The sequence below is a fragment of the Komagataeibacter saccharivorans genome, from assembly GCF_004348195.1.
GTDB lineage: Bacteria > Pseudomonadota > Alphaproteobacteria > Acetobacterales > Acetobacteraceae > Komagataeibacter > Komagataeibacter saccharivorans.
Map to the genome: position 1 here is coordinate 810,877 of NZ_CP036404.1, position 115,343 is coordinate 926,219.

Below are 115,343 nucleotides of genomic sequence, written 5' to 3' on the forward strand. Positions count from 1 at the left end.
AAAGCGATGATAAGACTTATTCACTTTTACATTGAATACAGATAACCCACCGCAAAACCCTGAATAACCGGGGCTGCGGGGGCCTGTCAGAACAACGTCTATATACGGATGAATATATATGTGGGCGGGAATGTCAATGCGGGGAAGGAAAAAATCCTTCCCCGCTCAGTCTGCTCAGTTCTGGTCGGGCAGGCTGTAGGCGACGATGTAGTCACCCATTTTGGTGCCGAAGGAGCCGTGGCCACCATCGGCGGTTACGATGAACTGCCTGCCGTCCACCGCGTATGTCATGGGGGTGGACTGGCCACCGGCGGGCAGGCGGTCCTGCCACAGCTGCTGTCCGGTCGTGACGTCATAGGCGCGGATGTAATAATCCAGCGTCGAGGTCAGGAACGCCACGCCGCCTGCGGTGGTCAGCGGGCCGCCAAGGCTGGGCACGCCCATCTTGATGGGCAGCGGCAGGGGCGCGCTGTCACGGATCGTGCCGTTGCGATGCTTCCACACGATCTTGTTGGTGCGCAGGTCGATACCCGACATGTAGCCCCATGCAGGCTGCTTGCACGGCAGGCCGAAGGGAGACAGGAACGGGTGCAGGTCAACGCCATAGGGCGTGCCGAACTGCGGCTGCACACCGCTTTCGCTACCGGACGGCAGGGATTTATCCGGTGTCGCCGGGTTGTTGGGACCGCGCGGGATCAGGTGGGAGACGAACGGAATGGCGATGGGATTGGCAATCGCGATCTGACGCTCGGGATCGACCGCAAGGCCCCCCCATTCAAACATGCCCAGATTGCCCGGGAATACTAGCGTGCCCTGCAGTGAAGGCGGCGTGAACGGACCTTCATAGCGCAGGCGATGGAACATGATGCGGCAGATGAGCTGGTCATACATCGTGCCGCCCCACATATCCGCATCCGTCAGGTTCGTCTTGGGGCGGAACGTAAGCTCGGAGAAGGGCTGCGTGGACGAAAGGTGGTCGCCCGGTGCTGCACCCTGCGGCACGGGGGTTTCGGGGGCGGGAACGACCAGATGGCCATTACGCCGGTCGAGCACGAAAATATTGCCCGTCTTGGCCGGGGCATACAGGGTGGGAATGACCTCGCCATCCGCATTGCGGATATCCACAAGGCTCGGCTGCGCGGGAACGTCCATGTCCCACAGGTCATGATGGACGGTCTGGTAGCTCCAGGCCAGCTTGCCCGTGGTGGCGTTCAGCGCAACAATCGCACTCGCATACCGCTCGGCGTCCGCATTGCGGTTACCGCCCCAGATGTCCGGCGTCTGCACGCCCATGGGGATATAGACCAGATCGAGCTTCGCGTCATAGGAAGCCGTGATCCACGAATTGGGGGAATTGGGCACGAAGCTGTGGTGTTCGGACGGCATCTCGTTCGGGTCGGGATTGCCGGGGTCGAACGCCCATTTCAGCGCGCCGGTATAGACATCGAACCCACGGGTGACACCGGACGGTTCATGCGTGGAATAGTTGTCGGTCACCGCACCGGACACAATCACCGTGGTATCGGTCACGACCGGCGGGGATGTCGGTTCGTAAAAACCCGCCGTGCGGACAGTCATGCCCTGCTTCAGGTCCACCACGCCGTTCTGACCAAAACCCGTACATAGCGCACCAGTCCCGGCATCGAGCGCAAAAAGACGGCCATCATTGGTGGGCAGGAGGATGCGCTGCGCGCATTCGGTGGGGGCAGGGGCGCCATCCGTCGTCAACGCACCAGCCCGGGTTTCATGGTAGGAAACGCCACGGCAGGTCAGATGCTGGAAGGTCCGGTTGTATTCGATCTGCGGATCAAACTTCCACCGCTGCCTGCCGGTCTTCGCATCAAGGGCAAACAGGATCTGGTGGGGAGAACACAGGTAAAGCGTATCGCGGATCTTGATGGGTGTGACCTCATCGGTAATCTCACCGGGGTCATTGGGCCTGCGCACGTCGCCCGTGCGGAAGGTCCACGCAACCTTCAGCTTGCTGACATTGCCCGCATTGACCTGTTTCAGCGGCGAGAAACGGTCACCGAACTGGGTGCGGCCATAAGCCTGCCAGTCGCCATCGGGCATCTGTCCGGCGTCACCGGGTTCCGGCGCGTTCTGTGCTACCGGCGGCAGGTTGCCCGCTATGTCCTGCGGATCACGGGTCATGGCAACACCAACCACGATCACAGCCGCCCCGATGGCGCCCAGCAGCGGCATGCGGGTAGCAGGCCCTGCCGGTTCCAGATGGTGCGAGACCCATGGCAGGGCCAGCACGATACCGATGGGCACCAGAATATCCCCACGCGGCGCCAGCGCCCAGAAATCAAGCCCGGCCTCATGCACGGCCCATACCATCGTACCAAGCAGAAGGGCCGCGTAAACCACCAGCGCCGAGGCCCGTCGTCGGTACAGCAGGAACGCCGTACCAAGCAACATGAGGCCCGCAATGGCATAATAGGCGGAACCGCCGATAAGACACAGCCACAGCCCGCCACCCAGCAGGTACAGACCTGACAGGGCGCAGACGGCTATGGCCGCAGCGAGAAGGGGAGCCGAGCGCATAAGGCTATTCATAAGTTTTCCTGATTACCGTGATACAGTACGAACATTCTGACATGAAAGAACGTTAAGACAGACCGTAAGGTCAAGTCCAACCTTATGAATAAAATGTGCGACAGCCCTTTTTTCGCCCGTCTTCCGCCCCGGACAGAGCCGGAAGCAGTGGCGACGGCAGCCCTGACCACCGTGTTTTGACACGCTATGCGCCACCGCTATATTCGCCCCATACACAGCGCGGATATACCGGATAACCGCCAGCAGGCAGGAATTTCCCCTTGATTGACCGATCAGCCAAAGACTAGAAAATACACTATGTAGAAATTCAGCATCACGCGCGGAACGATAAATACAAAATTATGAAAATTGCTTTTATTTACATAGCAGAACCTTACCAGTGCTATCATGCCGCGTCGGTCGCCAGTGCGCTTTCTGTCATTCCCGGCTGTGATGTAACAGAATACTACAGTTTTCCAGAAACAGTTCAGCACCTTGCACGCATTCGCAAGGCCATGCACGCACCCGCGCCACCACTGCGTCCGCTGTACCGTTCATGGAAAACACGCCTGCTTAAAACCGCAAAACGACTGGATCAGGAACGCCTGCGGGTACTGCGCGAAAATATTGGGGAACTGAACCAGTACGATGTCGTTGTCGCCACGGAATATACGGCAGGCATATTAAAGGAAATGGGCCTGACCCGGCCACGCCTTGTATTGCTGATGCATGGCGCAGGCGACAGATACGTCAATGATGACCATCTGGTGCGCGATTTTGACCTTGCCCTGCTACCCGGCCCGAAAGTCGAGGCCTATTTCCTGCAGAACGGCATCATCCGCCCCGGCCATTACAATGTGGTCGGCTATCCCAAATTCGATGTTTTTGAAGCCATACGGCACGAAGAACAGCCTCTTTTCCCCAACGGAAAGCCTTTTGCGCTGTACAACCCGCATTACCAGCGAAACCTTACATCCTATTCCGCGTGCATGCGCACGGTCCTGCAGGGTTTCAGGGACCAGACCCTCTACAATCTGGTCGTGGCCCCGCATATCAAGATTTTCCACAAGGGATTCGGGGTGAAGGCCCACCTGCTGGAACGGCAGGCCAGTCAGGACATTCTTGTCGATACCGGTTCACCAGCCATGCTGGACATGACCTACACATCGCAGGCGGCCCTTTATATCGGGGATGTCAGCAGTCAGGTGTATGAATTCCTGGCCGAACCGCGTCCGTGCATTTTCCTTAATCCCGGAAAACTCAAATGGCGCGATGACCCCTATTTCCTGCACTGGACGCTGGGGGACGTGGTGGAGGACCCGGCGGATATCATGCCGGCCGTGGCGCAGGCACAGGCACGTCACGCCCTGTACAGGCCATTACAGGAAAAACTGTTTCGGGAAACCTTTGGCACCCCACTGCTTGGGGCTTCGCAACGCGCGGCGCAGGCCATTTCCGATTTCATGAAAAACCAGGTGTCCGAACAGCGCCACGCCGCGTAAAAGCGGGGCTGGCGGGAATTTTTATATACTCCGCCAGCCCACAGGGTCAGACCCCGTTATGCGATGACCTGCCCAAGGGTTGCACGCGTGCCCCTGTCGCGGATTGACTGGCGCAGGGCCAGATAACGCTCCACAAAAACGCTGCTATCCCGCAGGTCCCAGCCAGCAAAGGCTGTCATGTCCAGCGCATCTTCCAGTCGGCTGGAGGCAGCCTTGACCTTATCATCATCCGTCAGGTGCGGTTCGACGATGGCATAGGTTTCACCCCTGTCATCATGTCCGCGCAGATATTCGGCATAACAGGCCACCACGAACGCAATGCGCTCGACCGGGCGCCTGTGCGCGATAACGCCCATGGCCGTACTCCTGACGAACATGGCCAGCTTGGACGTACTGTCGGACGCGATGCGCAGCAACTGGTCGCTGATGGCCTTGTTGCGGAAACGACGCAGCAGACGCCTGCCATAGTCGGTCAGCGCCATGCCCGGCGGGGCATGCAACAGTGGTTCGGCATCAAAGGCAAGATACTGTTCGACCAGAGTCACCTCATGCAGATCCTGCATGATCTCGCTGACGAAGCGGTAGCCGGACAGCACACCTGACAGGCCAAGCAGGGAGTGGGAGGCATTGAGCATATGCAGCTTGACCGCCTCATATGGCTGGACATCATCGGTGAACTGCACACCCACGGCATCCAGTTCGGGGCGTCCCGCACAGAATTTGTCTTCAACGACCCACTGGATGAAATCCTCGCAGAATACGGGAATCCGGTCATCCAGCCCGCTTTCGGCATCAAGGCGCTTCACATCCTCCGGGTGCACGGCAGGCGTAATACGGTCCACCATGGTGCAGGGGAAGGTGACATTTTCCTCAATCCACCCGGCCAGTCCCGCATCACGCGCCCGCGCCCAGCCAAGAAAGGCGGCACGCGCCACATGACCGTTCTGGGGCAGATTGTCACATGAGAGGATGGTGAACGGACCGGCGCCACTTTCACGCCGCTGGCGCAGGGCCTCGGTCAGCAGGCCGAATATCGTGTGCGGCACCTCACGCTTCAGATCTTCGGCGACAAGCGGATGATCAATGGGGAATACACCGTTCTCATCAACATAATATCCGCCTTCGGTGACGGTCATGCTGACGATACGGATGGCGGGATCAGCCAGGCGGGCGATGGTGGCAACCCGATCGGCCGGTGCATACATGTATTCGGTAATGGAACCGATCACACGCACCACATTCGGGGCGTCGGGCGCGCACTCGGTCAGGGAATACAGACAGTCCTGCGCTTCCATGTCCGTGGCTTTCTGGGCCTCATGCGGGTTTTCCATAAGGCCGATACCCAGAATTCCCCAGCCTTCCTGACCGGGACGCGCCAGCACGCGATCCATGTAGACCGCCTGATGGGCACGATGGAAATTGCCCACGCTGATATGCGCAATGCCCGGTTTTACCCGGCTGCGATCATAGGCGGGTACCACGATCTCGGGCGGGAGATGGGACAGGGACTGGTTGTTGAGTGCGGTCATAGCCATTTTCCAAGGAAAGTATCCCCGACGCCTAATAAGAAAACAGGCACCCGACAACCCGTGCAGGCTGCGGTTCTGACGCCCGGCAGGCTCACATGCCGTGATGAAATGACACAGAACGGCCATTTCCGCGCATCCAGGCATTATATGCGCGGAACATGAGGTAGCCCCGGAAGGTTCATGTTGGTAACTAGGCCCTTAGTTCAGAACAACTGTCAGGCAGGATACGGTACAGGCCATGCGCATTGCCTACGTCATCAATTCCCTCGAAGGAGGAGGGGCAGCGTTCCCGGTACCGGCGATCACTTCGGTATTCCGTGAGGCCGGACATACGGTAAAGGTCTTCGCACTGGCCCGCAGGGACGGGTTGGCCATTCCCCTGTGCGAAAAAGCCGGTCTGGAATACTGCATCTGCCCGTATGGTGAAAAACAGCCGATACGCATGTTCCTGTGGCTGCGTCGCGCCCTGCGGGCGTGGCAGCCGGACCTGATCTGGACATCACTCACACGCTCCACGGCCATGGGCGCACTGATCGGTATCATTGAGCGCAAACCCGTTGTGAGCTGGCAGCATTCGGCCTTTCTCAAGGCGGGAAATCTTCGCCTGCTGCGCGCCCTGCGCAACACGCCACGCATATGGGTAGGGGATTCGGAATACGTGACCGAAGTCACCCGGCAGCGCCTCGATCTCCCCGATGCGCGGATGGCATGCTGGCCCATCTTCTGCGTAAGGACGGATGTGCCACAGGCCGCGCCCTGGCAACCGGGGGAAGTCATCCGCATTGCATCGCTGGGCCGTTTTTCTCCCGAAAAAGGCTATGATGAACTGATCGACGCACTGGTCATGCTGCGTGGGCGCGACCTTCCCGCTTTCGAAGTCACGATATGCGGGCGCGGCAAGGAACGTGAACGGCTGGAGACGAAAAAGCGCGCCCTTGGACTGGACAACCTGCACCTGCATGATTTCGTGCATGATGTGCCGGATTTTCTTGCTACCCAGCACCTGTATGTCCAGCCTTCCCACTGGGAGGGATTCTGCGTTGCGGTACATGACGCCATGCAGGCCGGCCTGCCGGTTATCGGCACCGCAGTGGGTGAACTCAACCATTCGCTGCAGGAAGGTCGGACAGGATGGAAAGTCCCGCCCCGTGATGCGGCAGCCCTGGCTGAATGCATGGCACGAGTCCTGTCCCACCCGGCGGAACTGCATGCCACAGGCTGCAACGCGCGGGCGTATGTGCGTGAACATTTCAGCCATACGAACTTTACCCGCATCGGCCGCGACATCCTGCACCGCGCCATGCCGGGTCAGGCCTGACGGGCAGGGGCATGCAATCACCCCTTCCGCACGCCTTGCCGGATCGGGTAGGGTAGGGGGGTGAATACAATCCAGCATCCCCCCTCCGAAGAGTCCCGGCAAAAGGACTCGCTCCTCGGTGTTTCCCAGCGTCTTCCGCCCGCCAATGTGCAGGCGGAACAGGCATTGCTGGGCGCGTTACTGACCAATAACCGCGCCTATGACCGTGTTTCGGACTTCCTGACCGGCGCGCATTTCGCCGACGAAATCAATGGCCGCATCTATGACGCCATTTCCCGCCGGATCGAGGCCGGGCAACTGGCCGATCCCGTCACGCTGCGCGCCGAATTCGAAAATACCGGCGTGCTGGCCGCAGTCGGGGGCACGTCCTATCTGGCCAAACTGCTGACTTCGATGGTCGGCATCATCAACGCCGCCGATTACGGCCGCGTGATCCATGACGCGTGGATACGGCGGCAGCTTATCGATATCGGGCAGGACGTGGTCAACAACGCCTTTGGCGCACGACCCGATCTTGACGGTCCCGACCAGATCGCCGCCAGCGAGGAAGCACTGTTCCGTCTGGCCACCGAAAAAGGGCAGGATGGCGGCTTCCTGTCGTTTGACCGTGCATTGGCCGATGCGCTGGACATTGCCCAGCAGGCTTTCAACCGCAGCGGCGATGTTGTGGGGCTTACGACCGGTCTGCGGGATCTGGACAAGAAAACCGGCGGCCTGCATCCATCGGACCTGCTGATCCTTGCGGGGCGTCCTGCCATGGGCAAGACGGCACTGGCCACCAAGATCGCCTTTTCCGCCGCGCGCTCCCTGATGGAAGAAGCACGCAATGCGCCAGAGGATGACAAGCCCAAGGGTTCGGTCGCCATTTTCTCGCTTGAAATGTCAGCCGAGCAGCTGGCAACCCGTATCCTGTCGGAACAGGCCAGCGTATCGGGCGAAAAGATCCGTCGCGGCGATCTGGGACAGAAGGAATTCGACCGTTTCGTGCAGGTCAGCCGCGAACTGGCGCAACTGCCGCTGCATATTGACGATACGCCCGCCATCTCGCTTTCAGCCATGCGCACACGCTGCCGCAGGCTGGCCCGCACCAAGGGGCTGAGCCTTGTGGTGGTCGATTACCTCCAGCTCATGCGCCCATCGGTGGGAAGCAGGGCAGAAAACCGCGTGCTGGAAATTTCCATGATCACGCAGGGGCTCAAGGCGCTTGCCAAGGAACTGTCGGTTCCCGTCATCGCGCTGTCCCAGCTTTCACGTCAGGTGGAGAGCAGGGAAGACAAGCGGCCCATGCTGTCGGACCTGCGTGAATCCGGATCGATTGAACAGGACGCGGATGCCGTCATGTTCGTCTATCGCGACCAGTACTACCTCCAGCAGCGTCAGCCCAAGGAAACGTCCTATGATTCACAGGACAAGTACCAGACCGCGATGGAGGAATGGCAGCGCAAGATGGACCTTGCGCATAACCGCGCGGAACTGATTCTGGAAAAACAGCGTCATGGTCCCACAGGGACGGTGCATCTGTTCTTCGAGGGCGAGTTCACGCGCTTTGCCGATCTGGATATGGTGCACGATATCTGACCACAGGTTATCCAAGCACGACACTGTTGCAGTCCTGTCACTATGGCGCATGCGCCACAGCGTTGCACGGCATCCACCCATTATCCATATCCTGTGCAGGTTTCTGCACAGGATATGGGATGGGCCGGGCACTGGGCGCGGGCATGACCGGCGTGAACAGGACCAGAAGCAGGCGGCCAGCCATGATGGAAGGCTTCCCTCTCTACGCATCTAAAAGTTTTATAAGAAATATTATGCCAACAAATAGCAATGCGGGGCCGTTTACGTCGTGCTTCATGCCGGTTTCCCATGTTCCATCATGGCCAACCCGTTCACGATCCGGCATCATCATGCCATGACTGATACGGCGCTTGCATCCATCTGTGGCTTTGCCTTTTCCGGCATCGAAGCCGTTCCCGTCAAGATCGAGGTCCAGTTGTCCGTGGGCCTGCCATCCTTCCTGATTGTTGGACTGCCGGACAAGGCCGTCAATGAATCGCGCGAACGCGTGCGTGCAGCCCTGTCCGCCATGGGACTGGCGCTGCCCGCCAAACGCATCGTGGTCAATATGGTGCCCGCCAACCTGATGAAGGAAGGATCGCATTTCGATCTTCCCATCGCACTGGCGCTGCTGGTCGTCATGGGCCTGTTATCGGGCGATCTGGCGCAGCGTTATGCGGCGCTGGGCGAACTTTCGCTTGATGGCGGCGTAAACCCGGTATGTGGCGTGTTACCTGCTGCCATTGCGGCATCAGCCCTGTCGCTGGGGCTGATCTGCCCCGCAAGGCAGGGTGTCGAGGCCCGCTGGGCCAGTGAGAGCATGGATATCCTTGCCGTCCGCTCCCTGCCCGAACTGCTGAATCACTTCCGGGGGCAGCAGGTTATCGACCCCGTCGAACTGCCATCGCGTATCGAACAGGACATGACCGCCCTGCCCGACCTTGCCGATATCCGGGGCATGGAAACGGGCCGCCGGGCACTGGAAATCGCCGCCGCCGGTCGCCATTCCCTGTTGATGGTGGGACCGCCCGGTGCCGGAAAATCCATGCTGGCCGCGCGCCTGCCGGGTATCCTGCCTGATCTGACGACGACGGAAATGCTGGAAATAAGCCGGATTCACAGCATTGGCGGCCTGCTGAAAGACGGCCAGCCCGTCAGCAGGCCGCCATTTCGTGATCCGCACCATACCAGCAGCCCGGCTGCATTAAGTGGTGGCGGCGCCCGCGCACGCCCCGGCGAAGTCAGCCTTGCGCATCGCGGCGTGCTGTTTCTGGACGAACTGCCAGAATTTTCCCGCTCCGCACTGGAAATCCTGCGTCAGCCCATGGAAACCGGTTCCATATCCATCGCCCGCGCGGCGGCCCATGTCACCTACCCTGCCCGCTTCCAGCTTATTGCCGCGATGAATCCGTGCAAATGTGGCTATCTGGGCGACGCGGCGCAGGAATGCCGCAAGGCGCCACGCTGTGGCGAGGATTATCAGGCCCGCCTGTCCGGCCCCCTTCTGGACAGACTGGACATGGCTGTTCATGTGGAGCCGGTGCCCCTGACCCGGATTGCGGAAATCAGCGGCGGTGAACCGAGCGCCATTGTCGCTGAAAGGGTAATGGAAGCGGTCTACCGACAACGCGAACGGCAGGATGAACTGCGCAATGCCGAAGCCCCGACCGACGCGTTCCGCATAACCACTTCTGCGCGTGATTTTGCCGTTCAGGCTGCTGAAAAGATGAGTCTTTCCGCCCGTGGCTTTACCCGCCTGCTACGTGTGGGACGCACGATCGCCGATCTGGCGGCCTGCGAAGATGTCGAACGTGCCCATATTGCCGAGGCACTGGCCTATCGCATGCGCCGCCCCGGTGGAAAATAGCGCCGGGGATGTATTTTTCCCTCTTGCGCACCCTGCCCCGCTGGACTAATAAGGCCCCACCGAAGCGGATGGGTGCGTAGCTCAGCGGTAGAGCATCGCCTTCACACGGCGGGGGTCACAGGTTCAATCCCTGTCGCACCCACCATCCGGCTTCAGCCTCTCCCAAAATACAGTCTGGTAAACGACCTGCCCCATAACGGGACAGCTTTTCTGTGCCCGATTTCTGTCCTGCTATCACATCACATACATGGCGTAATACGACCGTTTCATGGCAGGCCGTGGTGCTATTCCCGTAGTTTTCTTCCGTCCTGCTCCAGATTACAGACGTGTCTATCCTGCTGGAATACGGGTAACGCCCTCGCTACATTTGACATAGGAAAGCTTGTCCTGAAACAGAAACAGGACATAGTAATCCAGTGTCCGACGGCGTTTTCGGGTCGGATTGGTATAAAAGGGAAAAACGTCGAACGGTCCGTCATATCCCTCCGGTATGGGGTCGTGTTCGCTTATGCAGCGCACGCGGAACAGCGGGGCATACACGGTCGCATCTGAATCCGTACGCCTGACGTGAAAAAGGTTCCTGCGGAATTTCCGCAACCGCTCAGGCAGGACGAAAATCATGTTCTGTTCCAGAAAATTCTGCGGCGGGTTACGGTCCCGCAGATATTTCATGTCTTCGGGCATATCGCAGAAATAATTGGTGTCCTGCACGATCATCGTACACTCTCCCTCCGTTTCCGTTGCATGATCCCGACCGTCCTTCGTGATGGATACACTGCGGTGTCAGAAACCGAACATATGATCGACTGAAAAACGCCCTTCCCGCCGTATCATGCGCCCATGGTAGCCAAACAGGCGACAGGTCGTATCGCGGATCAGGACATACCCGCCTTCGCCTGCGCGCTGGATGGCCTGCATGCCAAAGACCTCATGCGGCCAGATCGTGCGGGAGCCTGACATGGGAATGCCGATCTTTTCCTGCGCGATTACACTTCCGTTGGCCCCATGCAGGTACAGCGACGTGTCCGACATCGGGTTCCATGAAGCCGATGCGGGATAGATCAGCGTGCAGAAACTGAACGGCTCGGTCGTTGCCGCCGTCAGGAACAGTCGGGTGGACAGTCCCGGTGGCCTGCCTACGTAGGATTGCGGCTCACCACGATAGGTCATGACGGTATTGAAGATATGCGAACCGAAGCTGGTCTCGGCCTCATGCCCGGTCTCGCGGTCCTCATAACGGACCAGGGCATGCAGCCAGCCATCCGCTTCCCCTCCGTCCCGGAAATCATAAACCAGTTCCGCATGCCCCTCCGTCCCGGTCAGGGCGCTTACATCCAGCACCTCCGCATGATCGCGCGGCAGGCACCCCATGAAGTGCGATGCCCCTGCATGGCCATCCCTGTTGAAACAGTCCACGCGAACCGGCATGGTCCACAGGCTTTCAGCCATGGGGGCAGGCTGGATCAATGTGCGGTAACGCGCCGGATCTGGCACGGGAAAGGGCAGCAGGTAGCCGCGCCCGAAAAAACGCGGGTCCAGCTTTTCAATACCCGGATCGGTGCGCAGGTCGGCACGCTGTACATTCAGGTGCGCAATACGGGTCCGGTTACGGCGCGTGATCTCATAACGCGGCCGTACCACGTAACCGCCAGCACGGAATTCGATCTGCTCCGGCCATTTCAGATCTGGCAGGATATCCTGAACATGCACGGCGACGGTTTCATAGGGGGCGAGTGGCCGCATAAACGGCACATGCCGGTCATGACCCATGCGGTTCAGGCTCATGCTACCGGACGCGACCGGCAGGGCGTGACTGTTCTGTAGCCATAGCACCACGTCCTCATCCTCCGCCGGAGCAGGCAGATTGGCGTAACGCATCGCGGGCCACGCATTGGCATCATGGGTTACGGACAGGCTGTTGGCGCTGTCCCCCCGTCCGCGTGTTTCAAGCGCATATTTGACGACATCATGCCCCGCGATACCCTGTGCATGGATAAACAACTGGCCGGTAAATTCAGGCAGGCCAAACCGGTCGCGGATTTCGGCACTATCGAGAATGATGGCCTGTCCTGCGTGCGATACCGGCTGTTCCCATGTATGCAGCACCTGTCCATCCTGACTGAACAGACGCAGCCACAGCCTTACGTTACCGGCCCCATACCGCGCCCAGTAATTGGCCGAGACCAGACGGGTGGAAAAATCCGCCGTATCCCGGAAAAAGGCGAGATTGGTGCCAAAATTAAGGGGATCGAGATAGGTATGTGCAACTGACAGCATGCTGTCAGGCAGGCGGGTGGATGCCAGCGTATGCAGGGCGCACCCCTCCGGCAACAGGCCGGACAGGCGGGATTCCATAATGGCATGACTGAAATCCAGCGCCCACACACTGGCTGCCTCACTTTGGGTCAGATCGACCAGCGGCTGCATGACCATTCCCGCACAGGACTGACCGACCTGAAGCGAATCATGGGTGTAAAGCCCGGCTACCCTGATCGACACCGGCAGCAGCGCCAGCGCGGTTTCCACGATTCCGTGCGGGTCATAAACCGCAACCGGCCCGTTTGCCACCAGTCGGTCGGCCAGCTCCGCCAGCTTTTCCGCCGCCAGTGGATGGGTCAGGGCCTTGTAGGCCATGTTGCCGCCCGTAAGCGGGTCAAAGGTACGAATGCCAAGCATGATGCCCTTTTATTCCACTCTGCCAGCATGGGGGAGCGTTATTATTGCGTTGATCCCCCCGGACCCAGACACGCACGCACGGCTTGGGCCGCCATGGCGGTATCATCCAGCGGCGTTGCCGACCATGTATCCAGTCGCCCCCCGAACGGACGGATACGACCCGCCTGTGTCAGGTCCCCCAGAAACTGTCCGATCCGACGCGACTTTCCCGGCAGGGCCGCCACCATGACGGGCGCCGTCGTCGCCACGGCCTCCGAAATCATGGAAACGCTGTCCATTGTCACCACGATGGCATCAGCACAGGCCAGCAACCCCAGATAGGGGTTAGGCCCGGTCTGGTCCCATATCCACGCATCCGGTCCCGGCAGCGCCTGTTGCAGCAGTGCGGTGACCGATGGATCGGTGCGGCGCGAAGGTGTCAGGGCAATGCCCACACGATCGCGTCGCATCATGGTGGCCAGTTGGGCGGCAAGGGCAGCACCTTCCGCCGCGCCCAGCCGGAAGCGCCCGTTGCCCCCACCCACCAGAACCGACACGAGCGGACGGGGCAGATGGGCAAGGCGTGGCGCCCATTCCAGCCCCGCCTGCGCCAGAACATCCGGTGTGACGCCATGCAGCGCGGTGCGTGTCAGGATGACATTGGGGCCGGTAATCCTGTCATGGCGGTTGGCAATGACAAGATCGAACCGGGATGGCGGCAGGCGTGGATTCTGTACCTGTATGACACGCGCACCCTGCCGCCTCAGCGCCGCGCCAACCGCCCCGCCGCTTCCCCCGATGCTGATGACGGGATGCTCACGGTAATCATCGGGCAGGCCAAGCGGTTCTACCGCACGTAGCGGCGCAGGCCACCATGCGGCGGGAACATGACGCCATATCCCACGGGGGACCAGCGCATGCAGGCACGGTTCCAGTCCGGCCCGGCGTGCCAGTCCGAAGGTCTGGGACCGCATGCCGGCAAGGTCTGCTGCGATAACGGTTGCGGTACCTGTTGCGTCAGCCATTCGCCCTTCTGGCGGGACATTGGCGCGGCCGTCAATGCCCTGCCCCTTTTGTCTGCGGCGCAGGCGCGCTATGGGGCAGCAATGAGCGAGACAGAACCGACATTTTCCGGCATGGGGCTGGACAGCCGCGTGGTAGCCGCCCTTACACGCATGGGGCTTCCCACGCCGTCCCTGATCCAGCGCGAGGTCATCCCCCCGGTGCTGTCGGGCCGGGATGTGGAAGCCCGCGCGGGCACGGGCAGCGGCAAGACCATCGCCTTCGTAGCGCCAATCCTGTCGGTGCTGATGCAGCCAGCGAAAGACGCTGCGGACGTTACGGCAGATAACAGCCGGGTGCGCTGCATCATCCTGTCGCCCACCCGCGAACTGGCCGGACAGATCACAGGCGTAATCCGGGGACTTGCGCGCGGTAGCGGACTGCGCGTGCTGCAGGCCACCGGCGGCGCACCCCGGGCCGCACAGGTCCGGACACTGACGGAAGGTGTCGCGGTTGCTGTCGGCACACCGGGCCGCGTGATCGACCTGGTGCGTGGTGGGGAACTGGACCTGTCCGGCATCAGCCACTTCGTGCTTGATGAAGCCGACCGTATGCTCGAACCCGGCTTTGCCGAAGAAATGCTGGCGCTGGCCATGGCGCTGCCCGCACGTCACCAGACCCTGCTGTTTTCCGCCACCATTCCACCGGCCATGGCCGAACTGGCGGCCCGCCTCCTGCATCGTCCCGTGCGTATCAGCGTAGATGCCGAACAGGCCCCCACCCCGCGTATCGCCCAGTATGCGATATTCGTGCCCATGCGGCACAAGACGGCGGCGACGCTGGCATGCCTGCGCCATTACGGCATGCAGCGCGTGATGGTGTTTGTCCGCACACGGCAGGAAGCCGACAGTATCGCGCGCGCCATTTCAGCCCTGACCCCGGCTGTCGCCATTCATGGCGAACATTCACAGGCCCGGCGCGAGCGCATGCTGCGTGATTTCCGGCAGGGCCGCGTGGGCGTGCTGGTTGCAACCGATGTGATGGCGCGCGGAATCGACATCGACGACATAGCCCTGGTCATCAACCATGACATTCCGCCACAGCCCGAATCCTATGTGCATCGCATTGGCCGCACGGCCCGGGCCGGGCGACGTGGCATGGCCGTCGCCCTGTGCGCGCCCGAAGAACGTCATGCCCTGAAGGACATCGAACGTCTGACCGGCCAGCGCATACGGATCGCCCCCCTGCCGGAATAACGGCCTTTTTTAAAGTCTCTGCCCGTTTGCCATTCCGGTGCCGCAATCACCCTACGGGCACGGTCATGCATTTGTCATGTTCCGCCACACGCGCTGCCCTTGCCGTGTGGTCCGGGCTGGATAAACTGCATTTTATGATGATTACGGATGTCATGCGTAACCATGCCTGTGGGCATGGGCGACCTTGTGTGCAGAACACGGAATCACGCGTGACATGACCTGTGGGCCGGATGATACACGCCTGCCCGTACGGGTCGAACGCTCCCACCCGTTTATGGACCGGCTGCCGCCACCACCGTCGCCCCTGCCACGATGGAAAATCGAAATTGCACCGCCGGACCTCACCCCATGGCTGGAAGGTAACTGCGGCGTCCCCGGCGTCATGCATTATGAAGGGCGCAGGCCCGGCCCGCATACGGTATGTGTCAGCCTGATCCATGGAAACGAATTCGCCGGGGCCATTGTGCTCGACCGCCTGCTGCGTGAACGCATCCGCCCGCGCGCCGGTCGGCTTTCACTGGTCTTCGCCAATCCGGAGGCCATGACCCTTTTCAACCCTGCCGATCCCATCCGCTCACGCTTCGTGGACGAGGACATGAACCGTGTATGGTCGCCAGCCCTGCTGGATGGCGCGCGTAGCTCGCATGAACTGGATCGCGCGCGGCTTCTGCTGCCGGTGATCCTGACCGCGGATCGCCTGCTGGACCTGCATTCCATGCTCTGGCCGGGTGATCCGCTGGTACTGACCGGCATATCCGCAAGGGGACACAGGCTGGCGGAGCGCATACGCGGGATCAGTCTGAGTGTGGCAGACAGGGGTCATCAGGCAGGATGCAGGCTGATCGACCATCCCCGCTTCTCTGCCCCAGGTTCCGCCGCGGCCTGCCTGCTTGAAGCCGGACAGCACTGGCAGACGGATACCGTGGAGCGTACGATGCAGGCCGTCCTGTCCCTGATCGGCCCATGCTGCGGCCTGCCCATCAGGACCGATGAGGGCGCACCGCAACGCCACAGCATTGTAACGGATGTGATAACCGCCCGTAGTGGTGCGTTCCGCTTCACCCGTCCGTTCCGTAGTGGCGCGGTCGTGCCGACAGGCGGAACCGTAATCGCATTTGACGGGGACGATGAAATCCGCACCCCCTATGACCGGTGCATGCTGGTCATGCCCAACCTGCGCCCGGCCTGTGGCCAGACCGCCGTGCGCTTCGCCCGCGCCGTCAGGGAATAGGCAGCAGTTTCACACACTGCGGAACCGGTCGGAAGGTGGGAGAGGCAGGGAAAAACCTGCCATTACCGATTCATGAATGACGCCCCTGCCCCGGATCAGTAACCGGAGCAGGGCCGCAGGTCATTCAGGCGTAGATCGGGAACCGCGCACACAGCGCCTTGACGCGCGCATGGACGGCCTGTTCCGTGGCGGGGCAGCCTTCGCCGCCTTCACGGGCAAGGGCGGTGAGGACCTCGTCAATCATGAGGCCGACTTCCCGGAACTCCGCCGCCCCAAAGCCGCGTGCGGTGGCCGCCGGGCTGCCAAGGCGGATGCCAGAGGTGATGGCGGGTTTTTCGGGGTCGAAGGGAATGGCGTTCTTGTTGGCGGTGATGCCCGCACGTTCAAGGCTGCGTTCCGCCGCACGGCCCGTCACACCCTTGGGCCGCAGGTCAACGAGCAGCAGGTGGCAGTCGGTGCCGCCGGTCACGATGTCGAAGCCGCTGGCGACCAGCGTCTCCGCCAGCACGCGGGCGTTATTGGCCACGGCTTCCTGATAGGCGCGGAAGTCGGGGCGCAGCGCCTCGCCGAAGGCGACGGCCTTGGCGGCGATGACATGCATGAGCGGACCGCCCTGCAGGCCGGGGAACACGGCGGAATTGATCTTCTTCGCCAGATCCGCGTCATTGGTCAGGATCAGCCCGCCACGCGGCCCGCGCAGGGTCTTGTGGGTGGTGGACGTGACCACATGGGCATGCGGCAGGGGCGACGGATACAGACCGGCCGCCACCAGCCCGGCGAAATGGGCCATGTCGACCATGAGGTACGCACCGACTTCATCGGCAATGGCGCGGAAGCGGGCAAAGTCGATGATGCGGGGATAGGCGGAGCCACCGGCGACGATCAGCTTCGGCTTTTCGGCGCGGGCCAGACGTTCCATTTCCTCGTAGTCCAGCAGGCCGTCCTCACGGCGGACACCATACTGCACGGCGTTGAACCACTTGCCGGAATAGTTCGGGGCCGCGCCATGCGTCAGGTGGCCACCGGCGGCAAGGCTCATGCCCATGACGGTATCGCCCGGCCTGACCATCGCCATGAAGGCCGCCTGATTGGCGTTGGCGCCGGAATGGGGCTGCACGTTGGCGAATTCCGCGCCGAACATCTTCTTCACGCGTTCGATGGCCAGCGTCTCGACCTTGTCGACCTCGACGCAGCCACCGTAATAGCGGCGGCCGGGATAGCCTTCGGCGTATTTATTGGTCAGCACGCTGCCCTGCGCCGCCATCACCGCGGCCGACACCATGTTCTCGCTCGCAATCAGTTCAATACCGTCGCGCTGGCGTTCCAGTTCCGCGCCAATGATCGCAGCAACATCCGGGTCCGCTTCCGTCAGCGGGGCGCGGAAAAACTGTTTCAGGTCAGTCTGGCTGATAGGGTCCGGCACCGTTATGATTCTCCATTCCTTGGATCAACTGTCTTTTCCGGGTAATGACGCGGATATGACACGTATGGGGACAGGCCTGCTATGTGCGCCATATAGGGGCGTTTAGACAACGCCAAAATGACGGAGACCGCCCGATTTGACCGAAGCTGTTTTCCCCCCATCCCCAAAGAGGGCAGCATGAACACGAACAGGAGAGCGGGCCTTCTGCGCGCATGGCTGCGCAGGCTGCCGGTGGGCGCGCCCACGGATGATGCGGGGCTGAAGCGCGTGCTTGGCCCCGCCAGCCTCATGGCCCTTGGCGTGGGGGCCACGATCGGCGCTGGGCTGTTCTCGCTGACAGGGATCGCGGCAGGCAGCAATGCCGGTCCTGCGGTCATCATTTCCTTCGCTTTGGCCGCCATAGCCTGCGCCTTTGCCGGGCTGTGTTACGGTGAACTGGCGGGCATGCTTCCGGCGGCGGGCAGCGCGTATGTCTATGCCTATGCCTCGCTGGGTGAGCTGATGGGCTGGATCATCGGCTGGGATCTCGTGCTGGAATATACCGTGGGGGCATCAGCCGTATCCGTAAGCTGGGCGCGCTACATGCGATCCCTGCTTGATGAATGGGGTATTCACCTTTCGCCCCGCCTCATGGCTTCCCCGTTCGAGGTGGTGGGCATGGCGGACGGCCAGCCGGTACACGGACTGGCCAACCTGCCTGCCGTATTCGTCATCATGGCGCTGTCCCTGCTGCTCATGCGCGGGATTTCTGAATCGGCGCGGATGAACGCCATTGTGGTGGCGATCAAGCTTACGGTCATCGTCGCCGTGATCGCATGCGGACTGCCGTATATCAGGGTCGAAAACTATACCCCCTTCATCCCGCCCAATACCGGGGAATTCGGGCATTACGGCATATCGGGCATCCTGCGCGCGGCGGGGACGGTTTTCTTTGCCTATCTGGGGTTCGATGCGGTTTCGACCGTAGCGCAGGAGACACGTAATCCGGGCCGCGACATGCCCATCGGCCTTATGGGCAGCCTTGCGATCTGCACGGTGGTCTACATCACCTTTTCATTCGTGCTGACGGGACTGGTCAACTATCACGATATGATCGGCGATGCCGCCCCCGTAGCCACGGCCATTGACCAGACACCCTTTGGCTGGCTGAAGGCTGCGGTCAAGCTTGGCATCATATGTGGTTTCCTGTCGGTCATTCTGGTGCTGCTGCTGGGGCAGAGCCGGATCTTCTTCGCCATGGCGCGCGACGGCCTGCTGCCGCCCATGTTTGGCCGCACCCACCACAACTGGGGCACACCGGTTGCGTGCCACCTGTTCTTCATGGCCGTGACGGGCGTGCTGGCGGCGTTTCTGCCCATCGAACAACTGGCGCATATGACTTCCATCGGCACGCTGCTGGCCTTTGTCATCGTGTGTGTGGGCGTGATGGTGCTGCGCGTGCGTGAACCGGACCGCCCGCGCGTCTTCCGCGTGCCCGGCGGGATGGTGATACCGGTGGCCGGTATTCTCAGTTGCCTTGTGATGATGGTCTCGCTCGACGCGCTGACATGGCTGCGGCTGGTCGGGTGGCTGGCAATCGGACTGGTCGTTTACGGGATTTATGGTGTGCGCCATAGCCGACTGGGCAAGGTCATGCCTGCCATGCGCCCGAAGGACTGAAGGGCGTGCATTACCGGATCATAATTTGGCATAGGGTAGCGGCGGGACCATAGTCGGCCCCATCCCATAGCTGGAGTTGGATTGGATGAGTATCGGTCAATTTCCCCATGTACGGCCGCGGCGCAACCGGCACGACCGGTTCACCAGGCGACTGGTATCCGAAAACACGCTATCGACCGATAACCTCATCTGGCCGATTTTTGTTACCGAAGGCACGGCTTCGGTTACCGATGTAGCCTCCATGCCCGGCGTGCAGCGTGTCAGTCTGGACCGGCTTGCAGCCCATGTGGAACCGGCGGCGAAACTGGATATTCCCGCCATCGCCCTGTTCCCCATAACGCCCACGGACCTGCGTGATGAAAACGGGACCGAAGCAACCAATCCCGACAACCTCATGTGTCGTGCCGCGCGCCTGCTGAAAAAGGAATTCCCGCAGATCGGCCTGATCGGCGATGTCGCGCTTGATCCCTATACCAGCCACGGCCATGACGGGCTGATCGAAAACGGCTACGTGGTCAACGATCCCTCGGTCCGCATCCTTGTAACGCAGGCGGTCAATCAGGCCGCCGCCGGGATCGACATCATCGCCCCGTCCGACATGATGGATGGCCGCGTACGCGCCATCCGCGAGGCACTGGACAGCGATGGTCTGGTCAATACCCGCATCATGTCCTACGCCGCCAAATACGCCAGCGCCTTCTACGGACCGTTCCGCGATGCGCTGGGATCTGGTGGCCTGCTGACGGGTGACAAGAAAACCTACCAGATGGACCCCGCCAACAGTGATGAGGCCCTGCGTGAAGTGGCGCTGGACCTGCAGGAAGGTGCGGATATGGTCATGGTCAAGCCGGGCATGCCGTATCTGGACATCATCCAGCGCGTGCGGCAGGAATTTGCCGTGCCGACCTTCGCCTATCAGGTGTCGGGTGAATACGCGATGCTGATGGCCGCCATCCAGAATGGCTGGCTGGATCGTGACCGCGTCATCATCGAAAGCCTGATGTCCTTCCGCCGCGCGGGCGCCAACGGGGTACTGACCTATTTCGCGCTGGAGGCCGCGCGCCTGCTCCGGGCCTGACCGGCCCACAAGCGGCATGCATTCAACAGGATAGTTGATGCCTGCGACAGGGAAAATATGATAACCGTACAGGATACGGGCAGTCTGTTTTTCCTGTTCGCCGGGCTGCTTCCTGTTTTCGGCTGGTGAGAGCGCATGACATACACATCGCCACGGCATCCGCAGCTATTCTATACCACAGCGCCCATGCCCTGCCCCTACCTGCCGGGACGCATGGAACGCAAGGTCGTGACCGAAATTGGCGGCGCGGAAGCCATATCTTTCCATAACCGCCTGTCCCGTGCGGGCTTCCGTCGCAGCCACACCATTGCCTATGCCCCGGTCTGCGCAAGCTGCACGGCCTGCACGCCCATCCGCGTGCCGGTGGACCGCTTTACCCCCAGCCGCACGCAGCAGCGCGCCCTGCGTCGCAACGCCATGCTGCACGGCTTTCCCGTGCCGCCACGCGCCACACCGGAACAGTTCAACCTGTTCAGCGCCTACCAGCATGCCCGGCATGAAGGCGGCGACATGGCATCCATGACGTTTCCCGATTACCGGGCCATGATCGAAGATACGCCGATCGAAACTTTCATGATCGAATTCCGCGATCCCGAAGGCAGGCTGGCCTGCGTCGCGCTGGTGGATCAGCTCGATGACGGGCTTTCCGCTGTTTATGATTTCTATGATCCCGCGCTTCAGCATCGGTCACTGGGGACATTCGCCGTGATGTACCTGATCAGCCATGCCCGCATGATGGGCCTGCCCTACCTGTACCTAGGCTACTGGATCAACGAAAGCCGCAAGATGGCCTACAAGGCCCGTTTCCGTCCCGCGCAGATCATGACGCGCGGCATCTGGCATGATCTGGATCTGGGGGAATATGGCAGGGATCAGGCACGGCAGAGTGCTTTCCTGCCGGATGGACTGTTTCATCCACCGGCAGGATAAGTCCGCAGATCCCTAACCGCGCGGCTTGCGGGTCGCCCAGGCAGGAGCCTGCCTGCCCATCTCGGCGCGCTTGCCCAGATAGTCGCGCAGATCGGCAAAGGAACGGTTGCGTACTGCAGCCGGGTCCGGCCATGCCAACCCTGTTTCCGCGGTGAAGACCACCGCATCGCGCAGGCCGCCGTCCTTGTATTTCTGCAAGATCACACCCAGCCCACGCGACATTTCAGGCAACTGGTCCAGCGGGAACACAAGCATGCGCCGGTTCTGCCCCAGCACCAGCACATGATCGCCTTCGGCTGGCACGCAGATCAGCGCGCTTTCCTCATCTTTCAGGTTCAGGACCTGCTTGCCCGTGCGCTTTTCCGCCGTCATGGCTGTTTCAGCCACCACCATGCCGCGTCCACTGCTGGAAGCCAGAAGCCGCTTGCGGGTATCATCAACGGGGAACATCGTGATGATGTCCTGATCGTTTGAAAGGTCGATCATAAGCCGCAGGGGCTGGCCATCGCCGCGACCACGCGGCAGATCACCCACACGCAGGGTAAACGCACGGCCATCAGTGGCGAATACACATAGCCGGTCATTGCTGTAGCATTCCACCGACATGCCCAACCCGTCGCCTTCCTTGAACCTGAGCGCCTGCAGATCCTGTCCATGCCCGCGCACGGTCCGTATCCAGCCCTGCTGCGACAGGACGACCGTAAGGGGATCACGTTCGACCGGCAGGGCCGATTCAACATCAATCTCGGGCGGCGGGGCGGCCAGTGTGCTGCGTCTTTTACCCAGCGCGCCACTTCCGAAGGCTTTCTGGATTTCCTTTATCTCGGATGCGATGCGCTTCCACCGCAGCCCTTCCTGATCCAGCAGATCCTGCAGGGTCTGCCTTTCGGCGCTGAGGGCGGCGTGCTCCTTGCGGATTTCCATTTCTTCCAGCCGACGCAGGCTGCGCAGGCGCATGTTCAGCACGGAATCCGCCTGTAGCTCCGTCAGGCTGAACGTGGCCATAAGGGCGGCTTTCGCATCGTCCTCTTCGCGGACAATGCGGATCACCTCATCAAGGTTGAGATAGACCGCAAGGAACCCGTCGAGAATTTCAAGCCGCCGGTTAACGGCCACAAGCCGGTTGGCGCTACGGCGCAGAAGCACGTCATGCCGATGGTCCAGCCACGCCTGCAGCACATCCTTCAGGCTCCGCACGCCGGGCACCTGATCGGCACCCAGCACGTTCATGTTCAGGCTGAAACGGCTTTCAAACTGGGTGGCGCGGAACAGGGTTTCCATCAGCACCGCAGGTTCGATCCCGCGTGATTTCGGCTCCAGAACCAGCCTTATATCGGTCGCGCTCTCGTCACGGATATCCGCCAGAAGCGGCAGTTTTTTCTGTTCCAGAAGATCGGCGACCTGTTCAATCAGGCGCGACTTCTGCACCTGATACGGGATTTCCGTCACCACGATCTGCCAGGTACCGAAACGGCCCTGTTCCACTTCCCACTTCGAGCGGATGCGAAATGCGCCGCGTCCCGTCTCATAGGCGCGGACCATGGCCTCACCATCTTCGACAATGCTGCCACCGGTGGGAAAGTCGGGACCGGGCATATGCGCCATCAGTTCCGCCGTCGTCGTACCAGGCTTGCGGATCAGGGCAAGGGCGGCGGCACAGATTTCCCCTACATTATGCGGCGGGATGCTTGTGGCCATGCCCACGGCGATACCGGCCGCGCCATTGGCCAGAAGGTTGGGAAAGGCCGCGGGCAGGACAACAGGTTCCTGCTCCTCGCCATCATAGGTGGGGCGGAAATCGACGCTGTCTTCGTCAATGCCTTCCAGCAGTGCCTTGGCGACAGTAGTCAGGCGGGATTCGGTGTACCGCATGGCCGCCGCGTTATCACCGTCGATCGAGCCGAAATTGCCCTGCCCTTCGACCAGCGGGTAGCGCACGGCAAAATCCTGCGCCAGCCGGACCAGCGCCTCGTAAACCGAAGCATCGCCATGCGGATGGTATTTACCGATCACATCGCCCACCACACGGGCGCATTTCTTGAACCCGGCGGACGGATCCAGCCTGAGCTGCTGCATGGCATAGATCATGCGCCGATGCACAGGCTTCAGCCCGTCGCGCACATCGGGCAGCGAGCGCGACATGATGGTTGACATGGCATAGGCCAGATAGCGTTCGCTCAGCGCATCGGCCAGCTTGGTATCTTCGATATGACCGGCTGTTGTGTCCACAGGCATGCAATCTTCCTCCCGCAGGTGAACAGATAGCGAAACTTTACGGTTTGTCCACCGGGTTGTGTCAGTCGGGTTCCGCAGCCTCGTCCTCACCCGCCTGACCGGGTGGCACGATATCGGCCTTACGGGCAATCATATCCGCCAGTCTGCCCCGTGCTTCAGGCACGGGACGGTGGCGCTGTCCAAACGCGTCACGATGCAGGAAATGACCGGACAGGCGCAGCCCGTCATACCAGTCCTGCGGCGTACCCACCTGATCGGGGTCCAGAACGAAAGCCGGAAGCGGCAGCAGGCGGTCGCGCCATTCCCCAGCCCGCTCATCCGACACGGCCCGTCCCGTACGCGGCGAGACCCATTTCAGATCCCCACTGTCCCCACCGAGCGCACAGTGCCCCAGATCCAGACCAAAACCCAGTTCGGACAGAAGCAGCAGTTCCCACCGAACGACTTCCGCCATGCCTTCACGCTCCGCCCATTCAGGGTCGAGGCTTATGCGCGCCAGCAGGCTGGTCAGCCCCTGAAATACGGCCAGATGGGGCTCGCGTTCCGGCAGGCTGCCATCAGCCAGTGCGCACAGGGAAGCCAGCATGGCCAGCGGCACCGGATAATCCAGTATGCGCGCGGCAGACGCATGCACCGTTTCAGCCGTAATCGTGCCAAGCTGTTCGGACAGGCGGGCAACCCAGCGCGCGCGCACCAGATTGCCGGTCTGCCATACCGCGCGGCCCCGGCTGGATGATCCGCCACGGGCCAGCCCATGATACAGGCCGTATTCGCCCGTCAGCACATGGACAATCGCGCTGCCTTCCCCATACGGGGTGGCAGATAGCACAAGGGCGGGTGCCTCCCATTCCATCAGGAAGCACCCGCCCTTGCGTAAAGAAAACCGGAAACCGGCAACTCAGATCAGTTGCCAGCAGCCTTTGCCACTTCAGCGGCAAAGTCGTTTTCTTCCTTCTCGATGCCTTCGCCAAGCTGGAAGCGGTCGAAACCGATCAGCTTCGCACCAGCCTTCTTGACGATCTCGCGCACGCGGCTTTCACCATCATGCACCCAGACCTGCTCCAGCAGCACCACTTCTTCGTAGAACTTGCGGATACGGCCATCGACCATCTTTTCGATGATGGCTTCCGGCTTGCCCGATGCACGGGCCTGTTCCACCAGAACCGCGCGCTCACGCTCAAGCGCCTGCGGGTCAACACTGTTCACGTCCAGCGCAGCCGGACGGGTCGCCGCGACATGCATGCCGATCTGACGGCCCAGCGTTTCCAGCGCATCGCTGGCGGACGGTGCTTCAACAGCAGCCAGAACGCCAATCTTGCCCAGACCGGGGCTGACGGCGGAATGAACGTAGGTCGCAACCACGCCCGACGGCACGCTCAGCACGCGCGCACGGCGGATGGACATGTTTTCGCCAATGGTGGCGATCAGGTGCGTCAGTTCATCGGCAACGTTGCGACCGCTCTTGAGCACGGCTGCCTTCAGCTTTTCCAGATCGTCGCCAACCGTAAGGGCGGCATGCGCCACTTCGGATACGAAGTTCTGGAAATGCTCGTTACGGGCCACGAAGTCGGTTTCGGCATTGATCTCGACCATGGCAGCCTTGTTGTCGGCCTGCGCCACGCCAACCAGACCTTCAGCCGTCACACGACCGGACTTCTTGGCAGCAGCCGAAAGGCCCTTCTTGCGCAGCCAGTCGATCGCGCCTTCGATGTCGCCTTCGGCTTCCTTGAGCGCCTTCTTGCAGTCCATCATGCCCGCGCCGGTCTGCTCACGAAGATCCTTGACGAGTGCTGCGGTGATTTCCGCCATTATCCTGATACTCCTCACGACAGGCGCACGCCCCGCAATCCTGCGGGGCGTGTCCTTGCTGTGTCAGTAGCGTCGCGGGGTCATGCCACCACGACGCAATGATGTTATTCCGCGCTTGCGGCGGCTTCCGTCACGGCTGCTTCCACGGCGGGGTCAACCGGCAGTTCTTCGGCAGCGCCGAAGTCTTCGCCCGACGCGCCCAGCTCGGCGGAGATGCCATCGAGCACTGCGGACGAAACCAGCTCGCAATACAGCGCGATGGCGCGGATGGCGTCATCGTTACCCGGGATCGGGAAGGTCACGCCACGCGGGTCGGAGTTGCTGTCCAGCACCGCCACAACCGGGATACCCAGCTTGTTGGCTTCTTCAACCGCCAGCTTTTCCTTGTTCGTGTCGATCACGAACAGGATGTCCGGCAGGCCGCCCATTTCCTTGATGCCGCCGAGCGAACGCTCCAGCTTCTCACGGTCGCGGGTGATGTCCAGGACTTCCTTCTTGGTCAGGCCCTGGGTGCCGTTTTCCAGCATGTCGTCAATGCCACGCAGGCGCTTGATCGAACCGGTAATGGTCTTCCAGTTCGTCAGCATGCCGCCCAGCCAGCGGTGGTTGACGTAATACTGGCCGCAACGCTTCGCCGCTTCCGCGACCTGGTCTGCCGCAGCGCGCTTGGTGCCGACGAACAGCACGCGACCGCCACCGGCCACGGTGTCACGGATCGCCTTGAGCGCACGGTCCAGCATGGGAACGGTCTGCTGCAGGTCGATGATGTGAACCTGGTTACGCACACCGAACAGGTACGGCGCCATGCGCGGGTTCCAGCGGCGGGTGTGGTGACCGAAGTGCACGCCGGCTTCAAGAAGCTGGCGCATGGTGAATTCAGGCATTGCCATTTCGGCTTGATCCTTGTGTCTGGTTTATCCTCCGTGAAGCGCGCCCTGTTTTTCAGGACACCAGAGGTACTGGCTTCACGTGCGAATTGGCCCCAACGCGGGACCGTGGCGGGATATGGCCGTTTTCGGCGCGCATTGCAAGAGCCGTGGGCCAGCATCCCGGCCATGATGCAACTTTTTTCCCGAGCACGGGTTAGGCTGCGCAAGGATGCGACACCATCCACCGCGCCGTATGCGCGCGGCCAGATATTTCGATAACGGACATAAGGACCGATCCCCCATGGCAATCACCAAATACGCGACGGCACACTGGTCAGGCGGACTGAAGGACGGCAAGGGCGAGATCTCGACCCAGAGCGGGGTACTGAAGCAGCAGCCCTACGGCTTCAATACCCGTTTCGAGGACAAACCCGGCACCAACCCCGAGGAACTGCTGGGCGCAGCCCATGCCGCGTGCTTCGCCATGGCGCTGTCGGGCATTCTGGGCGGGGCGGGGCTTACGGCCACGTCGCTCGATGCAAAATCCGAAATCGTGCTGGACAAGCAGGGCGAAGGCTTTGCCATCACCCATGCGAAGCTGACGCTGGAAGCCGAAATCCCCAACGCGACGGAAGAACAGTTCAGGGAACTGGCGGAAAAGGCGAAAGCAGGCTGCCCGGTCTCCAAGCTGTTCAATGCAACGATCACGCTGGATGCCAAGCTGAAAGGCTGAACCGGCAAATGGCGGGGAGCGGATGGCGTTCCCCGCCCGCCCTCATGCTCAGGCACCATCCGCTTCATGGCGGACGTGGCATTCCGTCAGGCCTCGACCAACTGACATCTTCCCATCCCGTCCTGATCGACATGGTCAGGCAGGTGGCAATCCGGGCAACTTCACAAAATTACAGGTTCCTGATTGCCCACCTGCCCCCGATGGCGCAGCAGGTGATCGGCCAGAACGCAGGCCATCATCGCCTCGCCCACCGGCACGGCACGGATACCTACGCAGGGGTCATGACGCCCCTTGGTCATGACATCCACGTTCTCCCCTTCGCGCGTGACGGAGGGAACGGGGGTCAGGATCGAGCTGGTGGGCTTGACCGCAAAGCGGGCCACGACCGGCTGACCGGTGGAAATCCCCCCCAGCACGCCACCGGCATGGTTGGACGCGAACCGGAGCGCGCCATTTTCCATCCGCATCGGGTCCGCGTTTTCCTCACCCGTCAGGCAGGCGGAAGCGAACCCTTCCCCGATCTCGACCCCCTTGACGGCATTGATGCTCATCAGCGCCATGGCAAGGTCGGAATCAAGCTTGCCATATATCGGCGCACCCAGTCCCGGCGGCACCCCGTCGGCCACCACCTCGATCACGGCGCCGATGGACGAACCCTTCTTACGGATATCGGCAAGGTAGTCTTCCCATACCGGCAGGATCGAAGCATCGGGACAGAACAGCGGATTGGCATTCACCATATCCCAGTCCATCCGCGCGCGGTCGACCGCATGCGGACCGACCTGGACCAGCGCACCGCGGATACGCACGCCCTGCCCCAGTACCTTGCGCGCCACGGCCCCCGCCGCCACCCGCATGGCCGTCTCCCGGGCAGAAGACCGCCCACCACCGCGATAATCGCGTATGCCGTATTTCATGTCATAAGCAACATCGGCATGGCCGGGGCGGTAACGGGTGGCGATATCGCCATAGTCACGCGAACGCTGGTCAGTATTGCGGATCAGCAGGGAAATGGGGGTGCCGGTTGTCTGCCCCTCGAACACACCGGACAGGATTTCGACCTGATCGGCTTCCTGCCGCTGGGTGGTGAATTTCGACTGCCCCGGACGGCGGCGGTCAAGCCACGGCTGGATGTCGGATACATCCAGCGGGATGCGCGGCGGACAGCCATCAATCACGCAGCCAATGGCCGGGCCATGGCTTTCGCCCCACGTGGTGACGCGGAACAGATGGCCGAAAGTGTTATGGGACATAAGGGCAGACTTCCCGCAATCAGTTACCGGCGACCGTGATGTCCGGCGCGGTCGGGTTCTTCATGCCGACAATATGGTAGCCGGAATCAACATGGTGGATTTCACCCGTCACGCCACCGGACAGATCGGACAGCATGTACAGCCCCGCCCCGCCAACTTCTTCCAGCGAGACGTTGCGTTCCAGCGGGGAATTGTACTGGTTCCATTTCAGGATATAGCGGAAATCGCCAATGCCGTTGGCCGCCAGCGTCATGACCGGCCCAGCCGAGATGCCATTGACACGGATGCCATCGCTGCCCAGATCGACCGCCATGTAGCGCACCGAAGCCTCAAGTGCCGCCTTGGCCACGCCCATCACATTATAATGGGGCATGACGCGCTCGGCCCCCAGATAGGTCAGCGTCAGCATCGACCCGCCGGGGTTCATGATGCTGGCCGCGCGGCGTGCGACAGCAGTGAAGGAATAGCACGAAATGTCCAGCGCCTTGAGGAAGGCATCACGCGGGGTATCGACATAGCGCCCGCGCAGGAACTGCTTGTCCGCCCAACCGATGGCATGGACCAGAAAATCGATCTTGCCCCATTCCTTTTCGATTGCGGCAAAGGTCTCGTCAATCGCGGCGTCGTCCGATACGTCACAGGGCAGGACCAGCGACGACCCGACCGATTCCGCCAGCGGACGCACGCGCTTGCCCAGCGCTTCCCCCTGATAGGTGAAGGCCAGTTCGCCCCCCTGTTCGGCCACGGCGCGCGCGATGCCCCACGCGATCGAGCGGTCATTCGCCACCCCCATAACAAGTCCCCGCTTCCCCTTCATCAGTGTTCCCTTGGCGGAGATTTTGGGCGCGCCGTCTGACATGTTATTATCCTTAATGATAAATGGCGGATGAATTTTCGGCCTCGTGGTTGCACAAGCAGCCGTTTCGGACAAGATGCCGAGTGTCGCAATTGTAGCGAATATTCCTCACGCGGTAACTTACCTTATGTTTCCATATGTTTCGCATTCCAGCCCGGATGGGCCGGATGCGCGGCAGACAGCATTGCGGAACCTGAAATTCATGACCCCTCCCCTTATCGCCCTGGATGCGGACCCGTTCGACCTGTTCGATGCCTGGATGCGCGATGCAAGCGAACACGAACCCAATGACCCGAACGCCATGGCACTGGCCACCGCAACGGCGGAAGGGCGGCCTTCGGTCCGTATGATCCTGCTCAAGGGGGCGGACCGGCGCGGGTTCGTGTTCTATACCAACCTCAACAGCCGCAAGGCTGCCGATCTCAAGGCCAATCCCCATGCGGCCCTGCTGTTCCACTGGAAAAGCATCCGCCGCCAGATCCGCATAGAAGGCCCGGTGGAACCGGTCAGTGCGGCCGAAGCGGACGCCTATTTCGCCAGCCGCAGCCGCATATCGCGACTGGGGGCGATTGCGTCCAACCAGTCGCATCCGCTGACGGACCGCGCCGTTTTTGAAAAAGCGATTGCCGAGCTTGAGGCCCGCTACCCCGGCGACGATGCCGTCATTCCCCGCCCGGCCAACTGGACCGGCTTTCGCGTGGTGCCCCAGCATTTCGAATTCTGGCAGGACCGCCCCTACCGCCTGCATGACCGCGTCGTATGGGACCGGCAGGGCGAAGGGTGGAGCACACAGCGGCTTTATCCCTGATGCCCGAACTTAACGCCGCGTGATCCGTTTTCATCCGGGGGGGACCTGCCTGCACGTCTCCCCGGATGAACGGAGCATGAGGTACGTTGATGTGCATACGTAGTATACTTCTGCCACTGGCGGGGATGAGCAACGCGGAAAGCGCCCTTCAGGTTGGCGGCTATCTTACTTCCATGTTCAATGCACATCTTTCGGTCCTGCATGTGGGTACTGACATGCAGGAAATCGGTCCCCTCGTCGGTGAAGGGATGTCGGGCGCAATGGTGGAAGACATGATCGCGGCAGCGCTGAAGGAAAGCGCATCGCGACTGAAAGGTGTCCACCAGCTTTTCAATGACTTCATCCAGCGCACCCATATTCCCGTTGTAAAGGCCGAGACCCACCACCCACACGGCCCCAGCGCCAGTTTCATTACCCATACCGGCCATACCCGCAGCATCGTATCCTTTCAGGCCCGGCTTTCGGATCTGGTGGTCGTGCGCCAGCCCAACCCGGAAGGGGATGTCTCCTCCTCCGATACGCTGCATGCCGTACTGTTCGAAAGCGGACGCGGGGTCATCATCGTTCCGCCCGTGGCGACCGAAACTGTCGGCCGGCGCGTCTGTATCGGCTGGAATGGTACGGTTGAAGCCGCGTCGGCCATTCATCACGCCCTGCCCCTGCTGCGCCGCGCGGATGCAGTGCATATCGTGCACAGTCCGGCCTACCAGCGCCCTGGCCCGGATGCCCGGCATGTCGCCGCTTTCCTTGCACGACATGACATCGCCGCCACTATTCACAAATTTGGTAGTGATTATCGCCCGGTGGGGGAAGACATGCTGGCGACAGCCCACAGCTTCGATGCCGACCTGCTGGTAATGGGGGCGTATTCACATTCCCGCCTGCGCCAGATGATACTGGGGGGCGTAACGCGGCATATGCTGGAAAACAGTGATATTGCCGTCCTGATGAGCCGCTGAACCGCCAGAGTCGTCCATCATCGGCGCACCGGAGGGGATATAGAAGAAACAAGCAGGCAAAAACGTATATCTACAGCCAGACGCCTTGATTTTACGCCCCACGGGGATTAGGTGTGGCGTGAAAAGAACGCCATAGCCTAGTGTAAAATCTGGTCTGGGGGATATTATGCGCATTGATGCGGACATTGTGGCAGAACTGAAGCAGGCGGGTGAGAACGCATCCGAAGTGCTTCGCGTTGCCCTGACGCGACTGCGCGGACGCATTGCTCTTGTTTCTTCTTTCGGGGCGGAATCAGCGGTCATGCTGGCGCTGGCAGCCGAAATCGATCCTGCGGTCCCGGTCCTGTTCCTTGAAACCGGCCAGCATTTCCCCGAAACGCTGGCATACCGGCAGGAACTGGCCCGCGTCCTGAACCTGCGCGACGTGCGCGACCTGCATCCCGCCAAAAAGCAGATCATGAACCGTGACCCCGAAGGCCAGCTATGGGCCTTCGACCCGGATGCGTGCTGTGCGCTGCGCAAGGTCGAACCGCTTGATGAGGCGATGATCCCCTTCGATGCGTGGATCACGGGCCGCAAGCGTTCACAGGCCGCCACCCGGCAGGGCCTGCCGGTCGTGGAAGCCACCGAAGATGGCAAGATCAAGATCAATCCGCTGATAAGCTGGACCCCACGCGAACTTGATGCCGAGATGACGCGCCGCAACCTGCCGCGCCATCCGCTTACGCTGCGCGGCTATCCTTCCATCGGCTGCGCGCCCTGCACCCGACCGGTTGGCGAAGGTGAAGATCCGCGCAAGGGTCGCTGGGCCGGGCAATCCAAGACGGAATGTGGTATTCACGTCCGTGCGGCGGGGTGAGGCCAGCCTGTCCCCTTTCATCGGCCCGGTTTCGGGGCCATCTACTTTTCCTGTTTTCTTTCCTGTTACGGAAGGTCTGTAATCCATGGACGATCTCGACCAACTAGAGGCCCAGAGTATCTTCATCATGCGTGAAGCGTACCGGAAGCTGAAGCCGCTGGCGATGCTGTGGTCGCTGGGCAAGGATTCCAACGTCATGGTCTGGCTGGCGCGCAAGGCCTTTCTTGGGCGCGTGCCGTTCCCGGTCATGCATGTGGATACCGGCAAGAAATTCCCGGAAATGTACAAATTCCGTGATGAATATACCAAGAAATGGAACCTCGAACTGCTGCTGGGCGACTGTCCGCCGGTTGAGGAAATCGATCCCACCCTGCCGCCTGCCGCGCGTTCCGCCGCGCGCAAGACCGCAGGACTTGCCGCGATGATCGACAGGTACAAGCTTGCGGGCGTGATCGCCGGCATCCGGCGTGACGAGCAGGCCACCCGCGCCAAGGAACGTGTGTTCAGCCCCCGCGGCTCCGGCCACAAATGGGATGTCCGCAACCAGCCGCCGGAATTCTGGGACCAGTACGCCACCCCGCATGAAGCCGGCATGCATGTGCGCGTCCATCCCCTGCTGTCATGGCGCGAGATTGACATCTGGCGTTATATCGAACGCGAGAACATTCCGCTGGTCGATCTGTATTTCGCCAGGGACGGCAAGCGTTACCGCTCGCTGGGCGATCAGGACATCACCAGCCCGGTCGAAAGCAATGCCTCGACGGTAGCAGAAGTGATTGCGGAACTGGAAACGTCCCGCACATCCGAACGCGCGGGACGTGCCATGGATCATGAATCCGAGGATGCGTTCGAACGCCTGCGCGTGGCCGGTTATCTCTGAGCGGACAGGACGGAGTTACAACACAATGAGTACAATCCCGACCCCTGCCCCGCAGGACGCAGCCACCCCCATCGTGATCGTGGGCCATGTTGACCACGGCAAATCCACGCTGATCGGTCGCCTGCTGTACGATACCGACAGCCTGCCCGAAGGGCGGGTCGCGCAGATTATCGAATCCAGCAAGAAGCGCGGCCTGACGGTTGAATGGAGCTTCCTGCTCGACAGTCTCCAGATCGAGCGCGATCAGGGCGTGACCGTTGATTCCACCCGCATTCCCTTCCGGCTGGGAACGCGGCAGTTCGTGATCGTTGATGCGCCGGGCCACCGCCAGTTCCTGCGCAACATGATTACGGGCGCTGCCGATGCCGAAGCCGCCGTGCTGGTGGTTGACGCAAACGAAGGCGCGCAGGAACAGACCCGCCGCCACGCCATGCTGCTGCGTCTGATCGGCATCCGTCATGTCATCGTGCTGATGAACAAGGTCGATATCCTCGACTACGACCAGCAGAAGATCGAAGCGGCTGAACAGGACGTGACCAACCTGCTGCGCCAGCTTGAGATCGAGCCGACCGTATTCGTTCCCGCTTCCGCCCGTGAAGGCGACAATATCGCCGACCGGTCCGAACGGATGGCATGGTACAAGGGTCCGACCCTGACCGAAGCGCTGGCGCAGGTGCCCGCACCATCTTCCCGCGCCGACCTGCCGCTGCGCCTGCCGGTGCAGGATGTCTACCGTTTTGACAGCAAGCGTGTCGTTGTCGGTCGTATCGAACGCGGTCGTATCCGCGTGGGTGATGAAGTGGTGGTTGGCGTGCATGGCGCCCGCGCGCGTATCGCCACGATCGAAAGCTGGCACACAGCACCGCAGGTTGCCGCCATTGCCGGTCAGTCCGTGGCTGTCACGCTGGAACCCGACGTGATCCCCGATCGTGGCGATTTCCTGTTTCCGGCATCGGAATCGCCGCTGCGCGCGGCCCGCATCCGCACGCGCCTGTTCTGGCTGCGTCAGGAACCGCTGCGTGTGGGCGAAAGCTTCAAGCTGCGTCTGGCCACGGCTGAACATCAGGTTACGGTCGCGGCAATTGACTCCGTTGTCCGCCTTGAGGACCTGACCGAACAGCCTGCTGAGGAAGTTCCGCCCGAGGGCTTTGCCGAGATCACGCTGGCCGTATCCGAGACCATGCTGTTCGACCCCTTCCTGCCGGGCACGGCGGACGGTCGTGGCGTGCTGGTCGACCGTAACCAGCAGATCGTGGGCGGCGCACCGCTGATGGGTGTTGCCGAAAGTGTTGCGGGGCGCAACGCCATTCACCCCACCGGCAGCGCCGTTTCGCTGTGGGATCGCGCGCAGGCCAAGGGACACCGTGGCGGTGTGTTCTGGATGACCGGCCTGCCCGGCGCAGGCAAGAGCACGCTGGCCCGTGCAGCGGAAAACCGGCTGTTCGCCCGCGGGATCGATGTATCGGTGCTTGATGGCGATACGCTGCGCGCGGGGCTGTGTTCGGACCTTGGCTTCTCCGATGCGGACCGGCGTGAAAACGTGCGCCGTGCAGCGGCAGTGGCCCGGATTCTGGCTGAAAGCGGTCAGGTCGTGATCGTGGCGCTGATTTCCCCCACCGTCGCGGACCGGGAACTGGCCCGTCAGATCGTTGGCGAAGGTTTTCATGAAATCTTCATCGACACGCCGCAGGCCACCTGCGAACAGCGTGACCCCAAAGGTCTGTATGCTGCGGCACGCGCGGGCAAGATCGAAGGCTTTACCGGCATCGACGCCCCTTACGAAGCCCCTGCCAACCCCGCCCTGCGGCTGGAGACGGCAGAGCGCACCAGCGATGAAACGGCGGCAAAGCTTGCCACCTTCATCAGTGATGCGATCCGCATTGACAGTGCGGCGGACCGCCAGCGTTCGTAACTGCGCGGGCCTGCTCCCCCGGGGGCAGGCCAGACGGCAATACAGGGCCGGGTTGAAGATGGGCGCCAGCCATGGCAAGGCTGGCGCCGTTTTATACCAGTCGCGGCAGGTCGGTCCTGTCGCCCGAAAAGGATCGGTTCAGAAGTGGATGTCAGGAACAACCGCCGGGATTTGACCGGAACAAGCGTCATTACGGCCAACCGTCTGCTTGATGGCCGTATTGTCTGGCTGACCGGACAGGGATGGTCGGAGGCGATCAGCCACGCCCGCGTCATCGACAATGCGGATGTGGAAGACGTGATAAAGCAGGTCAAGGCCACGCCTGACGCGCGTATGGTTGTGGGCATCTATGGCGTGCAGCTTGACCCTGCCGCCGCCGGCATCGCGCCTGTTACGGTACGTGAGCGCATCCGTGCGTTCGGGCCGAGCGTCCACCCCGATTTCGCCCCTGTGGAGACATCCAATGTCCACTAACACCGCAACCCTCCCGGTCGGACGGTATGCCTACGATCAGGTGGACCGTACCTTCCTGTCCCAGCGCGTGGCGCAGTTCCGCGCACAGGTGAACCGCCGCATTGCGGGCGACCTGAGCGAGGATGAATTCAAGCCGCTACGCCTCATGAACGGTCTGTACCTGCAGTTGCATGCCTACATGCTGCGCGTGGCCATCCCCTACGGCATGCTGGGATCGGACCAGATGCGCGAACTGGCCCATATCGCGCGCACCTATGACCGTGATTACGGCCATTTCACGACCCGGCAGAACATGCAGTTCAACTGGATCAGGCTGGAAGATACGCCCGATATCCTGCAGCGTCTGGCGGATGTGGACATGCACGCCATCCAGACCAGCGGCAACTGCATCCGCAACGTGACATGCGATGAGTTTGCAGGGGCTGCGGCCGATGAGCTGCTTGACCCGCGTATCCATGCCGAGATCCTGCGCCAGTGGTCCACACTGCATCCTGAATTTTCATTCCTGCCGCGCAAGTTCAAGATTGCCATCAGTGGCAGCCCGCAGGACCGCGTAGCCGCCCGTTTCCACGATATCGGTCTGGTCGCCCGCCCCGGCGCACAGGATCGCCCGGTATTTGATGTGTTTGTCGGCGGCGGACTGGGCCGCACACCCGTCATTGGCGTGCTGCTGCGTGACAACCTGCCCGAAGAGGACCTTGTCGCGTATCTGGAAGCGATCGTGCGCGTGTACAACGCCTATGGCCGCCGCGACAATATGTACAAGGCCCGCATCAAGATCCTTGTGCAGGCGTTAGGTGTCGAGACTTTCCGCGAGAAGGTGGATGCGGAATTCGCCCTGATGAACCGGGCTGATTACCGTCTTGATCCCGCCATTGTGGATGGGATCCGCGCGCGTTTCGGCATTCCCGCGCTTGATGCCCCCGCGGATGCGGCAGACACGCTTGCCGCCGCGCGCGGGACCGATGCACGCTTTGACCGCTGGGTGCGTACCAACACGCATCCTCATCGGCATGAAGGCTTCATCAGCGTCGTGATTTCGGTCAAGCCCGATGGCGGCATTCCCGGCGATGTGACGGCGGACCAGATGGACCTGATCGCCGATCTGGCCGATGGCTGGTCGTTTGGGGAAATCCGCGTCACCCACATGCAGAACGTGGTGCTGGGCCATGTGCGCAAGGACCGGCTGCATGAACTGTGGCAGAAGCTGGTCGCGGCCGGTCTGGGCACGCCCAATATCGGACTGATCGGCGATATCATCGCCTGCCCCGGTCTGGATTACTGCTCGCTTGCCAACGCGCGTTCCATTCCCATTGCCCAGAAGCTGAGTGCACGCTTTGCCGATCCTGAACTGCAGGAAAATATCGGTAAGCTGCATATCAACATCTCCGGCTGCATCAATGCCTGCGGCCATCACCATGCGGGGCATATCGGTATTCTGGGCGTGGACAAGCGCGGGGAAGAGTTCTTCCAGCTTACGCTTGGCGGTTCGGCCAGCAACGACGTGGCCATTGGCCAGATCATCGGGCCGGCGCTGCCGGAAGATGAGACGGTCGATGCCATTGCCCGACTGGTCGATGCCTATCTGGTGCTGCGCAACGAAGGCGAAGAGTTTATCGACACATACCGGCGGCTCGGTGCCGCCAGCTTCAAGGATGCCGTCTATGCCCCTGCTTGAGAATGGCCGCATTGCGGAAGATCGCTGGGTTGAAGCGGTCGATGGCGCGCCGCTGCCGGACGGTGCGGTTATCGTTCCCTTCGCACGGCTGGAGGAAGGTCTGGCCCGCACGGGCACGGCCCCTCTTGGTGTCGCCATTGAACCGGATATGGCGGTGGAGCAGCTTCGTGTCGCCCTGCCACGCCTTGGACTGGTGGCCGTTACCTTTGGTTCATTTCGTGACGGGCGGGCCTTTACGCAGGCCCGCGCGCTGCGTGAACATCTGTCGTTCGATGGTGAAATCCGCGCCATGGGCAAGCCCCTGCCCGACCAGTACGAGTTCATGCTGCGCTGTGGCATAACCACGGTAAAGACTGAACGACCCGAAGATGTCACAGTATGGCAGCAGGCACACGAGATGTTTTCTGTCGCCTATCAGCCTTCCACCCTGCATGAACGTCCACAGGGACTTGGCCTGCGCCGGTTCCTGTCCTGAACCGTTATACGTGCCCCCTCCGGTATGTCGTGCATATGATACCGGAGGGACATGTTTTTGTGGTCTCCGTTATTTGTAGATGACAGGAACCGCGCCCTCTCAAGCACTCATTTACGGCCATTCATGATTTCCCGCCTGTAAATTAAAACCCGACAACCTGATATATTAAAGAACTAATCAAAAATATATCAATAAACTCATGACTAAAATTATCTCTTCGTAGCATTTACGCGGTTATCCTTGGGTGCAGAAGCCGGTCTGAACGACTGACTGCTGCATCGGTTCATGCCATAGAACGAAAATTACTCTCGGTTCGTACCGCGCATGCCCGTAAATCAATTTCTTATAGAAACGTTCTTTCACCCACTTCAAAATAATATTAATTATAAAATAACTACTGTATTATACCATATAAAAATATATTTTTATTATAATACATATCGCGATCCGACGCACTATTATCGAATTTTTATAGGAAGACGTGTAATGGATACACCTCTCACCCGATAATTCTCATTCCGTCTGGCAACACCTGAACTGGGCTATTACAGTGATTGTTTGCCTCACCATCTTTTCCATACCGCTTTTCTCTCTTTGATTTGGCCGGGTATGCTGTCAGACGGAAGGCGATTTTAATAGCGCGGCTTATTCTGACGGAAGCCACACACCCGTCCTTTTCCCTGACACCAAGGCATGTTACCGCAAGCCAATGCGCAACCCTGTTTTCCAAGTGATACGGGCATGACCCGCCTTCTGTCTGCAAGGGCAAGGATGTGCAGCGCTGTCCTGGGGGCAACATGGTCGGGGCTGGCGACACTTTTAACACCTGCGCTTCGCCTCAATCTTTACTGCCGCATGCGACGCGGCAAGGAATCCGCCGCCAGTCTGCCGCAGCGGCGCGGCATTGCGGCATGTTCCCGGCCCTCCGGCCGCCTGATCTGGCTTCATGCGGCAAGCGTGGGGGAAACGGTGGCGGTACTGCCTGTGATAGGGCAGATGCTTTTACTGGACCCGTCCCGGCATGTTCTGATTACAACCGGCACGCTGACGGCGGCTGAAATCGCGCATACACGCCTGCCTGCCCTGACGGAACACGAACGGGTCAGTCATCAGTTCGCCCCGCTGGACGTGCCACGCTGGACCGCGCGGTTTCTGGATTTCTGGCAACCCGATGTCGTCGTTCTGGTGGAAAGTGAACTGTGGCCCAATCTGATCGCGGCATGCCGGAAACGGCGCATCGCGCTGGCGCTGGTTAATGGGCGCATGTCAGACCGTTCACTGGCCGGATGGCGCAAGGCGCGATGCCTGCTGCGCCACATGCTGTCTGCTTTCAACTGGGTCATGGCGCGCAGCGTGGAAGATGCCAGCCGCCTTGACCACGGCGGCGCAGGCCGGATTGATCTGATTGCCGACCTGAAGGAAGCTGCCGATCCCCTGCCCTGCGATCCCATGGCACTGACCCGCATCAACCATGCCATCGGCAACAGACCGGTCTGGATCGCGGCGTCCACCCATGAAGGGGAAGAAACGACGATTTTGGCGGCAGGCGATCTGATACGGCAGGCAATACCGGATGCACTGACCATCATCATCCCGCGTCATCCTCCCCGTGGGCCGGAAATCGCGGCACTGAATCATACGCAAACACCCCGTCGGGCGCGGGGGCAGTTTCCGACCGGGCAGGACAAGGTCTGGATATGCGATACGGTGGGGGAAACAGGGCTGTTCTTCGCCCTTGGTGCGCCCGTCCTGCTTGGCAACAGCCTGCCCGGATGCGAAGGCGGCGGCCACAATCCCCTTGAACCCGCCCGCGCGGGGTGCTGCGTTGCGAGTGGCCCCAAAATCGATAACTTCCGTCAGGCTTATGCCGGACTGGGTATAGATGTGCGTTACGTCACCACGGAGCAGGACATTGCAGAGTGGGTTCTGTCCTGCCTGCATCATGAGACAGGTCCGCCGTCCCTCCATACACATCATGATCCGGTCCTTGCCCGCGATGTGGCACAGGCCGTTCTGGCTTTAGGAAAAAAGAGATAATGCGCGCCCCTGCCTTCTGGTGGCGCAGTCCTGCACAGGCAGGACGTGTCGCCTCATTCCTGATGCCGTTCTCCCATTTATATGCTTTCGTCACGTCACGTCGCATGCGCCGGACAGGATGGCATGCGCCGGTGCCTGTTCTGTGTTGCGGCAATATCGGGGTTGGTGGGGCAGGCAAGACACCGCTCGTACTTGATCTGGCCCAACGCGCCATTGTCCGTGGCCATAGGCCCGCTTTCCTCTCACGGGGATATGGCGGGCGCGTGGGGGGAGGAACACGGGTGGATGCGCAGATCCATACCGCCCGCGATGTCGGGGATGAGCCGCTTCTGCTGTCACGTATCGCGCCATGTTATGTCGGTGCGGACCGGGCGGTATCGGCACGCAGGGCGGTGGCGGACGGCGCGGACTGTCTGTTGATGGATGACGGTTTCCAGAACCCCACCCTGCATCAGGACGCGGCCCTGATTGTGGTAGATGGACAGGTCGGTTTTGGTAATGGTCATGTCCTGCCCGCGGGGCCACTGCGGGAACCCGTTCGCACCGGGCTGGCACGGGTAGCCGGGGTGGTCGTGATCGGGCCGGATCGGATGGAGGTAACATTCGGGGTCAGGGATCGCCTACCCTGTTTTCATGCGTCCCTGCGACAGGATACGGGCAGCATTCCCATCGACAGGCCGGTTGTCGCCTTTGCCGGGATCGGGCGCCCTGCCAAGTTTTTTGATGGTCTGGCCAAAAATGGCATTCATCCCCGCGCCTGTCTCGGTTTTGCGGACCATCATGCCTATACCGTCCGCGACTGCCATCGCCTGCAGGCACTGGCGGAAAAATGGAATGCCTGTCTCGTGACAACTGAAAAAGACGCCGTCCGCCTGCCCGCTCCTTTTCGCCAGCGCGTCGTCACCGTTGGGCTGCACGTTACATGGGCCACGACTGGGATGCCTGAGCAGATACTGGATCTATGGCTGGACAAGACCGAACGATGAACGAAAAAAAAGCCCCTCTTCCTACGCGGCAGATGCATGTGGAAGCCATTTTTGTTCGTGCCCTGCTGGCCATCTTCCGCCGCATTGGTCCTGTCCGGGCGTCCAATCTGGGGGGATGGCTGTGCCGCACGGTGGGGCCGAGACTGCCCGTATCCCGTATTGCGGATGCAAATCTGCGCATGGCCATGCCCGAGCTTGACGGCGGTATGCGCCGCGCGGTGATCCGCGAGATGTGGGACAATATCGGTCGCAATGCCGGTGAATTCCCGCATCTGTCCACCCTGCCCCATAATCCTGTCGATGGACCGGGCTGGGATGTGGTGGGAGAGGAATATCTTCACGCACAGGCCGCGCGCGGTGGCCCGACCATTTTCGTATCCGGCCATATCGGCAACTGGGAAATGCTGCCGCCTGCCGTGGCGCGATATGGACTGCCGTTCTCATCCTTTTATCGTGCGCCCAACAATCCGCTGGTGGATCGCATCCTGTGCGACCTGCGCGATCAGGCCATGGGCCAGCCCGTGCCACTGTTCGCCAAGGGCGCGCGGGGTGCCCGGGGCGCACTTGCCCATATCCTCAAGGGCGGGCATCTGGGCATGCTGGTGGACCAGAAAATGAATGACGGCGTGCCGGCCCGTTTCTTTGGCCTGCCCGCCATGACGGCAGGGGCAATGGCGGCCATGGCCATCAAGCTGCGCTGCCCGGTCATTCCGGGATATGTCGAACGGCTTGGCCCGGCACGCCTGCGCATTCATGTCCATCCCCCCATTGATCTACCCGATGCAGGCGAGCGGAGTCAGGACCAGATGGACCTGACCCAGATGGTCAATGACTGGATTGAAAGCACGATACGGCAGAAACCGGGCAGTTGGTTATGGCTTCATCGCCGATGGAATAGGCAAATGCCTAATTAGTTGCCTAATTAATAACCATATTAAACTTAAATTATTGTTTTTTTGTCACAGACGGAGTTTTCTGCCTGTTTCTTCGGCTTTATTCGCCATTTTTAGTTTGGCAAAGCAGCCATGCGCCCATAGCATCATCCATACAGTGTCACGGTCACGCCATGACAGGTCACACAGCCAATGGAATGAGCATGATGGATCAACGATATTCTGATGCCAAAGTTGTTTCCCTGCGGCAGGGTTTTCTTCCGCGTCATCGCGAATACCTGATGCGCTGGCTACAGGCTGGCGCGTGTATGGGCCTGTGCGATGCGGATGTCGCCAACCGTAACGAACACGATGAGCCTGATATTGAACATGTTCTGGTCTGGGTGCGTGAAAATGCCAACCCCGCCTACATGGTCCGGCCGGAAGGCATGGGCTGGGCGCTGATCGATCAGATCCGTGACCATCACCTGGCCACCTATCGCAGCTTTGAAGCCGCGCTGTACGCGATCCGTCCGGTTCTGTCCTGCGGGGCGACTGTCGCGGCCTGACGGGCCGCGACTGTAATTACACCCTTACCCGCCCTGTATCAGTTCGCGCCACGGCGCAGCTTGCCAGCGGGCGGGACGACGATCTGGCTACCGCCTGTCGGAAGAATCTGAAATACGGCCAGATCACGCCGGGTCTTCCCATTTTCCAGAAAACCGAACGCGCCATCCACCCCACCGAATCCCTCCGGCCGGGTCAGCGCCTGCACGGAATAGCCATTCGCACTGCCGGTCGGTCGCGTCTGGTCCAGCGCCTTGACCAGCGCTGCGGCATCATAGCTCAGATCCGCCAGTGGCGTGGGCATGTGGTGATACCGCGCCATGAACTGCTGTATGAATGCCTGACGGGTTGCCGGATCGGGCGCTGCGTACCACGCCCCCTGCAGTGCGGACAGCTTGCTGGCAAACGCGCCCCATAGGCCCGGCCCCATGATCTGTACATGCGCCCTGTCTACATGGGCCTGTGCCAGCGCATTGATAACCTGCCCCAGTTGCAGCCCGGTATCGCCTAGCAACAGCGCATCGAAAGGCGGGGCCGGGAACGCCATGGGCGCGGCAGGAGGTGCCGCAGGCACTGCCGGCACATCGGTCTGGGTCGTGGCCTGCTGCGGTGCCCCATCCGGGTTGGTCGGGTCCACACCTTCCGCTGCGGGCTGGGTGGCAACACTTGCCGCCGCCTGCTGCACGGGATCGGGCTGCGGCACGGCTGCGACACGACTGTCATAGGCCGACAGGGTTTTCAGGCTGGCCGTAATCCCGTCCTGCGTCGTGTCATGGAACATGATCTGCGGGGACTGCAGGCCGTTTTCCTCACATACCTGCTGAAGCGCCTGACCCAGCGCATGGCCCAGACGGTTATCAGGCAGGAAGGCGGCGAAATGCTGCCGCCCCTGCTGGCGGGCCGCCAGCACCATGCGCCGTACCTGCTGTTCGGGCGCGATACCCAGTGTCCACACACCGGGCTGGGCCACCGACATGTCACTGGTAAAGGCCATTACGGGGATTTTTGCCGGGACCGTAACAGCCGCCGCCTTCGCGGTATCGTCCGTGGTAAGCGGCCCCAGTATCAGACCGTCCCCTGCCGCAATGGCGCCCTGTGCCGCAAGGGCGGCATTACTGCCGGGCGCTGCCGTGTCCCGCACATCCAGCGGCGGGGACGTTGGCGTATTCATGGCCATGCGGGTGGCGGTCAGCATTTCCTGTCCCAGCCGGGCATTCGTGCCGGTCAATGGCAGAAGCACGCCAACGCTGCGTCCCGCCTGTGGGGCATGACTGACGTGCCCGCCACCGCCTGCGCACGCGCTCAGGGCCGACAGCGCCAGGCTTGCCAGCAATAAGCGCTTGCATGCGCGGCGCGGAGAGGCAGAATCAACATCCTGTCCTTGCATCTGGGTTCCGAATGTCTGACGCCTCATCTTCCCTGCCTTCAAAATCTTATCCTGCTGCGGAACATCCGGGGGACACACCCCGCCCCGAAGTTCATAGCGGAGAATGTGACGCCCGTCATGCAGGGAACGCGGAGGAAACCGTTCCGGTTCGGATTCAACCCGGAGAACTTGTTCTTGTCGCCACCCCCATCGGCAATCTGGGCGATATCAGCCGCCGGGCGGTTGAAACGCTGGAAGCCGCCGATCTGATCCTGTGCGAGGATACCCGCACCAGTGCCCGCCTGCTGCGCGAATACGGTATCCGCACCAGAACCCGCCCCCTGCATGACCATAACGAGGAACAGCAGATCCCCGCCCTGCTGGACGCACTGGGCAAGGGGGAGCACATTGCCGTCATTTCCGATGCAGGCACGCCGCTTATGTCCGACCCCGGATACCGCCTGGTACGCGCGGTCGTGGCGGCTGGTGGCCGGGTCAGCGCCGTGCCGGGACCCAATGCCGCCGTAATGGCCCTGACCCTGTCGGGACTGCCGCCCCATCCCTTCATGTTTTCAGGATTCCTGCCACCACGTGACGCTGCACGGCGCGAAGTGCTGGCCCGCCTGCACGCGGCGGAATGCGCGGGACTGTCCGCCACGCTGATCTGGCACGAAGCACCGCACAGGGTGGCGGAAATGCTGGCAAGCCTTGCCGATGTCATGGGGGGCACCCGCCCCGCCGCCGTGGCGCGTGAACTGACGAAACGCTTTGAAGAAGTCCGGCGTGGCACTGTGGCGGAACTCGCCGCCCATTACGCCCAGAACCCGGCACGGGGTGAAATCACCGTTGTTCTGGGACCACCGGCGCAGGATGACAGCACTGCCGCCGATCTAGACAGCCAGCTTCGCGCGGCGCTGCAGACGCTTTCAGTCAAGGATGCGGCTGCCCTTGTCGCGGGCATTACCAGCCTGCCGCGCCGCACGGTTTACGCCCGCGCGCTGGAACTGGCGCGCGGGGCGCAGTGAAACAGTCGCTGACCCAAGTTAGTGTTCGGGCAGGTCGGTATTGAACAGTGAATCCGCCGGGGATGCGCCACCGGTGGTGATATCAAGCAGTTCAACGCGGGTTACCTGCTGCTGGGCATCCTGAATGATCCATCCGCGCAGCAGCAGCGGATTGTTGCGGAACACCAGCGTCAGACTGCCATCGCCGGGCGATTCGGTGCGCACCACCGTAACATTGAGCATGTTGCTGTCGCGTGACAGGCCCGTCACGGTCACATCGCCCGAAAGCTGGAGATGCGGACGCAGCAGCAGGCCCAGCGGCGTCTTGTCCATCGGCATGGTGGTGGTCTGGTCAAGCTGGCTGTCGTTGAACACGACCTGATCGTGATTGGCGACCAGCAGCAGCGGGCTGGGCGGATCATACTGAAAGCGCATCCGGCGATTCGCGCGGTCGATCCATGCCGTGCCCGTGGTCTGCTTGCCATCGGGAGCGATCTGGCGGAAACGGGCCTTGAGCAGGCTGATCCCATCCAGATGGTGCTCCACCCGTTCCAGCAGGGCATGATCCTGATCGGATGCGCCAACAGCCATCTGTTCCTGAGCATGGGCAGGAAGCACCGCGCCCCCCACCAGCAGACAGGTCAGGACACAGGCGGCGCCAGGGCGGAAAAATCTCATGATACAGGGCAATCCAGTATAGCGTGGCAACCCAAGTGGTGCCCCAACATCGGGGTAAGATCAAGGCAGCCGGGTTACGAACTGCCAATCAGGACACCGGCCACAAATACCAGCAGGCCGCCAATCACGATCTGCACAATGGCGGAACTGAACGGCGTTTCCTGATAGCGCCAGCGTATCCATGAAATGGCAAACAGCTCGATCACCACCACGATCACGGCGGCGATCATCGCAACCGAAAAATCGCTGATAAGGAACGGCAGCGTATGGCCGATCCCGCCCGCCGTGGTCATAAGCCCGCAGATCAGGCCGCGCAGCAGCGGCGCGCCCCGCCCCGACAGTTTGCCATCATCGGACAGGGCTTCGGCAAAACCCATGGAAATGCCCGCCCCCACCGACGCCGCCATACCGACCAGAAAGGCATTCCACGGCAGATGCGTGGCGAACGCGGCTGCGAATACCGGCGCCAGCGTGGACACCGAACCATCCATGAGACCGACAAGACCGGGCTGGACAATCTGGAGCACAAAGCGGCGACGCGCATCCTCGTCCTCGCTTTCACGCTTGCTGGTGGGCAGGCGGTCCACTTCAATGGCATTGGCGGCCTGTTCATGCCGGTCTTCCGCATGGGCCAGGTCGCCCAGCAGCTTGCGGGTAACCGCGTCGGTGGTGCGCAGGGCGGCCTGCCGGTAGAAACGCGCCGCATCCATTTCCATCTGCCGTGCATGGCTGCGCACAGCCTCGATTCCCAGCGTCTGCACCTGCCATGCCGGTTTGCGCACAATGAAATCCGCAATATCCTGCCTGCGGATCAGGGGAATATGGGGGCCGAACCGTCTGGCATACAGGTCAATCAGGTCGCGACGGTGCTCGTCCTCTTCCTGCGACATGTCGGTGAAGATCTTGGACGTATCAGGATAGTTTTCCCTGATGGCGTAGGCAAAATCGGAATAGATGCGCCCGTCTTCCTCCTCATTGGAGATAGCGAGCGCCAGGATTTCCTGATCGGAGAGGGACGAGAATTTGCGCATTTACCGATCTATGCACAAACTCTTCCTGAACCTCAACAATATTATAAATTACAAATAATTCTCAGTTGTAATAGGCAAGTAAAAGCATCAGAAATGATTATGCTTCTCGATTACAGTTCTTGCGAAAAGACCGTTGACCGGGCGGGACGGCGCTCCCCCACCCGGTCCCGACTTGCCGCCATAGACCGATCAGACTGCCGCTTCGGTAAAGATACGGGTCACATCACCCTTCCAGCGGCCATGATAGGCAGCAAGCCATGACTCGGCCTGAGTGGGGCCACCGGATACGATTTCACGCAAGGGGTCGAGATAGCGTGTCTCGTCCTGTCCATGCGCATCACGGCAGGCGCGTGCGCGCAGGCCATCGGTCGCCAGTTCGACCATGCGGGCCGCAACACCACGCAGATCACCCTGCCCCCACGGCGTATCCAGCCCGGTGCGGGGCACGGCGGCGCGGATGGCGCTGTAATCATCCCAGCCATGTTCCAGTACCAGCTTTTCCGCCGCATGCAGGGTGGCGTCGTCATATAATATACCCGTCCACAATGCGGACTGCGCCAGCATCATGGCCGGAGATCCCGCATCCGCGCCCCGCATTTCCAGAAACTGTTTTAGCCGGACATCGGGAAACACAGTGGTCAGGTGATCTTCAAAATCCCCGATGGTGGGACGCTCCCCTTCCAGCCCCGGCAGGTCACGCCCATCCAGCCACGCACGGAAGGAGCAGCCCGCCACATCAATCATCCGGTCATCGCGGGTGACGAAATACATCGGCACGTCCAGCAGCCAGTTCACATAGGCTGCGAAGCTGAACCCGTCGCGCAGGAACAGGTGTGGCATGCCCGAACGGGCATTATCCGTGTCAGTCCATACCTGCGCACGATTGGACAGCAGGCCGTTGGGCTTCCCCTCATAGAAGGGGGAACTGGCGAACAGCGCGGTCGCAACCGGCTGCAACGCCAGCGAGACACGCATCTTGCGGGCCATATCGGCCTCGGACCCGAAATCAAGGTTCACCTGCACCGTGCAGGTCCGCAGCATCATGTCCAGCCCCAGCGTGCCGACGCGCGGCATGTAATTGCGCATGATGGCGTAGCGACTTTTGGGCATCCACGGAATATCCGCACGCGTTGCGGTCGGATGGAAGCCGATCGGCGCGAAACCGATGCCAAGTTCATTACATGGCTTGCGGATGGACGCGAAATGGCGATCCATTTCGGCCGCCGTTTCATGCAGGCTGGCCAGTGGCGCACCGGAAAGTTCAAACTGGCCACCCGGCTCCAGCGAGATGGAACAGCCCTTTGCATCCGCCGCGCCCTTGAGCCCGATCAGCGCATCGCGATCAATGATTTCCTGCCAGCGCGCGCCACCGTTCTCACCCGCAAGATCACGCAGCAGCGCTTCGATCCCCTGCGGCGCGTAAGGGGGGGATGACCAAGCCTTGCGCTGCGGCCCGGCTGCATCAGGCAGGACAAAACCGAATTTTTCATGTTCCGTACCGATCCGCCATTCCTGGCGCGGACGGGCGCCTGCCGCCAGTACGTCGACCATCTGCTGGAATGATTCGATTACGTTTGAATTATGCGCGCCGGGGTTCGACATGGCGGGGGTAATATCCTCATGACAGTCAGATCAGGACCGGCGACAGGCTGAACGCGCATGCCGGAAAGGGAATGGGTAGTTACAAACCTGTACCACATACGGCTTCGAGACCAGCCCCGACAAGAGCCAGCGCCGCCGCCGCCGCCGTATCGGCCCGCAGCACCCGTGGCCCCAGTGAAAGCGGGCGCACGAAGGGACGCGCGCGCAGCATGTCATGCTCCCGGGGTGAAAAACCGCCTTCGGGGCCGATCAGCACGCTGTCCCCGATACGGGGCGCGGGAGGCATGGCGTGTTGCGGGCTGCGCTCAAGGGCAGCAAACAGGGCTGTATCATCAGGCCATTGGGACAGCATCATGGGCAGCGCCTCAAGCGGATCGATGGTGGGCACGTCCAGCCGTTCGCACTGTTCGGCGGCCTCTATGGCAATGCTTTCCAGTCGCGCTGCATTGATACGATGAGTATTGGTCCGTTCGGTCACGACCGGCCGGAACCGCACGACCCCCAGTTCGGTACCCATGCGGATGACCGTTTCGGTCGCGTCGCGCTTGAGGGGGGCAAACAGCAGGTACAGCCCCTGCGTGGAAGCAGGCGCGCGAGTCTGTTCCACAAGCCGGACACGGCAGCGGTCACGGCGCAGGTGATCGATCACGCCCTGCCACGCGCCGTCACGCGCGTTGAAAACCTCCACCGCGGCACCGGCCTGCTGGCGCATGACAGTGCCCAGATAATGGGCCTGCCCCGGCTCAAGGTCGAGCATGCCATCCACCGCCATGGGCGGCGTGCCGGTGGGGGAAATGAACAGTCGGGGGCAATCCCTCATACCAGGCGGTAACCTTTCGCTGTTTCACACGGCCGGAACCAGTCTTGACCCGGCGGGGTCTTCCGGCCCATCTGTTTCGCCATTAGCAGCCACGGGGCGTTCCGTCATCGGCAAACCCGTCGCCACCGATGCCGTTATCACGAAGGAGTTGCGCCTTGGACCAGCCTGTACCCCATACGGACATCCGGGTGGATGGCTGGATCGGTCGCCTGCCCGCGCGCCTGCGCCCCTATGCGCTACTGGCGCGGCTAGACCGGCCCATTGGTACATGGCTGCTGTTCCTGCCCGGTGTGTGGGGCATCATGCTGCCTGCCGGTGTGACGCCCGCGCAGCGGATTTTCCTGATCGTGCTGTTCGGTATCGGCAGCGTGGTGATGCGGGCCGCAGGCTGCGTGGTCAATGATATGTGGGACCGCGACATCGACCGGCAGGTTGCCCGCACGGCGGGCCGTCCGCTGGCGTCCGGCGCACTGTCCATGCGTGAAGCGGCACTGTTTCTGGCCGCACTGCTGCTGATCGGGTTCAACATCCTGATGAACCTCAATACCCTGTCGCAGGTACTAGGCACGTCTTCCCTCATTCTGGTCGGGCTTTATCCGCTGGCCAAGCGGGTGACATGGTGGCCCCAGCTTGTCATGGGCTTCACGTTCGGCTTCGGCGCGCCGCTGGGCTATGCTGCGGCGGCCGACCGGGTTGATGCCGCGCTGTGCGCGCTCTACGCCGCGACAATCGTCTGGCAGCTTGGCTTCGATACGATCTACGGCTTTCAGGATATGGAGGACGATGCCCGCATCGGCGTACGCTCCACATCCCGCCTCATGGCCGGTCATGCACGGCTGTTTGTTGGAACCTGTTACGCGCTGACCCTGCTTGGCCTCATGGCGGCGGGTGGCCTTGCCCATGCGGGATACGGGTTCTGGCTGGCGCTGCCCCTGCCTGCCCTTCTGCTGGGCTGGCAGGTGACGCGCCTGGAGGAAAACGATCCCGCCACATGCCTGCGCCTGTTCCGCTTCAACCGTGAAACCGGGCTGGCCATAGCACTGGCGATACTGGCGGGCACCCTTACGCGCTGACAGACAGCGCCCGCGCCAGAAAACGCTCGGCCATTCCCATGCACTGAAGGAAAAGGGCAGGATCAAAACGGTGCCCTTCGTCGCGCAGGAAAGCATGCTGCGCGTTGAATTCATGCCATGAATACCGGGTTCCGGCCTTTTCCAGCGCCGCGCGGATTTTCTCCCGTCCTTCAAAGGGCACATGCGGGTCCTGCCTGCCCCATACCAGCATGACCTCCCCGCCCAGTTCATGCACGCGTTCCAGCGTATCATCGCACTGCCCATGACCAAGCGTGCCGGAATGGATATCGGTGGCATAGAAACACACAGCCGCGCGCACACGCGGATCGAACGCGGCCCGGAAGGCCAGATGACCGCCAAGGCACACGCCCATCGTGGCCAGCGCCCCCGTGCAGTGCGGATAAGATGAAAGCCAGTCCAGCGCGGCACGGGCATCCGCATCATAACCGGTCAGTGCCTTTTCATATTTCAGGAAATTGCCCCGATCGGTCCCGGCAGTGTCATAGGCCAGAACGGTGCCGCACGGTTCATATTCATGATAGACTTCCGGCACGCACACGACATGACCCTGCCCCGCCATCATGGCCGCCAGCCTGCGGATCGGTGCCGTCACCTGATAGATTTCGGAAAAAAGCACGATGCCGGGGAAGCGCCCCTCAATAGCGGGGCGAAAGACATGCATCCGCATCATGCCCGACGACGTTGGAATATCGACCGTCTCATGGGAATGGATAATCATCTCAATGCCTTTTCCGTTGCACAGGACTGCATGATAACACCCTGCATCCCCCCGTCCGATAGGGGGTGCAGAAGACGCCAGCGTAATATCAGGTCTGAAAAACAGGGCGTTCCTATCCAGATATTGCGCAAAAAAACAGCTTCATGCGTTGACATCCCACGGCATCAACGGCCTGTATGGGGCATGATTTTGTTACAGAAAACATAATGTCATCGCTGTTTGCATTCTCCCTAGCCTCGCTGGCGATCATATCTGTCGTGATCCTGATCGCCCGGTTCAAGATAAATCCGTTCATCGTATTGTTCACGGTATCGGTTGGTCTGGCGCTGTGTGCGGGCATGCCGCCACAGAAGGCCATTGGATCGTTTGAAGCCGGTGCGGGTCATGTACTGGGGCATGTGGCGACCGTCATCGCGCTGGGTACGATGCTGGGCAAGATGCTGGCCGAATCCGGGGGGGCTGACCGTATCGCGGTTACGATTACCCATCTGGCTGGCAAAAAGCGCATAAGCTGGGCCATGATGGTGATCGGCCTGCTGGTCGGTCTGCCGGTGTTTTTTGAAGTCGGATTCGTGCTGCTGATCCCGCTGGCATTCACGCTGGCGCGTCGCAACAATATTCCCCTGCTTCTGCTCGCGCTGCCGCTGGGGGCGGCCCTGTCGGTCACGCACGCCATGATCCCGCCGCATCCGGCCACCCTGCTTGCCCTTTCGGCCTATCATGCCGATATCGGGCGCACGATCCTGTGGGGTATCGTGATCGGCACCCCGGCGGCGGCGATCGCAGGGCCGATCTATGCCCGCTTCATCGCAAGTCGTATCGGGCCACTACAGCCCAGTTCGCTGGAAGCGCAGTTCGTCAATCATGAACTGCCCGAAAGCATGCCCGGTTTCGGCATTACGGTGCTGACCATCATGTCGCCCGTCATACTGATGCTGATCGGGTCGGTGGCGGATTTCGCGGCACCGAACAACCGGGCGCTGAACAATGCGCTGCACTTCATTGGCAACACCGACATCGCGCTGGCGCTGGCCACCCTGCTGTCCTTTCAGGTTTTTGGTTCCGCGCGCGGCTTCAGCCGTGAAACAATCCTGAAATTCACCAATGACTGCCTTGCCCCCACCGCACTCATCATGCTGCTGGTGGGGGCTGGCGGCGGCTTTGGGCAGGAACTGGTGGATAGCGGTGTCTCATCCGCGATTACCAGTATGGCCGTGGGGGCGCATGTGCCCCTTCTGGTGCTGGCATGGCTGCTGGCGGTGGTGGTGCGGGTCGCGACCGGATCGGCCACCGTGGCCATGAGCACGGCGGCTGGCATTGTGGGGCCGATCCTTCTGCGCACGCATTCGGCATCGCCCGAACTGATGGTGATCGTGACGGGTGCGGGTTCAGTGGCGCTCGGCCCGCTGAATGATGCCGGGTTCTGGCAGATCAAGGAATATCTTGGCCTGTCCGTTGGCCAGACAATCAAGACATGGTCTGTGATCGAAACGCTGATTGCAGTACTCGGACTGGTTTTTGCCCTGCTGCTCTCGCTGGTTGTATCGTAGGGAATGACGGATTAGGGGGCGGGCAGCAGGTCCGCGCAGGATGCCGCTCCGATCCCCTCTGCCCTCAGGGTTTCCAGAATCCTGCCTGACATGGCTTTCACGCTGCGGCAGGCATCATGCAGCACGACGGTATCAAAACCGGCCCGACAGGCATCGCGTGCGCTGGCGGCTACGCAATAGTCCAGCGCAACACCCGTCAGGAACACACGGGTAATGCCCCTGTCCCTCAGCAGTCCTTCCAGCCCTGTCCGGCCCATACGGTCATTGTCCCCAAAGGCTGAATAGCTGTCGATATCGCGGTCCAGTCCCTTACGCAGCAGCACGCCAATACGGGCCTGATCCAACGCGGGAGATAGCGCGGCCCCTTCACTGCCCGCCACGCAATGCACCGGCCACGGGCCGCCCCGCTTCCTGAAGGATACATGATCCGCCGGATGCCAGTCCTGAGTGGCCACGATCAGCCCGAATGGCAGATGGCCAAGCCGGTTGATAACCGGCACGAGCGCATCCGCCCCGGTCACGGCCAGTGCGCCGCCGGGCAGAAAATCCACCTGCATGTCGATAATCAGCAGGGCATCGGTTGCGGTTACGACAGGCATGGCTGGTCCCTACGGTTTTGTTTACCGCACCATCATGCCTGATCCATTCCATTCCGCCATACCTCAAGGGTAGCGGTGGGATGCCGTCAGTCCCTGCCCGTACAGACATCACGCCGGGCGATTGCACCCGGCCTGATATTTCTTATCCCTTGGCGTAGGGATTGCTGGAAGCGCGCAGCAGCAGCCGGATCGGCGTGCCGGGCAGGTCAAATTCCTCCCGCATGCCATTGACCAGATAGCGCTGATAGTCGTCAGGCAACTGGTCCGTACGGGTTCCGAACAGGATGAACGTGGGCGGACGCGCCTTCGCCTGCGTGATGTAGCGCAGTTTCAGCCTGCGCCCATCAACCAGCGGCGGCGGATGGCGGGAGACCATCATCTCGAACCAGCGGTTGAGTGCCCCGGTCGGCACGCGACGGTTCCAGATTTCATGCGCCCGTCGCACCGTCGGCAGCAGCTTGTTGATGCCAGCCCCCGTCAGCGCAGAGAACGAGACCACCGGAATACCGCGCATCTGCGCCAGTGACATCTCGATCCGGTCCTTGATGGCCTGCCGGGTTTCGGCCCGGTCTTCCACCGCGTCCCACTTGTTCAGCGCCAGCACGCAGCACCGGCCCTCGCGCTCAATCAGGCGGGCGATCTGCAGGTCCTGCTCATGCACGCCCAGCGTCGCATCCAGAACCAGAATGACGACCTCCGCCATTTTCAGGGCCTCGATGGAGGCGGAGACGGACATCTTCTCCAGCGTCTCGTCAATACGGGCCTTGCGGCGCAGGCCCGCGGTATCGACAAGCTGGATCGGACCTTCATCGTCGCTGAGCGTGACGGCAATGGAATCGCGCGTAAGCCCCGGCTCGGGGCCGGTAATCATCCGCTCCTCGCCCAGAAGCCGGTTGAGCAGCGTGGACTTGCCCGCATTGGGCCGCCCGACAATGGCCAGCCGCAGGGGACCGGGGGGACGCACGTCCTCCACCTCCCCGGCTTCTTCCTGCTGGATACGCCGGTCGCGGCGGCTCTGTTTCTGCACGGGCGGCAGATCGGTCGGTGGCAGGCGGTCCGCTATTTCGGACATAAGGTCGGCCACGCCTTCCCCATGCTCGGCAGAGATGGCGAGCGGAGCGCCCAGCCCAAGCGAATAGGCCTCCATCGCGGCGGCGGCGCCCTGCCGTCCCTCCGCCTTGTTGGCGATCAGCAGCACCGGGCGGCCCTGCCGACGCAGCCAGTTGGCGAAATGTTCGTCCGCGGGTGTAATGCCACTGCGGGCATCAATGCAGAACAGGACCAGATCCGCATTGGCTACGGCGGATTCGGATGAAGCCCGCATACGCCCGTACAGCGTATCGGGGGCGGCTTCCTCAAGTCCGGCGGTGTCGATTATGCGGATGGCGCGACCACGCACTGTGGCCTGCCCTTCCTTACGGTCGCGGGTAACGCCGGGGGTATCCGCCACAAGGGCCTGCCTGCGCCCGACAAGCCGGTTGAATATGGTCGACTTGCCGACATTCGGCCTGCCCGCGATCACGACAACCGGCAGCGCATCCGCCGAAACGGATGGAAAAGATGAACTCACTGCGGCAACTTTCTTTTTAACTGTAGGCTATAAGGTAGCCCTTATTGTCCATCAGCAACAGCAGATTATCGACAATGATGGGCGCGGTCGTGACCTGACCCGGAAGGGCGTGAAGGGATTCGATGTGCCCCTGCGCGGGATCGATGATGGCGACGCCATTTTCCGGCAAGCTGGAAATCATCACCAGCTTGCCGCCCGCCAGTATGGGGCCATTCCATACGATGCCGCGTTTCTGCTTGTCGGCGTTTTCGTACTGGCGCAACTGCGTGATCCAGCGCACATGACCCGACAGGCGGTCCAGGCAGGCGACCTGTTCGTCCATGGAAACAAGGAAGATCCAGTCCCCGATCACCAGCGGCGTATTCTGGCCCGAAATGCCGCGCTCCCACAGCCTGCGTCCCGAGCGCATATCGATGGCGACCAGAACGGAACCCGTGCTTATGGCGTAGGCCGTGCCATCGACAATGACGGGCATGCCATGAACGCACGAAAAGTCGATCAGGGCTTCCTGTCCGTTCGTGCTGCCCAGCGTATCGGCCCACACGACCTCACCGCCTTCGGCGCGCAGGGCGACCAGATCGCCTGAACCGAAACCGGCCAGCACAACGCCATCGGCCACGGCCGGGGCAGGCTGGCCGTATATGACGGTATCGGCGGACGTCGCGGCGTAGCTCCACAGGATGTTGCCGTTTTCGGCGTCCACGCAGTACAGGTGTTCGTCAATCGTGCCGAAGAACAGCCTGCCATTGACCAGCGTGGGGGCGGAACGGCCGGGGGCCTGAATATTGACACGCCATTTCAGCTTGCCGGTTTCCGCACTGACCGCCAGCGCCTGACCCACGCCATCGACGATGTACAGCGTATCGCCATCAACAGTCAGGCCACCGCCCAGATTGTTGGACAGCATCTTGCGCGGCTTGGGATTGTATTCCCACAGCTTGTGCATGCCGGGCCAGCGGTAGGCACGGATGACGCCCTGTGCATCGGCTACGAAAATCCGGCCATTCTGCACCACTGGCGTTGCCTGGATGATGCCACGCCCGCTATCGCCCAGCGCGACATAGGACAGAAGCTGCGGCTCGGAATTGCCAGCCCCGATATCGTGGGTCCACTGGTGGCGCATCTCACCGCCCCAGGCGATGTTCACACCGTCATGATCAGGCCGGATGCCTGACTGGGGCCACGCATTGACCGCGATGGCCGCAGGCACGGTCACGGCCTGCGTTTCATCGGCGTCAACCGTCAGCCCCGCAACCGTATGCAGCACATCCGAGCGATGGCCGATCAGCAGCGGCGTTTTCTTCTTGCCTGCCTTGCAGGCAGCAAGGGCTGGCAGCAGGGCTGCCCCCACGCCAAGAAGCGCATGGCGTCGGCTTAGGACTGATTTCATATTTTTTCCGTCTGTCGGCATCATGAGCGGACCACGCCTTGAACTAGCCACCCGCGTCGCCCCCCAGCGTCTGGAGCATGGCTTCCGCACGGTTGCGCACGCCATCGGGTATGCCCATGTCCATGCTCAGCCGCTCGAACCGGGCGCGTGCGTCAGCGTCCTTGCCTACGCGCAGGTCCAGCAGGGCTTCGGCTTCGATGGCCTGTCCGCGCCATGGCTGTCCCGCGCCGTCCAGCACGGCAAGCCGTGAACGCAGGGTAGCGGGATCGCCACTGTCGATCTGATGCTGGACCCACAGCAGGCTGGCGAGGGAGGCTACAACCGGATCGACACCGTGTTCCTGCGCGACACCATCCCACAATGTCAGGGCACCGGCAGTGTCACCGCTACCGGCCAGAAGGGCGGCGCGTTCCATGCGGGCAAGGATGCGCAGCGGGGGCCGCGCCTTGCCATCAAGGGCCGCAAGTTCCTGAAGGGCGTTTTTCTGTCCCGCTGTCAGGGGCACGGTGCTGCCCGGCATATCCGCAGGGCCACGGGCCGCATCGTGCATTGCGGTGAAATAGGAAGCCGACACGGCGGCGTCAGCCTGATGGGCGCGATAGACCGAATACTGCCACCCGCCCGCGCCGATACAGATACCCGCGACCACGACACCCGCAACCACCAGATAGCGCCGCGCCAGTGCCCGGATGCGTTCGGCACGGATTTCCTCATCGACTTCCCTGAAGATGTCGTCAGCCACGTTCCTGTCGTTCCCTGCTCGCTGGCGCGGTGCGTGATGCGTCGCGCGTCGTAAATCTCTGCCCCAGCATATCCAGCCTGAAACGGCACGGCAAACCGCCCTGTCCGGTCGCCATCCCCATTTCCGCCATCATGCCTGTCCGATCACATAGACCGGGCCGTTTTCCGCCGCCAGTCGTAAGCGTGCCCGAAATGCACAAAGTTCAGGTTTTTCACCGTTTCCGATCCCGCCACTGCCGTAACAGGGCCTGCGCCGCCTGTGCCACCTGTTCCACGTGCAGCCCTTCCATCGGAGCTTCCCCCTCGGGGCCGGGAGCTACGACCGCCCGCGCCCACGGACCGCAGGGCGCGTATTCCGACGCACGGCTTCGCCCGAACAGGCCAAGCGTCGGAATCCCGCTTGCCGCCGCCAGATGCATGAGACCGGAATCATTACCAATAAACAGCGTGCATTGTCCCATCAGCGCAGCAACCTGCGTGACCGATAGCGTTCCACCGGTATCAAGCGCATCGGGCAACTGCGCCAGAACGGGCCGCGCGCGCGCCTGCTCCGCCTCTCCCGGTCCATAGAGGACCACCGGGCGCAGGCCGGGATCAGCCGCGCGCAGCAGGTTGAACAGGGCCACAAACCGTTCCGCCGGCCATATCTTGCCATCCCAGTTGGCTGTCGGGCCAAGTGCGACCCAGTTCACGCCCGTCCCCAGCATGCGCGATGCCTGCGCACGTTCGACCTGACTGGTCCATGTCACCGGCAGCGGCGCGGGGGTCAGGCTGAGCAATGCGCCAATATGGGCAATCCGCCGCCCCGGCCTGCGGCCACCACGCATCACGTACCGCCTGCCCACGCGCAGGAAGTAGCTGGTGATGGAACCACGCAGGTCGATGCATATATCCCATCTGCGCCCCCGACACTGACGCCACAGGTCGAACCAGTGCCTGTCATACGTACGCTTGACCATCACGATCGTACGGACCCGACGTGGCATATGGGCGAACAGGCCAGCCGCCACCGGGCCGCAGGCTATGGTGAAGTCAGCCTGCGGATAACGCCGCAGCAGGGTATCCAGCAGGCCGGTTGACAGGATGGCGTCCCCCAGCCGGGTGGATGTTATGAACAGGATGTGCATTTTACGGTGCTAGTCACGTTTTGCGGATGTGCCAACCCGTCTTTGCCCTTGTCTGTCACGCCGGCTGTGGCCAGATTATGCCCATGGCCAGAATCGCTCATCTTCCCGCCCGCGCCGTACTCAGTGTATCGGGGGCGGACCGCGTTTCCTTCCTTCAGGGGCTGGTGTCAAATGACATGACGGCAGTCGCCCCCGGCCATGCCGTATGGACAGCGTTCCTGTCGCCGCAGGGCAAATGGCTGGCGGACTTTTTCGTCTTTGCCGACCCGGAGGGCACGCGCCTGCTGCTGGACTGCGACGCGGGGCAGGCGGACATGCTGCGCCAGCGTCTGTCGCGTTTCCGACTGCGCGCGCAGGCAGAAATCGGGGAAACCGGCTACGCCGTTCACGCCGCATGGGGTGGCGATGCCACAATGCCCGAAGGATATCCCGCCGCCCCGATCCCCGCCTGCCGCAGGCTGGATGGCGCTTCCTGCTTGGCCACCCATCCCCACCGCCCATGCGGACGATGTGGATTACGACCGCCACCGACTGGCGCTGGGCCTGCCCGATGGCGCGCGTGACTGCGAAAGTGACCGGACCCTGCTGCTGGAAGCCAATTTTGACCAGCTCAATGGCATTAGCTGGACCAAGGGCTGCTACATGGGGCAGGAACTGACCGCCCGCACGCGCTATCGCGGTCTGGTGCGCCGCCACCTGCTGCCGGTTGCGGCGCAAAGGGAACTGCCGCCACCGGGCACGCCGGTCCTGTCGGGCACCGCTACGGTGGGGGAAATGCGCTCATCACGCGACGGGGCGGGCATGGCGATGATCCGCAACGAACATATCCATGACACGGGCCTGACCGCCGCAGGCCACGCGATAAGCGTGCAGGTGCCGCCATGGTTCTCCCTTCCCGCCAAGGCGGAATAAAGCCTGCCAGCGCGCATTTCGGGGCCGGTTCAGGCTCCTTCTTCAAGGTAAAAAACGTATGTCCTACACGCCGCCGGATTCGGCTGTCCGTTCCGCCATGATTGGTCGGGTCAAATTCAATGCCGATGGCCTGATCGCAGCCATTGCCCAGCAGCATGACAGTGGCGAGGTACTGATGCTGGCATGGATGAATGCCGAAGCACTGGATGAAACCCTGCGCACGGGCCGCGTATGCTATTATTCACGCAGCCGGTCGGGCCTGTGGCGCAAGGGCGAGACATCGGGGCAGGTCCAGACCCTGATCGACGCCCGGCTGGACTGCGACCGCGATGCGGTCCTGCTGCTGGTGAACCAGAAGGGTGTGGCCTGTCATACGGGACGGCGGAGCTGCTTTTACAACGCCCTGCGCCCCGAAGGCATGGTCGAGATCACCCAGCCGGAAATTGCGGCGGAAACGCTTTACGGCAGCAAAGGCTAGGCAATCATGGCTTATGATGAGGAAAAACGCGAACAGATCGGCAAACTGATCTGGATCGGGATCATGGTGGTGGCCACGGTCGTCATGGGTATTTTCATGCTCAGGAACGAACTGCATGCCCTGATTTCAGAAAATGAACCCCTACCGCCCGGCGTTACGGCTCCGCAGACGCCGGACGCACCGCCGCAGAATGCACAGCCAGCAAATCCATGACTTCATGCGCGGCGGCAGTGGCCGGGTTCTGACCCGGCCCGCGTAACGCCGCGCGGATATGGTTGAATCCCGCGCGCTGCAGGCTCCGGCAGTTTTCGTCCGTCAGCAGGCGCTCGACGGTGTCGGCCAGAAGTTCGGGCGTGCAGCGTTCCTGCAGCAGTTCGGGCACCAGCCTGTGGCCGGACAGCAGGTTGACCATGGCCACATAGGGCACGCGGATCAGACGTCGCGCCATCGCCGCCGTCAATGGATTGACCCGGTACGTCACGGCCATGGGAACATCCGCTATCGCCAGTTCCAGCGTGGAAGTACCCGATTTGGTCAGTGCGGCACTGGCTGCGGCAAACGCATCGTGCTTGTCCTGAACGTCGGTAATGACCAGCGGCTGGACCGGCCAGTTCGCTACCCCCCTGCGCACGATATCCCCGATAACGGGGGAGACCGGCACAACCGGCACGATGCCCGGCATGCGCTGCTGTAAAATGAGGAGCATGCGCCCGAATACCGGCAACAGACGCGGCGCTTCCGACCGGCGGCTACCGGGCATGAGCACCAGAACCTGCGCAGAATCCGCTATGCCGTAACGCCTGCGAAAATCAGCCCCGGAACCCTGATCCGCGCCGGATTGCAGCACGGGGTGGCCGACAAAACGCGCCTCGATCCCGTGGCGGGCAAAAAATTCCGGCTCGAACGGCAAAAGACACAGCATCCGCTCCCACAGGCCCGGAAATTCCCGCACCCTGTGCTCACGCCAGGCCCAGACCTGGGGGGCGACATAATGCAGCCGGGGAATGGATAGCGGCGCGATCCGACGCAGAAGCCGCAAGGCAAAACCGGGGCTGTCAATGGTCACGACCAGATCCGGACGGCGTGCGGTAATATCCTGCACCGCCTGATCCAGCCTGCGTGAGAGATGCCGCAGTCTGGGCAGTACTTCCAGCAGTCCCATGACCGCAAGATCACGCAGCGGAAACAGCGAGTGCAGCCCCTGCTCGCGCATGTGTTCGCCCCCGATCCCGGCAAAACGGATATCCGGCCGCGCAGTGCGCAGCGCCGCCATCAGACGAGCGCCCAGCACGTCACCGCTGGCTTCGCCCGCCATGATCCAGACGGTCGGGCCATGCCCGGTAGGTTCTGGTAGCGGAGGGATGGGAGAATGGGGTCCAGTCATGCCAGACCGGCTTATCGTGTCGGATCAGCCAGCGCAAATACCGATGGTAAAAAATCTGCCACATACCCGGGCAGCCGGTGCAGGCCGCCTGTTCATGACATCACCCGAAAATCTCCGGGTTTCTGAAAAACAGGCAGCGAGGCGTCGTTCCCCGCCCCGCTACAGATGATGGTGCTGCTACCGCCCGTTCAGGATGGTGCGGATGCTGGCGCGGATATCCTCGGGCAACGGCACGTACCCCAGCAGCAGGGCTGACTCCGCACCGTGCTGCATGCTCCAGTCAAAAAACGCCCGTACCGCCCTGCCCTGCGCTGTCGTGGCACTGTCCGTCGGGATCAGCACATAGGTTGCGGCCATGATCGGCCAGGCTCCCGCGCCATCGCCATCCAGCACATCAGCGGAATGGGTCGCATCATCCGCCCAGTGGGCGGAGGTCACGGCCAGACGGAAGCTTTCGGGGTCTGGCGCGACCACATCTCCATGGTGATTGCGCAGTTCGGCCATGGGCATGTGATTGCCCGCGGCATAGGCGTATTCCAGATAACCGATGCTGCCTTCGGTATTGCGCACGGCCGCGGCGACACCGTCATTGCCGCGCGCGCCTTCGCCCACCGGCCATTCGATGGAGGTCCCCTTACCTTCCTCCGCCGCCCAGCGCGGCGAAACCCGTGCGAGATAGGACGTGAAGACAAAGGTCGTGCCCGACCCATCGGCCCGCCGCACCGGGGCCACGGGCATGGCAGGCAGGCTGACACCGGGGTTTTCCGCAGCGATACGTGGATCATTCCACATGGTGATATCGCCACTGTACAGCCCGGCCAGCAGTTCACCCGTCAGGTGCAGATGACTGCCATCCAGACCGGGCAGGTTCACGACCGGCACGATCGCACCCAGCACCGTGGGAAACTGCATCAGGCCATTGTGCGCCAGTTGGGCCGCATTCATCGGCGCATCCGACGCGCCGAAATCCACCGTGCGGGCCTTGACCTGATTCTGCCCGGCACCCGACCCGATGGTCTGGTAGTTCAGGCGGATATCCGTCGCACGGGCGGCCCCTGCCCCCCACGCGCCGTAAATCGGCGCGCCGAAGCTGGAGCCTGCCCCGGTAATATCGGTTGCATAGGCAGACAGGCTGGCCGTGCATAACATGGCCGCCAGTGCCAGACCGATACGCCCCGCGCGCCCCCTGTTGGCCAGCAGGCTCGAACGCCTAGCCCCGCAGGACCGCATTGCAGCTTTTCTGCGCGGCAGCGACCACCCGGTCACAGACAGCTTCGATTTCCGCATCGGTCAGTGTCCTGTCCATCGGCTGAAGGGTTATCTCGACACCCAGTGATTTATGCGCCGCCGGAACCTTGTCACCTTCATACACATCGAACAGATGAACCGCGACGATAAGGTTCCGCTCAGCGCCTTTCACGGCCCTGAGCAGTTTTTCCGCAGGCAGGTCCGCCGCGACGACAAAGGCGAAATCACGCCTCAACGGCTGGAAGGCGGACAGGGCGGGCGGCGCCTTGCGCTTGCGCCTGGGTTCCGGCACGGCGTCGGTATAAAGCGTGAAGGCACAGACCGGAACATCAATCCCCCGCGCCGCCAGCAGGGCGGGATGCAACTGCCCGAAATGACCCAGAACCAGCTTCGGTCCCTGCCGGATCACCCCCGACCGGCCCGGATGGTAGTAGGACGGGGCATCGGCAGTGATGGTGCAGCCTTCCATCGCAGCCCCGGCGATGGCAAGCCCTGCCAGCGCGTCGGCCTTGACCTGCCACAGATCGACCGGCTGCGCGGGCTGGCCGGGCAGACGCGGCGAATGGCCGCTGCGGATACCGGCGGCGATCAGTTTCTGTCCATCGGCGTCAAAACCGGGGCCGACTTCGAACAGGCCCAGATCGGGATAGCCCCGTGCCGCATTTGCCCTGACCGCTGCCAGCAGGTTGACCAGAGGAGTCGGACGCATCTGGTCCAGATCGGCGGCGATGGGGTTGAGCAGATGCAGGTCAGCCGGTGTTTCACCGAATGCCGCGGCCTGATCCATCGCCACGAAGGAAAAGCCCACGGTTTCCAGCAACCCGCGCGCCGCAAGCTGCCGGCGCAGGCCGGCGATGCGCGTCTGGCGGCTGCTCAGGGCAGGCAGCGGCACGGCACTGCGCAGCGGCAGCGATACGGCAGGCACGCTGTCCAGCCCACGCAGGCGCAGGATTTCCTCCACCAGATCCACTTCCGGGTCGATCTCGATCGCGCCCTGTGCGGCGGCCTGCGCACGTGCGGGCGGAAGGTCCGGGCGCTGGTCCAGCAGCATGGGGGTAGCGATGTCATTGCGCCATGAGGGTACATCCACCACCACATGGCGGGCATCCCGCTCCCGCACTGCAAAGCCAAGCCGCTCCAGAAGGTGCACGGCATGATCCGGCGCTTCGCTCAGGCCGCCCAGCGTCTCAAGCCGTGCGAATTCCAGATGCGCCTGACGCTGCCACGCGGGTTCAACCCCGGCGGACACGACACTGCCCGCTTCCCCGCCACACAGGTCAAGGATCATCCGGGTCGCGGCCTCAAGGGCTGCGGGCGGCAGGGCCTGATCCACGCCGCGTTCAAAACGCTGTCGGGCATCGGAATGCAGGTTGTGCCGCCGTCCCGCCAGCGCGATGGCCACGGGATCAAACAGGGCGCATTCGACAAACACATTCGTGGTCGTTTCACTGACCCCGCTTTCAGCCCCCCCCATGATCCCGGCCAGCGACTGCACGCCCCGGCTGTCGGCGATAACGCAGTCATCGGGCGTCATGACGTGTTCGCTACCATCAAGAGCAGTAAAGGTTTCGCCTGCCCCCCGGCAGATGGTCAGTTCGCTGCCCAGCAGTTTATCCGCGTCAAATACATGCAGCGGACGGCCAAGGTCGAATGTGAAGAAATTGGTGATGTCCACCAGCGCCGACACCGGACGCAGGCCAATGGATTCCAGCCTGCGCCGCAGCCATTCGGGGCTGGGACCATTCTTCACGCCCCGCAGGCTGCGCCCCAGAACCCACGGACAGGCTTCGGGGAAGGTAACGCGCCAGTCGATGGGGGTATCGAACCGGCTTTCCACCGTCGCCGTCAGCCACGGCTTCAGTTCGCCCAGACCGGCAGCAGCAAGGTCACGCGCGATCCCGCGCACCGCCAGCGCGTCCCCGCGGTTGGGGGTGATGGCGATGTCGATGACGGGATCATCCAGATCGGCGAACAGGGCGTAGGACTGGCCGGGCACGGTATCGTCGGGCAGTTCCGCGATCCCGTCGCTTTCCTCCCCAAGTCCGAGTTCGCGCAGCGAGCACAGCATGCCGCCGCTTTCCTCACCCCGCAGCTTGCCTGCCTTGATGGTGATGCCGCTGGCCGGGATGAATGTGCCGGGTGGCGCGAAGATCACATGCAGGCCCGTGCGCGCATTCGGCGCGCCACAGACAACCTGCACGCGCTCAAACCCCTCACCCGCGTCCACCTGACAGACGCGCAGGCGGTCGGCGTTAGGGTGCTGGGTGGCTTCGATAATGCGGGCTGTGCGGAACGGAGCGAGGATCGCGCCCCGGTCTTCCACCCCTTCGACCTCAAGCCCGATGGTGTTCAGCGTGGCGCAGATTTCTTCCAGCGTTGCCGTGGTCTCAAGATGTTCGCGCAGCCATGACAGGGAGAACTTCATCGATCACAGACCTTCGTGCAGCATGGCGGGAGACAGGGGGGACGTGCCGTAATGACGCAGCCAGCGCACGTCGCTTTCATAAAACGAACGCAGGTCCGGAATACCGTGGCGCAGCATGGTCAGCCGTTCGATCCCCATGCCGAAGGCAAAACCCTGCCATTCACGTGCATCCAGCCCGCAATTGGCCAGCACGCGCGGATGGACCATGCCCGCCCCCAGCACTTCCAGCCAGTCGCCGCCGGTACCGATCTGGCCCGTCCTGCGCGACCAGCCGATGTCGATTTCCATCGAGGGTTCGGTAAACGGGAAATAGGAGGCGCGAAAGCGCACCGGCAGGTCGGGCATCTGGAAAAACGCGCGCAGGAAATCAGACAGGCAGCCCTTGAGGTGCCCCAGCGTGATGCCCTTTTCAATCACCAGTCCCTCGCACTGATGGAACATGGGGGAATGGGTGGCGTCATGATCGGCGCGATAGGTGCGGCCGGGCGCGATGATGCGGATGGGCGGTTCCTGCCCCAGCATGGTGCGGATCTGCACGCCCGATGTCTGTGTGCGCAGCACGCGCTCGGGCTGGCCGCTGGCTTCAGCCGGCAGATAGAACGTATCCTGATCGGTACGGGCGGGGTGATGGGCGGGCGTGTTGAGGGCCGAAAAATTGTGCCAGTCGCTTTCGATATCCGGGCCTTCGGCAAGCTGGAAGCCCATGGAGCCGAAAATGGCGGCCATTTCCTCGATCGTGCGGGTAATGGGGTGCAGCAGTCCCTGCGCATCCGGCGCACATGGCAGCGTCACATCCACGCGTTCGGCCGCAAGGCGGGCGTTCAGCGCCGCCGTTTCCAGTTCCTGCCCGCGGGCTTCGATCAGACGCGAGAGTTCATCGCGCAGCCGGTTCAGCGCGCCGCCACGCGTGCGCCGTTCATCGGGCGTCATGCGCCCCAGTTCCTTGAGCAGCGCGGTCAGCCTGCCCGACTTGCCCAGCGTGCCGACACGCACCGCATCCCATTCACGCAGGTCGGTCGCGGCAGCGAGTGCCTGAACTGTCTGTTCCCTCAGGGTTTCGAGATCGTCACTCATAGCACCTCGCGCAGGCTTTCACCGGGCGGGCTGGCAGTGGATAGCAACCGGCGGCTTCTACCCGCACGGGCCAGACCCGGCACATGAAACTGTGCCCGCCGCCGGACGGAAAAGCGGCACGGGCATTGCATAAAAACAAAACGGGCCGCCCGTTGGGACGACCCGTTTCGTGGACCTGTCGCCACACGGGCGGGGACAGGGTTCAGGCCAGAGCGGCCTGGGCCTTCTTCACGATCTCGGCGAAGGTTGCTGCATCGTCATAGGCAATGGCGGCAAGGACCTTACGGTCGATCTCGATGCCAGCCTTGTCCAGACCGTTGATGAAACGGCTGTAGGTCAGGCCATGCTCACGCACCGCAGCGTTGATACGCTGGATCCACAGGGCGCGGAATTCGCGCTTCTTGTTGCGGCGGTCGCGGTAAGCATACTGAAGCGACTTTTCCAGACGTTCCAGCGCAATGCGGTAGTTGGTGGAGGAACGACCACGGAAGCCCTTGGAGAGTTCAAGGACCTTCTTGTGGCGGGCGTGGGTGGTTACGCCGCGTTTCACACGTGCCATATCTCAGGTGCTCCTTATGCCAGACCGTAGGGAGCCCACTGCTTCACAGTGCGGCCGTCCATTTCCGTCAGCACCTGCGAACCACGGTTCGTGCGCTTCATCTTCTGCGAGCGGTTGATCAGGCCATGGCGCTTGTTGCCCGGTCCTGCCAGCACCTTGCCGGTCGCGGTGATCTTGAACCGCTTCTTGACCGATGACTTGGTCTTCATCTTGGGCATTTTCTTCTCCTGATGTCTGGTGCCCGTGTCCCTGCCCCTTTCGGGTCGGAACACTTCCATTGCGGCCGGGCATGCCCTACAGGCCCGGACGCGCGAACAGGCAGGCTATAGACAACACCGCGGGCAGGATCAAGCCCCTTCCCCGCCCCACGGCATGCTTTCCCCCATCCGCCCCGTACTGTAGGAGGAAAACGCAAGATCATATCGGGAGGAAAGCACAATGACACAGCGCGTCGCATACATAACAGGTGGCAGCCGCGGCATCGGCGCGAGCATCGCCACGGCGCTGGCGAAGGATGGGTACGACATCGCCATTTCCTATGTCCGCAACGAACATGCAGCCGAGGAAACGGTGGCGGCAGTCCGCGCGCTGGGCCGCCGTGGCATTGCCATCCGCTGCGATGGCGAAGGCAATGGCAACCGTGCAGCCATACGTCAGGTCGTGAAAGAACTGGGCCGGATTGACGCACTGGTGTGCAATGCCGGGATCTACCCCTATGGCGACGTGGCCGAGACCACGGATGAACAGGTCGACGCCGTGCTGGGGCTGAATGTCCGCGCCGTGATGATCGAAACCATCGAAGCCGCGCGCCACATGACCACGGGGGGCCGCATTGTCCTGATCGGATCGACCTTTGCCGATCGCGCGCCTTTCCCCGGCATTTCGCTTTATTCCGCATCCAAGGCCGCACTGAGCGGATTTGCCCGTGGCGCGGCACGCGATCTTGGCCCGCGCGGGATCACCATCAACGTGGTGCAGCCCGGCCCGATCGATACCGACATGAACCCCGCCACGGGGGAAGCTGCCGACCTGCTGCGCAGCTTCATGTGTCATAAGGAATATGGCCGGATCAGCGATGTCGCGGCTCTGGTCTCGTTCCTTGCCAGCCCGGCGGCCGGTTTCATCACGGGCACCGCGCTGACCACGGATGGCGGCCTGGCGGCCTGACCAGTGGCCTGCGGGCGGGGTGATGACCCACGCCGCCCGCACTACGGCAGCACACCAGCAATGGGGCCTGCGTCCCGGTCACGTCATACCGGGCGCGCTCCGCTCCCTCTGCCCTTCCTCACCAACAGGTGATACCAGACCTGCATGTCCGAAACCTTGCAGGAAATCACCATGCCGTCGGCTGTTCTTTATTCCCCCGAAGAGGTCCGCAAACTGGCTGCGCAGGACACGATCATCCTGATCGACGTGCGTGACGGGAAAGACTTTGCTGCCGGCCACATTCCGGGCGCGGTGAACATGCCCGATATTTTCACCTATCTGGCGGAAACCACGCAGGACGGACTGCACAGCCTGCAGGAAAAATTTTCCACCCTGTTCGCCGATTACGGGCTGGATGGGAACAAAACCGCCATCATCTATGAAGATGCGCTGCATACCCGCTATGGTGCGTCCTGCCGGGGTTACTGGATACTGAGCTATCTCGGCTATCCGCGCGTGGGCATACTTGATGGCGGGCTGAGCGCATGGCGCCGTGAAGGTGGCGCGCTGAGCACCGAAACCACGCAGCCGGTGCGGGCACGGTTTCCGCTTTGCATCAACCACACCCTCATGGCCACGCGCGACGACGTATACGCAGCCCTTGGCTCCACCACCACGAAGCTGCTCGACAACCGCGACAGCGTCGAATGGCTGGCAGAAAGCTCCTCCCCCTACGGTGTGGATTTCGCGCCCCGCAAGGGCCGTATTCCGGGGGCCGTATGGATTGAGTGGTACGATTTCATGAAGGTGACGGATAACCACGCCGCCTTCCGCAGCCCTGACGAAATCCGCGCCCTTGCCGCATCGCGCAACCTGAACCCGGATGATGACATCATCATCTACTGCTTCAAGGGTGCGCGCGCGGCCAATACCTATGTCGCCCTTGCTTCCGCCGGGTTTACACGCCTGCGGCTGTATATGGGATCATGGAACGAATGGTCCCGCGACCCCGCTCTGCCGATCGAAGGCGGGATACCCAAGGCGGCGGCTCCTTATCACCGACACTGAAACAGACAGCGCAGCCGACGCCTCCCCGCGTCGGTCCCTTGCCCTTTCCATCCTGACTGGCCGTGAGAAATATCGGAACATGCGCCGGTCGGACTGCACGCAGCACATCAGCGATACCGCCCGGTCAGGCTAAAAACCGGCGGCATTGGTTATCCTGCCTGACGTCACCGCAGCCCGTATGCCTGAGTGTTTCTGGCATCCGGGGCACGAAATTCTACGTATGTTATGGGCGATCTATACAGACCGCCCGTAGAACCAGCCACGCTGCGTCAATTCATCTGAAAGTCACGCCATCCTTGCGGTCCGGCCTTTGAGGGCGCAGCGCTGCCCCCATGCCCGTTAAGGCTGCCCATTCCGCCATTGCAGCAGCGCACCACTACGGCCCCGCTCCTTCCCGCTCAACCGAGCGCGATGGAAGACAGAGACATACCCTCCGCCCCTCTCCCCTCACGCACCCGTGAAGAAGGCGCAAAATACAGAAACCAAAGGTTTCCGTATTTGAAATATCAAATAGCCGCTCAAACCGTATGGTTAAGGGGTTCCGCCATTTCCATGGCACCCATTTTCATATGAAAGACATACTGCAATGCCCAAGGTTCTCGTTCTCTATTATTCGTCCTACGGCCATATCGAGACGATGGCCCATGCCATAGCCGAAGGCGTACGGGCCAACGATGCAGAAGTCGTTGTCAAACGCGTCCCTGAACTTGTTCCCGAGGACGTTGCGAAGGCCCATCACTTCAAGACCGAACAGGGCGCTCCCATCGCCACAACACAGGAACTGCCCGAATACGACGCCATTATCGTCGGCGCACCGACCCGCTTTGGCCGCCTGCCCGCGCAGATGGCCAATTTCTGGGACCAGACCGGCGGGCTGTGGCTCAAGGGCGCGCTGATCGGAAAGGTCGGCGCGGTATTTACCTCCACCGCATCCCAGCATGGCGGGCAGGAGACCACGCTGTATTCCCTCATGTCCAACCTGCTGCATCATGGCATGGTCATTACCGGCCTGCCCTACAGCTTTCAGGGGCAGTTGAAGCTGGATGAAGTCACGGGCGGCTCCCCCTACGGCGCGACCACCATTGCCGCAGGCGACGGCTCCCGCCAGCCCGATGCCAACGAACTGGACGGGGCGCGTTATCTGGGCAGCCATGTGGCGGGCATTGCAAAAAAACTTGCCTGAATACTGCGGCGCGAAGGGGCACGATCTACACCGTGTCCCTTCGTGCTATTTCAGATGTTTCAGGCTTTCGCACTCTTCTTCCGTTGCCCATGGCGAATGCGCGAAGGCCCTGACCAGATAATCCAGCAGCGCCGTCACCCGGACGGGACGCAGCGGACTGGGTGATGTCACGATGTACAGGGCGACAGCCGGGGCTTCCCATTGCGGCAACGCCTGCACCAGCCGACCCGATTTCAGGCCATCCCAGACCATGAATTCCGGAAACAGGCCGAAACCAAGACCCGCTTCCAGCGCGGGCAGGAATCCTTCCGCATTATTGGCCCGCAGGCGGGAAGCCTGTGACAGCACGAATTCCTTGGCCGTTTTCCTGTGCCGCAGCCTGATCTTACCGGGTGCGGATGTATTCGTGTAAACAAAGCCCTTCTGGTCTTCCAGTTCACGCGGATGGTCGGGCCTGCCTATTGCATCCAGATAGGCGGGAGCGGCAACCAGCAGCAGCCGCACGCTGCAAAGACGCCGCGCGCGCAGCGAGGAATCCGCAAGGGACGCGATCCGCAGCGCAAGATCATATCCCTCCGCCACCAGATCGACGACCGCATCGCTGAAATCGATCGCGATATCGACCTCCGGATACTGGCGCATGAATTCGGGCAGAAGGGGGGCGAGATGCTGGATGCCGAATGTCACCGGCGCTGTTACCCGGATCTGGCCGGATGGCTTCAGGATACCACCCCGCGCCTCCACTTCCGCCGCTTCGGCTTCGGCCAGTATGCGGTTTGCATGCCCCTGAAGCAGCCGACCCGTTTCCGTCAGGGACATATGCCGGGAGTTGCGGTTGAACAGGGAGACCCCAAGCGCCTGCTCAAGCCGCCCCACGGCCTTGGATACGGTAGGTTTGGAAAGCTGGATATCTTCGGCCGCACGGGCAAAGGACCCCCATTCCGCCACCTTGGCAAAAATGGCCCATGCCTCGAAATCAGGTAAGCGCATTTGAAATCCCTGGAAACGATCCTTCGTGAAGGTTTCACTATAGGCCACCCACACGATTGTTCCAGCCTGCCGCAGGCATACAGGCAGCGGACCGGCAAGTCCGCCCCCCATACTGGAAAAGCCCACTCCTGACGCAACAGATCAGAAACGTTGGCTTTCCTTTATTTCCATATACGCTCCAATCGCGGCGGACGTAATATTCTGGTGTTGATGAAAGTACAGAAACCGAAAGGTGATCCGATGATTGAAATCCGACCTTTTGACCACATCGGTCATGCCGATCATGGATGGCTGGATGCACGCCATCATTTCTCGTTCGCCAGTTATTTTGATCCGGCGCGCGTCAAATGGGGGGCATTACGGGTATGGAACGATGATGCCATAGCACCCGGCACCGGTTTTGGCACCCATCCGCACCGGGATATGGAAATCATTACTTACGTGCGCGAAGGCGCAATTACCCACGAAGACAGTCTGGGCAATCGCGGGCGCACGCAGGCGGGCGATGTGCAGGTCATGTCAGCGGGAACCGGCATCCGCCACAGCGAACATAACCGGGAGAGCGAAACCACGCGCCTGTTCCAGATCTGGATCATGCCCGACCGGGCGGGGCATGCCCCCTCATGGGGTACACGCACCTTCCCCAGGGGTGAACGGGCGGGCCAGTTTGTCGTACTCGCATCAGGCCGCCCCGAGGAGGACGATGCCCTGCCCATCAATGCGGATGCCCGCGTTCTGGGAGCGACGCTGCACAAGGGACAGGTCGTGGAATACCGGCTTGGAGCCGAACGGTTCGGCTATCTGGTGCCCGCGCGGGGGCGGGTGGAGATCGAAGGGGCGAGTGTCAACGAACGCGATGGAGCCGCGATTTCAGGCACGGACATCCTGCGGATACGCGCACTTGAGGATGCCGAGATCGTCCTCGTGGACACCCACGACTGACTGCCGTGGATAATATCCCGTGACCTGTAGCCGTAACTTACAAGGCTACAGGTCACGGGATGCGGTCAATCAGGCGTAAAGATCAACACCGCCCTGATCTTCGTCCGCACCCTGCGCGGTCTGGGCGGAGCTGTTGGTGGAGCCGGACGTCGTTTCGGAAACGATGTTACCGCTCGAATCCTTCACGATGGTAGTGATGGAGCCATCGCTGTTGAAGACTTCGCTTGTCGTCGTGCTGCTGGAAGAGCTGGACCCGGAGGAGGAAGATGACGAAGAGGACGACGAACTGTCGCTGGAAGATGACGTGCCGAACAGGCTGCTGAGTGAGCTGCTGCTGAGGCTTGAGATGGAAGAAGACATCTGGGACTCCATAATTGCGGTGAAATGATTTTGATATAATTAAGCCCAATAAAAGCGCTCCCCCATCTCACGATGGAAGGTTTTTCATGTCAAGATCAATATACGGATAAATCAGACCCCACGAATCCAGAAAAACGAATTATATTGACGGATTCCTTGATTTGTATTTTTTAAATCCATTATCGAATCGCACGTCATATTCTTCCCGTGTAACGCTTAGTTATTATTTATTACAATATATTACATTATGTATTGTTCCGCATACATGTGTCACCATGCCGAACCCAGAGGAACGCAACAGTCGAAAGCAGGGCTGCGCGTAACGCAACCCGTTTTCATTTGCACTGACCGTATTCAATCCATCTGGACAACGGGCCAGCCAACAGGCGTCATCTTCATCATATTTTCACGGAATGCAGTATCCGGGCGAGAATAACACTGGTAACACCATCATAATTCGATGTGCAGCCGACCAATACTGCAGGGCACGATTTAAGATAGGTACCCAGCGTGACCGTTTTCCATTCCAGCCCCCTACTCTCCCGTCTGGAAACCGCCGTTTCAGGTCGCTGCTACCTTACATGCTGCCATTCCTGATTGTTGTCGCATGCGACGTGGTTATTGAACTGCATGACTATCAGCACGCGAAAATGGAGGTGCGGGCGGAAGCCCTGCGCAATACCCAGGCGTATGCGAACCTGATCGCCGACCGGCTGAATACGCGCTTTACGGAACTGGATGTCGCCTCCGCTGCACTGCAACTGCCACATACCAACCCCGCAACACCTTCCCCCCAGATGGGTGAAGCGCTGCGTCGCTACCTGCTTTCGCGCGCCACGCCCTATACGTTCAATGTTCTTGCGGCCGACGGGGAAACGATCCAGTGGTCTACCGCACCGTCGGGCACCACGCAGGCAAAGAACGCGCAGACATCCGCCGCGGACTTCACCCCCCTTGACCATTCCGGCAACCACCTTCTGGGCCGGATACAGTATCGGGACGACACGGGGGATGCCGTGCTGCCCCTGCTTGTCCATGGCGATACGGATGAACATACGGGGTATTTCTTTGCCTCCAACTATCATCTCGACCGCCTGCTCGATATCCGCGAACTTCCTGCCAACTATCGCAGGGGCTGGTCATTCACGCCCGTCGATACACGTGACGGCGCGGTCCTTCATGCCCGGCCCGCTTCTTCGCGGCGCTCCACTCCCACCCCGGCGGCAGACATCGCCATCGTGGTGGCGTCACCCGTGGACGACTACCCCTTCAGCGTGCGCCTTGCCGTGCCGGAAAGCCGTGTCCGGCAGACCTACTGGCGGCATGCGCCATCACGCTGGGGGATAGAAGCGCTGGCCTTCGGCTTGCTGCTCAGTGCGGTCGCGGTGACGATCCGGCGGCGCGAGCGCGAACAGATGCTGCAACTGACCCGGCTGACCGAGTTCAACAGCTTCATGGCGCAGCTTAACCAGTGCATCAGCCAGGCAAAGAACGAGGAAGCCCTGTTGCAGGAAATCTGCGACATGGCCATTCACTACGCGCACCTGAAAATCGCCTTCATCGGGCGACCGGATGAAAACGGGTCCATACGCATGCTGGCCGTGGCCGGGCCTGCCGGATGCATGGATGGCGTATCCATTTCCGTCCACCCGGACGTGCCGGAAGGTTGTGGCAATGTGGGCCGCGTGTGGCGCAGCGGGCAGCCCATTTTCAACGCATCCTTCAAGAACGGGGAACATACCGCCCCATGGCGGGAATGGGCCATACGACAGGGCGTGTGTTCCAACGCCGTGCTGCCCATCCATCGCGACGGGCAGATCTGGGCGGTGCTGAGCGTCTATCACGAACAGGTCGATGTATTTGACGACCAGCTTCAGGTGCTGCTGAAGGAAATTGCAACCGACATATCGAGCGGGCTGGAACAGCTTTATAACCGTCGCCTCCAGACCGCCCTGCTGGACAACTCGGTCGTCGGTATCCTGCTGGTCAAAGATCGCATCATCCAGATGACCAATACCCGCGTGGCGCAGATGCTTGGCCTGACCCCGGACTCACTGGTCAACCAGTCGGCTGAAATGCTCTATGCCGACAGGGAGGAATTCGAACGGGTCGGCGCCATATATGAACAGTTGCGGACCCGGTCCGAGGTGCGGGTTGCGGGCGTGCGCCTGTCCCGCCCCGACGGCCGCGTCATGATCGCCGATTTCTCGGGCGTGCAGCTCAGTGACATCAACGGCAATGTATCGGTCTGGACCATCGAGGACGTAACCAGCCGCGATGTGGCGCAACGCCTCTATCATGCGCTGGTCAATACCGCTGACGCCGTGCTTCAGGCCAGCAGCGACACCGAAATGTGCGCCCGCGCCTGTTCGGATCTGGTGCATGACACGCTGTTCCATGCGGTATGGATCGGCAGGATGGAACCGGGCTACCGGCTGAATGTCATCGCCCGCGCAGGCGAAGGGACGGATGGCATGGACGCACTGGACCTGCGCGCCATGGACGAAGTGCCCGTGCCGCTGGTCGCCGCGCGCGCGTGGAAGACGGAGGCCCTTTCCTACAGCAACGATGAACTGGGCGAACAGGCGCAGGCGCCGTGGTTCGATTTCGTCAGGCGGAACCAGTGGCGCGCTGTGCTGTCCACGCCGATCTGGCGCGGTGGATCAACGTGGATGGTCATCACCTTCGTTTCCCCGCAGCCCCATATCTTTGATGCGCAGAGCATAGCCCTGTGCCAGCGCGTCGCCCATCTGCTGGGCCACGCGCTGGATACGCTGGACGCCAAGCAGCGCGTCGAAAAATTACAGGTGGAGGAATCCCAGCGCGCACGCCACGATCCCCTGACCGGCCTGCCCAACCGGCTGGCGCTGGAAGAATACATGCCGCTGGCCCTGGCACGGGCGCGGCGGCAGGGCACTGCCGTTGGCGTCAGCATGCTCGACCTTGATGACTTCAAGCTGGTCAATGACAGTTACGGGCATGAGGCAGGCGACGTACTGTTGCAGGAACTGGCCCGTCGCATGCGGGCCGGACTGCGCCAGACCGATTACATCGCGCGACTGGGCGGTGATGAATTCGTCATTATTATCGATGACCTCGACCCGCTTGTTCCCGTAGCGCAGGCCACGACGGTACTGGACCAGTTGCATGTGGCGGTTGAAAGCCCCTTCCAGGTCACGCCCGAATCCCGCGCGGTGGTGGGGATGACCCTTGGTCTGGCGCTTTACCCACTGGACGGGGAAGATCCCGATACCCTGTTACGGCGCGCCGATGCCGCCATGTACCAGTCAAAGGTGACAAAGGCCACGCGCAAGACATGGTGGTGCCTTGCCAGCGCAACCGTGGCGCGACCGCCCACGGATAATGCGCCCGAAACGATTGCATTTGATGCCTATGGTCCCGAAGCGGCAGAACTGCTGACACGGGCGCGGAGCTTCCTCGCCCGTATCCGGCATGATTTCATGGAACGTTTTGACGACCTTATTGGCGAAACGCCCGATGGAAAACGCATCCTGTCCGTCTTCACGGCGGAGGAACTGGCCCACCTCAAGGAACAGCAGCTAAAGCATCTGGGCTTCCTGCTCGCGCCTGAAACCACACGGCAGGACATCGTGGCGATCGCAGGCCGGATCGGCACCATACATGCCCTTTCGGGCCTCACGCCGACATTGCTTAGCGAATCCTACAGCATTTACCGTCGCCTGCTTATCGACCGTCTGGACAAGGCCATGCTGCGCGCCAGCGAGCAGTATCATATCCTGCTGACCACCGAAATTCGCATTCAGGATGACAAGGGCGCGCAGCTACAGGCGGGTCAGGTGGTCGAACAGACCTATTTCTCCCTTCTGTCCGAAAACCTGCCCGTAACCGACCGCAGCCTTACCGACGCCACCGCACAGGAAATGGAAGATTTCGGCCAGTTACCCGGCATACAGGCCGCCATGCTGTTCCGCGCCAGCGCATCGGGGCAACTGGTTGTGACGGGCACCGGCGGCCCACAGGCACAGAAACTGGGCAACGCCATGCTGCCAGTCCTCGCACAGCCGATAACCGAGCCGGACCCGTCATTCAACCAGTCCGTCACAGGCATCGCATGGCGTAGCCGACAGCGGCAGCATTGCGCCTCCTACGTTACGGATCCCCGCGTTGTAGTGTGGCGTGACGTGATGAAACACCTTGGCATCGTGTCATCCCTCAGCATTCCGATCAGGGGAAACGATGGGCAGGTGATGGCCGTACTGACCGTTTACGGCGCCTATCCCAACCAGTTTGAATCGCTGCTGATGCAGCAGTTCGCCAGCGGATTGCAGCAACGGTGGGAACAGATCTGGCAACGCTATCCTTCCCCACTCCCTGCGGCGACCATAACGGAACCCCGGCCCCGATAACGCCCCCATGAACCGCCATTGGAAAAACGTGGCCCGTAGTGATGAAATCCGGCTTCACGAAAACTGGGAAAAATTGCCTGAATGGCCACCAAGAGCCGTTCTGCAAATCATGGGGGGGGGACGTTTTTGGTGCCCCTCTTTCACAGCGCCGCAGATGATGCCGCTTTAAAAAAGGCAGCATCGGGAAATTGATCACTAATCCAGTTTCAAACGGCGTCTGAATCCGGACCATATCCGCTTCAGCCGTCCCTACATGACTCACAGCCCACGTCATTACACGGAAACGGGTGTAGCCGACGAAATGGCGAAGGCCCAACCACAATGCACCCATGGGCAATCCCGTCCGCACGGACAGCGAACCCTGATTACGTGCATCATGACCCAGCAGGTTGAAACCTACAGGCAGGCACATTATTTTATTGGGGAGTTTTTGGCTGGGGGACCTGGATTCGAACCAGGGCTGACCGGGTCAGAGCCGGTAGTTCTACCGCTAAACTATCCCCCAGCAAGGAGAAAGCGGCGCGATGCGCTGCGGTGATCAGGCATATACCCGTCGGTTATCGGGCGTGCAACCCCCCTGATTGCTTTTTTGCAAACTTTCTCTTTTGGCTTGCGTTTTACGCAGTACACTTAACACAATAGGTAATGCCTCGATCGTCAACGGGTCTAACGGGTTTGGATGAACATGGTCCAGCAGCCGCTCAGCGCACAGATACGGGAACAGGGATACATTCCCCTTCCCACCCCCGCGCCGCAGCGCCGTAGCGTGCGCGGGCCACTTTATGCCGCCATCGACCTGGGCACCCATAACTGTCGCCTGCTGGTCGCCCGCGCGGGTGAACGGGGGCTGCGCGTGATCGACAGCTTCAGCCGTGCCGTCCGGCTGGGAGAGGGCCTGCACCATTCCGGCCAGCTTGCCGAGGCCGCGATGGAACGCACCATCGCAGCCCTGCGCGCCTGCGTCGCGCGGATGGGGCTGTATGACCTGCATGACCACCGCGCAATTGCGACAGAAGCCTGCCGCCGTGCGGGAAATGGCATGGACTTCCTGGCCCGTGTCCTGAACGAGACGGGGCTGAACATCTCCATCATTTCCGCGCGGGAAGAAGCGGAGCTGGCGCTGGCTGCCTGTACATCGCTGCTGCAGGACAGGCGGGAGACCACCGGGCGGGGGCTGCTGTTTGATATCGGCGGCGGCTCGACCGAAGTCGCATGGGCGCGAATCGACCGCGACGCCCGGCGGCATGACCTGTCGGGCTATGTCAGCCTGCCGGTTGGCATCATGACGCTGGGCGAACGCGACGGCGCGGATATTTTTTCCGACACGGGTTATCGCGCCGTTGTGGATGAAATCAGCAATGTACTGCGCGGTTTTGACGACGTACACTGCATTGCGCGCGAAATCGCACGACAGAATGTCACGCTTCTGGGCACCAGTGGCACCGTCACCACGCTGGCCAGTCTGGCGCTGGCGCAGGAGCGTTACGACCGCACGGGAATTGACGGGGCAAGCCTGTCGGTGCCGCAGGCGCTGGGCATAATCGACAGCCTGCGCCAGTCCGGCCTGAACGGGCTTGCACGCCATCCCGTTATCGGCCCGGACCGCGCGCGCTACCTTCTGCCCGGCTGCGCCATATTCGAAGCGATCGTCACCACATGGCCCATGGCGGAAGTAAGGGTGGCGGACCGGGGATTGCGCGATGGCATGCTTTTACGCATGATCGGGGATCGCAGACGACGCGGCGGCTTTTCCGCCACCTCGTCTTCCCTCTCCTTTCATAATCGTATGGAGCACCGGGTCAGTCCCTGACCGCGTCCCGTCATGAAACAGCGTTCTTCTACCCGCATACCGGGCAAGGCCCGTAACAGCAGCCTTACGCCCGGCAGCAACGACACCAGCACCGACGGACAGGCAGCGCGCGCCAACCGGACCAAGACCGTCACGGTCAAGAAGGCGCGCGGCCGCACGACAGCACAGCATCGCTGGCTGCAACGGCAGTTGAATGATCCCTACGTTCAGGCCGCGCAGAAGCAGGGCTGGCGTTCACGCGCGGCCTTCAAGCTGATTGAACTGGACGACCGTTTTCACCTGATCCGGCCCGGCACCCGCGTCGTGGATCTGGGTGCGGCCCCCGGCGGCTGGACGCAGGTGGCGGTCAAGCGCGGCGCGGCGGAAGTGGTCGGCGTTGATCTGCTGCCGGTTGATCCTGTGCCGGGCGCTACCATTCTTGAAGGGGATTTCAACGATCCCGACATGCCCGACCGCCTGACCGAACTGCTTGGGGGAAAGCCTGATCTGGTCATGTCGGACATGGCGCCCAACACCACTGGCCATGCCCCCACCGATCACCTGCGCATTATCGGGCTGGCCGAACTGGCGCTTGATTTCGCGGTCCATATCCTCGCCCCCGGCGGCGCATTCATCGCCAAGGTGTTCCAGGGTGGTTCGGAAAAGCAGATGCTGGGCGAACTCAAGAAGATGTTCACGCAGGTCCGCCACGCCAAGCCTCCTGCCAGCCGCAAGGAATCGAGCGAACTCTATGTCGTGGCGACAGGGTTCCGCGGTCTGGACAGCGAAGAAAGCTGAACTGCCCGACCGCGTTTCCTGACACTCAGTCAGGTACGTGGTGATCGTCCCACAGCCACGCAGCCCCCCGCACACCGGAACTGTCGCCATGCCGGTTGCGCACAATCGGCGTGCGGCAGTCGGGGGTAATGACATAGCGGCGCATGAGCCGGGGCACGCGCTCGTACAGCGTTTCAAGGTTGGACACGCCGCCGCCCAGCACGATGACATCGGGGTCCATGAAATTGATCGCCATGGCGCAGGCCCGCGCCATGCGGTCCATGTAACGGTCCAGCGCCCCGATCGCGGTCAGGTCCCCTGCATCAGCCTCCTGCTCGATATGGGCAGCGCTGCGATGGCCGGGGCCTTTCCAGTCCTGCGCCAGCGCGGAGCCACTCAGGAACCGCTCCATACATCCTTCATTGCCGCAGAAACATTTCGGCATGGGAAATTCCTCAAGCCGGGGCCACGGCAGCGGCGTATGTCCCCATTCACCCGCGATATGGTTGCGCCCGATCAGCAGCTTGCGGTCGATCACGATCCCCGCCCCCATGCCGGTGCCGATGATGACGCCAAACACGCTATGATAACCAGCGCCCGCACCGTCTATCGCCTCGGACAGGGCAAAGCAGTTCGCATCATTTTCAATGCGGACTTCGCGGCCCAGCGCCGCCGACATATCGCGTATCAGCGGCTGGTTGTTCAGCCATGTGGCATTGGCGTTCTTGATCACGCCAGCATCGGGGCTGATGGAACCCGGAATACCGATTCCGACCGTCCCCGTGCCGCCCAGTTCCTTATCCACGCCATGGATCAGGTCACACATGGCCGCAATGGCCGCATTATAGCTGCCCGGATTGACAATCCGCCGACGGACAAGCTCGGCTCCGTCCATGCCAAGGGCTGCGATTTCGATCTTGGTGCCGCCAAAATCTATTCCGATACGATAGGAAGCCATCCGGAGTCTTTCTTTCATCATGTTTTATCAGTGGCACGTTTTCTTTTATGGTCGTACCTGCAGGGAACATCAAACCCTGATGTCCGCACATAGCTGCCCACCACACGGAGACATGGCCCCCCATGAGTGAGATCCTGCTAGACGCCCGTGGCCTGACCTGCCCCCTGCCCGTGCTCAAGGCCAACCGCATGCTGCGCGGGCTGGCGCCGGGGGCGCGGCTGCGCGTGATTGCGACCGACCGGGCATCCGTCGCGGATTTTCAGGCTTTCTGCCGCGAGACGGGCCACGCCCTGATCGCATTCGGAGAAGAAGGCGGCACGCTGTCCTTCGTAATCCGCCGCAGGCAGGAAACGGACGCCGCATCCCATTCGCGCCCATGATCCGCCCCATTGTCAAACTAGTCTAAAACCAGTTGTCCCCTTGGCAGGATGCCCCACAAGGATGTAATGCGTCCGCCACCACGTTATTTCAGGAAGCACCGCGTACAGATGACCGATGACCTGACCAACCTGTCCTTCGAGGACGCACTGGCCGAACTTGAAGCCATCGTGCGACAGCTTGAGGTAGGCCAGCTCAGGCTGGAGGACGCGATCACATCCTACGAGCGCGGCGCCGCCCTGCGGCAGTACTGTCAGAAGAAACTGGACGAGGCGGAAGCCCGCGTTCAGGCGATTGTCCAGCGTGCAGACGGTACGCTGGAAGCAAAACCAATGGATTGATGCGCCAGATGAACCAAACAACAGCAACCGCGTCCCAAACAGACGGTACGGATCGCATGGTCCGTCTGCGTGCATCCATGGCCGCGCGCGCCACGGCGATCGAACATATGATCGACCGTCTCCTGCCGCGCGTCGAAGGGGGGGAAGCCCGCCTGATCGACGCCATGCGTTATGCGACACTTGGCGGCGGCAAGCGCCTGCGTGGCTATCTGGTGGCGGAAGTCGCCAGCCTGTTCAAGGTCGCAGCCGAAGGCGCCGACCGCGTCGCCGCTTCGGTTGAAATGCTGCATGCCTATTCCCTGGTGCATGACGACCTGCCCGCCATGGACGATGACGACCTGCGCCGTGGCCAGCCCTCCACCCATCGCAAGTTTGACGAAGCCACCGCCATTCTGGCCGGTGACGCGCTGCAGACGATGGCGTTCGACATTCTGGCCAACCCGCTGACGCATGACAGCGCGGAGGTGCGCATCAACCTTGTCCGCGCGCTGGCCGACGCATCCGGTGCCGCAGGCATGGTTGGCGGCCAGATGATCGACATGGAAGGGGAAGGCCGTGCGCTGTCGCTGGAGGAAGTCGCCCGCCTGCACGCGCTCAAGACCGGCTGCCTGATCCGCTATTCAGCCGAAGCCGGCGCCATTCTGGGTCAGGCCAGTGATGACGTGCGCAAGCGCATTTCCGCCTATGGCCGCGATCTGGGTGCCGCGTTCCAGATTGCGGACGATGTGCTGGACGCCACCGCCAGCGCCGAGGAACTGGGCAAGACGGCCGGCAAGGACGAAGCCGCGGGCAAGTCCACCTATGTCGCCCTGCTGGGCGTGGATGGTGCCGCGCGTGAAGCGAAGCGCGTGGCCGAACAGGCTGAATCCCATATCGACATTTTTGGCCCGGAGGCTGATCGCCTGCGCGATCTGGTCCGCTACGTGGTCGAGCGCAGGAACTGATGGACATGACCGACACCAACACCCCTTCCGCGATTCCGACCCTTGGGCGCTATGCGCAGCTTGACCGGGTGCGCGCGCCGCATGACATGCGCAACCTTTCGGTGGAGCAGTTAAAGCAGCTGGCGGATGAACTGCGGTCGGAAACGATCGACGCAGTGTCCACCACGGGCGGGCATCTGGGCGCGTCGCTGGGCGTGGTTGAACTGACGGTGGCGCTGCATGCCGTGTTCGACACGCCCGATGACCGGGTGATCTGGGATGTCGGCCACCAGGCCTATCCGCACAAGATCCTGACCGGGCGGCGTGAGCGCATCCGCACCCTGCGCCAGCCTGGCGGGCTTTCGGGCTTCACCCGCCGCAGCGAGAGCGAATACGACCCGTTTGGCGCCGCCCACTCCTCGACTTCCATTTCCGCGGGCCTCGGCATGGCCGTCGCCCATCATCTGCGCGCGGAGGAAGACCCCTCCTACCGCGAGCGCAACGTGATTGCGGTGATCGGCGATGGCTCGATCTCGGCGGGCATGGCGTATGAGGCGATGAACAACGCCTCGCATTGCGGTCCCGGCGCCGAGCGCCTGATCGTGGTGCTCAACGACAACGAAATGTCCATCGCCCCGCCGGTCGGCGCGATGTCGAGCTACCTGTCGCGGCTCATGTCCTCGCGCAAGTTCCTGTCCCTGCGTGAACTGGCGGGCAAGATGGCCAAACGCCTGCCGGGCCGTCTGGAACGCACGGCGAAGAAGGCGGATGAATACGCGCGCGGCATCATGACCGGCGGCACGCTGTTCGAGGAACTGGGCTTCTACTATGTCGGCCCCGTGGACGGGCATGACATGAACCAGCTTGTCCACATCCTGCGCAACCTGCGCGACGCGGAAGATGTCGGCCCCGTGCTGCTGCATGTGATCACCGAGAAGGGCCATGGCTACACGCCGGCCGAATCGGCGGGCGACAAGTATCACGCCGTCTCCAAATTCAACGTCGTGACCGGCGAGCAGAAGAAAGGCCCGGCCGGACCGCCGAGCTATACGTCCGTCTTCGCCAGGGAACTGGTCCGTCAGGCCGCGACCGACGACAGGATCGTCACCGTTACTGCCGCGATGCCGTCGGGCACGGGTCTGGACAAGTTTGCAAAAGCCTATCCCGACCGCTTCTTTGATGTCGGCATTGCCGAACAGCATGCCGTAACCTTTGCCGCAGGCATGGCGACCGAGGGGCTGCGCCCGTTCTGCGCCATCTATTCCACCTTCCTGCAGCGCGCCTATGATCAGGTGATGCATGACGTGGTGCTGCAGAAGCTGCCGGTGCGTTTCGCCATCGACCGCGCGGGGCTGGTGGGCGCCGATGGCGCGACCCATGCGGGGTCGTTCGACATCGCCTATCTGGGCTGCCTGCCGGGCATCACGCTGATGGCGCCCAGCACCGAACTGGAACTGCTGCACATGACCGCGACCGCGGTCGCGTTTGACGAAGGCCCGATCGGGCTGCGCTATCCGCGTGGCAACGGGCTGGGCCTCGACCTGCCCGCGGCGGGCGAGATCCTCGAGATCGGGCGGGGCCGGATCATGCGGGAAATGAGCCGCCAGTCCGGGCCGGAACAGGGCGGCATCGCCATCCTGTCGCTTGGCCCGCGTCTGGCCGAGGCGCTGAAGGCCGCCGACATGCTTGCAGCCCAGGGCCTGTCGCCCACGGTGGCGGATGCCCGCTTCGCCAAGCCGCTGGATACCGCCCTGATCGAACAGCTTGCGCGTAACCACGCCGTGCTGATCACGATCGAGGAAGGATCGGTCGGTGGCTTCGGGTCCTATGTCATGACGCATCTGGCGAAAACCGGCCTGCTCGACCGTGTCCGCTTCCGCCCCATGACCCTGCCCGACCGCTTCATCGACCACAACACGCAGGATGCGCAATATATCGAGGCAGGGCTGGATGCGGCGGCCATCGTGGCGACCGCGCTGAAGGCGCTTGGCGTGCCACAGACACGGCAGATGGCCTGAACCCGGTTCGGTCAGGGCAGGCAAGCGCATGGCGAAACGTCGCGTCGATCAGATGCTGGTGGACCGGGGACTAGTGGAAACCCGAACCCGGGCGCAGGCGCTCATCATGGCCGGACTGGTCTATACATCCGACCGGCGCATCGCCAAGGCGGGCGAGCAGATTGCGGAAGATACGCCGCTCATGCTCAAGGGTCAGGACCATCCATGGGTTTCGCGCGGCGGGATCAAGCTGGCGCATGGGCTGGAACATTTCGACTTTTCGCCCGCCGGGCTGACCTGTCTGGATGTGGGCGCCTCAACCGGCGGCTTTACCGATGTGCTGCTGCATGAAGGGGCCGCGAAGGTCTATGCCGTGGATGTCGGTCACGGCCAGCTTGCATGGAAACTGCGCAGCAACGAACAGGTTGTCGTGCTGGAAAAATGCAATGCGCGGGCGCTGGATGCCACCATCATTCCAGATCCGGTGCAGGCGCTGGTATGCGATGCCAGTTTCATCGGTCTGCGCACTGTCCTGCCTGCTGGGCTGGCGCTGTGCGCACCGGGGGCATGGGCCATTGCCCTGATCAAGCCCCAGTTCGAGGCGGGGCGGGAGTCAGTCGGCGCCAAGGGCGTGGTGCGTGACCCGGCAGTGCATGACGCAGTATGCGAAATGATCCGCCAGTGGTGGTCTGACCTGCCCGGATGGACGGTTCTGGGCATTGATCCCAGCCCGATTACCGGGCCGGAAGGCAACCGGGAATTCCTGATCGCCGCGCGCCGGGACGGCTGATCGGCTGTCGCATCCCGTATGCGGGTTGTGATACACAGGCAAAAAAGAACGCGATGCGTTCCCTTCCCCCATAAATGACATGAAGAACATAGGCAGCACCGTGATGTCCGCAGCCCCCGTAACCTCACCTTCCCGGTCACATGACGGGGCGGCGGCCTCGCTCCTCAATGACGAGGAACGGCTGCGCATCCGCGCCAAGTCGGCCCAGTTCGCACCGCCGACCGCCGCCCTGTCCGATGGCAGGCGTGACCTTGTCGGCCTCTCGCGCGAGGAACTGACGGACATCATGGTGGAAATTGGCGAAAAGCCATTCCGCACCAAGCAGTTGTGGCATTGGATATACCATCAGGGCGTGACCGATTTTTCACGCATGAGTTCCATCGCCCGCCCATTGCAGGAAAAGCTGGCCGAACGTTTTATCGTCGGTCGTCCCGGCGTAGTGACGGAACAGACATCGCAGGATTCCACGCGCAAGTTCCTGTTCCGCTTCCGCGACGGGCAGGAGGCGGAAACCGTCTACATCCCCGACCGGCAGGAAGACCGTGGCGCGGTTTGCATCTCCTCGCAGGTGGGGTGCACATTGTCGTGCACCTTCTGCCATACCGGCACGCAGGCACTGGTGCGCAACCTCGGGGCTGCGGAAATCGTGGGACAGTTCATGGCCGCGCGCGACAGTTATGGCGAATGGCCCAGCCCGAAAGGGGAAACCCCGCGCCTGCTGTCCACCATCGTGCTGATGGGCATGGGGGAGCCGCTGTATAATTACGACAACGTGGCCAAGGCCATGCGCATCATCATGGATGGTGAAGGCATAGGGCTGTCACGCCGGCGCATCACGCTGTCCACATCCGGCGTGGTGCCGATGATGGACCAGTGCGGCGCGGAACTGGGCATCAATCTGGCCGTATCGCTGCATGCGGTGCGCGATGACCTGCGTGATGAAATCGTGCCCCTGAACCGCAAATACCCCATCCGTGAGGTGATTGCCGCCTGCCGCCGCTACCCCGCCGCCAGCAATGCGCGACGCATCACGTTTGAATACATCATGTTACGGGGGATCAACGACAGCGAAGCCGACGCCCGTGAACTAGTGCGACTGATTTCGGGCATACCGGCCAAGGTCAACCTGATTCCATTCAACCCGTGGCCCGGCAGCAGCTATCTCCCTTCCACCCGTGAACAGCTTGAGCGCTTCGCGAAGATCGTGATGGATGCGGGCTTTGCCTCCCCCATCCGCATGCCGCGCGGGCGCGATATCCTTGCCGCATGTGGCCAGCTCCGCACCGAAAGCCAGCGCGTGCGTCGTGCCGCCCGTACGGATGATGCTCCCGATACGGCGGAATGACGTAAAAATCCGCCCTTCACTTCTGGTCGCCCGCGCCATGGGGTGCTAGGAGAACAGGCCGCCGGTTCACCCGGCAAAGCATTGTCAAAGTTTTGTCTACAGGAGCGTTCTTCCATGGCCGCCAAGGATGTCAAAAAGGTCGTTCTCGCGTATTCGGGCGGTCTTGATACCTCTGTAATTCTGCGCTGGCTCCAGACCACCTATAACTGCGAGGTCGTGACCTTCACGGCCGATCTGGGGCAGGGTGAGGAACTGGAACCGGCCCGCCGCAAGGCCGAGATGTTCGGCGTGAAGGAAATCTTCGTCGAAGACCTGCGCGAGACCTTCGTCAAGGACTTCGTCTTCCCGATGTTCCGCGCCAATGCGCTGTATGAGGGGCAGTACCTGCTGGGCACGTCCATCGCGCGCCCGCTGATCGCCCAGCGCCAGATCGAGATTGCCGAACAGGTCGGCGCCGATGCCGTGGCCCATGGCGCCACCGGCAAGGGCAACGATCAGGTCCGCTTCGAACTGGCCTATTACGCGCTCAAGCCCGACATCACGGTCATCGCGCCGTGGCGTGAATGGGACCTGACATCGCGCACGCGCCTGCTGTCCTTTGCCGAGGAACACCAGATCCCCATCGCCAAGGACAAGCGCGGCGAAGCCCCCTTCTCGGTCGATGCGAATCTGCTGCACTCCTCCTCCGAAGGCAAGCTGCTGGAAGACCCGGCGGTCGGCCCCGAGGAAATCGTGTTCCAGCGCACCATTTCGCCGGAAGCCGCACCTGACAAGCCCACCGAAATCACCATCGATTTCGTCTCGGGCGATCCGGTTGCGATCAATGGCGTCGCCATGTCTCCCGCCACCCTGCTCACCCGCCTGAACGAACTGGGCCGCGACAACGGCATCGGTCGCCTTGATCTGGTGGAAAACCGCTTCGTGGGCATGAAGTCGCGCGGCATTTACGAAACGCCGGGCGGCACGATCCTGCTGACCGCACATCGCAGCATCGAGAGCATCACGCTCGACCGCGAGGCCATGCACCTCAAGGACAGCCTGATGCCGCGCTATGCCGAAATCATCTATAACGGACTGTGGTTCTCGCCCGAGCGGCGCATGCTGCAGGCGCTCATCGACCAGAGCCAGCATTCCGTGACCGGTCGCGTCCGCCTCAAGCTGTACAAGGGCAATGTGATCTGCGTGGGCCGCGAAAGCCCCAACAGCCTGTATGACACCCGCGTCGTCACCTTCGAAGATGACGAAGGCGCATACAATCAGGCCGATGCGCAGGGCTTCATCAAGCTGAACGCACTGCGGCTGCGGCTGGGCGCCCAGATCGGCCGCCGCGGCGGTTCGCTCTGATCTGTTGCCCGTTCTTCCTTCTTCAACTTCTGGCCGAGGTGTCATGAAACGTTTTTCGCGTGTCATTCCCCTTCTTGTTGCGGGCGCGCTGGCCCTGCCGCTTGCGGCATGCGGCGGCTCGAAAGCGGATGACCAGCCGGAACTCACCCCCGCGCAGTTCATGGACAACGTGCGCAAGCAGCCCGGCGTCAAGACACTGCCGGACGGACTGGCCTACAAGGTCCTGAAATCCGGACCGAAGGACGCACCGCAGCCGACCATCAATGACAGTGTCATGGTGATCTATGAAGGCCGCCTGCCCGATGGTGGCATCTTCGACAGTTCCGACCAGCATGGCCACGGCGCCTATATGCAGATGCCGCTGGAAATGGTGATCAAGGGCTGGCAGGAAGCCGTGCCGATGATGCATGTGGGTGATACATGGATGCTGTATGTCCCGCCCGAACTGGCTTACGGACATAAGTCCATGGGCGTGATCCAGCCGGACAGCCCGCTGATCTTCAAGATACAGTTGCTGGGTGTGGCACCCAACGGACACTAGGCCGGAAAAGCCATTCATCCATCGGGTGAATGGCTTTTTTCTTATGTAACGGCACAGGAAAGCGAAAAGCGGAAATGGGTATGGACACCGGAATGCTTGTGCGCCACATGCACAGGACGGTGATGGTATGCGCGATGGTCGTGCTTGCGGGCTGCACCCGCCATGGGCAGGAAGGGGTCGCGCGCTACCGCACCAATTGCGGTATCTGCCACCATGGCGGTGAAGGCATGAAGGGAGAAATCCCGCCCGTATCGGGCCGTGTGGACCGCATCGCCGCCACGGCGGAAGGCAGGCATTACCTGATTGACGTGCTGCTTAACGGCCTTAACGGTCCGCTGGATATTCAGGGCGTGCACTACAACTTTTCCATGCCCCCTTTCCGCGCCCACCTGTCGGATGAGGAAATCACCTCCATCCTCAGCTATCTCGCCACGCGCGGCGATACCTTCCCCGCCCCCGTATTCCGGGCGGAGGAAGTCGCCGCCGCACGCGCCCAGCCACTGGCATCGGGCAAGGTGGCGGAAGAACGCCGCCATCTTGACGCCACGTATCCCCTGCCCTGACCGTCCCGCATCTTGACCAGTACGGGCAAAAAAACGGAAAACGTTTTCATGCAACGCCTATTTTCCGGCATTCAGCCGACCGGTATCCCGCAGCTTGGCAATTATCTGGGTGCAATACGCAACTGGGTCGCATTGCAGCAGGATCATGAATGTATCTTCTGTCTGGTGGACATGCACGCCATCACCACCTGGCAGGACCCCAAGGTGCTGCGCCAGCAGACACTGGCGCAGACTGCCGTCCTGCTTGCGTCAGGCATTGATGTGCAGCGCCATATCCTGTTCAACCAGTCCGCCGTCAGCGCGCATGCCCGGCTGGGGTGGATCTTCAACTGCGTGGCACGCATCGGCTGGCTCAACCGCATGACGCAGTTCAAGGACAAGGCAGGCAAGGACCGGGAGAAACATTCCGCCGGGCTATATGTCTATCCTGACCTGATGGCTGCCGACATCCTTGCCTACAAGGCCACGGTGGTACCCGTTGGTGATGACCAGAAACAGCACCTTGAGCTGACCAACGACATCGCCCAGAAATTCAACCATGATTACGGCGTTGAGTTCTTCCCGCAGGTTGAAGCCCTGATCCCGCCGCAGGGCGCGCGCGTGATGAGCCTGCGCGATGGCAGCAAGAAGATGTCCAAATCCGATCCATCCGCCCAGAGCCGGATCGAAATGACGGATGACGCGGATACAATCGCACTCAAGATCAAACGCGCCAAAAGCGATTCCGAGCCCCTGCCATCAGAAGTGGCGGGACTTGAAAACCGGCCGGAGGCACGCAATCTGGTCACCATCTACGCCACGCTGTCCGGTACGACCATCGCTGATGTGCTGGGCCAGTTTGGTGGTCAGGGTTTTGGTCCGTTCAAGACCGCCCTTACGGATGTTGTGGTCAACGCGATCAGCCCCATCGCATCGGAGACGGAGCGACTGCTGAAGGAGCCGGGCTTCCTGTGCGATACGCTGCGCGATGGCGCACGCCGCGCCGGTGCGATTGCGGAACCCATCGTATCAGAGGCGGAAACGCTGGTGGGCTTTCTGAAATAACTACGAAAGGCGGCACCATGCGCCAGGAACTGCACAGCCTTCAGGTTACGACCCGTGGCAAGGGGCTGGTCGCCATCGACCGGCCGGTTCTGGACTGGGTGCATGACAGCGGGATCGAAACCGGCCTGCTGACCCTGTGGTGCCGCCACACATCCGCATCCCTTACGGTGCAGGAAAACGCTGATCCCACGGTGCGTGAGGATATCGAACGGTATTTCGAATCCCTCGTGCCCGAAGCACCGGGGCGCTACATCCATGAAGATGAAGGCCCCGACGACATGCCCGCCCATCTGCGCACAATGCTGACCAATACGCAGCTAACCATCCCTGTCGCGGATGGTCGGCCGGTGCTGGGGATGTGGCAGGGGCTTTACCTGTTTGAACATCGCAGCCGCCCGCATCGGCGCGAGATCGTCCTCCACCTGATCGGGGAATGATCCCGCAGCCCCGATGCGGGCTTCCGTTCAGCCTGCCTTCAGGATGGCGGCGTGATGGTCGATATGATCGGCTATGATGGACTGGATGAACCAGTAGGAATGATCATACGCCGCATGCTGGCGTAGCTTCAGCTTCTGGTCCGCCTTTGCCGCCGCTGCCTCAAGCAGTTCGGGTTTGAGCTGGTCGTGCAGGAACTGGTCGGCTTCCCCCTGATCGACGAGTATCTCCGTCGGGTGGGTATGCCCGGCCTCCAGCAGCAGCGTCGCATCCTCGCGCGCCCATGTCGCCCGGTCGGGACCAAGATAGGCAGTAAATGCCTTCTCACCCCATGGCACGGCAGCAGGATGGCAGATGGGCGCGAAGGCGGAAACCGACTTCCACGCCTGCGGCGCCCGCAGCGCATGGACCAGCGCACCATGACCGCCCATGGAATGACCCATGATCCCACGCCTTGCGCCATCAACCGGAAAAGTCGCCTCGATCAATGCAGGCAGTTCCTGACCGATATAGGTCCCCATGCGGTAGTGATCCCGCCACGGCTCGGCTGTGGCGTCGAGGTAGAACCCGGCCCCCGTGCCCAGATCGTAGCTGTCATCCTCCCCTGCCGCACCGGCGCCACGGGGGGACGTGTCGGATGCAACCAGCGCAAGCCCGTGCCGGGCTGCAAAGCGCACGGCATTGGACTTGATAAGGAATGTCTCCTCCGTGCAGGTCAGGCCCGCCAGCACGAACACGACCGGCACGCGTTCACCTGCCAGCGCCTGCTGGGGCAGGAACAGGCCAAAGCGGGCTTCCAGACTAAGGCTGGTGGAAGCATGCGCGTAGAACCCGACCCTGCCGCCACAGCTTGCATGCTCTTCACGGGTCGTGACGGGAGATGTGGTGTCAGTCTGGCTCATGGTATCAGAACTCCACGACGGTACGGATGCTCTCGCCACGGGCCATCATGTCGAAGCCTTCGTTGATGCGCTCCAGCGGCAGGGTGTGGGTAATCAGGTCGTCGATGTTGATGCGGTTTTCCATATACCAGTCAACGATCCTGGGCACGTCCGTACGCCCGCGCGCGCCACCGAAGGCCGAGCCGATCCACCGCCGGCCGGTCACGAGCTGGAAGGGGCGCGTGCTGATTTCCTGTCCCGCACCCGCAACACCGATGATGGTGGACACGCCCCAGCCCCGATGCGCGCATTCCAGCGCCTGCCGCATGAGGGTAGGATTGCCCACGCATTCAAACGAGTAGTCCGCCCCGCCACCGGTCAGTTCCACCAGATGGCCCACGATATCGCCATCCGGTCCCAGATCGTTGGGGTTGACGAAATCGGTCATGCCGAACTTGCGCGCCATCGCTTCGCGTGCGGGGTTGATGTCCACGCCGATGATCCTGTCAGCGCCGACCATCTTCGCACCCTGGATCACGTTGAGGCCGATACCGCCCAGCCCGAACACCACAACGGACGCACCGGCTTCCACCTTGGCCGTGAACAGCACCGCGCCAATACCCGTGGTGACGCCGCAGCCGATGTAGCAGACCTTGTCGAACGGCGCGTCGGGACGGATTTTGGCCAGCGCGATTTCCGGCAGGACCGTGTAGTTCGCAAAGGTCGAGCAGCCCATGTAGTGATGGATCGGCTGCCCCCTGAACGAAAAGCGCGACGTGCCATCGGGCATCAGGCCCTTGCCCTGCGTGCTGCGGATGGCCGTGCACAGGTTGGTCTTACGCGACAGGCACGACTTACACTCCCGGCATTCCGGGGTGTAGAGCGGGATGACATGATCGCCGGGCCGCAGGTGCTTTACGCCCGCGCCAACTTCCACCACCACGCCTGCGCCCTCATGGCCCAGAATGGCCGGAAACAGCCCTTCGGGGTCCGCGCCGGACAGGGTGAACTTGTCCGTGTGGCACAGCCCGGTGGCCTTGATTTCCACCAGAACCTCGCCCTCGCGCGGGCCTTCAAGCTGTACGGTCTCGATTTCCAGCGGTTTGCCCGCTTCAAATGCAACGGCTGCCCTTACGTCCATAACCCGTCTTTATCCCCTGATATGTTACGCGCCACTCGGCCCGGATAATTTCGTTACGATTAAGGGCATGAGAACCACGGACGTCAATGCCGCCCGTGGCGATCGATCCACCCTTCCCCGCTTCGGTTACAAATCATGCCACAGGCCGGACACAGTCCCGCAGCGCGGCATGGATGTGATATGCCTGTTGGCCTGTCGCCACTATCGGGAACGCCATATGGTCATCAATCGCAGAATTGGTTTGTGGATCCTGATGCGCGAAAGCCTGCTGTCGCTGGTGCTTTTATGCGCATGGGACGTAGTCGTCGTGGTCATGTTCCAGATCTTCCATCAGGAATGGATGGAACAGCCGACCCTGCCCGTCTCGCTCATCGGTTCGGCGCTGGTGCTGTTCATGAGCTTTCGCAACAACACCGCCTATAACCGCTGGTGGGAAGGACGCACCCTGTGGGGAGCGGTCACCAACAACAGCCGGTCCTTCGCGCGGCAGGCGGGCACCATCCTGCGCGGATGTCCCGATCTTGCGCGCGCCATGGCCGCCTACCCTTACGCGCTGCGCGGTGCGCTGGGCCGTCTGGACGCAACGGATGACATCATGCGCCTGCTGCCCGATTCCATGAAGGCGGGCGTGGAGGGCAAGGCGAACATCCCCGCCGCCATCCTGTTCCAGATCGGGCTGCGGGTGGATGAGGAATCGCGCAGGCTGGGCATTGACGGGGCGCTGCAGGGACAGATTGACCGCATCCTGTCGGACATGAGCAATGCGCAGGGCGGGCTGGAGCGCATACGCAATACGCCACTGGCCATCCAGTTTTCCGTCCTGCCCAAGGTGGTGGCGGCGGTATTCTGCATTATCCTGCCGCTATCCATGGTGCAGACGCTGGGATGGATCACGCCGCTGGGGTCGTCACTGGTGGGGCTGCTGTTCGTTGCACTCGACAAGATCGGCAGTGACCTGCAGGACCCGTTCAGCGCCACGCCGCACGGCATGCCGATGCTGACGATTTCCCGCACGATCGAAATCGACCTGCTCCAGTCCTGCGGACTGCCCGCCCCGCCGCCACTGGCGCCGGTAAGGGGAATAATGGGCTGATCATTGACCCTGCCCGAACATGCAGGAAGGGATCAAGACAGAAGGCGGAATTTATGTTATATGATTCCCATGAGCATGTTCAGAACCACCCAGAAGGGCACTGTGACCGATGCCATGGCACGGACGGCCGCGGCGACCACGGCTGCCGAAGCAAAGTCCAGCAAGGCTGTAAAAGACGAAGATCCGTTCCGCGAAGGTGACGCCATAGTCTACGCGGCGCACGGGGTCGGACGTGTCGACCGGATCGGCGTCGACGAAATCGCCGGAACGAAGCTGGAGATGATCCAGATTTCATTCCCCGGCAACCAGATGACACTGCGCATTCCGCTGTCCAAGGCCCGGCGGTCGGGCCTGCGCAAGATCGTCTCACGCGAGATCGTGGACAAGGCGATGGCCATCATCAAGGGCAAGCCGCATGTCAGCCGCGGCATGTGGGCACGTCGCGCCGTCGCCTATCAGGAAAAGATCAATTCGGGCGATCTGGTGCAGATTGCCGAAGTGCTGCGTGACCTGCGCCGTAATGTCGACAGCCTTGATGGCAGCTTCAGTGAGCGCAAGCTGTTCGAAGCGGCACAGGAACGCTTCGTGGCCGAGGTTGCCGTGCTGGAAGGCAAGGAACCCACCGAAGTGCTGGAAAAGCTGACCGAAGTCATGAAAGCGGCCTGAAACAGCTTCTTTCCTGCCCCCTTACCCCCAACCTGATCCGCCGGCCCATGGGCCGGCGGTTTTGATATGGGCGCATGGCAACGGATGCCCGGTGGCTCCTGTCGCATGCGCCCCGATAACGAGGACATTAATGACGACCGACCTGAAATGCCCCACCTGTGGGTGCGAGCATGTCTATCCCGATGGCAGCCTGTGGATGTGCCCCGAATGTGGCCATGAATGGAACCCGCAGGACAGCGCCACCGATACGCAGGGACCGCGCGTCATCCGCGACGCCAACGGCAATGAACTGACGGATGGCGATACGGTAACGGTTATCAAGGACCTGAAGATCAAGGGGTCTTCCTCCGTCGTCAAAGGCGGAACGAAGGTCAAGAACATCCGTCTGGTAGACGGAACGGACGGGCATGACATCGCCTGCAAGATCAGCGGGATTGGCGCGATGAACCTGAAATCGGAATTCGTCAAAAAATCCTGACGGGCCGCGCTGACCGCCGCCTGTGCACGGGTTATTCCGTGCGGTCTGACGGGGGGCAGCGCACCATCAGCATGATCGCGCTGCCCGCAAGGGCGGCCAGCATGGCCAGCACGAAGGGGCTGCGCGGCCCGGCAATTGCCGCCAGCACGCCCGACAGCACCGCGCCGGACCCTGCCGCAATATCGAAAAATACATCAAACAGCCCAATGGCCGAACCCGCGGCCTGCGGCGGCACCTGCCGGAGCACCGGCCCGGCCAGCAGCGGATAGGTCAGCGAATAGCCCAGTCCGCTCAGGAAACTGCCCATCGCGGCCTCCGTCGGTCCCGATGCCTGCCAGATCATGGCCAGCCCCGCGGCCTCGGTCAGCATGATGATGGCGACCATGGGCCGCACGTCATGCCGGTCCACATGACGGCTGCCAATCAGCCTTGCAATCATATGGCCGACACCAAAGGCCGCCAGCGCCCAGCCGCCCGCATGCCAGCCCCGGGCCGAATAGAAAATGACCAGAAAGGATGAAATCGCCGCAAATCCCACGGCGGACAGTCCCAGCGTCAGCCCCCATATCCATGTATGGGCAATCAGGTCCTTCCAGCGCACCTCCGCATGCGTGCCATCATGCAGCGCCGGGGGCGATGGACGCGACAGGATAAGCAGCATGCCACCCACCGGCAGGGCGATGGCGACAATGCACAACAGCAGGAAACCGGCCTGCGCCTCGATCACGTCGCCCAGCGCGGAACCCATGCCCAGCCCGGCGAATATGGCCAGCCCGACCCACGACATCGCAGCCCCCGCCCGTGCACGCCCCACAATCACGACGGCCCATACCCCGCCGCCCGTGACCATAAGCCCTTCACCCAGTCCCATGAGCAACCGGCCAACGACAATTACGGCCTGCTGCGCGGGTGGCGAAAGAAACGGCAGCAGGGCGAGACTGTACGCCATGCCCGAACATGCCGTGCAGGCCAGCCCCGACAGCAGCGTGTCCCGACCGCCGCGCCGGTCCGCCATCCGGCCTGCCCATGGCCGCGACAGCAGGGTGGCAGCGGACTGGATACCCATCACAAGGCCGATCAGGGTCGTGCCACTGCCAAAACGTGACTGGAATTCCAGTGGCAGGGCAGGCAGCGCCATCCCCATCGCCAGCATGCCGCTGGCAATGGCCAGCATGAGGGGCAACAGGCCGCCACGGCCGTCAGCTTGAGCAATCATGTCGGGACCGTAATGCATTTCCCCCCTGCGGAACAGGGGATGACGGTTACGGTCACGGTGAAATTAGCTTACCAGACAGGGGTGTCCGCGCTCCGCTTCACCGGCGGAGATGACAGGCCACGGCTCAGTACTTGAACTGGTACAGTAGGCCGATACTGCTGCCCGGATCGTTTTCCGGCGTGGTGAAGCCGGTCACGTTGCCACCCGTACCCACGGTCGTATTGATCTTGAGCCGCTTGGTCAGGTCAACCTGCACCTGCGCCTGCGTGCCGGAACCCGATGTAGCCTGCTTGGCGCCCACATACACGCCGCGCATCACGTATTTCCCGGCCTCGATCGCGCCGGTATCGTTTCCGCCTGACCCGTTGGATGAACTGCTCATCTGCAACCGGTCAAGATGCAGGGTCTTGCGCACCATCCCCAGCGGATCGAAGGCGGAACCACCACTCAGCGTTGCGACCGCCGCCGCGATGGACGCCATCTGCGTGGCCGAGAGCGACTGCGAATCCGTGCCGAACAGCAGGATGGCCAGAATCTGATCCTGTGACAGCGGCGGGGAGGATGAGAACGTGATCTTCGGGGCGCTGGCATAGCCCCCTACGTTCAGCCGGGCCGTGCCATCGTTGGTGCTGCGTTCGGCCACGAAATCCAGCGTGGGATCAATGGCATGGGTAACGCCGACACCGTTGAACCCCACCTGTCCCTTGCTGAAATCAAGGGAGATGCCACCCAGAGAGAACCCGCCCTTGACCAGAGAGAAAGCCCCCGTCACCACCGGCGCGGTGGCGGTGCCGCCGGTATGGATACGGCCATGCATTTCCGTATTCAGCCCATGCCCGCGCACATAGAACCGCCCCGGCGACCGCACATCCAGCCCCAGCCCCACCACCAGTAGCGAGGTATGGACAACCGTTTGTGCGTTCTTTTCATCTTCCGGCCGGATGACATTGAGATGGGCGACCGAAGTGGGCAGGGAATCCGGAATGTTGATATCCACCTGCTTCAGGGTAATGTCCCCAGTCGCATCAATCCGGCTGGACAGCAGCCCCTTTACACCCAGATCACCATCCAGCGTGGCGGTAATCAGGTCGCTGGCCAGCGGGCGGGCATTATCCGCATGGATATGCAGGTCGATCGGCTGGCCGGGCTGCAACACCCCGTAGCTGCCCGATGCCGCAAGCGTTCCCTTGCCCGCCTGCGCGGTCAGGGAGGAAATCACCAGCCTGTCCCCCATGGCGTTGACCGTGCCACGCATGGCGGAAAGCTGAATCCCCTGCCCGAAATCGTGGAACAGTCCATTCGCCAGCGTCAGCGTGCCGCTCATGCGCGGCTGGCCCAGCGTGCCCCGCATGCCAATGCCCATCTGCAGGTTGCCGCCAGCCTGCATGCCCTGCGCACCCAGATAGGCATTGGCGACCGCAAGGTCCAGATTGCCATCGGCCTGCAGGTTAAGCTGTCCCGTCCTGTTGACCGGCGCGGTTCCACGCAGCGACAGGTTGACCTGCGTCCCTGCCTGAAGACGGGCATCGACCTGCGCCATCCCGGCATTCAGGTTGGCCGTTGCATCCAGCGATGCAGGTGCAAGGGATGATGTGTAATCGGTATGATATTTCAGGTCCGTCCCATGCACGCTGACCTTGCCCGAAGGGTTGGTGGTCGTGCCGGTCAGCCGTGCATCGGCCGAAAGCATGCCCTGTGCCTGCAGGTTCGCGATGAAGGGCGTCAGCAGGTCGGGCGAGAGGCGCGTGATGCTGGCGTGCAGGTCCAGCGTGGGCGCAATCCTGCCGCTGGCTTCCACGTTACCCGCCTGCCCGTGGGGTGGCGTTATGGTGGCCCGCAGGTGATCAATGGCGGTTTCCTTGCCATAGGTGACGCTGACGGGCGCATCAAGGCGCACCTGCTCATGTCGCGCTTCCGCCGCCAGCCGGTGAACGGTTACGGAGTGACCGGGGACGTTGGCCAGCAGCGCGGTATCAAGGGTGGCGGCCCCCGTCCATGGGGTATCCACGCCGGACTGCGCCGTAATGTTCAGGCCGGATATCGGTCCCTTGGCCGTAACATGGCCATGACCGCCCATATCGCGGAAATGGGCGTTATCCACCACAAGGTCCAGATCGGTCGTGGGCGTGCCGACCGGGTCCAGCACCCTGCCCCGCAGCACCAGCCGGTCGACCCGCGCCATGGCGGCGCCAAGCGCGCTGTCCACGTTCACATCCAGTTCGGCAGGCGCCGTTGCCGTGGCGGCCGTGGTGCGCACCGTGGCCGACAGGTGGCCGTTTATGTCCTGCCCGGTCAGTTCATGCAGGTCCGCAAGACGGGTCATATGCAGGTCCAGCGTTCCCGATGGCACGACATGGCCCGCAGGCAGCGTCATGTCTGCCTGACCGGTAAGGCTTTTCCAGCCCAGATGCTCCACCTGCATATGGCGGCTGTCATCGGCATTGCTGTCCAGACGGGCCGATACAGCGATGGGCGCACGGTCCAGGGTGCCTGAAATATCCAGTGCCCCCTGTTTCACCTGCGGCAGGTGCGCCATGCTTGCGCTGGCCTGCATGTCGCCCGCCACCGTATTGCCCGCGGCGATGCTGGCCTGAGTTTTCACGCTGGCCATAAGGTCGTCCACTGGTCCCGCCGCATGCAGGTCGGCCTGCATCTTTCCATGCAGCGTGGGCGCAAGCACATGCAGATCAGACAGGCCAAGATGGGCATCCGCATCCACACGGAGCGGCGTGCCCGTAACCAGACGGAGCTGTGAGGCATCCAGTTGCAGGGTGCTGCCCTGCACCGCAAGCGAGGTGAAGGTAATGGTATTGGCACCATGCCTGTCGCGGCTGATGGTGCCCGCGGCGTTCAGTTGTCCCTTGTCCCCGATCAGGCCAACGGCGATCGGCAGGCCGCCATCCAGCACCACCTTGCTGTCAAGACCGAACCGCCCGTCATGGCCCTTGCCCGGCAGTGTCACGTTCCCGGACAGCCCGGCGTGACCGTGCAGTTTCGTCCCGCCCGCAGCCGCCAGTGGCGCGAGATCGGGCAGGTCCGCGTGGAAAGTGGCCGCCATTTCACCCGCCGTCATGATCTGGCCCGCAAGCTGGACCAGCGGGTGCGATAGCGTCAGGTCAACCGGACCGCCCGTCGCATCGGGATGCCACATCAGGTCCAGCCTGACCGGTTCACCCGCAAACAGGGTGGGCTGGCTGCCGGGAATACGCAGGCCGGTCAGGGTCGCATGGATGGCGGCATGTTCGGGCTGGCCATTTTCCTGCCCGCTCAATCCATCGGCCACCATATGCAGCGAAGTAAAACCGGCAGTATCGGTCGTCAGGCGGTCGATATCGAACACGCCGTTCCCCTTTGGCCGGTTCAGGGTCCCACCCAGATGCGCCTTGAGACTGGCCCCCTGCCAGCTCAGTCCGCTGCCCGCCACAAGGTCCGTACTGCTGGCCGTGACATCCAGCGCCATATGCCGGTCGATCAGCCCCACCTGCCCGTTCGCACCCGCCTTTACGGCCCCCGTGGTCAGCGCAAGGGCCAGTTCCGCCTGATCGCGCGGTCCATGCAGGCCAAGCGTCAGGTCCAGCGGGGCAAGGGCTGGCAGTTGGGTGAGCGTGGACAGGAAGCCCTGCGCATCCTCATGCGCGTGCAGGTTCAGCGATACGGTGCGCCGGTCCAGCCGGGTATCCAGATCCAGACTGCCGGGATGGTCCAGCCGGGTCAGCTTGAGCGCAATATCGGCAGGCGGCAGGGTGGCGACGGAAAAATGGTCCAGAACGGGCGCGATATCGGCAAGGCTGGCATGGCCGTTCAGGCTGAAGGCGGCAGGTATGCGGGCAATCGGCGCACCCACTTCTATCCGCGCCACGTTTACCGCATGGATGCTGACACCCATATGGATGCTCTCGCCGGATTCTTTTTCCGGCTTCGGCGGATGGGCGGGATCGTCCTCGCTCAGGCGCGGGATGGACAGCCGCGCCATGGACAGGTTGCTTATGACCGCCTGCCGGGTCAGCAGCCGCAGTGGTGACCAGTCCAGTTGCAGGTCATCAATCGACAGCCACGCGCCGCGATAGTCGTCAAGTTCCAGATGCCGGACATGCAGCGCATCGGGAAAACGTCCGCCCAGCCCCGACAGATGCACGCTGCCCCCCGTAAGGCCGGGCAGGCGGCGTTCGATCTCGCGCTGGCCGATGCCGGTATTGCCCGCGACCAGCACCATGCCCAGCGCCACGGCCACCAGCCCCACGGGAATTCCCAGCCCGAAGGCGACGGCACGCAGGACCGTGCGGTAGCGGCGACGCGGCGGGGCGGGTGTTGCTGTCTGCTCAGGCATCAGAAGGTTTCCCCCAGGCCGACGTAAAGTTCCCACTTGTCCCCGCGCGCAGGCCGGTTGAGTGGCACGGCCACATCCAGCCGTACAGGGCCGATGGGGGTATAATACCGCGCTCCCGCCCCAGCACCCACGCGCACCGTGCCATTGAAGGGGGCATGTCCCGCCGTAACCTGCCCGGCATCGACAAAGCCCACGGCCCCGAATTTCTGCAAGATGCGCTGGCGGTATTCAAATGAACCCGCATCCATGGACGTGCCGCCAATGGCATAACGTGTATTGGCAAACTGCGGCCCGACACCCTGATAACGGTACCCGCGCACCGTCGCGCTGCCACCGGCGTATAGCCGCTGGTCAGGCGGAATGGCGAAGGTTGAGGCCCCCTCCACATTCCCGATCGTTCCCCGCCATGCCAGCACGCTGCGACCGGGGCGCGAGATGCCCAGATGTGTAAGGTCGAAATAGGTCGAGACCGTGGCCTGCATGATGGTGAAGAACGATGTCCCATCGGTCAGGGATGCGGAAGGGGTGATATTGGCCCCGATGCGCACGCCATGGGTGGCGGGGGTTATGGGGTTGTCCACGCCGGTCCCGTCGTAATTGGCCGAAAGGGGCACCGACAGGATGAAATAGCTGTTGGTGTTGCCCATCTGCTCGATCTGTTCCTGCTCGATCTGACCGCCGAAGGATACGTTCCAGCGACGGTTGATGTGTCGGACGATACCGATGCGCGCCAGCAGGGCCGTCTGCCGGTAGGAATAGAGTTCCTGCTTTATCCCTTCCAGCCGGACGCTCAGATTCTGCTGGCGCGAACCGAAATCCGGCTTCATCAGATCGGCATAGAAATCATAGCCAAGCCCCTGCTCCGCCGAACCGCCAAGTCCGGTCATGAGCGCGGTCAGCCGCAGCCGCTCGGCATTGCCGAACAGGTTGTTATGCGTCCATGTCACACCCGCGCGGCCACCCAGATCGGTCGAATAGCCGCCTTCGGCACCCACGCTGTGGCGCTTGCCCTCCCGGAAGGCGAAATTGAGCGGCATCGTGCCATCCGACGCCAGCGTATCGCCGTGATTGACCTGCACGTCTGAAAACAGCCCGGTGGAGGCGATATCCTGTCGCGCGCGTTCGATGCGTGACGGCTGGTACAGCTCTCCCGGCGCAATGGTCAGCCGCCTTACGATATAGGCCGGATGCGTGCGCTGCAGCCCCGCGAAGTCAAATGCCCCCAGATTGACCACCGGCCCGCGATGGACGGTATAGGCAATATCCAGCGTATGGGTGGCGGGCCGCAGCCATGCCTGCGGCGTGCTGACATGAACAAGGGCGTAGCCTTCCTCCGTCATCGCGGTCTGAAGGGCGCTGCCCGCGCCCAGAACAATTTCAGCCTGCGCGGGCATGCCCGGCTTCATGCCGAAAGCTTTCGCCTCATCCGCGTTCAGGTGGACGGGGGGATCACCCTTGTCCGGCGTCAGCGTAACGGTGCCGATGGTAAACTGCACGCCGGGGGTGGCGGTTATGGTGATCTGCGCCTTGTGGCCCGTGGGGATGGTCTGCAGCCACTCGGGCAGGTCCGGGTCACGTCCGTCATGCCCCCTGTCGGCTCCGTCAGCAGGTCTAGTGCTGGCGTCGGTTACGGAGATGCTGATGGAACCGGCATAATAGCCATAACTTTCCAGCGCGCTGATCAGGCGGGAATAATCGTTGTGAATACGCCCCGTAAGGGCAAACGGGCTGACGGCCTGCGTTTTCTGTAGCGACAGAAGATCCGAAGAAGCCCGCAGCGCCGCATCAAGGTCCGCATTGCCGGTGGGCCGGATGGTGGTCAGGTAATCCTGCGGGTCCGCCGCCCATGCGGAATTCCCTCCGGTCAGGGAAACCATCATCATGGTATACAGGCCTATGTAACTGACACCGCGCCTGACATACGCGCTTGCGCTGCATGCCATGCGGAGATGACGCAATCCTGTCAAACGGTGCCGCCCCTGTTCCTGTCTTCCGTGCGGTTAGGTTCCCACTGTGTTATGTCTGCCATTCCCGGCATGCATGATCAAACCGATATTAACACCAGTCCCTTAATAAGTTCCCAATACCACGTCTGCGGCCCGAAACGGGGGCGATTGTGTGGCAAACTGTATCCACTGCATTGATCTTGGCTTGACAGCACCCCGATTCCGGCGGGCATGATCGCAGCAGGCAGGAAGGGGTTGCCGCGCCCGGCATCCCCACCATACGGACCGGGAGCGTTGATGGGCAGACCATTTGTTCCTTGGCATATTGGTCGCAAGGCACTTGACCGCACGCACGGGAGCTACGATGTGTTGCGCCCGTTAGGCGGGTCCATGCCCGCGATGATGCCCGAGGATACCTGACCCGTGAACAGCCTGTCTCCCTTCTCCGTGGCCACGCCGCAGCCCAGCACAGCATCCGTCAGGGGGCTTCATGTCATAACATGGGGCTGCCAGATGAACGTGTATGACAGCGAGCGGATGACCGACGTGCTGCGCCCGCTGGGCTACCGCGCGGTGGGCACGCCGGAAGCTGCGGACATGATCATTCTCAACACCTGCCATATCCGCGACCGGGCGGCGGAAAAGGTGTTTTCGGAACTGGGCCGCCTGCGCAAGGTGAAGGAAGCCCGCGCCGAACGGGGCGAAGGCACCGTACTGGCCGTAGCCGGCTGCGTGGCGCAGGCCGAAGGCAAGGAAATCCTAGCCCGCGCACCCTATGTCGATATCGTGCTGGGGCCACAGACCTATCACCGGCTGCCCGAAATGGTGGCCCGCGCCGCGCGCGCGGCGGGCGCCGTGATCGAGACGGATTTCCCGGTCGAGCAGAAATTCGATTTCCTGCCTGCCGACCGCGTCGCCCCGGCGGGCGGTTCGGCGTTCCTGACCATTCAGGAAGGGTGCGACAAGTTCTGCTCCTTCTGCGTCGTGCCCTATACGCGCGGGGCTGAAAGCAGCCGCCCGGCTGCGGCGGTGATTGCGGAAGCGCGCCAGCTGGCGGCGGCGGGGATCGCGGAAATCACGCTGCTGGGACAGAACGTCAACGCCTATCACGGCGAAGGCCCCGATGGCGCAACATGGGGGCTGGCCCGTCTCGCCCGCGTGCTGGCCGATGAGGTGGGAATACAGCGCATCCGCTACACCACGTCCCACCCGCGCGACATGGAAGACGACCTGATCGCGGCCCATCGTGACCTGCCGCAGCTCATGCCGTTCCTGCATCTGCCGGTGCAGTCCGGGTCCGACCGTGTGCTGGCCGCCATGAACCGGGGCCATACGGCCGATGAATACCGCACGCTGGTTGCCCGCCTGCGCGACGCCCGGCCCGATCTGGCGCTGTCATCCGATTTCATCGTCGGCCATCCGGGGGAGACGGATGCCGACTTTGCCGATACGATGCGCCTGATTGGCGAGATCGGTTTCGCGCAGGCCTATTCCTTCAAATATTCCTCGCGCCCCGGCACACCGGCCGCAGGTGCGGGCATGCAGGTGCCCGAGGACGTGAAAGATGCGCGCCTGCAGGAACTTCAGGCCGTACTGCGCGTGCAGCAGGATGCGTTCAACGCTGCAACCGTAGGTCAGGTCGTGCCGGTACTCTTTACCGGGCGCGGACGCAAACCGGGCCAGATATCAGGCAAAAGCCCGTGGCTGCAGGCCGTGAACGTTGAAGGCCCGGACAGCCTGATCGGGCGCATCGCCACCGTGGCGGTCGGCCATACCTACACCAACTCCCTTGGTGGTGTCCTGACAGAGGAGGCAGACAGGGCTTGAGAGAACAGACACAATCCACGCTCCACGCGCCCCGTCGTAGCGGCGGTCGGCGCTCTCCGGATGGCACGGCGGCGAATGACCGCACGGTCACCATGCAGTTTGAGGACAATGCGCTTCTGGCCCGGCTTGTAGGGGATCATGACCGGCATCTCCTGCACCTTGAACGTGGATTTGATGTCCGGCTGTCCTGCCGGGGGAACCGTATCGCCATTACGGGTGCGGCCCAGCGGGTGGGACTGACACAGGACACGCTGACTGAACTCTACCGCCGCGCCAGCACCGGGCAGGCCGTGGATACAGCCGCCGTCGATACCGCCATCCGCATGGCGGCCCATGCCTTTTCCGCTCCGTCCGCCGCGACAGGGGAACTGCCCATGCCAGACGTCCGTACCGCCGTCATCCCCACCAGCCCCGCGCTGTCGGACCTGCCCACCATCATGACCCGCCGTGGCCCCATCGCCCCGCGTTCGGTCGGTCAGGGGCAGTACATGTCCATGCTGGCGCGTCAGGACATGGTGTTCGGCCTTGGCCCCGCGGGCACGGGCAAGACGTATCTGGCCGTAGCCCAGGCGGTGGCCATGCTGCAGGCCGGACAGGTGGACCGCATCGTCCTGTCCCGCCCGGCTGTGGAAGCCGGAGAACGGCTTGGCTTCCTGCCCGGCGACCTGAAGGAAAAGATCGATCCCTACCTGCGTCCGCTCTATGATGCCCTGCATGACATGATGCCGGGCGATCAGGTGATCCGCCGCATGGGCACGGGCGAGATCGAGGTCGCACCCCTCGCCTTCATGCGCGGGCGCACGCTCGCGCACTGTTTTGTCATTCTGGACGAGGCGCAGAACACCACCCCCGCCCAGATGAAGATGTTCCTGACCCGTATGGGGGAAGGCACGCGCATGGTCATTACAGGCGATCTGAGCCAGATTGACCTGCCGCGCGGTGTAACATCCGGCCTGCGGGAAGCTGTCGAGACACTCGACGGCCTGCCCGGGATCGGCATGATGCGATTTGAATCGCGTGACGTGGTGCGCCACCCCCTGGTGGCGCGTATAGTGGAGGCATACGATCAGCGTGCTGCGGCCGAACGCCGCCCGCATCGCGCACGATCGCAGCAGGAGAACGATGAAACCTCGAAGTAGCACAGGCCCCGCCCATCATGGCGGGGTCGCGGATGCAGCGGGACGGGCCACGATGCCCGTCCTTCCGGCCGGAATGGACGAACCCGATGTAACAGTGGCGGACAGGCGCTGGAACCGCGCCGTCCCCTGCCCCGTCCGTCTGGTCACGCGCGCGGTGGATGCCGCGTTGCAGGCCACCGGCTGCCATGGACCGGTTACGGTCGTGCTGGCGGATGACCGCACGGTCCGCCATATGAACTGGCAGCATCGCGGGCGCAACAAACCCACCAATGTCCTGACATTCGAATACGCCCCCATGCAGATGGGTGGCGGCGTGTGGGGTGGCGACATCATCATCGCCTTCGAGACGGTCCAGCGCGAAGCCCACGCCGCCGGGCGCGACATGGCCGCCCATCTGACGCATCTGGTCATTCACGGTGTCCTGCATCTGGCCGGGTATGACCATCATCACCCCGGCGAGGCGCGGGAGATGGAAATGCTTGAAGCCCGCACCCTGTCCGGCCTGCGCGTGGCCAATCCATGGAAAGCGGGCCGCATGGCTTCCGCGCGGGAGAACCGGTCATGAGCCGTCCCAACACTGATGCGGGAGGGGGCGCGGAACCTCCGTCCGGGTCGCGCGGCAGGGGATTCCTGTCGCTGTTCAGCCGCAAGCGCGGCGAACAGGGGCTGCGTCATTCCATTGCCGCGCTGGTCAAGGAAGCGGATGAAGCCGCGGGCAGCGAGGGGGACGACCCCCGTTCATCCGAGCTGGACCGGCAGGAACGCGCCCTGCTGGCCAATGTGCTGCGTCTGCGCGGCATTACCGCCGATGACGTCATGATCCCGCGCGCCGATATCGTGGCGATGCCCGTGGATATCAGCCTTGATGAGGCGCTGGCGATGATGCGGCGGGAAAACCATTCCCGCATGCCGGTCTATCGCGAACAGCTCGACGATATCGTGGGCATGATCCATGTGAAGGACCTGATCGCCTATGTCGGCACGAGCGAGGCCTTCCGCATGGAACCGCTGCTGCGCCAGCCGCTCATGGTGGCGCCGCAACTGCCCGTTCTGGACCTGCTGTTGCAGATGCGCCTGCGCCATGTCCATCTGGCGCTGGTAATTGACGAATATGGCGGCATTGATGGCCTTGTCACCATCGAGGACCTGATCGAGACCATCGTGGGCGACATCTCGGACGAGCATGACGAACCCACCGTCAACATGATGCGCGACAGGCCCGACGGCACGATTGACGTGGATGCCCGCACCCCTGTCGCGGCGTTTGAGGAAAAGGTCGGCCAGATCCTGACGCGCGACGAACGCGAGGCCGAGATCGAAACCGTGGGCGGGCTTGTCTTCCGTCTCGCAGGCCATGTCCCCACGCGCGGCGAAATCGTAACCCACGAAAGCGGCATGGTTTTCCGCACCCTTGATTCGGATGCCCGCCATATCCGCCATGTGCGCGTGCGCCTGCCGCCCGCAGAAGCCCCGCAGCCGGCCTGAACGCAGGGCACGTCTCCCACCCGGGGGCGTGCCTTCGCATGGCGGGACGGATTTACGCGGATCGCCCGCATCTTTACACTTAACCCGCCGGGGCGATGTCCCCACCTGATTTCCATACCGGAGAGTGACCCGTGAAGCCCATCAACCGCCGCACCCTGCTTGCCCTTGCCCCCGCGCTGATGACGGGCGGCAGCCTGCTTTCCAGCCGGGCGATGGCGCAGGCATCCGATCCGCGCCTGACCATCCGCGCGGCGGGCAATCCTTCGGCCAGGGTGCGGGTGGAGGAATGGTTCTCCCTTACCTGCACGCATTGCGCCCGCTTCGCGGCGGAAATCTTTCCCGAGGTGCGCAGCAAGCTGATCGATACGGGCAAGGTCTATTACATCTTCCGCGACTTCCCGCTGGATCAGGTGGCGCTCACGGCCTCCATGGTGGCGCGCGCCCTGCCCCCCGAACGGTATGAAGCCTTCGTGCTGGCCCTGCTGTCCAGTCAGGACCGCTGGGCCTTTGGCAAGGACGCCTATGGCAACGAAGTCAACCATGAGGCGGAAATCCAGAAGATGGCGGCCCTTGCCGGCATGTCGCCTGACCTGTTCCAGCAGACGATCCATGACGAAACGCTGCGTCATGCCATCATGGAGGAGGAAGACCGCGCCCAGATGCAGTACAAGATCGACGGCACCCCCACCTTCCGCTTCAATGACAAGGAGCAGGTCTCGCAGGAACTGACCTACGAGGAGTTCGCCAAAAAGGTCGAAGCCGCGGCACAGTGAGCGGAGCCCTTCTGTCATGACCGCCCGTTTCGTCCGGCTGCGCATCGCTGGGTTCAAGAGTTTTGCCGACCCGGTCGCCGTGGACATCCTGCCCGGCCTGACGGGCATTGTCGGGCCGAATGGCTGCGGCAAGTCCAACGTGGTCGAGGCCCTGCGCTGGGTGATGGGGGAAACCAACGCCCGCTCGCTGCGCGGGGGTGAGATGGATGACCTGATCTTCGCGGGGACTGCGGCCCGTGCGGCGCGCAACATGGCGGAAGTGACCCTTACGCTGGAAGGCGCCGCCAGCGTCGCCCCCGCCCCGTTTCAGGGCCAGGACGAACTGCAGGTCTGCCGCCGGGCGGACCGGGGGGCTGGCAGCGGTTACCGCGTCAATGGCCGCACCATGCGCGGGCGCGACGTGCAGACCCTGTTTGCCGATCTGGCATCGGGCGCACGTTCGTCGGCCATGGTCAGTCAGGGGCGCGTATCGGCACTGGTCAATGCCCGGCCCGAAGAACGCCGCACCATTTTGGAAGAAGCGGCCGGGATTACCGGCCTGCATGGCCGCAGGCATGAAGCCGAACTGAAACTGCGGGCGACCGAAGCCAATCTGGCCCGCGCGGAAGACCTGCGCATCCAGCTTGAATCCCGGCTGGGCGACCTGCATGAACAGGCCGAGCAGGCAGGCCGCTACCGCACGCTGTCGCAGGAATTGCGGGCATCGGAAGTCGCCCTTCTGGCCCTGCTGCATGCCCGCGCGCATCACGGCGTGACCGAAAGCGAGGCGGCGCTGCATGCGGCCCGCGCCGACCTCAGGGCCGCCGAGGAAATGGCCGAAGGCGCGGTCATTGCCGATTACGAAATGACGCAGGCCCTGCCCCAGCTCCGGGCGCAGGTGGATGATCGACGCACCGCGCTGGAACGTTTCCGGGTCCGGGCCGAAACCATTGCCGAGGAACTGGCCCGCGCGGAATCCGCCCTGGAACAGGCCAGCACCCGCCTTGCCGAGTGCGAAAGCGTGCAGGCCGCCGCCCTGACCCGGCGCGATGATGCGCAGACGATGCTCGAACAGCTTGAGGCCGAACGGACCGAGATTGCACAACGCCTGTCCGCACTGCCCGCCCTGCGGGACGCCAGACAGGATGAATGCGTGGCACTGGCGCAGGCCAGCGGCGATATGGCCGCGCGCGTGGAACAGGCCACCGTGGCCCTGCGTGAAGCCCAGTTACAGGCCACGCAGGCCCGCGAAGTGCTGGATGCCGCAACCCTTGCGCACGAAAAACTGGCGGCCCAGCATGCGGCCCTGAGCGAAGAAATCGCGGTCCTTGAAGCGGCCATGCCGACCGAAGCCACGATCGCAGCCCATGATGAACAGATCCGTATCGCGCAGGAACAGGCCACCACGGCCCTGACCACGCGGGAAGAAGCAACCCGCACCCATTCCGAAGCCGTGCTACAGGCCGGGCTGGCGCGTAATGCCAGCGTGGAAAGCCGTCGCGTGCATGAACAGGCCACGCGCGACACCATGGCGCTGCGCGACCGGCTGGAAGCGCTGGAGCGCGATGTCGCCACCCTGAATGCCCATGTGGAAAAAGCCCGTGCCAACCTTGTGCCCGAAGCCGAACGGCAACGTCTGGCGCAGGTGGTGGCGCAGGCGGATAATCGCCTTGCGCAGATACGCGGGGAACTGACTGTTGCGGAAGAAAACCGCACGCAGGCCACGCAGGCTGAAATACAGGCCAATGCGCGGCTGAAGGAAGCCCGTTCCACCCGGCAGGCAGCCGAGGAAGCACTTCGTGGCGCACAGGCGGCGCAGGCCCGCGCCCGTAGCGAAGTGGATACGCTGGCCGCCAGTCTGGAGCAGTTGCAGGCACAGGCCATACCCGATGCCGATCTGGCGCGGCTTGTTGACCGCCGCACGGAAGCGGAACGGACGCTTGAAGCCGCCCGTGAGGCCATGACCGCCGCCGAAACCGAACAGGTTGCCGCGGCAAAGGCGGAAGAATCCTGCACTGCCCGACTGGCGCAGGCCCGCGCCAGCCTGTCGGGTCTGGAAGCCGAGGCCGACGGTCTGGCCCGCGCCCTGCAAAGCGATACGGAGCAGACCCCGGGCAGCGGCGTGACGCTGGCGGATAGCCTGCATGTGCCCGCCGGTCTGGAAACGGCGCTGGCGGTAGTGCTGGCGGATGGCCTCGATGCCACGATTGATGGCAAGGCCCCGCGTGAATGGCGCGACCTGCCACCCGGCACGCCCGTTCCCTTCGCGGATGCGGATATTACGCCGCTTTCCACCCTGCTGGATGCCCCACCGGCCCTGTCGCGCGCGCTGAATGCGGCGGGACTGCTGGCGGATGGGCGCGATGGGGCGGATTTACAGTCCCGTCTGGCAGCGGGGCAGTGCCTTGTAACCCGTGACGGCGCGCTATGGCGCTGGGATGGTTATGTTCAGGCCCCCAATCTGCCGGGACGCGCGGCGCTGCGCCTGCAACAGCTTGGCCGCCTGCGGGAACTGCGCGCGGAACTGGAACACGCACGCGATGCCCTGCCTGCGCTGGAACAGGCATGTCAGGACGCCATGCAGGCCCGCCAGCAGGCAACAGGGATTCTGGACACCACCCGTACCGCACGGGCCGAAGCCGAAAACGTGCTGGAAACCTGCCGGGCCGAGGAAGCCGACCTGTCCCGACGGCATGCCACCATCGCCACGCAGATCAACGCCGTCCGCATGCAGCATGAAACCGCGCAGGCGGCCCTGAGCGAAGCCGATGCGGCCCTTGACCGGGCCATGGCGCAGGCATCCGCCCTGCCGGCGCTGGCGCAACTGGAACAGGTGCAGCAGCAGGCCGCACGACAGACTGCCGAGGCGCAGGCCACGGAACGCCGCCTGCGCGCGGAACGCCAGCAGGCTGAAACCACCGTGGAACAGGCCCGTCAGGCCCTGCACGCCACCACAACCAGCCATAGCGAAGCCGAAACGCGGCTACATTCCATGCTGCCGGAAAAGGCGCGGCTGGAAAACGACCATGATGCCCTGCATACGGAACTGGAAGCAAAACAGGCCCATCTGGCCAGCCTGCCCCTGCCCGCCATTGCCGAAACCGCCGCCACACAGGCCACGGATGCCGCAGCACAGGCCGAACAGGCCCTGCGGCAGGCGCGTGAAGCGGTGGATACGACCAGCGCCCATCTGGAACACGTCCGCGCCGCACGCGCCGAACTGGAACAGAAATCGCGTGAGACGGGCGCGCGGCTGGAAGCACGCCGTGCCCGTATGGCCGACCTGTCGCACGCGCTGGAACAGGCGGACGCAACGATGCAGGCCGCACAGGCCCGCATGGTCGCCCTCCCCGATACCGGAGAACTGGAACAGGCCCTGACCACGCTGCGCGAACAGGCGGAAACCCTGCGCGTGCAGGAACAGGCCAGTCGTGATGACATGGCGCGGCTCCAGACGGAACAGGCAGCCCTGCACCAGCGCCAGACCACGCTGGAACAGGACCGGACGCAATGGGCCGATCGCGTGGAAGCTGCAACACTGGAAGCCGAAGCCGCCCGGACCCGGCTGGACAACGCCCGGACGGAACATGAGCGTCTGGCGCCACAGCCCGTAGCGGTACGTGCCCGCCGGGACGCCATCGCCACCGAACTGGAACAGCATACCGCCGCGCACGATCAGGCGGCGCAGGAACTGCAACAGGCGGAAAACCGGCTGGCGGAAATGCAGCAGGGCCGCCGCATGGCTGAAGATACGCTGGGGACCGCGCGTGAGGCACTGGTACGCGCCGAAGGCAGGCGTGAACAGGCGCAGGTGCTGCTGGCGCAGCTACAGGCGGAATCCTCCCCGCCTGCCGATATTGTCCCGACCGACCTGAGTGTCGCCGCCGAAACCAGCCTGCGCCGCAAGGTGGCGCGCCTTGGCCGTCAGCGCGATGAACTGGGACCGGTCAACCTGCGTGCGGAAATCGAGGCACAGGACGCATCGACCAAAATCGACACGATCCTGCATGAGCGTGATGAGCTGAACTCCGCCATCGCGCGTCTGCGCGGCATGATCGGGCAGCTCAACCGCGAAGGCCGCGAACGGCTGATGGCCGTGTTTTCGCAGATCGACCAGCACTTTCAGTCCCTGTTCGCGCGCATGTTCAACGGTGGCCGCGCCCATCTGGGCATGGTTGGCAATGACGACCCGCTACAGGCCGGGCTGGAAATCTATGCCCAGCCGCCGGGCAAGAAGTTGGCGACGCTTTCGCTGCTTTCGGGCGGGGAACAGGCGCTGACGGCGCTTTCGCTCATCTTCGCGGTGTTCCGGTGCAATCCGGCCCCTGTCTGCGTGCTGGACGAAGTGGACGCCCCGCTGGATGACGCCAATGTCGGGCGCTTTTGCAGCCTGCTGGGCGACATGGTGGCCGAAGCGGGCACGCGTTTCCTTGTCGTGACCCATCACCAGTTGACCATGGCCCATATGGACCGGCTGTATGGCGTGACCATGCAGGAACGCGGCGTCAGCCGTGTACTGTCCGTCGATCTGGAACGCGCCACCGAAATGGTGGATGAGGAACGTCCCGTTTCCGTATCCTGAAAACACGAACGCCAGGACGGGCTGAAAAATCCCGTCCCGCCGCTTTTATCGGGTGGCCGCGCATGCCATGCACGCGCGGCCGGTCCTGAATCAGGCTTTCATGCTGCCTGTTTCAATGAAGCGCTGGTGCCATGACAGGGCTTCGGTCAGCAGATGCGGCGACTGCTGGCCAAACGACCCCGCGCGGGCGCGCTTGTAATAATCCTGCAGCATCGGGCGGTAATCCGGGTGCGCACAGTTGGCGATGATTACCTCTGCCCGCTGCTTGGGCGACAGGCCACGCAGATCGGCCAGTCCCTGCTCCGTCACCAGAACCTGCGAATCCTGCGTGATATGATCGACATGCGATGCCATGGGCACGATGGCGGAGATTTTGCCACCCTTGGCCGTGGACGGCGTCATGAACACGGAAATATAGGCATTGCGGGCAAAATCGCCCGATCCGCCGATGCCGTTCTGGATCTTGGACCCCATGATCTGCGTTGAGTTCACGTTGCCATAGATATCCGATTCGATCAGGCCGTTCATGGCGATACAGCCCAGACGGCGGATCAGGCCGGGGTGGTTGCTGATGTCCTGCGGGCGCAGGATGATTTTCTTCTGGAATTCCCGCATGCGGCTGTTGAGCGACTCTGCCGCTTCGGGGCTGAGCGAGAAGGCGGTAGCCGACGCCACGCGCATCTTGCCCGTTTCCAGCATGCCCAGCATGCCGTCCTGAATGACTTCGGTATAGGCGGTCAGGTCATCGAACGGCCCGTCTTCCAGCCCGCTCATGACCGCATTGGCCACGTTGCCCACACCGGACTGCAACGGCAGGAGCGAGGGCGGAAGACGGCCCATTTTCACTTCATGGCGGAAAAATTCCATAAGGTGCCCGGCAATGCCGCGCGCGGTCTCATCGGGCGGGGAGAACGGGGCGTTACGATCCGGGGCGTTGGTTTCGACAATCGCCACGATCTTGGCCGGGTCCACCTTGAGCGACGTGCCGCCGATGCGGTCATCGGGGCGCAGCAGCGGAATGGGCTGGCGGTGCGGCGGCAGGGCCGCGCCGTACCAGATGTCGTGCATGCCTTCCAGCGCGCTGTCCTGCCAGCTATTGACCTCGATGATCACCTGCCGGGCGGTATCGAGCCATGTCTTGGAATTACCGACGGAGGAGGACGGGACGATGCTGCCATCTTCACGGATGGCGGTGGCCTCGATGACGGCCGTATCGATTTCCCCGAAAAAGCCCGCCCACGCCATTGGCGCGACGTGGCTGAGGTGCATGTCCAGATATTCCGTCTCGCCCGCGTTGATGCGCGCGCGCAGGCCGGCATCGGAATTATAGGGCATGCGGAAGGAGATGCCGTTGACCTTCGCCAGCGCGCCGTCAAGTTCCGGGCCTGTGGAAGCCCCGGTCAGAAGCCGGATGCGGTATTCGTTTCCCTTGGCGTGCTCACGTTCCATCAGGGCCGCAAGCGCCTGCGGCACGGCCTTGGGGTAGCCTGCACCGGTAAAGCCGCTGGTGCCGACCGTACTGCCGGGGCGGATCAGGGCGGCCGCCTGTTCGGCAGTAGTGATCTTGGCCCGGAGCGCCGCATTCCGGATTCGGGTGTGGTCGATCATGAACTTTCCCTCAAACTCTTATTGTTATGTCCGGCCAGCCTGCGCCGGGCCGGATATGTCAGATGCTTCAGCCACGGTCCGGCAGGCGGGGCAGCGTGCCCCCGATAGTACCTCTGGCCTGTCCCCGTCAGCCCGCGTGCCGCATCCGGTGTGGGTATTCCCTTTGCACCTTATGCCGTGGCGCTGCGTTTGACTTCAGCATGACGTCATCATCTGTTCTCCGTCCTGCGGGCCACGTCACAACAAAAAAGTGTGACACCGGGCGGCAGGCTTCGCTTTGCGGTTTCACGTTTGCTCCATCGGGAAGCGCGATCAGACATGCGGTGTATTTTTTGGATGTATTTTTGGCAATACACCGCCTTCCCCCGCGCATGACGTTACCCGCCTGCAACCATTTCGTGTCATTCCCGACACATTATTGACCATCCCCTAGTGCATGGCGACCAATCTTGTGAATAATAGGAAACCAGACCCAGCAAGGGGTATCCACACGGCATAGCCAGCAACAGACAGGAGAGGTTTTTCGCTTGAGACGTCGATTTCCCTCTTACCGGCCTGTCATGGCGCGCGAGGACTCCGCCCCGCCCCCGGCAGCGGAAGCATCCGTGCTGCCCACGGCCATGCCTGCGCACCCTCTGACCGAACTTCTGGCCGGGCGGCCACTGCGTGTTGTGGGCGATGTGCATGGCGATCTTCACGCCTTCCGCCATGCGGCCGCGACGGACCGTTTTGTCATCCAGCTTGGCGATCTTGTCGATTACGGACCGGACAGCGCGGGGGCGTTCCGCCTCATGCAGCGCCTGATAGACGAACGCCGGGGCCTGTTCATTCTGGGCAATCACGACCGCAAGCTGGCCCGCGCGCTACAGGGGCGCAAGATGCGGCGTGACCCGCCACTTATGGAAACGCTGGCGCAGTTCATGGCGGAAGAAAACAGCGATGTGTACCAGCGCGCGCTGGCCGACCTGTCGCGTGCGCCCGCGTGGATCGTGCTGGGGCAGTCCATATTCGTGCATGGGGGTTTTCATGTCCGCATGCTGGGCGAACTGCCGCCGCCGGGACTGGGCACGGTCAGTCCCCTGCTGTCACGCGCCCTGTTTGGCGAGACAACAGGCCACATGCAGAAAGACGGCTACCCGGAACGGCGGCTGAACTGGGTCGATCATATTCCTGCGGGCTACACCGTCTATTGCGGGCATGACCGCCGTTCGACCGATGGCAGGCCCTGGGTCCGGCAGGGCCGCATGGGCGGCAAGGCCATCTTTACCGATACGGGCGCAGGCAAGGGCGGCCATCTGGCATGGATCGACCTGCCACCTGTCATATAACAGGGGCATACGACATGCCTTCCGCACGCCCCTTCCAGGAGAACAGAAACAGATGAACACCACCCAGGCCACGCATGACGCAGCAAACGCAGCGCAGCAGAAACTGGAAGAACTGCGCCGCAGCATCGACAACATCGATGCCGCCCTGATCTACATGCTGGCCGAACGCTTCCGCCATACGCAGGCGGTGGGCAAACTCAAGGCCGCCAACGAGATGCCGCCCGCCGACCCCGCGCGCGAAGCCCGTCAGGTCGCCCGGCTGCGGCAACTGGCCACGGCGGCACAGCTTGACCCAGACTTCGCGGAAAAATTCCTCGCCTTCATCATCCGCGAGGTCATCCGCCATCACGAAGCCTTCGCACGCGAAAGCCGGTAAATCCCAGATGCCGGACCGATCCGAAGGGGGCTTCCCCACCCGGCGGCTGATTGTGATGCGCCACGCGCAGGCCGCCCCCGCCCCGTTCGGGGAGATGGGAATGCACGCCGACCTTGAGCGCCCGCTTACCCCCCATGGCCATGAAACAGCCGCCCGGCAGGGGGCGTGGCTGCGCGCGCGGCATTTCGCGCCGGAACTGGTTCTGGTCAGTCCGTCGCTGCGTACGCGCCAGACGCTGGACGCCATCGGATCATTTTATGGCGATCAGGCACCCGATATCCGATATGTGAACACGCTGTATGACGCCACGGCGGAAACAATCCGTGACAGCCTGTATGCCGTTCCCGATAAAATTAACAATATCATGATATTAGGCCACAATCCCGGCCTGCAGGGACTGGTGCTTCACTGGGCCGGGGGGCACTGCCCGCCCGGACTGGAAAACATGCTGATACGCGGGTTTCCACCGGCATCAATCGCCTGTTTCACCACGGACCAGCGGTGGAATACCGCGACTGACGGTGAAATACGGCTTGTGGAGCTGTCTTGCCAATAATGTCATTGCCACAGGACGGGTGCATGGATTGCCACGCCGGGGGTTTCGTTCCTATCGTCACACCCGAGACCCGCCGACTGCCGCCACATGGGCAGGCGGGAATATAAAATCCGGGCAGACTTACAAACTGTTGCCGAACAACAGACCGCCCGGAGGATGGAGACATGTGCCCGCCCTGCCCCATAGCGCGCCGGGGCTGGCACCCAAGAGGAGAGTTGTAGATGAGCGAGTCCGCAAAAACCGCCACAATCTCGCTAAACGGCAAGGATGTGTCACTGCCCGTGCTGTCCGGCACGATGGGCCCCGATGTCGTCGATATCCGCAAGCTGCCGGCACAGGCCGACGTATTCACCTACGATCCCGGTTATGGCGAAACCGCATCCTGCTCCAGCAAGATCACTTTCATTGATGGTGAAAAGGGCATCCTGCTGCATCGCGGCTACCCCATCGCTCAACTGGCTGAACAGGCCACGTTCATGGAAGTGGCCTACCTGCTGCTTAACGGTGAACTGCCGGACCGGGCGCAGTACGACGGCTTCGTGAACTCGATCAAGCACCACACCCTGCTGCACGAACAGATCCGCAACTTCTTCAACGGTTTCCGCCGTGATGCGCATCCCATGGCCATCCTGTGCGGGACGGTCGGGGCGCTGTCCTCCTTCTATCATGAAGGGCTGGATGTCTCGAACGCGGCGACGCGCTACCAGTCGGCCCTGCGCATCATCGCCAAGATCCCGACCATCGCCGCATGGGCGTACAAATATACGCAGGGTGAAACCTTCATCTACCCGCGTAACGACCTGTCCTATGCGGAAAACTTCCTGTCCATGATGTTCGCGGTGCCCAGCGAACCGTACAAGATCAACCCGGTTCTGGCGCGCGCGATGGATCGCATCCTGATCCTGCATGCCGACCACGAACAGAACGCATCGACCTCCACCGTGCGGCTGGCCGGGTCCACGGGCGCCAATCCGTTTGCCTGTATTTCCGCCGGTATCGCGGCGCTGTGGGGGCCTGCGCATGGTGGCGCCAACGAAGCCGTGCTGAAGATGCTGGCTGAAATCGGCCACAAGGACAACATTCCCGAATTCATCGCCAAGGTGAAGGACAAGACCAGCGGCGTGCGCCTGATGGGCTTTGGCCACCGCGTATACAAGAACTTCGACCCGCGTGCGAAGATCATGCAGGCCACCTGCCATGAGGTGCTGGGCGAACTGGGGATCAAGGATGATCCGCTGCTGGATCTGGCGATCGAACTGGAAAAGATTGCCATTCATGACGAATATTTCGTCAAGCGCAGCCTCTACCCCAATGTCGATTTCTATTCGGGCATCATCCTGAAGGCCATGGGCATCCCCACCAGCATGTTCACCGTGCTGTTTGCCGTCGCCCGCACCACCGGCTGGATCAGCCAGTGGAAGGAAATGATCGAAGAACCGGGCCAGCGCATCGGCCGTCCC

The 115,343-nt window shown here is 62.3% G+C and carries 96 protein-coding genes, 2 tRNA genes and 1 pseudogene (1 of these 99 running past the window's edge); 61 read left to right on the forward strand and 38 right to left on the reverse strand.

All coding sequences use genetic code 11. The features are described 5' to 3' along the window. Window positions 1–174: 174 nt before the first annotated feature. Entirely contained in the window at window positions 175–2,562 is a 2,388-nt protein-coding gene (locus tag KSAC_RS03525; protein WP_132304235.1) for a glucose/quinate/shikimate family membrane-bound PQQ-dependent dehydrogenase, read from the reverse strand. Between the two features lie 341 nt (window positions 2,563–2,903). Between KSAC_RS03525 and KSAC_RS03530 the strand changes: the two genes are divergently transcribed. Continuing rightward, window positions 2,904–4,043, forward strand: coding sequence for a hypothetical protein (locus KSAC_RS03530; RefSeq protein WP_132304237.1), 1,140 nt, complete (start codon window positions 2,904–2,906; stop codon window positions 4,041–4,043). A 56-nt stretch (window positions 4,044–4,099) separates the two neighbouring features. Here KSAC_RS03530 and KSAC_RS03535 read toward each other — a convergent pair whose 3' ends face one another. Continuing rightward, complete coding sequence (locus KSAC_RS03535) at window positions 4,100–5,572, reverse strand: mannitol dehydrogenase family protein (protein ID WP_132304239.1); 1,473 nt, start codon at window positions 5,570–5,572, stop codon at window positions 4,100–4,102. A gap of 238 nt (window positions 5,573–5,810) precedes the next feature. On the opposite strand from KSAC_RS03535, the gene KSAC_RS03540 reads away from it, so the two are divergent. The 4 genes from KSAC_RS03540 to KSAC_RS03555 all read left to right on the forward strand — a co-directional run bounded on the left by KSAC_RS03540 (window position 5,811) and on the right by KSAC_RS03555 (window position 10,459). Further along, a complete protein-coding gene (locus KSAC_RS03540) occupies window positions 5,811–6,890 on the forward strand; it encodes a glycosyltransferase family 4 protein (RefSeq protein ID WP_132304241.1) in 1,080 nt (359 codons plus the stop codon). A 60-nt stretch (window positions 6,891–6,950) separates the two neighbouring features. Then, on the forward strand, window positions 6,951–8,468 hold the full coding sequence (locus KSAC_RS03545) for a replicative DNA helicase (RefSeq protein ID WP_102323555.1): 1,518 nt from the start codon (window positions 6,951–6,953) through the stop codon (window positions 8,466–8,468). Window positions 8,469–8,802: 334 nt separating this feature from the next. Then, window positions 8,803–10,314 carry a YifB family Mg chelatase-like AAA ATPase gene (locus KSAC_RS03550; protein ID WP_132304243.1) on the forward strand — a complete coding sequence of 504 codons (1,512 nt, stop codon included), beginning with the start codon at window positions 8,803–8,805 and terminating at the stop codon, window positions 10,312–10,314. Between the two features lie 70 nt (window positions 10,315–10,384). Further along, window positions 10,385–10,459: transfer RNA gene (locus tag KSAC_RS03555), tRNA-Val, on the forward strand. 185 nt (window positions 10,460–10,644) lie between these two features. Here KSAC_RS03555 and KSAC_RS03560 read toward each other — a convergent pair. The 3 genes from KSAC_RS03560 to KSAC_RS03570 form a co-directional block, all read right to left on the reverse strand. Further along, window positions 10,645–11,031 carry a hypothetical protein gene (locus KSAC_RS03560; protein ID WP_102323553.1) on the reverse strand — a complete coding sequence of 129 codons (387 nt, stop codon included), beginning with the start codon at window positions 11,029–11,031 and terminating at the stop codon, window positions 10,645–10,647. Window positions 11,032–11,097: 66 nt separating this feature from the next. Next, complete coding sequence (locus KSAC_RS03565) at window positions 11,098–12,990, reverse strand: hypothetical protein (protein ID WP_132304245.1); 1,893 nt, start codon at window positions 12,988–12,990, stop codon at window positions 11,098–11,100. 41 nt (window positions 12,991–13,031) lie between these two features. Beyond that, complete coding sequence (locus KSAC_RS03570) at window positions 13,032–13,994, reverse strand: mitochondrial fission ELM1 family protein (protein WP_132304247.1); 963 nt, start codon at window positions 13,992–13,994, stop codon at window positions 13,032–13,034. A gap of 111 nt (window positions 13,995–14,105) precedes the next feature. Here KSAC_RS03570 and KSAC_RS03575 point away from each other — a divergent pair, with 111 nt between their 5' ends. Continuing rightward, on the forward strand, window positions 14,106–15,227 hold the full coding sequence (locus KSAC_RS03575) for a DEAD/DEAH box helicase (RefSeq protein ID WP_132306092.1): 1,122 nt from the start codon (window positions 14,106–14,108) through the stop codon (window positions 15,225–15,227). Between the two features lie 214 nt (window positions 15,228–15,441). Continuing rightward, a complete protein-coding gene (locus KSAC_RS03580; RefSeq protein WP_132304249.1) occupies window positions 15,442–16,458 on the forward strand; it encodes a M14 family metallopeptidase in 1,017 nt (338 codons plus the stop codon). A gap of 124 nt (window positions 16,459–16,582) precedes the next feature. Here KSAC_RS03580 and glyA read toward each other — a convergent pair whose 3' ends face one another. Beyond that, window positions 16,583–17,869 (reverse strand): serine hydroxymethyltransferase, encoded by a 1,287-nt coding sequence (gene glyA / locus KSAC_RS03585; RefSeq protein WP_279433734.1) that lies wholly within the window; start codon window positions 17,867–17,869, stop codon window positions 16,583–16,585. 189 nt (window positions 17,870–18,058) lie between these two features. Here glyA and KSAC_RS03590 point away from each other — a divergent pair, with 189 nt between their 5' ends. The 3 genes from KSAC_RS03590 (at window position 18,059) to KSAC_RS03600 (ending at window position 21,548) form a co-directional block, all read left to right on the forward strand. After that, complete coding sequence (locus tag KSAC_RS03590) at window positions 18,059–19,540, forward strand: amino acid permease (RefSeq protein ID WP_132304253.1); 1,482 nt, start codon at window positions 18,059–18,061, stop codon at window positions 19,538–19,540. Between the two features lie 85 nt (window positions 19,541–19,625). Then, window positions 19,626–20,618 carry a porphobilinogen synthase gene (hemB, locus tag KSAC_RS03595; protein ID WP_110548435.1) on the forward strand — a complete coding sequence of 331 codons (993 nt, stop codon included), beginning with the start codon at window positions 19,626–19,628 and terminating at the stop codon, window positions 20,616–20,618. Window positions 20,619–20,753: 135 nt separating this feature from the next. Next, window positions 20,754–21,548: an arginyltransferase gene (locus tag KSAC_RS03600; protein WP_132304255.1), complete on the forward strand. Its 795-nt coding sequence runs from the start codon at window positions 20,754–20,756 to the stop codon at window positions 21,546–21,548. Window positions 21,549–21,560: 12 nt separating this feature from the next. Here the strand turns inward: KSAC_RS03600 and parC are convergent, their stop codons facing one another. From parC to rpsB, 4 genes are all read right to left on the reverse strand, one after another. Then, window positions 21,561–23,783: a DNA topoisomerase IV subunit A gene (gene parC / locus KSAC_RS03605; RefSeq protein ID WP_132304257.1), complete on the reverse strand. Its 2,223-nt coding sequence runs from the start codon at window positions 23,781–23,783 to the stop codon at window positions 21,561–21,563. A gap of 61 nt (window positions 23,784–23,844) precedes the next feature. Next, on the reverse strand, window positions 23,845–24,636 hold the full coding sequence (recO, locus tag KSAC_RS03610) for a DNA repair protein RecO (protein WP_132304259.1): 792 nt from the start codon (window positions 24,634–24,636) through the stop codon (window positions 23,845–23,847). A 50-nt stretch (window positions 24,637–24,686) separates the two neighbouring features. Beyond that, window positions 24,687–25,592: a translation elongation factor Ts gene (tsf, locus tag KSAC_RS03615; protein ID WP_102323543.1), complete on the reverse strand. Its 906-nt coding sequence runs from the start codon at window positions 25,590–25,592 to the stop codon at window positions 24,687–24,689. Window positions 25,593–25,696: 104 nt separating this feature from the next. Then, on the reverse strand, window positions 25,697–26,482 hold the full coding sequence (rpsB, locus tag KSAC_RS03620; protein WP_102323542.1) for a 30S ribosomal protein S2: 786 nt from the start codon (window positions 26,480–26,482) through the stop codon (window positions 25,697–25,699). A 280-nt stretch (window positions 26,483–26,762) separates the two neighbouring features. On the opposite strand from rpsB, the gene KSAC_RS03625 reads away from it, so the two are divergent. Continuing rightward, window positions 26,763–27,194, forward strand: a complete 432-nt coding sequence (locus tag KSAC_RS03625; RefSeq protein WP_102323541.1) for an OsmC family protein — start codon at window positions 26,763–26,765, stop codon at window positions 27,192–27,194. Between the two features lie 161 nt (window positions 27,195–27,355). On the opposite strand, the gene aroC is transcribed toward KSAC_RS03625, so the two are convergent. Beyond that, on the reverse strand, window positions 27,356–28,447 hold the full coding sequence (gene aroC, locus KSAC_RS03630) for a chorismate synthase (protein ID WP_110547964.1): 1,092 nt from the start codon (window positions 28,445–28,447) through the stop codon (window positions 27,356–27,358). A 19-nt stretch (window positions 28,448–28,466) separates the two neighbouring features. Then, the gene (gene fabI, locus KSAC_RS03635) at window positions 28,467–29,306 is read right to left on the reverse strand and encodes an enoyl-ACP reductase FabI (RefSeq protein ID WP_102323539.1); all 840 of its coding nucleotides are present in this window, start codon (window positions 29,304–29,306) and stop codon (window positions 28,467–28,469) included. Window positions 29,307–29,505: 199 nt separating this feature from the next. On the opposite strand from fabI, the gene pdxH reads away from it, so the two are divergent. The 12 genes from pdxH (at window position 29,506) to KSAC_RS03695 (ending at window position 41,812) form a co-directional block, all read left to right on the forward strand. Then, window positions 29,506–30,111: a pyridoxamine 5'-phosphate oxidase gene (pdxH, locus tag KSAC_RS03640; protein WP_132304261.1), complete on the forward strand. Its 606-nt coding sequence runs from the start codon at window positions 29,506–29,508 to the stop codon at window positions 30,109–30,111. Window positions 30,112–30,236: 125 nt separating this feature from the next. Next, window positions 30,237–31,070: a universal stress protein gene (locus KSAC_RS03645; RefSeq protein ID WP_102324192.1), complete on the forward strand. Its 834-nt coding sequence runs from the start codon at window positions 30,237–30,239 to the stop codon at window positions 31,068–31,070. Window positions 31,071–31,236: 166 nt separating this feature from the next. Beyond that, window positions 31,237–31,929, forward strand: a complete 693-nt coding sequence (locus tag KSAC_RS03650; protein ID WP_118963150.1) for a phosphoadenylyl-sulfate reductase — start codon at window positions 31,237–31,239, stop codon at window positions 31,927–31,929. Window positions 31,930–32,014: 85 nt separating this feature from the next. Then, window positions 32,015–32,809 carry a sulfate adenylyltransferase subunit CysD gene (gene cysD, locus KSAC_RS03655; protein WP_102323537.1) on the forward strand — a complete coding sequence of 265 codons (795 nt, stop codon included), beginning with the start codon at window positions 32,015–32,017 and terminating at the stop codon, window positions 32,807–32,809. Window positions 32,810–32,834: 25 nt separating this feature from the next. Then, the gene (gene cysC, locus KSAC_RS03660; protein ID WP_102323536.1) at window positions 32,835–34,721 is read left to right on the forward strand and encodes an adenylyl-sulfate kinase; all 1,887 of its coding nucleotides are present in this window, start codon (window positions 32,835–32,837) and stop codon (window positions 34,719–34,721) included. Window positions 34,722–34,865: 144 nt separating this feature from the next. Further along, window positions 34,866–35,195 carry a DUF2849 domain-containing protein gene (locus KSAC_RS03665; RefSeq protein ID WP_102323535.1) on the forward strand — a complete coding sequence of 110 codons (330 nt, stop codon included), beginning with the start codon at window positions 34,866–34,868 and terminating at the stop codon, window positions 35,193–35,195. Next, window positions 35,185–36,873 carry a nitrite/sulfite reductase gene (locus KSAC_RS03670; protein WP_132304263.1) on the forward strand — a complete coding sequence of 563 codons (1,689 nt, stop codon included), beginning with the start codon at window positions 35,185–35,187 and terminating at the stop codon, window positions 36,871–36,873. The genes KSAC_RS03665 and KSAC_RS03670 overlap by 11 nt, the downstream gene beginning before the upstream one ends. Beyond that, window positions 36,860–37,348 (forward strand): DUF934 domain-containing protein, encoded by a 489-nt coding sequence (locus tag KSAC_RS03675; protein WP_110547960.1) that lies wholly within the window; start codon window positions 36,860–36,862, stop codon window positions 37,346–37,348. The genes KSAC_RS03670 and KSAC_RS03675 overlap by 14 nt, the downstream gene beginning before the upstream one ends. Before the next feature lie 771 nt (window positions 37,349–38,119). After that, entirely contained in the window at window positions 38,120–39,385 is a 1,266-nt protein-coding gene (locus tag KSAC_RS03680) for a 3-deoxy-D-manno-octulosonic acid transferase (protein ID WP_243705296.1), read from the forward strand. Continuing rightward, a complete protein-coding gene (gene lpxK, locus KSAC_RS03685; RefSeq protein ID WP_132304267.1) occupies window positions 39,385–40,371 on the forward strand; it encodes a tetraacyldisaccharide 4'-kinase in 987 nt (328 codons plus the stop codon). Before KSAC_RS03680 ends, lpxK begins: the two co-directional genes overlap by 1 nt. Further along, complete coding sequence (locus tag KSAC_RS03690) at window positions 40,368–41,285, forward strand: LpxL/LpxP family acyltransferase (protein WP_132304269.1); 918 nt, start codon at window positions 40,368–40,370, stop codon at window positions 41,283–41,285. Before lpxK ends, KSAC_RS03690 begins: the two co-directional genes overlap by 4 nt. A 182-nt stretch (window positions 41,286–41,467) precedes the next feature. Beyond that, a complete protein-coding gene (locus KSAC_RS03695) occupies window positions 41,468–41,812 on the forward strand; it encodes a hypothetical protein (protein ID WP_132304271.1) in 345 nt (114 codons plus the stop codon). A gap of 38 nt (window positions 41,813–41,850) precedes the next feature. Here the strand turns inward: KSAC_RS03695 and KSAC_RS03700 are convergent, their stop codons facing one another. Continuing rightward, window positions 41,851–43,197, reverse strand: a complete 1,347-nt coding sequence (locus KSAC_RS03700) for a penicillin-binding protein activator (protein WP_408884739.1) — start codon at window positions 43,195–43,197, stop codon at window positions 41,851–41,853. 11 nt (window positions 43,198–43,208) lie between these two features. On the opposite strand from KSAC_RS03700, the gene rsmI reads away from it, so the two are divergent. Continuing rightward, window positions 43,209–44,201: a 16S rRNA (cytidine(1402)-2'-O)-methyltransferase gene (rsmI, locus tag KSAC_RS03705; protein ID WP_165927280.1), complete on the forward strand. Its 993-nt coding sequence runs from the start codon at window positions 43,209–43,211 to the stop codon at window positions 44,199–44,201. 18 nt (window positions 44,202–44,219) lie between these two features. Here rsmI and KSAC_RS03710 read toward each other — a convergent pair whose 3' ends face one another. The 4 genes from KSAC_RS03710 to KSAC_RS03725 all read right to left on the reverse strand — a co-directional run bounded on the left by KSAC_RS03710 (window position 44,220) and on the right by KSAC_RS03725 (window position 48,311). Continuing rightward, window positions 44,220–44,858, reverse strand: a complete 639-nt coding sequence (locus tag KSAC_RS03710; protein WP_132304275.1) for a LolA family protein — start codon at window positions 44,856–44,858, stop codon at window positions 44,220–44,222. Between the two features lie 74 nt (window positions 44,859–44,932). Then, window positions 44,933–45,889, reverse strand: a complete 957-nt coding sequence (mbfA, locus tag KSAC_RS03715; protein ID WP_118963142.1) for an iron exporter MbfA — start codon at window positions 45,887–45,889, stop codon at window positions 44,933–44,935. Between the two features lie 189 nt (window positions 45,890–46,078). Then, the gene (locus KSAC_RS03720; RefSeq protein ID WP_132304277.1) at window positions 46,079–47,491 is read right to left on the reverse strand and encodes a glutamate--cysteine ligase; all 1,413 of its coding nucleotides are present in this window, start codon (window positions 47,489–47,491) and stop codon (window positions 46,079–46,081) included. A 79-nt stretch (window positions 47,492–47,570) separates the two neighbouring features. Further along, window positions 47,571–48,311 (reverse strand): 16S rRNA (uracil(1498)-N(3))-methyltransferase, encoded by a 741-nt coding sequence (locus tag KSAC_RS03725; RefSeq protein ID WP_132304279.1) that lies wholly within the window; start codon window positions 48,309–48,311, stop codon window positions 47,571–47,573. Window positions 48,312–48,466: 155 nt separating this feature from the next. Here KSAC_RS03725 and ubiA point away from each other — a divergent pair, with 155 nt between their 5' ends. After that, the gene (gene ubiA, locus KSAC_RS03730) at window positions 48,467–49,384 is read left to right on the forward strand and encodes a 4-hydroxybenzoate octaprenyltransferase (protein WP_110547951.1); all 918 of its coding nucleotides are present in this window, start codon (window positions 48,467–48,469) and stop codon (window positions 49,382–49,384) included. Here the strand turns inward: ubiA and KSAC_RS03735 are convergent. Next, entirely contained in the window at window positions 49,374–50,123 is a 750-nt protein-coding gene (locus KSAC_RS03735; protein WP_102323522.1) for a dienelactone hydrolase family protein, read from the reverse strand. The genes ubiA and KSAC_RS03735 overlap by 11 nt on opposite strands. A 206-nt stretch (window positions 50,124–50,329) precedes the next feature. On the opposite strand from KSAC_RS03735, the gene KSAC_RS03740 reads away from it, so the two are divergent. Beyond that, window positions 50,330–51,673, forward strand: a complete 1,344-nt coding sequence (locus KSAC_RS03740) for a GntT/GntP/DsdX family permease (RefSeq protein WP_102324190.1) — start codon at window positions 50,330–50,332, stop codon at window positions 51,671–51,673. A gap of 11 nt (window positions 51,674–51,684) precedes the next feature. Here the strand turns inward: KSAC_RS03740 and KSAC_RS03745 are convergent, their stop codons facing one another. The 5 genes from KSAC_RS03745 to KSAC_RS03765 all read right to left on the reverse strand — a co-directional run bounded on the left by KSAC_RS03745 (window position 51,685) and on the right by KSAC_RS03765 (window position 57,100). After that, window positions 51,685–52,272, reverse strand: coding sequence for a nicotinamidase (locus KSAC_RS03745; protein WP_132304281.1), 588 nt, complete (start codon window positions 52,270–52,272; stop codon window positions 51,685–51,687). A 142-nt stretch (window positions 52,273–52,414) separates the two neighbouring features. Next, on the reverse strand, window positions 52,415–53,842 hold the full coding sequence (gene der / locus KSAC_RS03750; protein ID WP_132304283.1) for a ribosome biogenesis GTPase Der: 1,428 nt from the start codon (window positions 53,840–53,842) through the stop codon (window positions 52,415–52,417). A gap of 16 nt (window positions 53,843–53,858) precedes the next feature. After that, window positions 53,859–55,232 (reverse strand): PQQ-like beta-propeller repeat protein, encoded by a 1,374-nt coding sequence (locus KSAC_RS03755; protein WP_132304285.1) that lies wholly within the window; start codon window positions 55,230–55,232, stop codon window positions 53,859–53,861. Window positions 55,233–55,275: 43 nt separating this feature from the next. Next, window positions 55,276–55,974 (reverse strand): hypothetical protein, encoded by a 699-nt coding sequence (locus KSAC_RS03760; RefSeq protein ID WP_132304287.1) that lies wholly within the window; start codon window positions 55,972–55,974, stop codon window positions 55,276–55,278. Between the two features lie 211 nt (window positions 55,975–56,185). Beyond that, window positions 56,186–57,100 (reverse strand): glycosyltransferase family 9 protein, encoded by a 915-nt coding sequence (locus KSAC_RS03765; RefSeq protein WP_132304289.1) that lies wholly within the window; start codon window positions 57,098–57,100, stop codon window positions 56,186–56,188. Window positions 57,101–57,183: 83 nt separating this feature from the next. Here KSAC_RS03765 and ygfZ point away from each other — a divergent pair. The 3 genes and pseudogenes from ygfZ to KSAC_RS03780 all read left to right on the forward strand — a co-directional run bounded on the left by ygfZ (window position 57,184) and on the right by KSAC_RS03780 (window position 58,703). Continuing rightward, window positions 57,184–58,012: pseudogene (gene ygfZ, locus KSAC_RS03770) on the forward strand (CAF17-like 4Fe-4S cluster assembly/insertion protein YgfZ). Window positions 58,013–58,070: 58 nt separating this feature from the next. Next, window positions 58,071–58,490, forward strand: a complete 420-nt coding sequence (gene hisI / locus KSAC_RS03775) for a phosphoribosyl-AMP cyclohydrolase (protein ID WP_102323516.1) — start codon at window positions 58,071–58,073, stop codon at window positions 58,488–58,490. Window positions 58,491–58,496: 6 nt separating this feature from the next. After that, window positions 58,497–58,703 (forward strand): hypothetical protein, encoded by a 207-nt coding sequence (locus tag KSAC_RS03780; RefSeq protein WP_110547945.1) that lies wholly within the window; start codon window positions 58,497–58,499, stop codon window positions 58,701–58,703. Here the strand turns inward: KSAC_RS03780 and lpxB are convergent. The 6 genes from lpxB to rpmI form a co-directional block, all read right to left on the reverse strand. Continuing rightward, complete coding sequence (gene lpxB, locus KSAC_RS03785; protein ID WP_132304291.1) at window positions 58,645–59,874, reverse strand: lipid-A-disaccharide synthase; 1,230 nt, start codon at window positions 59,872–59,874, stop codon at window positions 58,645–58,647. The two genes, KSAC_RS03780 and lpxB, sit on opposite strands and share 59 nt — an antisense overlap. Before the next feature lie 177 nt (window positions 59,875–60,051). Continuing rightward, a complete protein-coding gene (pstS, locus tag KSAC_RS03790; RefSeq protein ID WP_408884740.1) occupies window positions 60,052–61,104 on the reverse strand; it encodes a phosphate ABC transporter substrate-binding protein PstS in 1,053 nt (350 codons plus the stop codon). Continuing rightward, window positions 61,085–63,547: a phenylalanine--tRNA ligase subunit beta gene (gene pheT / locus KSAC_RS03795; protein WP_132304293.1), complete on the reverse strand. Its 2,463-nt coding sequence runs from the start codon at window positions 63,545–63,547 to the stop codon at window positions 61,085–61,087. The genes pstS and pheT overlap by 20 nt, the downstream gene beginning before the upstream one ends. Window positions 63,548–63,550: 3 nt before the next feature. Then, window positions 63,551–64,621 (reverse strand): phenylalanine--tRNA ligase subunit alpha, encoded by a 1,071-nt coding sequence (gene pheS, locus KSAC_RS03800; RefSeq protein WP_102323512.1) that lies wholly within the window; start codon window positions 64,619–64,621, stop codon window positions 63,551–63,553. Between the two features lie 202 nt (window positions 64,622–64,823). After that, the gene (gene rplT / locus KSAC_RS03805) at window positions 64,824–65,180 is read right to left on the reverse strand and encodes a 50S ribosomal protein L20 (RefSeq protein ID WP_010513542.1); all 357 of its coding nucleotides are present in this window, start codon (window positions 65,178–65,180) and stop codon (window positions 64,824–64,826) included. 14 nt (window positions 65,181–65,194) lie between these two features. Then, window positions 65,195–65,398 (reverse strand): 50S ribosomal protein L35, encoded by a 204-nt coding sequence (gene rpmI / locus KSAC_RS03810; protein ID WP_007400447.1) that lies wholly within the window; start codon window positions 65,396–65,398, stop codon window positions 65,195–65,197. A gap of 220 nt (window positions 65,399–65,618) precedes the next feature. Between rpmI and KSAC_RS03815 the strand changes: the two genes are divergently transcribed. The 3 genes from KSAC_RS03815 (at window position 65,619) to wrbA (ending at window position 68,577) form a co-directional block, all read left to right on the forward strand. Then, window positions 65,619–66,347 (forward strand): SDR family NAD(P)-dependent oxidoreductase, encoded by a 729-nt coding sequence (locus KSAC_RS03815; protein ID WP_132304295.1) that lies wholly within the window; start codon window positions 65,619–65,621, stop codon window positions 66,345–66,347. A 144-nt stretch (window positions 66,348–66,491) separates the two neighbouring features. Next, a complete protein-coding gene (locus tag KSAC_RS03820; protein ID WP_132304297.1) occupies window positions 66,492–67,394 on the forward strand; it encodes a sulfurtransferase in 903 nt (300 codons plus the stop codon). Window positions 67,395–67,980: 586 nt separating this feature from the next. Further along, complete coding sequence (gene wrbA, locus KSAC_RS03825) at window positions 67,981–68,577, forward strand: NAD(P)H:quinone oxidoreductase (protein WP_102323509.1); 597 nt, start codon at window positions 67,981–67,983, stop codon at window positions 68,575–68,577. Between the two features lie 45 nt (window positions 68,578–68,622). Here the strand turns inward: wrbA and KSAC_RS03830 are convergent, their stop codons facing one another. Beyond that, on the reverse strand, window positions 68,623–69,567 hold the full coding sequence (locus KSAC_RS03830) for a LysR family transcriptional regulator (protein WP_132304299.1): 945 nt from the start codon (window positions 69,565–69,567) through the stop codon (window positions 68,623–68,625). Between the two features lie 240 nt (window positions 69,568–69,807). Between KSAC_RS03830 and KSAC_RS03835 the strand changes: the two genes are divergently transcribed. The 3 genes from KSAC_RS03835 (at window position 69,808) to KSAC_RS03845 (ending at window position 75,257) form a co-directional block, all read left to right on the forward strand. After that, window positions 69,808–70,509 carry a pirin family protein gene (locus KSAC_RS03835; protein WP_110547967.1) on the forward strand — a complete coding sequence of 234 codons (702 nt, stop codon included), beginning with the start codon at window positions 69,808–69,810 and terminating at the stop codon, window positions 70,507–70,509. Window positions 70,510–70,645: 136 nt separating this feature from the next. Next, window positions 70,646–70,897 (forward strand): hypothetical protein, encoded by a 252-nt coding sequence (locus tag KSAC_RS17220; protein WP_162900464.1) that lies wholly within the window; start codon window positions 70,646–70,648, stop codon window positions 70,895–70,897. Window positions 70,898–71,450: 553 nt separating this feature from the next. After that, complete coding sequence (locus KSAC_RS03845) at window positions 71,451–75,257, forward strand: diguanylate cyclase domain-containing protein (RefSeq protein WP_165927281.1); 3,807 nt, start codon at window positions 71,451–71,453, stop codon at window positions 75,255–75,257. A 431-nt stretch (window positions 75,258–75,688) separates the two neighbouring features. Here the strand turns inward: KSAC_RS03845 and KSAC_RS03850 are convergent. Continuing rightward, a tRNA-Gln gene (locus tag KSAC_RS03850) sits at window positions 75,689–75,762 on the reverse strand. Between the two features lie 174 nt (window positions 75,763–75,936). Between KSAC_RS03850 and KSAC_RS03855 the strand changes: the two genes are divergently transcribed. Both KSAC_RS03855 and KSAC_RS03860 read left to right on the forward strand, forming a co-directional pair. After that, window positions 75,937–77,067, forward strand: coding sequence for a Ppx/GppA phosphatase family protein (locus KSAC_RS03855; RefSeq protein ID WP_102323506.1), 1,131 nt, complete (start codon window positions 75,937–75,939; stop codon window positions 77,065–77,067). A gap of 12 nt (window positions 77,068–77,079) precedes the next feature. Further along, complete coding sequence (locus KSAC_RS03860) at window positions 77,080–77,844, forward strand: RlmE family RNA methyltransferase (protein WP_102323505.1); 765 nt, start codon at window positions 77,080–77,082, stop codon at window positions 77,842–77,844. 25 nt (window positions 77,845–77,869) lie between these two features. Here the strand turns inward: KSAC_RS03860 and KSAC_RS03865 are convergent, their stop codons facing one another. Further along, window positions 77,870–78,781, reverse strand: a complete 912-nt coding sequence (locus KSAC_RS03865; protein WP_132304303.1) for an ROK family protein — start codon at window positions 78,779–78,781, stop codon at window positions 77,870–77,872. 122 nt (window positions 78,782–78,903) lie between these two features. Between KSAC_RS03865 and KSAC_RS03870 the strand changes: the two genes are divergently transcribed. From KSAC_RS03870 to KSAC_RS03920, 11 genes are all read left to right on the forward strand, one after another. Next, window positions 78,904–79,161, forward strand: a complete 258-nt coding sequence (locus KSAC_RS03870; RefSeq protein ID WP_102323503.1) for a sulfurtransferase TusA family protein — start codon at window positions 78,904–78,906, stop codon at window positions 79,159–79,161. Window positions 79,162–79,269: 108 nt separating this feature from the next. Further along, a complete protein-coding gene (locus KSAC_RS03875) occupies window positions 79,270–79,500 on the forward strand; it encodes an exodeoxyribonuclease VII small subunit (RefSeq protein WP_102323502.1) in 231 nt (76 codons plus the stop codon). Window positions 79,501–79,508: 8 nt separating this feature from the next. After that, window positions 79,509–80,444: a polyprenyl synthetase family protein gene (locus tag KSAC_RS03880; RefSeq protein ID WP_408884741.1), complete on the forward strand. Its 936-nt coding sequence runs from the start codon at window positions 79,509–79,511 to the stop codon at window positions 80,442–80,444. Window positions 80,445–80,449: 5 nt separating this feature from the next. Beyond that, window positions 80,450–82,441 carry a 1-deoxy-D-xylulose-5-phosphate synthase gene (gene dxs, locus KSAC_RS03885; protein WP_132304305.1) on the forward strand — a complete coding sequence of 664 codons (1,992 nt, stop codon included), beginning with the start codon at window positions 80,450–80,452 and terminating at the stop codon, window positions 82,439–82,441. Window positions 82,442–82,469: 28 nt separating this feature from the next. Continuing rightward, complete coding sequence (locus KSAC_RS03890; RefSeq protein ID WP_132304307.1) at window positions 82,470–83,210, forward strand: TlyA family RNA methyltransferase; 741 nt, start codon at window positions 82,470–82,472, stop codon at window positions 83,208–83,210. Between the two features lie 103 nt (window positions 83,211–83,313). Then, window positions 83,314–84,555, forward strand: coding sequence for a 23S rRNA (adenine(2503)-C(2))-methyltransferase RlmN (gene rlmN, locus KSAC_RS03895; protein WP_132306098.1), 1,242 nt, complete (start codon window positions 83,314–83,316; stop codon window positions 84,553–84,555). A gap of 114 nt (window positions 84,556–84,669) precedes the next feature. Next, complete coding sequence (locus KSAC_RS03900; RefSeq protein WP_102323499.1) at window positions 84,670–85,899, forward strand: argininosuccinate synthase; 1,230 nt, start codon at window positions 84,670–84,672, stop codon at window positions 85,897–85,899. A 43-nt stretch (window positions 85,900–85,942) separates the two neighbouring features. Then, a complete protein-coding gene (locus KSAC_RS03905) occupies window positions 85,943–86,440 on the forward strand; it encodes an FKBP-type peptidyl-prolyl cis-trans isomerase (protein ID WP_102323498.1) in 498 nt (165 codons plus the stop codon). Window positions 86,441–86,532: 92 nt separating this feature from the next. Further along, window positions 86,533–87,003 (forward strand): c-type cytochrome, encoded by a 471-nt coding sequence (locus tag KSAC_RS03910; protein WP_408884753.1) that lies wholly within the window; start codon window positions 86,533–86,535, stop codon window positions 87,001–87,003. A 48-nt stretch (window positions 87,004–87,051) separates the two neighbouring features. Then, on the forward strand, window positions 87,052–88,047 hold the full coding sequence (gene trpS / locus KSAC_RS03915; RefSeq protein ID WP_102323496.1) for a tryptophan--tRNA ligase: 996 nt from the start codon (window positions 87,052–87,054) through the stop codon (window positions 88,045–88,047). A gap of 17 nt (window positions 88,048–88,064) precedes the next feature. Beyond that, a complete protein-coding gene (locus tag KSAC_RS03920) occupies window positions 88,065–88,484 on the forward strand; it encodes a secondary thiamine-phosphate synthase enzyme YjbQ (RefSeq protein ID WP_110548413.1) in 420 nt (139 codons plus the stop codon). Window positions 88,485–88,511: 27 nt separating this feature from the next. On the opposite strand, the gene fghA is transcribed toward KSAC_RS03920, so the two are convergent. Then, complete coding sequence (gene fghA, locus KSAC_RS03925; RefSeq protein ID WP_132304311.1) at window positions 88,512–89,384, reverse strand: S-formylglutathione hydrolase; 873 nt, start codon at window positions 89,382–89,384, stop codon at window positions 88,512–88,514. Window positions 89,385–89,388: 4 nt separating this feature from the next. Beyond that, a complete protein-coding gene (locus tag KSAC_RS03930; RefSeq protein WP_102323930.1) occupies window positions 89,389–90,504 on the reverse strand; it encodes an S-(hydroxymethyl)glutathione dehydrogenase/class III alcohol dehydrogenase in 1,116 nt (371 codons plus the stop codon). A gap of 217 nt (window positions 90,505–90,721) precedes the next feature. Between KSAC_RS03930 and KSAC_RS03935 the strand changes: the two genes are divergently transcribed. The 3 genes from KSAC_RS03935 (at window position 90,722) to KSAC_RS03945 (ending at window position 92,741) form a co-directional block, all read left to right on the forward strand. Then, the gene (locus KSAC_RS03935) at window positions 90,722–91,597 is read left to right on the forward strand and encodes a bestrophin family protein (protein WP_132306100.1); all 876 of its coding nucleotides are present in this window, start codon (window positions 90,722–90,724) and stop codon (window positions 91,595–91,597) included. 69 nt (window positions 91,598–91,666) lie between these two features. Beyond that, window positions 91,667–92,263, forward strand: coding sequence for a CarD family transcriptional regulator (locus tag KSAC_RS03940; protein ID WP_102324182.1), 597 nt, complete (start codon window positions 91,667–91,669; stop codon window positions 92,261–92,263). Between the two features lie 130 nt (window positions 92,264–92,393). Further along, window positions 92,394–92,741: a zinc ribbon domain-containing protein YjdM gene (locus tag KSAC_RS03945; protein WP_102323492.1), complete on the forward strand. Its 348-nt coding sequence runs from the start codon at window positions 92,394–92,396 to the stop codon at window positions 92,739–92,741. Between the two features lie 31 nt (window positions 92,742–92,772). On the opposite strand, the gene KSAC_RS03950 is transcribed toward KSAC_RS03945, so the two are convergent. From KSAC_RS03950 to KSAC_RS03960, 3 genes are all read right to left on the reverse strand, one after another. After that, entirely contained in the window at window positions 92,773–93,975 is a 1,203-nt protein-coding gene (locus KSAC_RS03950; protein WP_132304313.1) for an MFS transporter, read from the reverse strand. Window positions 93,976–94,081: 106 nt separating this feature from the next. Continuing rightward, window positions 94,082–98,284, reverse strand: coding sequence for a translocation/assembly module TamB domain-containing protein (locus KSAC_RS03955; protein WP_132304315.1), 4,203 nt, complete (start codon window positions 98,282–98,284; stop codon window positions 94,082–94,084). Next, the gene (locus tag KSAC_RS03960; protein WP_408884742.1) at window positions 98,284–100,167 is read right to left on the reverse strand and encodes an autotransporter assembly complex protein TamA; all 1,884 of its coding nucleotides are present in this window, start codon (window positions 100,165–100,167) and stop codon (window positions 98,284–98,286) included. Before KSAC_RS03960 ends, KSAC_RS03955 begins: the two co-directional genes overlap by 1 nt. 486 nt (window positions 100,168–100,653) lie before the next feature. On the opposite strand from KSAC_RS03960, the gene miaB reads away from it, so the two are divergent. From miaB to KSAC_RS03990, 6 genes are all read left to right on the forward strand, one after another. Beyond that, complete coding sequence (miaB, locus tag KSAC_RS03965) at window positions 100,654–102,057, forward strand: tRNA (N6-isopentenyl adenosine(37)-C2)-methylthiotransferase MiaB (protein ID WP_110547988.1); 1,404 nt, start codon at window positions 100,654–100,656, stop codon at window positions 102,055–102,057. A gap of 92 nt (window positions 102,058–102,149) precedes the next feature. Continuing rightward, window positions 102,150–103,196, forward strand: coding sequence for a PhoH family protein (locus tag KSAC_RS03970; RefSeq protein WP_102323487.1), 1,047 nt, complete (start codon window positions 102,150–102,152; stop codon window positions 103,194–103,196). A gap of 52 nt (window positions 103,197–103,248) precedes the next feature. Next, the gene (gene ybeY, locus KSAC_RS03975) at window positions 103,249–103,761 is read left to right on the forward strand and encodes an rRNA maturation RNase YbeY (RefSeq protein WP_132306102.1); all 513 of its coding nucleotides are present in this window, start codon (window positions 103,249–103,251) and stop codon (window positions 103,759–103,761) included. Continuing rightward, a complete protein-coding gene (locus KSAC_RS03980; protein WP_102323485.1) occupies window positions 103,758–104,681 on the forward strand; it encodes a hemolysin family protein in 924 nt (307 codons plus the stop codon). The genes ybeY and KSAC_RS03980 overlap by 4 nt, the downstream gene beginning before the upstream one ends. Window positions 104,682–104,860: 179 nt before the next feature. Beyond that, a complete protein-coding gene (locus KSAC_RS03985; protein ID WP_102324181.1) occupies window positions 104,861–105,454 on the forward strand; it encodes a thioredoxin domain-containing protein in 594 nt (197 codons plus the stop codon). A gap of 16 nt (window positions 105,455–105,470) precedes the next feature. Beyond that, window positions 105,471–110,015, forward strand: a complete 4,545-nt coding sequence (locus KSAC_RS03990) for an AAA family ATPase (protein WP_132304319.1) — start codon at window positions 105,471–105,473, stop codon at window positions 110,013–110,015. Between the two features lie 90 nt (window positions 110,016–110,105). Here KSAC_RS03990 and KSAC_RS03995 read toward each other — a convergent pair whose 3' ends face one another. Next, the gene (locus tag KSAC_RS03995) at window positions 110,106–111,623 is read right to left on the reverse strand and encodes an acetyl-CoA hydrolase/transferase family protein (protein WP_102323483.1); all 1,518 of its coding nucleotides are present in this window, start codon (window positions 111,621–111,623) and stop codon (window positions 110,106–110,108) included. 620 nt (window positions 111,624–112,243) lie between these two features. Here KSAC_RS03995 and KSAC_RS04000 point away from each other — a divergent pair. The 4 genes from KSAC_RS04000 to KSAC_RS04015 form a co-directional block, all read left to right on the forward strand. Further along, window positions 112,244–112,951 carry a metallophosphoesterase gene (locus KSAC_RS04000; protein ID WP_162900534.1) on the forward strand — a complete coding sequence of 236 codons (708 nt, stop codon included), beginning with the start codon at window positions 112,244–112,246 and terminating at the stop codon, window positions 112,949–112,951. Between the two features lie 52 nt (window positions 112,952–113,003). Beyond that, window positions 113,004–113,327, forward strand: coding sequence for a chorismate mutase (locus KSAC_RS04005; RefSeq protein ID WP_102323481.1), 324 nt, complete (start codon window positions 113,004–113,006; stop codon window positions 113,325–113,327). A gap of 7 nt (window positions 113,328–113,334) precedes the next feature. Next, complete coding sequence (locus KSAC_RS04010) at window positions 113,335–113,883, forward strand: SixA phosphatase family protein (RefSeq protein WP_110547985.1); 549 nt, start codon at window positions 113,335–113,337, stop codon at window positions 113,881–113,883. Between the two features lie 221 nt (window positions 113,884–114,104). Next, window positions 114,105–115,343: the 5' portion of a citrate synthase gene (locus tag KSAC_RS04015; protein WP_102323479.1), read on the forward strand. Its footprint extends 60 nt past the window's final position; the window shows 1,239 of its 1,299 coding nt (coding positions 1–1,239); it begins with the start codon at window positions 114,105–114,107; its stop codon lies beyond the right edge, outside the window.

Coding starts and splice junctions, on each gene's coding strand:
- KSAC_RS03525 (WP_132304235.1), bottom strand. CDS start 2,562: ATGAATAGCCTTATGCGCTCGGCTCCCCTTCTCGCTGCGGCCATAGCC.
- KSAC_RS03530 (WP_132304237.1), top strand. CDS start 2,904: ATGAAAATTGCTTTTATTTACATAGCAGAACCTTACCAGTGCTATCAT.
- KSAC_RS03535 (WP_132304239.1), bottom strand. CDS start 5,572: ATGACCGCACTCAACAACCAGTCCCTGTCCCATCTCCCGCCCGAGATC.
- KSAC_RS03540 (WP_132304241.1), top strand. CDS start 5,811: ATGCGCATTGCCTACGTCATCAATTCCCTCGAAGGAGGAGGGGCAGCG.
- KSAC_RS03550 (WP_132304243.1), top strand. CDS start 8,803: ATGACTGATACGGCGCTTGCATCCATCTGTGGCTTTGCCTTTTCCGGC.
- KSAC_RS03560 (WP_102323553.1), bottom strand. CDS start 11,031: ATGATCGTGCAGGACACCAATTATTTCTGCGATATGCCCGAAGACATG.
- KSAC_RS03565 (WP_132304245.1), bottom strand. CDS start 12,990: ATGCTTGGCATTCGTACCTTTGACCCGCTTACGGGCGGCAACATGGCC.
- KSAC_RS03570 (WP_132304247.1), bottom strand. CDS start 13,994: ATGGCTGACGCAACAGGTACCGCAACCGTTATCGCAGCAGACCTTGCC.
- KSAC_RS03575 (WP_132306092.1), top strand. CDS start 14,106: ATGGGGCTGGACAGCCGCGTGGTAGCCGCCCTTACACGCATGGGGCTT.
- KSAC_RS03580 (WP_132304249.1), top strand. CDS start 15,442: ATGACCTGTGGGCCGGATGATACACGCCTGCCCGTACGGGTCGAACGC.
- KSAC_RS03590 (WP_132304253.1), top strand. CDS start 18,059: ATGAACACGAACAGGAGAGCGGGCCTTCTGCGCGCATGGCTGCGCAGG.
- hemB (WP_110548435.1), top strand. CDS start 19,626: ATGAGTATCGGTCAATTTCCCCATGTACGGCCGCGGCGCAACCGGCAC.
- KSAC_RS03600 (WP_132304255.1), top strand. CDS start 20,754: ATGACATACACATCGCCACGGCATCCGCAGCTATTCTATACCACAGCG.
- parC (WP_132304257.1), bottom strand. CDS start 23,783: ATGCCTGTGGACACAACAGCCGGTCATATCGAAGATACCAAGCTGGCC.
- recO (WP_132304259.1), bottom strand. CDS start 24,636: ATGGAATGGGAGGCACCCGCCCTTGTGCTATCTGCCACCCCGTATGGG.
- tsf (WP_102323543.1), bottom strand. CDS start 25,592: ATGGCGGAAATCACCGCAGCACTCGTCAAGGATCTTCGTGAGCAGACC.
- rpsB (WP_102323542.1), bottom strand. CDS start 26,482: ATGGCAATGCCTGAATTCACCATGCGCCAGCTTCTTGAAGCCGGCGTG.
- KSAC_RS03625 (WP_102323541.1), top strand. CDS start 26,763: ATGGCAATCACCAAATACGCGACGGCACACTGGTCAGGCGGACTGAAG.
- aroC (WP_110547964.1), bottom strand. CDS start 28,447: ATGTCCCATAACACTTTCGGCCATCTGTTCCGCGTCACCACGTGGGGC.
- fabI (WP_102323539.1), bottom strand. CDS start 29,306: ATGTCAGACGGCGCGCCCAAAATCTCCGCCAAGGGAACACTGATGAAG.
- pdxH (WP_132304261.1), top strand. CDS start 29,506: ATGACCCCTCCCCTTATCGCCCTGGATGCGGACCCGTTCGACCTGTTC.
- KSAC_RS03645 (WP_102324192.1), top strand. CDS start 30,237: ATGAGCAACGCGGAAAGCGCCCTTCAGGTTGGCGGCTATCTTACTTCC.
- KSAC_RS03650 (WP_118963150.1), top strand. CDS start 31,237: ATGCGCATTGATGCGGACATTGTGGCAGAACTGAAGCAGGCGGGTGAG.
- cysD (WP_102323537.1), top strand. CDS start 32,015: ATGGACGATCTCGACCAACTAGAGGCCCAGAGTATCTTCATCATGCGT.
- cysC (WP_102323536.1), top strand. CDS start 32,835: ATGAGTACAATCCCGACCCCTGCCCCGCAGGACGCAGCCACCCCCATC.
- KSAC_RS03670 (WP_132304263.1), top strand. CDS start 35,185: ATGTCCACTAACACCGCAACCCTCCCGGTCGGACGGTATGCCTACGAT.
- KSAC_RS03675 (WP_110547960.1), top strand. CDS start 36,860: ATGCCCCTGCTTGAGAATGGCCGCATTGCGGAAGATCGCTGGGTTGAA.
- KSAC_RS03680 (WP_243705296.1), top strand. CDS start 38,120: ATGTGCAGCGCTGTCCTGGGGGCAACATGGTCGGGGCTGGCGACACTT.
- lpxK (WP_132304267.1), top strand. CDS start 39,385: ATGCGCGCCCCTGCCTTCTGGTGGCGCAGTCCTGCACAGGCAGGACGT.
- KSAC_RS03690 (WP_132304269.1), top strand. CDS start 40,368: ATGAACGAAAAAAAAGCCCCTCTTCCTACGCGGCAGATGCATGTGGAA.
- KSAC_RS03695 (WP_132304271.1), top strand. CDS start 41,468: ATGATGGATCAACGATATTCTGATGCCAAAGTTGTTTCCCTGCGGCAG.
- KSAC_RS03700 (WP_408884739.1), bottom strand. CDS start 43,197: ATGCAAGGACAGGATGTTGATTCTGCCTCTCCGCGCCGCGCATGCAAG.
- rsmI (WP_165927280.1), top strand. CDS start 43,209: ATGTCTGACGCCTCATCTTCCCTGCCTTCAAAATCTTATCCTGCTGCG.
- KSAC_RS03710 (WP_132304275.1), bottom strand. CDS start 44,858: ATGAGATTTTTCCGCCCTGGCGCCGCCTGTGTCCTGACCTGTCTGCTG.
- mbfA (WP_118963142.1), bottom strand. CDS start 45,889: ATGCGCAAATTCTCGTCCCTCTCCGATCAGGAAATCCTGGCGCTCGCT.
- KSAC_RS03720 (WP_132304277.1), bottom strand. CDS start 47,491: ATGTCGAACCCCGGCGCGCATAATTCAAACGTAATCGAATCATTCCAG.
- KSAC_RS03725 (WP_132304279.1), bottom strand. CDS start 48,311: ATGAGGGATTGCCCCCGACTGTTCATTTCCCCCACCGGCACGCCGCCC.
- KSAC_RS03735 (WP_102323522.1), bottom strand. CDS start 50,123: ATGATTATCCATTCCCATGAGACGGTCGATATTCCAACGTCGTCGGGC.
- KSAC_RS03740 (WP_102324190.1), top strand. CDS start 50,330: ATGTCATCGCTGTTTGCATTCTCCCTAGCCTCGCTGGCGATCATATCT.
- KSAC_RS03745 (WP_132304281.1), bottom strand. CDS start 52,272: ATGCCTGTCGTAACCGCAACCGATGCCCTGCTGATTATCGACATGCAG.
- KSAC_RS03755 (WP_132304285.1), bottom strand. CDS start 55,232: ATGAAATCAGTCCTAAGCCGACGCCATGCGCTTCTTGGCGTGGGGGCA.
- KSAC_RS03765 (WP_132304289.1), bottom strand. CDS start 57,100: ATGCACATCCTGTTCATAACATCCACCCGGCTGGGGGACGCCATCCTG.
- hisI (WP_102323516.1), top strand. CDS start 58,071: ATGTCCTACACGCCGCCGGATTCGGCTGTCCGTTCCGCCATGATTGGT.
- KSAC_RS03780 (WP_110547945.1), top strand. CDS start 58,497: ATGGCTTATGATGAGGAAAAACGCGAACAGATCGGCAAACTGATCTGG.
- lpxB (WP_132304291.1), bottom strand. CDS start 59,874: ATGACTGGACCCCATTCTCCCATCCCTCCGCTACCAGAACCTACCGGG.
- pstS (WP_408884740.1), bottom strand. CDS start 61,104: ATGCGGTCCTGCGGGGCTAGGCGTTCGAGCCTGCTGGCCAACAGGGGG.
- pheT (WP_132304293.1), bottom strand. CDS start 63,547: ATGAAGTTCTCCCTGTCATGGCTGCGCGAACATCTTGAGACCACGGCA.
- pheS (WP_102323512.1), bottom strand. CDS start 64,621: ATGAGTGACGATCTCGAAACCCTGAGGGAACAGACAGTTCAGGCACTC.
- rplT (WP_010513542.1), bottom strand. CDS start 65,180: ATGGCACGTGTGAAACGCGGCGTAACCACCCACGCCCGCCACAAGAAG.
- rpmI (WP_007400447.1), bottom strand. CDS start 65,398: ATGCCCAAGATGAAGACCAAGTCATCGGTCAAGAAGCGGTTCAAGATC.
- KSAC_RS03815 (WP_132304295.1), top strand. CDS start 65,619: ATGACACAGCGCGTCGCATACATAACAGGTGGCAGCCGCGGCATCGGC.
- KSAC_RS03820 (WP_132304297.1), top strand. CDS start 66,492: ATGTCCGAAACCTTGCAGGAAATCACCATGCCGTCGGCTGTTCTTTAT.
- wrbA (WP_102323509.1), top strand. CDS start 67,981: ATGCCCAAGGTTCTCGTTCTCTATTATTCGTCCTACGGCCATATCGAG.
- KSAC_RS03830 (WP_132304299.1), bottom strand. CDS start 69,567: ATGCGCTTACCTGATTTCGAGGCATGGGCCATTTTTGCCAAGGTGGCG.
- KSAC_RS03835 (WP_110547967.1), top strand. CDS start 69,808: ATGATTGAAATCCGACCTTTTGACCACATCGGTCATGCCGATCATGGA.
- KSAC_RS03845 (WP_165927281.1), top strand. CDS start 71,451: ATGCTGCCATTCCTGATTGTTGTCGCATGCGACGTGGTTATTGAACTG.
- KSAC_RS03855 (WP_102323506.1), top strand. CDS start 75,937: ATGAACATGGTCCAGCAGCCGCTCAGCGCACAGATACGGGAACAGGGA.
- KSAC_RS03860 (WP_102323505.1), top strand. CDS start 77,080: ATGAAACAGCGTTCTTCTACCCGCATACCGGGCAAGGCCCGTAACAGC.
- KSAC_RS03865 (WP_132304303.1), bottom strand. CDS start 78,781: ATGGCTTCCTATCGTATCGGAATAGATTTTGGCGGCACCAAGATCGAA.
- KSAC_RS03870 (WP_102323503.1), top strand. CDS start 78,904: ATGAGTGAGATCCTGCTAGACGCCCGTGGCCTGACCTGCCCCCTGCCC.
- KSAC_RS03875 (WP_102323502.1), top strand. CDS start 79,270: ATGACCGATGACCTGACCAACCTGTCCTTCGAGGACGCACTGGCCGAA.
- KSAC_RS03880 (WP_408884741.1), top strand. CDS start 79,509: ATGAACCAAACAACAGCAACCGCGTCCCAAACAGACGGTACGGATCGC.
- dxs (WP_132304305.1), top strand. CDS start 80,450: ATGACCGACACCAACACCCCTTCCGCGATTCCGACCCTTGGGCGCTAT.
- KSAC_RS03890 (WP_132304307.1), top strand. CDS start 82,470: ATGGCGAAACGTCGCGTCGATCAGATGCTGGTGGACCGGGGACTAGTG.
- rlmN (WP_132306098.1), top strand. CDS start 83,314: ATGTCCGCAGCCCCCGTAACCTCACCTTCCCGGTCACATGACGGGGCG.
- KSAC_RS03900 (WP_102323499.1), top strand. CDS start 84,670: ATGGCCGCCAAGGATGTCAAAAAGGTCGTTCTCGCGTATTCGGGCGGT.
- KSAC_RS03905 (WP_102323498.1), top strand. CDS start 85,943: ATGAAACGTTTTTCGCGTGTCATTCCCCTTCTTGTTGCGGGCGCGCTG.
- KSAC_RS03910 (WP_408884753.1), top strand. CDS start 86,533: ATGCTTGTGCGCCACATGCACAGGACGGTGATGGTATGCGCGATGGTC.
- trpS (WP_102323496.1), top strand. CDS start 87,052: ATGCAACGCCTATTTTCCGGCATTCAGCCGACCGGTATCCCGCAGCTT.
- KSAC_RS03920 (WP_110548413.1), top strand. CDS start 88,065: ATGCGCCAGGAACTGCACAGCCTTCAGGTTACGACCCGTGGCAAGGGG.
- fghA (WP_132304311.1), bottom strand. CDS start 89,384: ATGAGCCAGACTGACACCACATCTCCCGTCACGACCCGTGAAGAGCAT.
- KSAC_RS03930 (WP_102323930.1), bottom strand. CDS start 90,504: ATGGACGTAAGGGCAGCCGTTGCATTTGAAGCGGGCAAACCGCTGGAA.
- KSAC_RS03935 (WP_132306100.1), top strand. CDS start 90,722: ATGGTCATCAATCGCAGAATTGGTTTGTGGATCCTGATGCGCGAAAGC.
- KSAC_RS03940 (WP_102324182.1), top strand. CDS start 91,667: ATGAGCATGTTCAGAACCACCCAGAAGGGCACTGTGACCGATGCCATG.
- KSAC_RS03945 (WP_102323492.1), top strand. CDS start 92,394: ATGACGACCGACCTGAAATGCCCCACCTGTGGGTGCGAGCATGTCTAT.
- KSAC_RS03950 (WP_132304313.1), bottom strand. CDS start 93,975: ATGCATTACGGTCCCGACATGATTGCTCAAGCTGACGGCCGTGGCGGC.
- KSAC_RS03955 (WP_132304315.1), bottom strand. CDS start 98,284: ATGCCTGAGCAGACAGCAACACCCGCCCCGCCGCGTCGCCGCTACCGC.
- KSAC_RS03960 (WP_408884742.1), bottom strand. CDS start 100,167: ATGATGATGGTTTCCCTGACCGGAGGGAATTCCGCATGGGCGGCGGAC.
- KSAC_RS03970 (WP_102323487.1), top strand. CDS start 102,150: ATGCAGTTTGAGGACAATGCGCTTCTGGCCCGGCTTGTAGGGGATCAT.
- ybeY (WP_132306102.1), top strand. CDS start 103,249: ATGCCCGTCCTTCCGGCCGGAATGGACGAACCCGATGTAACAGTGGCG.
- KSAC_RS03980 (WP_102323485.1), top strand. CDS start 103,758: ATGAGCCGTCCCAACACTGATGCGGGAGGGGGCGCGGAACCTCCGTCC.
- KSAC_RS03985 (WP_102324181.1), top strand. CDS start 104,861: ATGACGGGCGGCAGCCTGCTTTCCAGCCGGGCGATGGCGCAGGCATCC.
- KSAC_RS03990 (WP_132304319.1), top strand. CDS start 105,471: ATGACCGCCCGTTTCGTCCGGCTGCGCATCGCTGGGTTCAAGAGTTTT.
- KSAC_RS03995 (WP_102323483.1), bottom strand. CDS start 111,623: ATGATCGACCACACCCGAATCCGGAATGCGGCGCTCCGGGCCAAGATC.
- KSAC_RS04000 (WP_162900534.1), top strand. CDS start 112,244: ATGCCTGCGCACCCTCTGACCGAACTTCTGGCCGGGCGGCCACTGCGT.
- KSAC_RS04005 (WP_102323481.1), top strand. CDS start 113,004: ATGAACACCACCCAGGCCACGCATGACGCAGCAAACGCAGCGCAGCAG.
- KSAC_RS04010 (WP_110547985.1), top strand. CDS start 113,335: ATGCCGGACCGATCCGAAGGGGGCTTCCCCACCCGGCGGCTGATTGTG.